Raw genomic sequence first — 112,330 nt, forward strand, 5'->3', positions numbered from 1 at the left:
TGTCGCCGGCAGCCCGCAGCCGTCGGTGCGTCAGGTGCGCAGTAACGTGAGCGGCGGTGATGAGCTGGAGAGGATGCCTGTGAGCGCTACCCGCAGCGAGCCGACGACCACCACGTTCCGGGGCTCCGGTGACCTGGCGCTGGTTGCCGACGCATGGAATACGCCGTCGGCAACCCCCGGACTCGACCCGGCGCAGCCGTCGGTGTTGATGTTGCACGGCGGCGGACAGAATCGACACTCCTGGAAGAAGACCGGACAGATCCTGGCCGACCACGGGTTGCACGTCGTCGCCCTGGACAGCCGCGGGCACGGCGACAGCGACCGATCCCCCACCGCTGAGTACACCGTGGAAGCCTTGTGCGCCGACTCTTTGGCCGTGCTCGATCAGATCGGGCGGCCCACGGTGTTGATCGGGGCGAGCATGGGTGGGCTGACCGGAATCCTCACCGCCCGCAAAGCCGGCCCGGACCGGGTATGCCGGCTGGTGCTCGTCGATGTGGTGCCGCGTTACGAGAAGGACGGCAGCGCACGGATTCGGGACTTCATGTTCAGCAATATCGACGGTTTCGCGTCGCTGGAGGACGCCGCCGACGCGGTGGCCGCTTACCTGCCGTACCGCAGCAAACCCCGTAACCCCGAGGGCTTGAAGAAGAACCTGCGATGGCGGGAGGGCCGGTGGTTCTGGCACTGGGACCCGGCGTTTCTGACCAAGCCCAATGAAGATCCGTTCCTGCGGGTGGAACAGCTCGAGCGGGCAGCCATCGAACTGACGATCCCGATTCTGTTGATCCGAGGCAAACTCTCCGACGTGGTCAGCGAAGAGGCGGTCACCGACTTCCTGTCCAAGGTGCCCTCGGCGGAGTTCGCCGAACTCTCCGGCGCGGGCCACACCGCTGCCGGAGACGACAACGACGCATTCTCCGACGTGGTCGTCGAATTCGTGCTGCGGCAATGATTTTTCAGACCTTCCACTGCTGATGGGTTTCAACTTCCTCGACCAGCCTGAGCTCCCCGCCCCGCGGGTGAGCGAGGCGCAGGCCGCGCACATTCTCCGCCGCTGCTACGGCATGGAGGGGCAGGCTGTCTCGCTGGGCAGCCAACAGGACAAGAACTTTCTCGTCACCTCTGCCGACGGTGACATCGTCGGTGTGCTCAAGATCGCCAACCCGGCATTCACAGCCACGGAGTTGCGTGCTCAGGACGCTGCCGCCGAGCACCTCGCTGCGGCCGAACCGCAGCTACGCGTCGCGGTGCCGGTGGCCAATATCGACGGCGAAACTCTGAGCGCGGTAACAGATCTCGACGACGATGTGCTCTACGTGCGGTTACTGCGCTTTCTGCCCGGCGGCACCGTGGAGAACACCGGCCATCTGACCGACGCTGTGGTGTCCGGACTCGGCGAGGTCGCCGGTCGGGTCAGCCGAGCGCTGGCCGAGTTCACCCACCCTGGGCTGGAACGGATCCTGCAGTGGGACTTGCGTTTCGGCCACCACGTGGTGGAGACCCTGAACACCCACGTCGGTGACGCGGAGCTACGTCGACGACTGCGCGAAGCAGCCGAGCAGGCGTGGTCCCAGCTCGAGGCTCTCGACGCCGCACTGCCCCGGCAGACGGTGCACCTCGACCTCACCGACGCCAACGTCGTGGTGTCGGCGGACACGCAGACCGCACGACCCGATGGAGTCATCGACTTCGGGGACCTGACCACGACGTGGGCGGTCTCCGAACTTGCGGTCACCGCGTCGTCGGCGCTCGGCCATGCCGGAGCGCGGCCGACATCGGTGCTGCCTGCGGTCCGCGCGTTCCACGCGCTGCGTCCGCTGTCGGCCGCCGAAGTCGCCGCGGTGTGGCCGATGATCGTTTTGCGCTGCGCGGTCCTGATCGTCAGCGGCGCCCAGCAGGCCGCCCTGGACCCCGACAACGACTACCTCACCGCCCAGTCGAAGGCCGAGCGGCAGATGTTCGACCTGGCCACGTCGGTTCCGATGGCGGTGATGACAGCGGTGCTCGTGGCCGACCTCGGGATGGCCCCCGACGCCGTCGCACCCGCTGCGAACGCGCCGTTGATCGAGGTTGATCCAGACTCGGTGTGCACTCTGGACCTGTCCACCACCTCCGATGTGTACGACGGAGCCGCAATTCCATCGCCCGCTGCCGAGGACGATGCCGCCGCTGCGGCGCTGCGACAGGGTGCCCGGCTGGTGGTGACCCGCTACGGCGAGCCTCGGCTCAGCCGCGCTCCGAAACTCAGTCAGGACAGTCCCGACGTCGTCGCCACCGGCATCACGATGTGGTCGCCCGCCCCAATCACGTTCACCGCGCCGTGGGATGGGGAGGTCCGACCCTCCGGTGAGCAGTCGATCACGCTGCACGGCAACGGATTCGCTGTCAGTATCGCGGGTATCGGCGACGGTGTCGTCGGCGCCGTGGCGGCCGGCCAGCCGCTGGGCCACGCCGATGGCCGCGTCGAGGTGACCGTATGGCCGCTCGACGCGCCACCACCACCACCGTTCACCAGCACCGAGCTGGCCCCGGGATGGCTGGCCTGCACGCGTGATCCCCGACCCCTGCTCGGTCTGGCCCCGGTGAGCACACCGACCACGACCGATCTGCTGGCACGCCGCGACGCCAGCTTCGCCCCGGTACAGGAGTTCTACTACCGTCGGCCGCCGCAGATCGAGCGCGGCCGTAAGCATTTTCTGATGTCGACTCAGGCCCGCTGCTACCTCGACATGGTCAACAATGTCACCGTACTGGGGCATGCGCATCCCCGGATCGCCGATGCCGCAGTACGACAGCTGCGCCGGCTCAACACCAATTCACGATTCAACTACGAGGCCGTCGTCGAGTTCAGCGAGCGTCTGGCCGGACTGCTTCCCGATCCGCTGGACACCGTGTTCCTGGTCAATTCCGGTTCCGAGGCAAGCGACCTGGCCATCCGATTGGCCACGGCAGCAACCGGACGGCGCGACGTCGTCGCGGTGCGCGAGGCGTACCACGGCTGGACCTACGGAACCGACGCCGTGTCGACCTCGATCGCAGATAATCCGAATGCGCTTGCGACCCGCCCGGATTGGGTGCACACCGTGGAATCGCCGAACAGTTTTCGCGGGAAGTACCGGCACCCTGAAACCTGGCGCTACGCCGAGGAAGCGGTCGCCCAGATCGACGCCCTGGCCACCGCGGGCCGGACACCCGCGGCCTTCATCTGCGAATCGGTCTACGGCAACGCCGGCGGGATGGCACTACCCGACGGTTATCTGAGTCGGGTGTACGAGGCGGTGCGGGCCCGGGGCGGGCTGGCGATCTCCGATGAGGTCCAGGTCGGTTACGGCCGGCTGGGCAACTGGTTCTGGGGTTTCGAACAGCAGCATGCCGTTCCCGACATCGTGTCGGTGGCCAAGTCGACGGGTAATGGTTATCCGTTGGGAGCGGTGATCACCAGCAGGGCGGTGGCCGACGCATTCTCCGGTCAGGGCTACTTCTTCTCCTCCACCGGCGGCAGCCCGTTGTCCTGCGCGATCGGCATGGCGGTGCTCGACGTCCTCACCGAGGAGGGGTTGCAGGACAACGCCCGCCGCGTCGGCGCCCACCTCAAGTCTCGGCTCGCCGCGCTGGCTGAGCGGCATTCGTTGGTCGGCACGGTGCACGGGTTCGGGCTCTACCTCGGCGTGGAACTGGTCAGCGACCGGGAGACACTGGAGCCGGCGACCCGCGAGACCGCCGCGGTGTGCGAGCGCATGCTCGACCTCGGGGTGATCATCCAGCCGACCGGCGATCACCAGAACATCCTCAAGACCAAGCCGCCGCTGTGCATCGACACCGAATCAGCGGATTTCTACGTCGACGCCCTGGATCGAGTGCTGACCGAGGGCTGGTAGCCGAGACCGTCGTCATGCCAGTAGCGGCACCGACTCGACCGGGTCATCAGTGAGGATCTCGAACATCGCACGGGTACTGTTCAGTTCAGCGCGGGCGAAAGCCTTACCCGCCACTTGCATCCGACATTGCGCGATCGCCGAGTTGTAGCAGTACTTCACGCCGCCGTGGGTGTCGGTGTAGGTCAGACCGATGACATCTGCTGGCACCGTCGAGATCTCACCCTCGATCATCTGCTCACCTACCCGTGCGCCGAAGGTCCAGGTGAACGGTTGATAGTGCCCGTGTGAGAGCAGGCTTGCGGTGATCGTGCGCACCGCGAACTGTTGACCTTCGTGGCGGAACACGAACAGCGTCACACCCGGTAGCAGGACCGGGCCCAGCGCTGCCCGCGCGGTGACGATCTCCAGTGTCGACTCCGGGGCCTCGTCGAACCCACACACCTGCCCGTAGGCGTAGGCGGGCGTGTGCTGGGTTCCCCAGTTGTGGTTGACGCTGCCTTTCCAACCCTTGACGTCGATGCGCCGGCCGGTGACGTCGAGGTGGCCGTCGAACCGGGCCAGCGGATCGCGGACCGTCGTCTTGGCCGTCGGAAAACGCGCCCGGTAGGCCCGGTCGGTCAGCACCCGCACCGGCTGCTGACCGCTCGCGGTGATCGTCAGGTCCCACCGTGCGTCGGTCAACACGCCGAAGGCTGCAGCGTCGTCGAGCGCCGCCGAACCGATGCGCGTCGTCCAGTCATCGGCAAAGTCCGCCTCGGACACGCCGAACTGCTGCTTGACCGCCCGGTGGCCGGACGGGTCGAACACCATGACCCACACGTCGGCAGCGGGTTCACCCGCGGTGGGCAGCAACAATGTCTGGCGCAGCCACAGCGCGCGGGCGGTGTCGGGATCGTTCGCACGCACGAACCGGCTCTCGTAATAGGGGGCCTTCGCGATCGTCACGCTCCCAGCATCCAATACTGGAGCCGTGACCGGAACGCTGATCGCGCTGTGCCTGGTGGCGGTGCTGGCCGCCGGCCTGGCCGTGGCCCTGCTGGTGCAGACCAGGCGCCTGGCTGCCGCGCGTGCGCACGCCGACGAGCTGCGCCGGCGCCTCGATGCCCGCCAGCTGCTGGTCACCGGCGGCACGAAAGCGGTCAAAACGGTGTGGCAGACCGCCAACATCCTGCGCCGTGACGGGTTGGGCGCGGCGGTGCGCTCCTCGATCGAGGAGCTGGCCGACTGGGCCGAAGTCGAACGCCCGGACCTGGCCAAGGTCGCCCCCGGCGGACGGGTCGCGATCATGTTCTCCGACATCGAGGAATCCACCGCGCTGAATGAACGCCTCGGCGACCGCGCCTATGTGCGTCTGCTCGGCAAGCACGACCGGGCGGTCCGCCGCGTCGTCGATGAGCATGACGGCTATGTCGTCAAGAGTCAGGGTGACGGGTTCATGGTGGCCTTCGGCCGCCCCGAGCAGGCGGTGCGCTGCGCGGTCGCCATCCAACAGGGACTGCGCCGACAGTCACGGGACCTGAAGGTGCGCATAGGGATTCACAGCGGCAAGTCGGTGCTACGCGGCGACGACCTGTTCGGCCGCAACGTCGCGATGGCCGCCCGGGTCGCGGGCCAGGCCGACGGCGGCGAGATCCTGATCAGCCAGGCCGTCCACGACGCAGTCGCCGAATGCGAGGACATCGCAATCGGCGATGCCTACGACGCTGAACTCAAGGGCTTTGCCGGCACCCACACGCTCTATTCGGTCGAGCCGGACTGAGAGTTCTCCGCCTCGGCGAGCCGCTGATGCAGCCGGGCCCGAATGTCGTCGGCGGTGTAGGCATTGCGTCGGCGTTGATCGCGCGCCACCAGCACACCGCCGGCAACTACTCCGGCGGCACCGGCCAGCCCCACCCACTTCCAGATCCCACGCATGCGGGCCAGTCTGCCTAAGCTGCCAGCATGAAGCCACACGCGGTGTCGCTGGACCGTGCGCTGGACGAGACCCGAACCGGCGACATCTGGTTGTTCCGCGGCCAGTCCGGCCCAGACCGGGCCATCCAGTCGCTGACCAACAGCCCGGTCAACCACGTCGGGATGACCGTGGCCGTCGACGATCTGCCGCCGCTGATCTGGCATGCCGAACTGGGCGACAAGTTGCTCGACCTGTGGACGGGCACCCATCATCGCGGGGTTCAGCTCAATGATCTGCGTGCGGCGGTGCACCGGTGGGTGCACACCTACGGCCAGCGGTGCTGGCTACGTCAGTTGACGCCTCCCGCCTCTCGCGATCAGGAGAATCGCATGCTTGGGGTGATCGCCCGGATGGATGGCACGCCGTTTCCGTCGACGGCCCGGCTGACCGGGCGCTGGTTGCGTGGCCGGCTCCCGGTGGTCGGCGATTTCACCCGGGGAATCCCGTTCGTGCACAGCAAGGTCCGGCAGTCGGCCCAGCGGCGCAAGGCGGTGCGGTCGTCGGCGGGACTGGAAACGGCGTACTGCGCCGAAACCGTTGCGATGACCTACGAGGCGATGGGCCTGCTGCAGACCGAGAAACACTGGAACTGGTTCGATCCCGGGTCGTTCTGGAGCGGTGACACCTTGCCGTTGGCCGACGGCTACCAACTCGGCGCGGAGATCACGGTCACGGTGTGATCACGGTTTGGTCGAGGAAACGCCGACCCGGATGGCGACCTTGGGGCTGCGGAGGTGGTTTGCTTTTCGCGACACCTTTGCTTTTCGGTGCGACCAGGGAGAACAGCCATGCCGACGTCGATCGATGAGGCCCCCGCCACCGAGAACGGCGCATCGGGCGGGCTGGCCTCCAAGCTCTCGGCCGTCGCGATCGTGGTGGCTTCGATCGGCACCATAGCGATCCTTTTCCTGTTCCTCAGCAGCCGCAACGACCAGGTCACCGCGGTGTCATCGGTTCCGGCGCAGCCAGATCCGCAGGCTCAGGCGGTTCCCGAGGCCGATTCCGACCAGGCGGCCACTACGCCGGCGCTGCCGCCGCCGGTTGCGCCGATACCGGCGGTGCCCTCGCTGCCACCACCGGTGCCCACGGCACCGGCCGTCGACAGCCAGGGCTTCGTCGACTCGCAGGCTCGCTGTCCCATCGGCCAGGACGCCGCTGCGATCGCCCGCACCGCCCGCGCGACGATCGTGATCTGCGACGACGACGGCGACTACACCTACCGGGGTGTGCGATCGGCCGACGGTGCGTTCCTTGAGGTGGATGACGTGCGGCCGATGCCGGCCGGCTTCGAAGCTCGCAACGGCGAGACCACCTACCGGCTGTCGCCGGCGGAGTTGGTGGTGATCTCCGGCGAGACACTGCAGAGCCGTGACCCCATGGTGGACTACCAGTCGAACTGACCAAGGCGCAGCTGTGCCCGGTTCGTGACCTCTCCGCGACCGCAGCAGGGCAGGCTCGACGTCATGTCCGTGGCGGCCGCGCTCCTGGCGCTGACCGCCGCGCTGACGGTCGGTTATCTGTGGGGCCACCGCGCCGGTGCGCGCACCCCCTCCTGGCGACGGCGCACCTCCCGGACGGCGCTGGTGCGGCAGGCGGCGGGACTGGCCACCGTCTTCGCGATGTACAAACTTCGGGTGTTGTTTGGCCAGAGTGCATTCACGGTAGCGACCAGACATCCGGCGCGACGCTGGCTGCACCCTCGCAGGGCCCTACGCGGTGTCCCGTCCCGGTGGCGGGGGTAGGTTTGCCGGATGCCGCTGCGTTACGTCGACCCGCACCGCAGTCGCGGGCCCAAATATCACCAGGGCGTGCGCTTCGGGCGCTCCCGGTTCGGGCAGTTCATGGCTCGCCACATCGCCCGGCGCACCGACCCGCTGTTGTTCCGCCTGACCGGCGGGCGGGTGAACATGGGCCCGATCATCAACGCGCCGCTGGTCACCACCGGCGCCAAATCGGGCAAGCGTCGAGAGACTCAGCTGACGTACTTTCACGACGGCGCCGACGTGGTGGTGATCGCGTCCAACTTCGGCGGCGAACGGCATCCGCAGTGGTACTACAACCTCAAGGCGCATCCCGAATGTGAGTTCGGCGGTGAACCTTTCACCGCACACCAAGTCGATGACCCGGCGGAGTACGCGCGGCTGTTCGGACTCGCCGAGCAGGTCTACGCCGGTTACGCCGACTACCGGACCAAGACCGAAGATTCCGGCCGGGACATTCCGATCTTCAAGCTGACCCCGCGGTAGCCGGTCGCAATGTCATCAGGCCCGGTGCGATCTAGGACGGGCCGCCCATGCGTCGTCGGGTTTCAGCGACGGCGCGCGCGATTTCGGCGTTGTCCCGTCGCTCGGCGGCCCGCACCCGTGTGTCCCGCTCGCTGATGCGTTGAAGCCGCTCGCGTTCCCGCTGCTCGGTCGCGCCCTCGCGCTCGTCTGCCCGAGCCTCCCGCTCATCTGCGGCTTGCTCCCGCGCGTCGGCTATTCGGTCCCGCTCATCGGCGCGCCGATCGCGTTCGTCGGCGACCGAGTCGCGCCGTGCCTGTTCCTGTTCGCGCAGCGCCAAGGCGCGCTCACGCCGATCGAGCCCGTCACGCAGGTCCGCATCGTCTTCACCGACCATCACATCACGGTAACCCCACGTCCGGCGCGGATGCCAGGGCGCCGCAGGTCAGCCGGCGGCGTGGCGAACATGCACGGTGCCGTAGGAAGTCGGCGCGCACTTCACGGGCGTCGGTTGCGGGCCTCTGGACGTCAACGCGCGACGTCGTCCCTCACAGCCGCCCATCGCTGCGTATCCATCGCTTCGACGTCGATTGGATAGCAGTTGTTCTTCGTTGCTTCTCGAATGGGGCGATCACAATGACCCGCCTCAGGCGTCGCCAAATGATCAGTAGTGCTTCCGACCGTCGTACCGACGACGATGAAAAGTTGCTCTGGCGCGCGATCTTCATGCGGATGTCCGGCGGGCCATCGTTCTTGGCGATGACGTGGTCGTTGGCGCCGTCTCGACGGGGAAGCATAGAAGGCGGGCGGTTTACGTCGAGTCGTCGTTGCTCACGCGTTGACCGACGCGTGCGGTGTGACTGCCGCACAATTCCGGCTCGGCAGATGCGCAGCATCGGTCCTCAGACGGCGAAGCGGAACTCCACCGTATTCTCCAGCCGATCAACGTCACTCATCGAACAGCGCGACGCCCACTTCTCTCGACGCAGCTTTCAATCGTTTGTCCCTGGTCCATAGTCGCGCACCCTCGACCATGGCGACTGCCGCCATCAGATGGGCGTCGACTGCGCTCAGTCCGCGCCCCCAGAGTTGCCGTCGCTCGACGAGATACAGGACCTCTTCATGCTGCGCGGTCGGGAACTGCCACAGATTTGCAAGAAGATCAAGCACGATGTTCCGGCGTGCGATGGATCCGAGCGCCAACTCCTCGACCACCAGTGGATGGCAGCCGACTCCATCCAGTTCCAAGTGCTCGACCAGCCTGGACTCTCCGGCGTGAAGATGATCGATCCACACCGCGGTGTCCACCAGAATCATTCCGACGCACGTCGCCGCGGCGCGGCCTTCGCCTGGGAATCCGATCCGCCCAATGCGGCGAGACGGCGAGCGCTTTCCACCCGGATCAGTGTCTGCAGACCTTGCTTGAGCAGCGCAACATTTTCGTGCACTCCCGTGAGCTCGGCAGCTTTGGCCAGCAGATCGTCGTCGATGGTGACGGTGGTCCTCAAGGCGACACCTCCATATGCATCATTGATGCCCTCCATGATGCCACGTGAGGAGTGGTTCAGCTACACGTTGAAGCGGAACTCCACGACGTCACCGTCGGCCATGACGTAGTCCTTACCCTCCATCCGGACCTTGCCGGCCGCCTTGGCCGCGGCCATCGACCCGGCCTCCACCAAATCGTCGAACGATACGATCTCGGCTTTGATAAAGCCCTTTTCGAAGTCGGTGTGGATGACTCCGGCCGCCTTCGGCGCGGTGTCACCCTGATGAATTGTCCACGCCCGCGCCTCTTTCGGTCCCGCGGTCAGGTAGGTCTGCAGCCGCAGCGTGTGAAAACCGGCGCGCGCCAACGCATCCAGGCCGCGCTCGGTCTGACCGATCGACTCCAGCAGTTCGGCGGCCGACTCGTCGTCGAGCTCCTGCAGCTCGGCTTCGATCTTGGCGTCGAGGAACACCGCATCGGCGGGAGCGACCAGCTCGCGCAGTTCGGCGACGCGCGCCTCGTCGGTCAACACCGACTCGTCGGCGTTGAACACGTACAGGAACGGCTTGGTGGTCATCAGATTCAGCTCGCGCAGCAAGCTCACATCCGTCCTGGCTGACGACAGCGTCTTGCCGCTGTCGAGGACCTGCTGGGCTGCCACCGCCGCATCATGGATCGGCCTGCGGTCCTTGTGCGTGCGGGCCTCTTTCTCCAGCCGCGGCAGCGCCTTCTCCAGCGTTTGCATATCGGCCAGGATCAACTCGGTCTCGATGATCTCGATGTCGGACTTCGGGTCGACGCGGCCGTCGACGTGCACCACGTCGTCGTCGGCGAACACCCGCACCACCTGGCAGATCGCGTCGCTTTCGCGGATGTTGGCCAGGAACTTGTTGCCCAGGCCGGCCCCTTCGGAGGCGCCTTTGACGATGCCGGCGATGTCGACGAACGTCACCGTCGCCGGCACGATCTTCTCTGAACCGAAGATCTTGGCCAGCGCCTCGAGCCGCGGATCAGGTAGTGCGACCACGCCTTCGTTGGGTTCGATCGTCGCGAACGGATAGTTGGCTGCCAACACGTTGTTACGGGTCAACGCGTTGAACAAGGTCGACTTACCGACGTTAGGCAGCCCGACGATTCCCAGATTCAAGCCCACGGTGACCAGAGTCTGCCAGATGTGATCGGCTCGCCAACCTCCGCTGGCAGCCCCACGCAGGTCGAGCCGGTACGGTCGACATGTGTCAGCTCAGCGTACGCGGTCGGCGGTACCGGCCGATCACCGCTCTGCGCACCCAGATATCTCAGGACTTCCCTGGTGGGGCGCGGTCCTGATTGCGTTGCTCTGCGCGACGTTGGGCTTCGCCTTCGACGCCGGATCGGGCAACGGCAATCTGACCAGAGTCTTCGCTTCGCTCTATGTCATCGGCTGCCTGGCCGCTGTGCTGTCGGTGCGCCGGTCGGGCCTGTTCACCGCGGTCGTCCAGCCTCCGCTGATTCTGTTCGCTGTGGTGCCGGGCGCGTACTTCCTGATGCATTCCTCGGACATCCATGGTGTGAAGGACCTGCTGATCAACTGCGGCTATCCGCTGATCGAGCGCTTTCCGCTGATGTTCTTCACGTCGGCGGCCGTGCTGCTGCTGGGGCTGGCGCGCTGGTATCTGGGCCGCTCCGATACCTCCGATACTTCCGCCGCGGAGGGGTCCGCCGCTGCCGGCCCCGCGCTGCTGGCCAAGCTGACCGCGATGGTCACCTCCCGCCTGGAATCGAAGCCCGCTACCGATGGGCCGCGCCGCCGGCGGGCCGATCAGCGGCGCGCAGCGACCACGTCGGGGTCTGCGGGGCCCCGCGGTGAACGCTCGCCGCGCAGCGCGGCATCGGTGAAGGGTTCCCGACGCACCCGATCGGCCGACCCCGACGCGGTCGATTCGGTCGGCGACCGCCCCCGCCGGCGCAGGCCGCGGGCCGAGGACTTGCCTCCTACCGCCGAGCCGCGCCGTCGACGTCCTGCCGGCGAGCGCCGTCGACGTCACGGCGGCGAGCCGCCCAAACGTCACGGCGGCGAGCCGCCCAAACGGCGGCGCGGCGAGCCAACGGGTGAGCGCGACGGCGTGCCGCCCCGGCGGCGCGGCGAGCAACCCAGGCGCCGCGGCGAGCCGGCCGAACAGCGCCGCAGCATGCCGTCCGGTGAGCGCGAACGCCGCTACCGCGAACGCACGGATCGGGACCGGCCACAACGTGCCCGGCCGGAGCGCGATGCCCGCTACGACGGTTATGACCTGTTCGGCGGCTATGAGTCGCCCCCGTCACCGTCTGGGCCGCGCCCCGATGGGAACCATCACCCGGTTTCGCGGGTGCGTTATCGCGGCGCTGACGACGCCGACGACGACCGTTCCCCCCGGCGTCGCGCCCCGCGGGGCCACGATGCCGACCGGTGGAACTACGACATCTAGGCGAGGCCCCGAAGGAAGCGGCCGGCCGCCTCCACGGCGGGCGCTGAACTGCCTGCGTCGCTGACGAATACCGCGACCGCCAGATCGTCGGCGATTCCGACGAACCACCCGTGCGCGTGCGTGTCATCGATGTACTCGGCGGTCCCGGTCTTGCCGAGCAGCCCCGGAATGTCCTGTAGCTGGGTTGCGGTGCCGTCGGTGACGGTCTCCCGCATCATCGTTCTGACCTGCTCGTACACCGGGGCTGGCAACGGGTCCGGCTCGCGGTCGGCGACGCCGGGCTGCCCCTTCACGATCGACGGTGCCGGCACCGATCCGCGGGCCAGCGTCGCAGCCACCAGTGCCATGCCGAACGGTGAGGCCGTGACCTTGCCCTGCCCGATGCCTCCCTCGACCCGCAAAGCCGACGTGTCAGCCACCGGTACCGAGCCGGTGACGGTGGTCATGCCGGGGGCCGTGTAGTCGATTCCGAGGCCCAGCGCAGCGGCGGTCTCGGTGAGCGCCTCGGGCGGCAGGTTCACCGCGAGCCGGCCCATCGTGGTGTTGCAGGAGCGCGCGAACGCCGTGTGCAGCGGCACCTCACCGAGGTCGAAGTTGTTGTCGTTGGGGATCTGCCGACCCTCGATGTTTTCAGTGGCCGGACACCGCACCATGGTGTCAGCACTCACCTGACCACCCTGCAGCGCAGCCGACACCGTCACCGCCTTGAATGTCGAGCCCGGCGGGTACAGGCCGGTCAGCGCGATCGCGCCCTGCGCGTCGGCCGGTACGTTCTGCGCGACGGCGACCACCTCACCCGTCGACGGCTCGATGGCGACAAGTGCCGCAGGAGTCGGAAGCGGCGCCAGGGCTTCTTCGCCCGCTCGCAACATACCGACATCGAGGGTGCTGGTGATGTCGCCGACCGGCTGGGCGTCCTGCCCGCCGGATCGCTGGGCGCCGACGGCGGTCTGCGCGCTGACCGCCCAACCGGCGGCGTCGTCGACACGCTGCTGCCACAGCTCGGTCAGCCCCGAAAGGATCGGCGACGCCAGCGCGCGGTCGGTGCTCAGCAGCCGCGTCTGCGGGCGCAGCGTCACGTGAGGCAGCGTCGACAGCTGCGGCTCGATCGTGGCGAGGTCATCATCGCGCAACGTGATCGCAGTGAACGGCTTTCCGTCCTGCAGGTCGCCGCTCAGCGACGCCGGTGTGATCCCCGGCGCGAGCGGATTGAGAAGCGCGGCAACGGCGTTGACATCCACCCCGGGAGCGATGTCGACCAGGGTGACGATGTGCTGGGTGAGCAGTTCGGCACCGGTGCGGTCCAGCACCCGCGGCGCCGGCTGTGGAGCCAGCGTGCTGTAGGACAGCGGACCTTTGTCGAGTCCCGGAGCGACCGTTGCCGCATCCCAGCGGATCTTCCAGCCATCGCCGTCGGGGGCGGCCCGACCCTCGGTGAGGTACTGCCACTCGTTGCGTTTCTGCGGCCCGAACTTCCACGACGCGTCGACGGTGAACGTGGGCGCATCCTCGGCCGGGCGCACCTCGCCAATGTGGAAGGCGACGTCATTGCCGAGGCTGGCATAGAGCCCGTCGAGCACCTCGGTGGCCGCCGCAGGGTCCGTGGTCAGCTCCGCGGCGGCCGGCACGTCAGCGCGACTGAGCGCATCGGCGAAGGCTCGGACGGTGGAGTCGAGCCGATCTTCGGCGTCGCTGCATCCGGCGAGCACGAGCATGATCGCGACGGCCAGGCTGGTCGTCACCCGCAGCACGTGTCGAGTGCGAGAGGTCACACTCGAGCACCGTACCGGTTAGCTCCGTGCGGGCCGGATTTCCCGGGGCAGGGCGAACACCAGCGTCTCGTTGGCCGTGGTGACGGGCTGCACGGTGCCGTAGCCGTACTCGGCGAGGCGATCAAGCACCCCGCGGACCAGGATCTCCGGAACCGATGCACCGGAGGTGACGCCGACGGTCGTCACACCGTCCAGCCAGGCCGGGTCGATGTCGTCGGCGTAGTCCACCAGGTATGCGGCGTCGGAACCGGCGCCGAGGGCCACCTCGACCAGCCGCACCGAGTTCGACGAGTTCTTCGAGCCCACCACGATGACGAGCTCACACTCGGGTGCCATCGCCTTGACCGCGACCTGGCGGTTCTGGGTGGCGTAACAGATATCGTCACTCGGCGGGTCCTGCAGCGTCGGGAATTTTTCCCGCAGCCGGCGCACGGTCTCCATGGTCTCGTCGACGCTCAGCGTGGTCTGCGACAGCCAGATGACCTTGTTCGGGTCGCGCACCGTCACCTTGTCGACGGCGTCGGGGTTGTCGACCACCTGGACGTGGTCAGGTGCCTCACCGGCGGTACCGACCACCTCTTCGTGGCCCTCGTGGCCGACGAGCAGGATGTCGTAGTCGTCGCGGGCGAAGCGCTTGGCCTCGTTGTGCACCTTGGTCACCAGCGGGCACGTCGCGTCGATGGTCTGCAGGTTGCGGGCAGCAGCCTCCTCGTGCACGGTCGGCGCGACACCGTGGGCGGAGAACACCACGATGGCGCCCTCGGGCACCTCGTCGGTCTGCTCGACGAACACCGCGCCGGCCTTGGCCAGCGTGTCCACCACGTAGCGGTTGTGCACGATCTCGTGGCGGACGTAGATGGGGGCGCCGTGCTTTTCCAGCGCGCGCTCCACGGTTTCGACGGCCCGGTCGACGCCGGCACAGTAGCCGCGCGGCTCGGCCAGCAACACGCGTTTGCCAGCGACATCGCCGACGACCGAGCTGCTCGCGCCCGGAATCCCGATATTCACAGTGGTCGGCATGAGTCCCAGGGTACTTATCCACCGCACCTGACGCCCAGCCGTAGGCTAAGAGCCATGGCAACTGCACCGTATGGGGTCCGTCTGCTGGTGGGTGCGGCGGTGACCGCGATCGAGGAAACCCGCAAGCTTCCCCAAACCATCCTGATGTACCCGATGACCCTGGCCAGCCAGGTCGCCCACCTGGTCATGAAGATGCAGCAGGACGTGGCGGTGCTGGTGATCAAGGGCGACGAGACGCTGGAGTCGATCTTCCCGCCTAAGGACGAACAGCCGGAGTGGGCGACATTCGACGAGGACCTCGAGTCCGGTGGCAGCGGCGGGCCCGACGGTGACGTGGTGGAACTGCCGACGCGCGACGGCGAACGGATGACCGAGGGACGGTTCGCGCTGTTCTCCGAGGAGCCCGACAAGACCACCACTGCGACCGATGACGACGGCGGATCCGGACCCCTCCAGTCCGCGGCGGCGCCGGCAATCGTCGCCGAGGTCGACTACGAGTCATTGACGCTGGCGCAGCTGCGCGCCCGACTGACCTCGCTGAAGATCTCCGACCTGGAGGCGCTGCTGACCTACGAGGAGAACACCAAGGCGCGCGCTCCGTTCCAGACGCTGCTGGCCAACAGAATCACTCGCGCGTCGGCCAAGTGACCCTGCCACCGGGGCAGTCGCCGGAGAACCCCTTCCCGGTGCGCGGTGTCGCCATCCGGGTCGCCGGGTGGATCGACAAGCTGGGTTCGGTGTGGGTGGAGGGCCAGATCGCCCAGCTGACGTTGCGGCCGAACTCCAACACCGCGTTCATCACGCTGCGCGACCCGGCGGCCGACATGTCCATGTCGCTGACGTGTCCACGCGATCTGGTGACCAACGCGCCGGTCAAGATGACCGACGGCACCCAGGTGATCGTGTTCGGCAAACCCACCTTCTACACCGGTCGCGGCAGCTTCTCCCTGCGCGTCAGCGAGATCCGGGCTGTCGGCATCGGAGAGCTGCTGGCTCGCATCGAACGGCTGCGCCGGTTGCTGGAGGCCGAGGGCTTGTTCGATCCGCGCCTCAAACGGCCCATCCCGTTTCTGCCCGACACCATCGGCTTGATCACCGGGCGGGCCTCAGCCGCCGAACACGACATCATGGCCGTCGCGTCGGGCCGCTGGCCCGCGGTGCGGTTCGCGGTCCGCAACACCGTCGTGCAGGGGCCCAACGCGGTCCCGCAGATCGTCGAGGCGTTGCGGGTACTCGACGCCGACCCGGACGTCGACGTGATCGTGCTGGCCCGAGGCGGCGGCAGCGTCGAGGATCTGCTGCCGTTCTCCGACGAAACGCTGTGCCGGGAGATCGTGCGCTGCACCACGCCGGTGGTCAGCGCCATCGGCCACGAACCCGACAACCCGCTGTGCGATCTGGTCGCCGACCTGCGCGCGGCCACTCCGACCGACGCGGCCAAGCGGATCGTCCCAGACACGGCAGCCGAGCAGGCGCTGGTCGACGAGTTGCGCCAGCGCAGCGGGCGGGCATTACGCAACTGGGTGAACCGGGAACAGCACCTGGTGACCCAATTGCGCAGCCGGCCGGTGCTGGCCCGCCCGCTGGATGCGATCGACCTGCGCGCCGAGGACATCAGCCGGGCCCGCGGCGCCGGTCGACGCGACATCACCCGCCTGATCGACGCCGAATCCGAGCGCGTCGGCCATTTGTCGGCCCGGCTGACGACCCTGGGACCGGCCGCGACGCTGGCCCGCGGTTACGCCGTCGTGCAGACACTGCCCCCATCGGGACCAACCCAGGTGCTGCGCAGCATCGCCGACGCGCCGAGCGGGGCCCGGCTGCGGGTGCGGGTGGCTGACGGCGCGGTCCTGGCGATCAGTGCAGGCGAGCGCGAATTCGAGGGAGAACAATGAAGCCCATTAGTGAGCTGGGGTACGAAGAAGCCCGCGACGAACTGATCGAGGTGGTGCAGCGCCTCGAGCATGGCGGAATGGACCTCGACGCATCGCTGAAGCTGTGGGAAAGAGGCGAACAACTCGCGAAATGCTGCGAGGAACATTTAGCTGGGGCTCGCAAGAGAGTCGAGCAGGCGCTGGCCCGCAGCGATGACCCAGATGATTGATTAGGAAAGCACCAAACCGCTGGGCCCTCGAAATTGGAACACGTTTCAGTTAATCTTCCCGACATGGCTTCGGACTTGGGTGACGCAGCACCGACCACCGAACTCGGCCGGGTTCTGGTGACCGGCGGATCGGGTTTCGTCGGCGCCAACCTGGTCACCGCCCTGCTGGACCGGGGGTTGGCGGTGCGCTCCTTCGACCGCGCACCCTCACCACTGGAACCTCACGACCGTCTCGAGGTCGTCGAAGGAGACATCACCGACCCGGCCCAGGTCAGCGCTGCCGTCGCCGAGGTCGACACGGTCTTTCACACCGCGGCCATCATCGACCTGATGGGCGGCGCGTCGGCCAGCCAGGAATACCGCCAACGCAGCTTCGCGGTCAACGTGACCGGCACGCAGAACCTGGTGCGCGCCGCGCAGGCGGCCGGTGTCCAACGGTTCGTCTACACCGCGTCCAACAGCGTCGTGATGGGCGGACAACGGATCTCCAATGGTGACGAAAACCTGCCGTACACCGAGCGATTCAACGACCTCTACACCGAGACCAAGGTCGTCGCCGAGAAATTCGTGCTCGCCCAGAACGGCGAATCCGGGATGCTCACCTGCTCGATCCGACCCAGCGGCATCTGGGGCCGCGGCGATCAGACCATGTTCCGCAAGGTATTCGAGAGCGTGCTGGCCGGTCACGTCAAGGTGTTGGTCGGTAACAAGAACGTCAAGCTCGACAACTCTTACGTGCACAACCTGATCCACGGATTCATTCTGGCCGCCGAACACCTGGTGCCTGGGGGCACCGCACCCGGGCAGGCCTACTTCATCAATGACGGTGATCCGGTCAACATGTTCGAGTTCGCTCGCCCGGTGGTCGAGGCATGCGGTCAGCCCTGGCCCCGGCTGCGGGTCCCGGGCCGACTGGTCTGGGCGGTGATGACCGTCTGGCAGTTCCTGCATTTCCGCTTCGGCCTGCCCAAGCCGCTGCTGGAACCCCTTGCGGTGGAGCGTCTTTACCTGGACAACTACTTCTCGATCGGCAAGGCACAGCGCGACCTGGGGTATGAACCGCTGTACTCCACCGAAGAGGCGCTGCAGCACTGCCTGCCCTACTACGTCGAGCTGTTCGCCCGGATGAAAGCCGAAGGACAGCCCGTGGTCTCTGCGGCCGCACCTACCGCACCGAAGGGCTGACCGGTGGAGGGTGCCATCATCTGATGGTGCCCGAGTTCCGGTTCGCCACCCACGGCGGCGCGCGCATCCGCTACCTCGACTCCGGCGGTGACGACCGCGGGGCACCGGTCGTGTTCGTGCCCGGATTCACCGACGTCGCCGACGACTACACCCAGATCCTGCCCGCATTGGGTCGCCGCACCGCGGTGATCGAATTGCGTGGACACGGCCGCAGCACCGCCGGTGAGAACGGTTATGACTCCGCCGCGCTGGCCAACGACGTCGCAGCGGTCGTCGACGAGCTCACCGACGGACCGGTGCACATGATGAGCTTCTCACGCGGCACGGCCTACGCGATCACCTGGGCGCTGGCCAATTGGCCCCGGGTGCGGTCGGTGTCGATCGGTGACTACATCCCCGAAGAGCTCCTCGTGCCCGACAACGCGTTCGGCCACCTGCTGGACGGACGCTGGCGGGGCACCCCGGTGCACCAGCGCCTGGACCGGCAGGCGGCGGTCGCGACGCTGCGCGCGGCACGTCCGCAGTCGTTCTGGGAACCGTTGGCGCACTGGCAACCCCCGCTGCTGGCGGTCCGCAGCCTCAACGCCCCACTGGTCAGTGACATCAACTGGGCCCGGTACCGCGAACTCTTCCCGACCGCGCGACTCGAAGAATTCGCCGATTCACCGCACGACATCTTCCGACCGGACCGCGAACGCTTTCCCGCGCTGGTCCGCGAACTCATCGACGCAGCCGACCCGGCCCCTACCGGCTAGCGGCGCGGAGCGGCCAGGTCGGTCAGGTTCGGGACGTCGGCAGCGTCGATCGGCATGCCGAAGTAGTAGCCCTGGCCCACGTCGCATCCGCTGTCACGCAACCATTCTGCCGTCGCAGCCTCTTCGATGCCCTCGGCCACGACGGTCATTCCCAGTCCGTGCGTGAGATCGATGACCGAGCGGACCACCGTCGCGGCCCGACGATCGCTGGTCACCGTGGCGATGAACGACCGGTCGAGTTTGATCTCGTCGATGCGCAGGTCCCGCAGATATGACAAAGCCGAGTAACCGCTGCCGAAATCGTCGATGGCGACCTGTATTCCGCGCTCGCGCAACTGCTGGAGAACTTTGGCGACCAGGGTCAGGTCATGGATGACGAGATCCTCGGTGATCTCGACGGTGAGCAGGTTCGCGGGTAGTTTGCAGGCGTCGAGGGCTTCGCTGAGCGCGGCAGGAAGCCGGGTGTCGCGCAGCGACGGGGCGAACATGTTGAGAGCAAACGGCATCCGGACTCCACCGTCGCGCCAGTGCGCAGCGTCGTCGAAAACCTTTTGGATCACCAGGTCGGTGACGGGGCGAATCAGGTTGTGCTGACGCACCAGTGGCATGAAGGTCGCTGGTTGCAGTAAGCCCAGCTCCGGGTGCGGCCAGCGCAGCAGCGCCTCCACCCCCACGATGCTTCCACTTTCGAGATTCACCTTCGGCTGGTAGGCGAGATCGAGCTCGCCGTGGTCAACGGCATGACGCAGATCCGCCAATAACCTGACCTTGGCCACCCCGGCGCCGGTCACCCGATCGGTGTCGCGGTCACCGGGGTGCTCGACGCTGCCTCCCGACCGCATCAGGTCGATGTCGTAATTACACATCCGCGACGTCGAATACGAGCGCTTCGCCGCCTGCACGGCGTGGTCGGCCCGCTTCATCAGAATCGCCGGAGTGAGGTCCGGATCATCCGGCGGGGCCACTGCCACCCCGATGCGGCAGCGCATCGACACCTGTTGCCCGCCAACGGTGAACGGCTCCTCAAAGGTCTGCATGACACAGTGCAGAACCTGGCGGGACCCGTCCAGGTCGCCTTCGAGCAGCAGCACGAACTCATCTCCGCCGAGCCGCCCCACCGTGTCGCCCGGCCGCAGGCACGCGGCGATTCGCCTGCCGGCATGCACCAGCAGCTTGTCTCCGGCCGGATGACCGAGGTTGTCATTGACGAACGCGAAGTCCTCCAGGTCCACGGCCGCGACCAGCACCGGGCGCTCCTCGCGGGCACGCAGCACCATCGCATGTGTTAGTCGGTCGATGAACAGGGCCTGGTTGGCTAGGCCCGTCAACGGGTCCTTCAACGCCTGATCCGCCGCGGCCTTGGCCCACGACCGGTTTTCGAAGGCCGCAACGGATTGGCGCAAACACACCGTGACGACGATCAGTGGAACCAGGATCCGCTCAAGACCGGACATGATCATGATCGGGCCGATCGTCCCGGCCAGCAGCAGGGGCACGTACGGGGCCCACAGCGACGACACCGACGGCACCGCCACAGCCTGCATTCGCGGCGGTGGCATCCGGGAACTCAGCAGAGCCGCAGCACAGATGGCAACCAGCGAGATCGCCCACCCGACATCCATCAGACTTCCGGTCGTGTAGACGCCCTGGGCAACGGCGTAAGCGAACGCACTGTCGGTGACCGTCATTATCGCGAACGCCAGTACCAGCAACCCCAACACAACGCGCTGTCGAACACCTGCACGGGCCCAGACAGCAACCGCGATCGCCAGCAGCACGATGTCGGCGGCCGGATAGAACACCGCCAATCCCAGGGTCAGCTTGTCGTCGCGGTATGCGGAGTAGACCGCGTTGAGCGCAAAGATCCAGGACAGCAAGAACGAGCACAGCGCCACCGTGAGGCCGTCGAGGGCGATGCGCGCGGCGGTATGCCGCAGCGACGTGCCATCAGACGGAACCATCAGCAGCAGGGCCGGGACCGCGAAGACACTGAAGACCAGATAGAACAGGTCGGCAGGCGACGGAAACGGCTCGACGTAGAACACGTACTCGCACAGCAACCAGATCAGATCGGCGACGGCCCACGCCCCCAACGCCACCGTCAAGAATCGCCACGCGGTGCGCATGCGGTCTTGCGCCATCCTCGCCGCCCAGGCGCAGCAGGCGGTGGCGTATGCCGACAGACCCAAGATGATCAGATCGTCGATCAATGGCACCACTCTGCCGCCGCCGGCGGCGAGGAGCAGGACGGCAAGCGCGAGTGCAGCCCCGACCGGCACGGCCAGCGCCGCCGAGAGCATGCGCGCAGGTCGACCTGTACTCACGGTGCTCCCCTGCCCTCTGCCGCGATGATGAAACGTTCTGCCGAAATGTAGCGTCAACCGCCAGCGACGACCCAAACGCTAACGCAAAATCTCGGCCGAAGACCGGTGTTTGCTAGGGGTTGCTGTGCGATGTTGCTGCGCACCCGCGGCAGCGGTGCCGCGATGATTTTTCGCGGAACGCGGAGTCGGTTCAGCTGTCCACGACAACGACCGGAGGATCCCCGATGCGCCCATTGTCCGCAGGCCTGTTCATCTCGCTCGACGGCGTGGTCGAAGCGCCCGACCAGTGGCATTTCCCGTACTTCGACGACCAGATGGGCGCAGCCGTCAACGCCCAGCTCGGTACCGCCGACACACTGCTGCTGGGCCGTGTCACCTACGACAGCTTCGCCGGCGCCTGGCCCGAGCGGGAATTGCAGGGCGGCGATGAGGCCGAGTTCGCCAGGGCGCTCGGCGACGCACGCAAGATCGTGGTGTCGCGCAACCAGCTGCAGTTCTCGTGGCGCAACTCCGAACGACTCGCCGGCGATCTGCTCGACGGTGTCCGCACACTCAAGAACGAACCCGGCGAGGGTGCCATCGCGATGAGCGGTTCGCCGTCGGTGGTCCGCCAACTCCTGCACGCCGGACTGCTCGACGAACTGCACCTGCTGGTCCACCCGATCGCTGTGGGCAAGGGCGCGCGACTGTTCGACGACGACCAGATCCCGCTGAAGCTACTGTCCTGCAACGCTTTCCAGACCGGCGTGCTGCACCTGGTCTACACCCGCGACGAAGACGCGCCCGCAGGTGATTACCGGAGCGCCACGGCGCACCTACGTTAGTGGGGGCTCCCGCCTGATTCGGCGATCTCTTTGATCGCAGCCAGCGTCGCCGGGATCCCGATGCGCGCGGCGTCGACGCGCTTTGCGATTTCTGCGTCGGCCGATTCGCCGAAACGTTCGCCGAACCCGTCGACACCTTTGGGCAGCAGCGCCCACGACTCGGTCAGGCGGGTTCCGGCACCGTCGGGCTCCAGGTGGTACCCCCAGTAGACCCATCCGTCGTTGACCTCCCACGCGAAGACGCGCCCGGGCTCAGCGGCCACGACCTGGCAGCGGGTCTCCCATATCCGCTCGGGGGTCTCGTTGCGGCCGGTGAACCAGGCGCCCACCTGCGGCCCGGCACCCTCGTCCCACCAGCACCGGCGGCACACCGGACTCCATTGGCCCGTCCGGGTCACATCCGACACCAGTGCGTACAGGTCCTCCGGCGGCACCGCCACCGTTATCGACTCCGACATCTTCAGTTCGGTCACCCGTCGAGTCTGCCAGTAGACACTATTGCGTTTCTGTCGACGGGATGTGACCTTAGAACGCGTTCTACTTCGTCGTCGGAGGGCCACTCGGATGGAAACCAGTAATGGGCGCGTCGCCGTCATCGTCGGCGCGGCGTCCGGTATCGGCTGGGCGACCGCCCAGACCCTGGCCGCGGCCGGTGTGCGGATCACCGTGGCCGACCTCAACGCCGAAGGCGCCCAGGCCCGGGCCACCGAACTCGGTGACGGCCATAGCGCCGCGCGGGTCGACGTCGTCGACGAGGATTCGGTGCAGCGGCTGTTCGATGACCTCGGCCCCATCGACATCGCGGTCAACTGTGCCGGGTTCAGCAATGTCGGCCTGATCACCGAGATGCCCGTCTCGGAGTTCCGCGCCGTCGTCGACGTCTGTCTCAACGGCGCGTTCATCGTCGCCAAGCACGCCGGCCGACATTTGCGCGCAGGCGGTTCGCTGGTGCAGATCAGCTCGCTGAACGGGCGCCAGCCCGCGGCCGGAATGAGTGCCTACTGCGCGGCCAAAGCCGGCCTGTCGATGCTGACCCAGGTTGCCGCACTCGAGATGGGTGCGCGCGGCATCCGGGTCAACGCGGTCGCACCGGGGTTCGTCCACACCCCACTCACCGCGGCCGCGGCATCGGTGCCCGGGGTGGTGCAGGACTACGTCGACAACACCGCGCTGGCCCGGGCGGGCACCCCGCAGGACATCGCCGACGCGGTGGCCTACCTGTGCTCCCCGGCAGCGTCGTGGATCACCGGCGAAGTGCTCGACATCAATGGCGGCGCCCACCTGAAGCGCTATCCCGACATCATGGGCCACGTCAACCGGCTCATGGAGCAGGCGTGAACGTCGAGGGCAGGCATGCGCTGGTGACCGGTGCCGGCTCGGGCATCGGCGCAGCGCTGTGCCGCGCACTGGACGCAGCCGGCGCCCATGTGGTGTGCACCGATATCGACGCGGTCGCCGCCGAGGGCACCATCGCCGGGTTGAGTGACCGGGCCCGGGCGGCCCAGCTGGACGTCACCGACGCCGCCGCCGTGCAAGCCGCCGTCGACGAGATCGTCAACCGGGCCGGCCGTATCGACCTCATCTTCAACAACGCCGGCATCGTCTGGGGCGGAGACACCGAGCTGCTCACCCTCGACCAGTGGAACGCGATCATCGACATCAACCTGCGCGGCGTCGTGCACGGTGTCGCCGCCGCGTACCCCCAGATGTTGCGCCAGGGCCACGGCCAGATCGTCAACACCGCTTCGATGGCCGGCCTGACCGCCGCCGGGCAGGTCACCAGCTACGTCGCCACCAAGCATGCCGTGGTCGGGCTGTCGCTGGCGCTGCGCTCCGAGGCCGCGCCCCGTGGCGTCGGGGTGTTGGTGGTCTGTCCGGCTGCCGTCGAGACGCCGATCCTGGACAAAGGCGCGATGGGGGGCTTTGTCGGCCGTGACTACTTTCTGCAGGCTCAAGGCGGCAAACCCTACGACGCCGACCGGCTCGCGCGGGACACCCTGCGGGCGATCCGGCGCAACAAGGCAATCCTGGTCAAACCCACGGTGGCGCAGGCGCAATGGTGGTTCGCGCGGTTGGCCCCGAACCTGATGAACCGGATGTCGATGCGTTTCGTCGCCGGGCAGCGGTCACGACAGGGACGTGGCATACCGCCATCTGCGACCGGCTCCGGATAGGGTTGCTCACGCCCGGCCGACGCGCCGGGGCGGGAGGGCGCATGACAGATCAGTTCACCCCGACCCAGAAGCGCGCGCTGGCCGTCATCACGCTGATCGCGCTCGGGGTCGCAGCGTACTTCCTGCGCCGGTATGTGCTGCTGATCGCGGTCGCCGCCGTGCTGGCCTACCTGTTCAGCCCGCTCTACCGGCGTCTGCTGGCCAGGATGAGCTCCGGCGCGGCGGCGACGCTGACGCTGCTGGCGGCGATCGCCATCGTCGCCCTGCCACTGTCGGGCGTGGTGGCGTTGGCCGTGATGCAAATCAGCCAAATGGTCTCCAGCGTGGGCCACTGGGCCCAGCAGACCGACTTCACCGCGCTGGCCCAGCGCCTGCTCGACTCGGCCAATGAACTGCTGGCGCGAGTCCCGTTCGTGGAGACCACGCTGACCCCGGAGTCGGTGCGTCAGGCCATTGCCCGGGTGGGTCAGGACGCCGGGGAAATTGCGCTGGGCCTGATCCGCGATTCGGTGGGCGGCATCGCGGCCACGGTGACCGCGTCGATCATCTTCCTGTACGTGTTCTTGGCGCTGCTGACCAACGGCGACAAGGTCGCCGAACTGTTCCGCGACCTCAACCCGCTGGGCCGCGAGGTTTCCGACATCTATCTGGCCAAGGTCGGCGCCATGGTCTCGGCGACGGTCAAGGGCCAGTTCATCATCGCCACCTGTCAGGGTGTGGCCGGTGCGGTGTCGCTGTACATCGCCGGCCTGCACGACGCGTTCTTCATGTTCGTGATCTTCCTGACCGCGCTGTCGTTCATCCCGCTGGGTGGCGGCATCGTGACCATTCCGCTGGGCATCGCGATGGCGGTGTTCGGCAATCCGGTGGGCGGCATCTTCGTCGTCGTCTTCCACCTGCTCGTGGTGACCAACATCGACAATGTGCTGCGGCCGTTCCTGGTGCCCAAGAGCGCCCACCTGCAGCCGGCGCTGATGTTGATCGCCGTCTTCGCCGGGCTGGGCATGTTCGGATTCTTTGGCATCGTGTTGGGACCGGTGCTGATGATCGTCATCGTGACGACGATCAGCATGTACCTGGCGGTGTCGAAGGATCTGCCGTTGGACACCCTCACCGGCACCCGCGCCGATCCCGAGGACGACGCGAACGAGCGGGACACCCCGTGGTGGCAGCGCCTGCTCCCGCAGCGGTTGCGGCCGGCTAGAACAACCGGCTCTTGAAGAACTCCACGACCCGCTTACGGGCCTCATAGGCCGGGTTTCCGTCGACCTCACGCACCTGGTCGGTCAGCACCGAGTGGGCCATCCGTCCGAGGCCGTCGGCGTTGCCCTTGCCCGAATTGATCTCGATGACGTCGAACGCGTCGCCGAGCCGGTCCTTCAACGTGGCGAACCGCGCGCCAGGGACGAGGGGGTCGGCGCTGAAGCGCAACCCCATCACGCACAGTCCCTCCTCGGCAGCTCGGCGCGCCACGACCTGCAATTCCGCCTCGGACACCCCCGGATCACGCCGCTGCTTGGGGGTCAGCGGTAAGGGTATCGACGGCTGGCTCATCACCGGGGCCAGCACACTGTCGTCGACGGCGGCGGCCAGCGCGAATCCGCCGGTGAAGCACTGGCCGATGACGCCGACGCCCTTGCCGGGGGTGTTGGCGTCGAGGTCACGCGCCAGCGCCCGCAGATAGTGGGCCACCGGCCGGTCGGCATTGGTGGCGAACGCCGCGAACTCCTTGGCGACGCACCCCTTCAGCAGCACCGGTAGCGCGCCCGGACCCCGTGCGGGAGCCCCCGGCGTGCCGAACAGCGACGGCGCGGCGACCGTGAATCCGTTGTCGACGAGGTGATCACCGAGCGCGAGCACCCCGGGATGCAGGCCGGGCATCTCCGGGATCAGGACCACCCCGGGCCCTTCGCCTTTGCGGTAGACGTCGTAGGTCTGGCCGGCCGCGGTGAACGGCGTGGCGACCCATCCGGTCAGATCGGACTCCGGAGCGGTCATGGCGTCTCCATCTCGCGTGCTCAGGTCGAGGGCAGCGGCGGCTGCGATTGCGTCGCCGCGGCAAGCGTACGGTACTCATCGGTACCGCCGGCCCCGGTCAGCGCAATCTGCGCTGGTCCGGTCGGGCCGCTGATGCGCGCGGTCCACACCGGTTCTGCCGGCCCGCCGTTGCGTCCTCCACCCTGGTAGACGATCCAGCGCACGCCGTCGACGTCCTGGGTCCCGGTCGGGACCAGGTCGCGGTCGAACGATGCGATGAGGCGCTCCTCGTCGGCATCACTCTGGGTCACGCTGAGGTACCGACCCGTCGTCGTGAGGAATCCAACCGTGGAGGCGACCGCCCGCACCTGCTGCCCGGTGGCCGGATCGGTGCGGCCGGACTCGATGCCTTTGCGGCTGCCGGAGTTGGACTGCCAGCCCTCGGGCACTGCGGGGATGCGAATCGGAATGCCCAGCGCTGCGGCATCGGCGCGCAATGCCGCCGGGGCGTCGTAATCCGGTGTCGGTCCGCGGCCCGGACCCGAGGGCGCGAACGAGCACATGCCCAGCAGTCCGGCCAGCACCAGACAGGCCACCACCAGCGGTGCCATCGACCAGAACATGTCGCGACCGTCTTGCAGCAGGCGAGACTTCGGAGGGCGCGGACCGGGCACCCCGGCGACCGGGTGGCCCGGGTCGGGCGGCGTCGTCATGATTGCCAGTATCCCAGCTCCCGGAGAGCAACCCGCTAATGGGACAATCTGGCCCATGACGCCACCGAGACGTGAAGCCCCCGATCGCAACCTGGCCCTGGAGCTCGTGCGAGTGACCGAGGCTGGGGCGATGGCGGCGGGCCGCTGGGTCGGACGCGGAGACAAGGAAGGCGGCGACGGCGCGGCCGTCGACGCGATGCGTCAACTGGTCAACTCCGTATCGATGCGCGGCGTGGTGGTCATCGGCGAGGGCGAGAAGGACAACGCCCCGATGCTCTACAACGGCGAGGAGGTCGGCAACGGCGACGGCCCGGAGTGCGACTTCGCCGTCGACCCGGTCGACGGCACCACGCTGATGAGCAAGGGCATGCCCAACGCCATCTCGGTGCTCGCGGTGGCCGAGCGCGGCTCGATGTTCGATCCGTCGGCGGTGTTCTACATGAACAAGATCGCCGGCGGACCCGATGTCGCCGACTTCATCGACATCACGTCTCCGATCGCGGCGAACATCCAACGCATCGCCAAAGTTCGCAAGGCCTCGGTCTCCGACATCACCGTCTGCATCCTGGACCGTCCCCGGCACACCAAGTTGATGGCCGACGTCCGGGAGGCCGGCGCGCGCATCCGGCTGATCTCCGACGGCGACGTCGCGGGCGCCATCTCGGCCTGCCGCCCCGACTCGGGCACCGACCTGCTGGTCGGCATCGGCGGCACCCCCGAGGGCATCATCACCGCGGCCGCGATCCGCTGCATGGGCGGCGAGATCCAGGCCACGCTGGCGCCCACCGACGACGAAGAGCGCCAGCGCGCCCTCGACCGCGGTTACGACCTGGACCGCGTGCTCACCACCAAAGACCTGGTGTCCGGAGAGAACGTGTTCTTCTGCGCCACCGGTGTCACCGACGGCGACCTGCTCAAAGGGGTGCGCTTCTTCGGCGGTGGCTGCACCACCCAGTCGATCGTGATGCGTTCGAAGTCGGGCACCGTGCGGATGATCGACGCCTATCACCGGCTCTCGAAGCTCAACGAGTACTCCGCGGTGAACTTCACCGGCGACGTCAGCGCCGCCTACCCATTGCCGTAACCCCTTCAACCCCAACACCTCACGAAACAGGGAGCCACATGGCAGACAAGGACGCCGAGTACCGCATCGAGCACGACACCATGGGTGAAGTCCGGGTCCCCAAGGACGCGCTGTGGCGCGCGCAGACCCAACGCGCGGTGGAGAACTTCCCGATCTCGTTCCGTCCGCTGGAACGCACCCAGATCCGTGCGCTCGGCCTGCTCAAAGGCGCCTGCGCCCAGGTGAACAAGGACCTCGGGCTGCTGGATGCGGACAAGGCCGACGCGATCATCGCCGCAGCGGCCGAGATCGCCGACGGACAGCATGACGACCAGTTCCCGATCGACGTGTTCCAGACCGGGTCGGGCACCAGTTCGAACATGAACACCAACGAGGTCATCGCCTCGATCGCGGCGGCCAACGGGGTCACGGTGCATCCCAACGACCACGTGAACATGTCGCAGAGCTCCAACGACACCTTTCCCACCGCGACCCACATCGCGGCCACCGAAGCCGCCGTGCGGCAACTGATCCCGGCGCTGGAGGTGCTGCACGAGTCGCTGGAGGCCAAAGCCCGGCAGTGGCGCACCACGGTGAAGTCGGGCCGCACCCACCTGATGGACGCGGTCCCGGTGACGCTGGGCCAGGAGTTCGGCGGCTACGCCCGGCAGATCCAGGCCGGCATCGAGAGAGTGAAGGCGACCCTGCCCCGGCTCGGGGAGCTCGCCATCGGCGGCACCGCCGTCGGCACCGGGCTCAACGCGCCCGACGGCTTCGGCGCGAAGGTCGTCGAGGTGCTGGTCGACCAGACCGGCATCGCCGAGTTGCGCCCTGCCGTCGACTCTTTCGAGGCCCAAGCCGCGCGTGACGGGCTGGTCGAGGCCTCTGGTGCGCTCAAGACGATCGCGGTCTCACTGACCAAGATCGCCAACGACATTCGTTGGATGGGGTCGGGGCCGCTGACCGGGCTGGGCGAGCTGCAGTTGCCCGATCTGCAGCCGGGAAGCTCGATCATGCCGGGCAAGGTCAACCCCGTCATCCCCGAGGCGATCACCCAGGTGGCGGCACAGGTCATCGGCAACGACGCCGCTGTCACCGTGGGCGGACTGTCGGGCGCGTTCGAGCTCAACGTCTACATCCCGATGATGGCCCGCAATGTGCTCGAGTCGTTCACGCTGCTGGCCAACTCGTCGAAGTTGTTCGCCACCCGGTGCATCGACGGCCTGATCGCCAATGAGGATCGGCTGCGCGAGCTCGCCGAGTCCTCACCGTCGATCGTGACTCCGCTGAACTCGGCGATCGGCTACGAGGAGGCCGCCAAAGTGGCCAAGCAGGCGCTGGCGGAGAAGAAGACGATTCGCCAGACGGTCATCGATCGTGGCCTGATCGGAGACAAGCTCTCCGAAGCGGAGCTCGACAAGCGTCTCGACGTACTCGCGATGGCCAAAGTCAAGGACGGCGACTAGCCAACTCGTGCGATTTGGGCGCGGTAAACGACGCTGGGCGTCGTTTACCGCGCCCAAATCCCTCGTCAGGGCAAGGCACCGGGACTGATCTCTTCGAGCATCTCGGTCACCAGCGCGGCGATCGGCGAGCGTTCACTGCGCAGCAGCGTGATGTGTGCGAACAGCGGGTGGCCCTTGAGCTTCTCGATCACGGCCGCGACACCGTCGTGGCGGCCGACGCGCAGATTGTCCCGCTGGGCCACATCGTGGGTCAGCACCACACGTGAACCCGAACCCAGCCGGGACAGCACCGTCAGCAACACGTTGCGCTCCAACGACTGCGCCTCGTCGACGATGACGAACGAGTCGTGCAGCGAGCGGCCCCGGATGTGGGTCAGCGGCAGCACCTCCAGCATCCCGCGCGAGAGCACCTCTTCGAGCACCGCCGGACTGGCCAGACCCTCCAACGTGTCGAACACCGCTTGAGCCCAGGGGCCCATCTTGTCGCTCTCGCTGCCCGGGAGGTAGCCGAGGTCCTGCCCGCCCACCGCATAGAGCGGGCGGAACACCACCACCTTGCGCTGGGTACGCCGCTCCAACACCGCCTCCAGACCAGCACACAGCGCCAACGCGGACTTGCCGGTGCCGGCCTTGCCGCCCAGCGAGACGATGCCGACCAATTCGTCCTGCAGCAGATCGAGCGCGACGCGTTGTTCGGCGGACCTTCCCCGGAGGCCGAACACCTCGCGATCACCTCGTACCAACTGCACCCTCTTATCGGCGTTGACCCGGCCCAGCGCATGAGAACTGCTGCCCAGCAACCTGATTCCGGTGTGGCAGGGCAGATCACGGGCGGCGGTCAGGTCGATCTCGCCGTCGGCGAACAAGGCGTCCACGTCCTCGCCTGACACCTCGAGTTCGGCCATCCCGGTCCACCCGGAGGTGACGACATCCTGCGCGTGGTACTCGTCGGCGGGAAGGCCGACCGCGCCTGCCTTGACGCGCAGTGGGATGTCCTTGCTCACCAGCGTCACCTGCTTGCCCTCAGCGGCGAGGTTGGCCGCACAGGTCAGGATGCGAGCGTCGTTGGTCTCGGTGCGGAATCCGGCCGGCAGCACCGAGGGGTCACTGTGATTGAGCTCGACCTGAAGCGTACCGCCTTCTGCGCCAACGGGAATGGGCAGATCCAACCGACCGTGTTCGAGCCGCAGATCGTCGAACATGCGCAGCGCCTGTCGAGCGAACCATCCCAGCTCGTGGTGGTGACGTTTGGCTTCCAGCTCGCTGATGACGACGAGCGGAACCACCACTTCGTGTTCGGCAAATCGCGTGATGGCCCAGGGATCGGACAACAACACGGAGGTGTCGAGCACATAGGTCCGTCGTGCACCTGACTGCCGGCTCGGGAATTGGGTCACGTAGCGCTCCTCGAGGCTGCGCGAGTTCCTGCGGCCCCACACGAACTTCTCGGTGGACACACAAGCGGTCTCAGGACCGGGGCCGGCCCTCTCAATCGGGACCGCCCGGACAGCAGAGCAAATCGCTAGCCATCGGAATCGACGCTACTCTCGCACGCGCACAGGTGCCCGTCAGGCGCGCCGAAACTCTGACTGCCGTATGCGTTACGAGCTGGTGAACTGTTCAAGGGCGGCCTCGTCGGCCACCCCCCAGGCCCGGATGCGCTCGGCGATCACAGTGCTGAGCTGGTCGCGGTCGAAGATCCCGGCCTGCGCGACGCGCGCGACCTTGTCCTGGTAGGCGTCGATGTCACCGCCGACGACGTCGAGTTCGGCGGCCCGCTTGGCGATCGCGTCAACGGTCTCTTCGCGGTGGGTGCTCAAGCAGTGCGCGATGAGGTTGCCGAAAAACTCTTCGTGGCGTTCCTCGTCGCGGGCGATCCGGCCCACGAGCCCTTGCAGCACCGGCTCGCCGATCTGGGCCTCCAGGTTGCGGCAGAACACCGCGTGCGCGCGCTCCCAGAACGCCATGAACACCAGCGTCTCGATCTGGCTGTAGGTGTCGGCGCGATAGCCCTTCATCACATGCTCGACGCGGACGTCCTCGTTGGCGGTGGGGTCGATCTGGCGGGTGACCACCAGGTAGTTGCGCAGCGCGACCGCGTGCAGGTGTTCCTCGGCGGTCCAGCGGCCCAGCCAGCGACCCCACTTGTCTTCGAGGATGAAGTGTTCGACGAGTTCGCGGTGATAGCCGGCCAGGTTGTCCTTGGTGATCAGCAGGATCTCCAAGGCGTCTGTGATGTGCTTGGGCAGGGTCACCTGCGACGGATCCCAGTCCCGTCCGCCCAGGAATGCGAAGTTCTCACCCTGGTCGAACGGGACGAAATCGTGGGCGAACCACGGGTCCTCGGTGTCGAGATGACGCCGCAGCTCATCGTCGACGACCGGCTCAAGTTCGAGCGTCAGGGCGTTAGCGACAGGTTTCTGTGCCATGCGGTTACACTAACCCAATTCTGTGGGAATCGTAAAATTGCCGTGCGCGACACTCCGGAGGCCGTGTCGACAAAAGGTCTAGAGCGTCAGGCCCGGGTAGAGCGGGTTGGCGTCGAGCATTTCGGCCGCCGCGCTGCGCACCCGCTCTGCGGTGCCGTCGGCCAGCGTGTACTTGGCCTTGGAGGGCCCCGCCGGTCCGGCCGCGGGCTCGGTGTTCTTCAGCACCTCGACCACCAGCTCGGCGACCCGGTCGAAGTCGTCGGCGCCAAAGCCACGCGTCGTCAGCGCCGGGGTACCGAACCGGATGCCGCTGGTGTACCAGGCACCGTTCGGATCGGCCGGGATCGCGTTGCGGTTGGTGACGATGCCGGAGTCCAGCAGCGCCGACTCGGCTTGGCGGCCGGTCAGCCCGAACGACGTGACGTCGAGCAGCACCAGGTGGTTGTCGGTCCCGCCGGTGACCAAGCTGCTGTCCCGCTTCACGAAGCCGTCGGCCAGCGCCTGCGCGTTGTCGGCGACGGCTTGTGCGTAACTGCGGAACGCCGGCTGCCGGGCCTCGGCCAGCGCGACGGCCTTGGCGGCCATCACGTGCGAAAGTGGACCGCCCAGCACCATCGGGCAACCCTTGTCGACCGCGGGTGCGTACTCCTCGGTGGCCAGCACCAGACCGCCACGGGGCCCGCGCAGCGACTTGTGCGTCGTCGTCGTCACGACATGGGCGTGCGGCACCGGATCCTCGTCGCCGGTGAACACCTTGCCGGCCACCAGCCCGGCGAAGTGCGCCATGTCGACCATCAGCGTCGCACCGACCTCGTCGGCGATCTCCCGCATCTTGGCGAAGTTGATCCGGCGCGGATAGGCCGAATAACCGGCGACCAGCACCAGCGGCTTGAACTCCCGCACCGCGGCGGCGACGGCGTCGTAGTCGATGAACCCGGTCGTGGGATCGGTGCCGTACTGGCGCTGGTGGAACATCTTGCCGGAGATGTTGGGCCGGAACCCGTGGGTCAGGTGCCCGCCGGTGTCCAGCGACATACCCATCAGACGCTGATTGCCCAGCTGGGCGCGCAGACTTTCCCAGTCGGCTTCGGACACGTCGTTGATGTGCTTGGCGCCCAGCTCGGCCAACTGGGGAGCCTCCACCCGGGTGGCCAGGATCGCCCAGTAGGCCACCAGGTTGGCGTCGATACCGGAATGCGGCTGGGCGTAGGCGTACGGCGCGCCGAACAGTTCGCGGGCGTGTTCGGCGGCCAGCGCCTCGACGGTGTCGACATTCTGGCAGGCGGCATAGAACCGGTGGCCGATGGTGCCCTCGGCGTACTTGTCGGAGAACCACGTGCCCATGGTCAGCAGCACCGCGGGCGAAGCGTAGTTCTCACTGGCGATCAACTTCAGCGACGAACGCTGGTCGTCGAGCTCTTTGCGGGTGGCCTCGGCGATGCGCGGCTCGACGCTCTCGATCACCTGCAGCGCGGCGCGGTAGGCCTCGCTGGCGGTGGCGGCGTACTCGGCGCCCTGACCGGCGGTGACGGACTCAGCAGTCATGTCCGAAAGCCTATCGGGCTATGGGGTACGCAACGACGAGGGGATCAGCGGCTCGTCGAGCAGCGTGGTGAAGCGCTCGCTGAGCGACACCCCGTCGGGACGGGCATCGAGCCAGCCGCGCAGCAGCCGATAGCCCTCGACGTAGGTGCTGGTGTACGCGCGCCACAGCGGCGACGACAAGAAGCGCAGCATCTGGCGGGCGCGTTCGTCGTTGACCAGCAGCCATCGTTTCAGGAACGCCACCACCTCGTCGACGTCGCGGCGCTCGTCATGCAGCATCAGCGCGGCATCCTGGCGCACATCGGCCAGCGCTGCCGTCGCATCGGAGACCGCGGCCGCCCGCTCACCGTCGAACCGCAGCCCCAGATCGGCGTAGACGTCGGCAGCCCAACCCCCCCAGCCCGGTCCGATCGCCACATAGAGTGCCAGGTCGGCCAACCCCTCGGCCATCAGGCACTGTGGGGTGTTGACCAGGAAGATGGTCTGCTCGGCCTGGCCCTTGCCCTCGACCAGCCCCGCCTCCTTGCGGCAGTGCTCGGTGTGGTGGCCTGGATACGACTCGTGAGCGACCAGCCGCGGCAGGTTCGACATCTGCTGCCTGAGGTCGGCGTTGACCGCGACGGTCGACCGGTAATCGCCGAGGTAGTAGTTGAACCCCGACCACGGCTTGTCGGTCACCACCTCGTAGGTGATCGTCTCGCGTTCGGGCAGTGGGAAGGTCGCACGCACGCGGTCGCGCAACGCCGAGGAGAACGCGTGAATGGCTTCCTCGAGGCGATCGGGCGGGATCTCCTCGGCCGCACGGTAGGCCTGCACCCGCTCGGCGAGCGGGCCGGAGCCCCCCAACGCGTCGTCGAGCTGGGCGTGCGCCTCCCGGTACCGCTGCGGGTCGCCCTTGGTGATGCGGACGTCGAAGTAGGCCGCCACCTCGTCGACGAAACCGACCTCCTGGCCCGCGAACTTCCGACCGGCACAGGCCAGTGCGCGCAGATGCGCGCCGACGAACGCAGCGCGGTCGGCATCGAGGCCGGCGGGCAGTTCGGTCTGCAGCTGTTCGGCCCGACGGGCCAGCGCCGCGGGGTCGGGCAATGGTTCGTTGTCGACCTGGCGGCGCAGTGCGGGGTCCCCGGTGAACGAGTCGACGTAACCTTCCTCGATGCGGTCGAAGCGCAGTCCGAGCATCAGGTACTCGTTGATCAGGGTGCCGGGGTCCATGGCAACCACGCTAACTGCAAGACTGGGCGCATGGCTCGGCTGAGCGAACCCAGCCCCTATGTGGAGTTCGATCGAAGTCAGTGGCGGGGGCTCCGGTCCTCGACACCGCTGAAGTTGACCGAAGACGAACTGGTCAAGCTGCGTGGGCTCGGCGAGAAGATCGACCTGCTGGAAGTCGAAGAGGTCTACCTGCCCCTGGCCCGGCTGATCCATCTGCAGGTCGCCGCGCGTCAGGCCCTGTTCGCCACCACCGCAGAGTTCCTCGATGACCCCGAAGGCGAGCCGCACCAGAATCCGAACCGGCCGGTGCCGTTCATCATCGGCGTCGCGGGCAGCGTGGCGGTCGGCAAATCCACCACGGCCCGTGTGCTGCAGGCGCTGCTCGCCCGCTGGGAGCACCACCCGCGGGTCGATCTGGTGACCACCGACGGTTTCCTCTATCCGAACAAGGAGCTCGCGCGCCGGAACCTGATGCACCGCAAGGGCTTCCCGGAAAGCTATGACCGTCGTGGGTTGATGCGCTTTGTCACCGCGGTGAAATCAGGTTCCGATGCGGCGTGTGCACCGGTCTACTCTCACTTGCTCTACGACATCGTGCCGGGTGACAAGCAGATCATCGAGCATCCCGACATCCTCATCCTGGAGGGGCTCAACGTCCTGCAGACCGGCCCGGCGCTGATGGTCTCCGACCTGTTCGACTTCTCGGTCTACGTCGACGCGCGCATCGAGGACATCGAGAACTGGTACATCTCACGGTTTCTGTCGATGCGCGCCGGCGCATTCGCCAACCCGGCATCGCATTTCCACCACTACTCGACGCTGACCGATGAGCAGGCCGTGTTCGCCGCCCGCGACATCTGGCACTCCATCAACCGGCCCAATCTGATCGAGAACATCCTGCCGACCCGGCCGCGCGCGACGCTGGTGCTGCGCAAGGATTCCGACCATTCGATCAACCGGCTGCGGCTGCGCAAGTTGTAGCGCAGCCGCTGTAGTCGGATCAGGCTCTGCCGATGCGGCGCACACCCTGGTACTGCAGTTCGGCCATCACCAGCGTGTAGACCCCGGTGCCCAGCACCAGCACCACGCCCATCGTGGTCAGCGGCCAGACTCCGGCGACGACGACCACCACGGTGGCGACACTGAACAGCAGGTTGCCCACCGCCAGCACCACACCCGAGGTGCGGATGGCCGGGCGGGCAGCCAGCGCCAGCACGGCGGCCGCGAAGACGACGAAGAACGCGCCGGTCGCGTACTCGACAGCAGGCGTGGTGCCCGACAGCTCGGCCACCCTGGGCGCCAATGCCAGCAGCACGATGCCGGCCAGACCGCTGAGGATGCCATCAGCGCGCATGGCGAAACGCAGCAGGGAGTCGGTGGACTCGTTGAGGCGGGATGATGTGACGGTCATGACGGAGATTCCTTTCACGATGCGGATATCGGTGCGTTTGCATCCCGGTGGGCAGCTCTGCGGTGCCCGGTGGTGATGGCGGTCACGGCACCGATGCTGCGAGAAACCCACTGCCAGATCGACGACGATCGCTGCCAAACGCTGCCAACCGCAGGTCAGCGCTACCGCGGGGCGGCGGCGGTGCTGCGCAGATCCGTGGCGATCACCCGCGCCGCGGCGTTCTGCCAGTTGTGCAGCGAACGCTGCGGCACGTCGCTGACCAACCAGTGCCACGCCTGCCGGGCCACCGGGTCCAACCCGGCGGCGGTTGCGTTCTGCGCATAGGCCCGCACCCCGACGACGTACGGGAAATACAGCGCGTTGTAGTGCCGCCACTGCTCGGTGGTGCCGAAGTCGGCACCGTCGCGCGGCTTGAGCACGGCGATTCGTTCAGCCAGCAGCGAGCGAAGCTCGGTGGCGCGTTCCAGGGGTTGGTCCGGGGCGCCGCGGCGTGCCAGCCGCTCGTCGATGACGGGAAGCGCGGTCAGCGGGCTGGCCACCAGCTTGGACAGGTCGCCGTAGTGGCTCAGTGCGCGCCGGGTGACCCGTATGAATGTCTGCTCGTCCATGTCGTCGAGCGGGTTGGCGGCCCGGCGCGGCAGTGCCGCCTCGGTGCCGCGCAGCGCAGCGCGGTCGGCGCGCAGGTCCGGGGACCGTGCGAACGCCAACCGGTCCAGGAATCCGGCCAGCGGGTCGGCCAGCACGTTGATCGCGATGGCCACCGCCAGGCTGGTGAACAGCAGCACGGTCAGTGTGGCGCTCGGACCCGCGACGGCTGACGCGATCAACACCTGGCCGCCGAACAGCACCGCCACCACCAGTGTGGCCGCGACCGAGCGCAGCATGTCTGCACGTAGCGCGTGGCCCTCGTCGAACGCGTCCCCCATCGCCACCGCGACGCCGAGCAGCGCTACATCGAAACCGGTGGCGGCCAACGCCAGTCCGCTCGGTACCAGGCCCAGCGGTATGACCAGGATGGCGTTGCCGAGCGCGAAGAACAGCGTCGCGACAACCACGAACACCACGACCGGACCGGGCTGGGAACGCCGGATCACCGCGTGGGCCATGGCCGCCAGCGAGGGCACCGACACCGCCGCGAACAGCACCCAGTGCCCCAGCCGCAGCGGTCCAGTGACGTCTCCTGCCAGGGTTGCGCCGCAGATCGCCAGCACCGCGACCCCAGCGACCAACCCGGCGTCCCGGGAACGGTTGCGCCAGCTGTCGCGCGGACGGGACAGCTCCAGCAGCACCGCGAACCACGCCACCCCCGGCACCGCAACCAGATAGATCTCCACGGCACCGAGCACGTCCGACGAGGCCATCAGCCGCACCTCGTCCAGCGCCACCACCAGCGCGAAACTCATCAGCCCGATGGCGGCCAGAACCAGCACCGGCTTGCGGGGATCGCGGGCCAGCAGGTAGAGCCCCAGCCACCAGCTCAGGGTGAACACCACAGCCGAGAGCACCACCATGGTTACCGCCCGTAGCGGCGGTGCCGGGCGCTGTAGTCGCGGACCGCGCGCAGGAAGTCGACGCGACGGAACTCCGGCCAGTAGGCCTCGGTGAACCACATCTCTGAGTACGCGCTCTGCCACAGCAGAAAGCCCGACAGCCGTTGTTCGCCGGAGGTCCGGATCACCAGATCCGGGTCCGGCTGGCCGGAGGTGTAAAGATTCTCCGAAATCGCCTCGGCGGTAACAGCTTCCACGAGTTGCTCGCCGGTGGCGCCGTTGGCGATCTGCTTGCTGAGCAGCGCCCGCACCGCATCGACGATCTCCTGGCGCCCGCCGTAGCCGACGGCGACGTTGACGTGAAAGGAGGCGGTGCGGGCATCAGCGGTCGAGGACACCGCGTCACGCAACCGGCGCGCGGGTTCCTCGCCGATGAGCTCCAGATCGCCGACGGTGCGAACGCTCCACCGGTTGGCCGGCGCGCAGATCTCCTCGACCACCTCGGTGATGATCTCGATCAGCGCCGAGAGTTCTTCGGGCTCGCGCCGCAGATTCTCCGTCGAGAGCAGATACACAGTGGCCATCTCGATGCCGATTTCGTCACACCAGCGCAGCATCTCGGCGATCTTGCGGGCGCCGGCCCGATAGCCGTAGCTGACGTCGTCGTGGCCGACTTCACGGGCCCAGCGGCGGTTCCCGTCACACAGGACCGCGATGTGACGCGGTAGCTCTGAACGCGACGGCGACAACCCCAGACGCAGACGCATCTCGTAGAGCCGATACGCCGGCCCTTTGAGGCGCCGCGGAATGAGGTCCACGATCGTCCAGACTACTGTTGGCGCCGGAAGCCCCAAAGCCGCTCAGCGGAGGTGATATGCCGACATCACTCGAACCGTGGTACACCGCCGACTCACCGCGGGAGCCCTGGGAACCCGAAGATCTGCCCGAGGCCGTCGCTGACGGGGTCGCCCACTTCCTGGGTAAACCACGGTTGCGCGGCTGGATCCATGTGTACTCGGCGATCATCGCGGTGATCGCCGGCGCGGCGCTGGTCGCCGTGTCGTGGTCGCTGGAGTCGATGCGGGCCGGCATCGCCACGCTGATCTACACCCTGACGATCGTGGCGATGTTCGCCGTCAGCGGGGTCTATCACCGGGTCAACTGGACGTCGGCTACCGCACGCAAGTGGATGAAGCGCGCCGATCACTCGATGATCTTCGTGTTCATCGCCGGCAGCTACACGCCGTTCGCGCTGCTGGCGCTGCCCGAACGCGACGGCATGACGTTGTTCTGGATCGTGTGGGGCGGCGCATTGGCCGGGGTGGCGTTGAAGATGCTGTGGCCGTCCTCACCGCGCTGGCTGGGCGTGCCGCTCTACATCCTGCTGGGCTGGGTCGCGGTGTGGTTCATCGGGCCCATCGCCCACGGCGCGGGCGTGGCCGCGGTCGTGCTGCTGATCGTCGGCGGCGTGCTCTACAGCGTCGGAGGTGTCCTCTATGCGCTCAAGTGGCCGAACCCGTGGCCGACGACGTTCGGCCACCATGAGTTCTTCCACGCGTGCACCGCGGTGGCGGCGATCTGCCACTACGTCGCCATGTGGTTCGCCGTATTCTGAGCGGCTTCGCTATAGCTGGGTGATGTTCTGCGGGCCCCAGTATGCCTTCATCGAGGTGATCTGCCCGTCGGCGTTGAACGCCATCACCTCGATCGGCTCGATCCGCATCGTCCCCACGGTGATCGCGAAGACGAATGCGGCCTCGTGGCCACCTGCGCGGAACGACAGCAGCTCGGTCTTGAGCTCGGCACCTTCGGCGTTCTTGTAGAACCCGGCGATGGCCTGGCGGCCGATGTGCACCTCGCCGCCGCCCACCGGATCCTCGAGCGTGGCGTCCTCGGCATAGAGCGCGGCGACATCGTCGGCCGTGCCGGTGGCGACGGTGTCGAGGTAACGCGTGACCAGTTTCTGCAGGGCGTCGGGCTCAAAGCTCATGTGCGGCAGGCTACACAACGCCCCGCGACCCGACAGCAGATCAGTCCGGGTCGCGCTGCACGCCGTCGGCCGGTGACCCGGTCGACAGGTCGGGGTCGGCACCGCGGGAATTGCCGGCACCGGTGTCCCCCGGCGCCGCGCCCTTGCCGGTGTCCTCGTCGGTGTCGGTGTCGGTGTCGAACGACTTCGGCAGCCTGCGCAGGTGCCGGTTCATCGACCACACCAGCACGAAGGTACCGATCAGCAGCAGCACCACGATCGTCAACCCGAACGGGCTGGCTTTACCGAAATCCGGGCCGGTCTGGCGCGGTTCATCCTGTGCCAGTACCTCGGTGACGAGCTGCAGACCCGTCATCAGCACATCGTTCATGGGCGTCCCTCGATTCCGGCGAACAGGTCGCTCTCGGGCAACCGCACCGGGACCCTCGAGCGCGCCAACTCGAATTCCTCAGTCGGCCAGAGGCGTTGCTGCCATTCCATAGGTGTGGTGAAGAAGAAACTCTTCGGGTCGATCTGGGTGGCGTGCGCCAGCAGCGCCTCGTCACGGACCGGGAAGTACTTCGCGCACTCGATCCGCGTGGTCACCCGCTTGCCCAACAGATCCTCGTCGGGGTCCCAGCTGGCGAGCCACTTGCCGAACGGCCCCTCTTCGCCGTGTTTGGTGAACTCGTCCTGCAGCACCTGCATCCGCTGCCGCAGGAATCCGTGGTTGTAGTAGAGCTTGGCCACGCTCCACGGTTCCCCGGCCTCGGGATACAGCCGGTGATCGGCGGCTGCTTCGTAGGCCGCAATCGAGACCTGATGGCAGGCGATGTGATCCGGGTGCGGATAGCCGCCGTGCTCGTCGTAGGTGGTCATGACGTGGGGCCTGAACTCGCGCACCACCCGCACCAGCCCCTCGGTGGGCACCTCCAGCGGCTCCAGGGCGAAACAGCCCTCCGGCAGTGGCGGCGTCGGATCGCCTTCGGGCAGCCCCGAGTCGACGAAGCCGAGCCAGTGATGCTCGACACCGAGGATCCGCGCCGCCTTGGCCATCTCGTCACGCCTGATCTCGGTCATCCTGCCGTGGACCTCGGGCAGGTCCATTGCGGGGTTGAGAATGTCACCACGCTCACCACCTGTCAGCGTCACCACCATGACGCGCACGCCCTCGTCGACGTATCGCGCCATCGTGGCTGCGCCCTTGCTGGACTCGTCGTCCGGATGGGCGTGCACGGCCATCAACCGCAGTTCGCTCAACCTGTTTCCTCTTAGCTGCTCACTCGCTCGGGCACTCACGCAACGATTCAACCGTCGCGATGGCCTTATAGTTCCAGTCCTAGTAGACCTATCCGACCGACGGGCATGCAAAACGAGATGATCGAACGTCCCGCCGCCCGCTACGGACGGCAGCAGCTGAGCTCCGGCAAGCGCCGATTGATCACCGCGCTGCTGACGGCGCTGGTGGTGATCGCCGGCGTGGGCATCGCGGCGGTCGGGTTCGACCGGCTCGGCAGCCCCGAGGTCGAGGGCGAGATCGGCGGTTACCGCCTCGTCGACGAATCCACCGTCGAAGTCACCCTCAGCGTCACCCGCAAAGACCCGTCCCAGCCCGTCGTGTGCATCGTGCGGGCCCGCTCCTACGACGGCGACGAGGTGGGCCGGCGCGAGGTGTTGGTGGCACCGGCGTCAGAGTCAACGGTGCAGGTCACCACCGTTGTGAAGACGAGCAAACCTCCAGTCGTCGGGGACGTCTACGGGTGCGGCGCCGAGGTGCCGGCCTACCTCGATTACCCGGGCTGACCTGGCGCGCAACCAACGGCAGACAGCGAGATTCCGAACTCCGGGTGGCCCGGCGGTGCTACGATGGAGCGATACACGGTTCCAGCTGGGGCCGTGTATTGCTGCATCTGGGCGCCGAGACCGGTGCGTCCGCGCGCGGCAATACACGCAGCACAGCCCCGGCGCCGTGTCCCCGGGGATCTTCTTACGCACACAGCGCGGAAGCGACAACGACAGGAGCGCGACGACATGACCGACACCCAGGTCACCTGGCTCACCGAAGAGGCATACGACCGGCTGAAAGCTGAACTCGACCAGCTGATCGCCAACCGGCCCGTGATCGCTGCCGAGATCAACGATCGTCGTGAAGAGGGCGACCTGCGAGAAAACGGCGGCTACCACGCTGCGCGCGAAGAGCAGGGCCAGCAGGAAGCCCGCATCCGTCAGCTGCAGGAACTGCTCAACAACGCCAAGGTCGGCGAGGCTCCCACCCAGTCCGGGGTGGCGCTGCCCGGCTCGGTGGTCACCGTCTACTACGACGAGGACAAAAACGACACCGAGACGTTCCTGATCGCGACCCGCCAGGAAGGGGTCAGCGACGGCAAGCTCGAGGTGTACTCGCCGAACTCCCCGTTGGGCGGCGCGCTCATCGACGCCAAGGTCGGCGAGACCCGCCAGTACATGGTGCCCAGCGGCAGCACCGTCAAGGTCACGCTGGTCAGTGCCGAGCCCTATCACGGTTGATCGCCGAGGACCTGCTCCTGCTGCTGCTCGACAACGCGTCGGCGCAGCCCGCACTGGACCAGCCGCGCCTCGACCACGTGTTGGCGGCCGCCGTGCTGCTCGATCTGGCCTACCAATGTCGGATCCGGCCCGCCGCCACGGGTGATCCGGCACCGCCGGGCGCGCTGATCGCTCTGGCCGCACCCGGCCCGGTCCACCCGGTCGCTGCCCCTGCGCTGGATCTGCTGCGCTCTCGGCCGCTCTCGGCGGGCCCAGCGCTGAAGAAGGTGAGCAGACATGCCCGCGACCGACTGGTCGCGCACTTGGAGGCGACCGGCCAGATCGCCCGAGTGCCGTTGTCGGATAGTCGGTTCCGACGCAGCTTCGCGCTGCCGCTGACCGACCGCACCCGGCCGGGCGCGGCGCGGGCGGCACTGCTGGCTGCGCTGTTCGAACGCCAACCGCCGGCGCCGGTCACCGCGGCGATCGTCACCGTCCTGCACGCCGTCGACGGCCTCGGTGCGCTGCTGAGCCTCAACGATCGCGGCTGGCGCTGGGTGCATGCCCGCGCCGGCGAGATCGCCGCCGGCAGCTGGGTCGACGAGTCACCGTCGGGTCTGGCCGAAGTGAACCTTGCGGTCACCGCCGCCGCGGTCCGCCCCGCGCTGGCGGGCCTGAGTTAATCCAGCGAGCCCAGCGCCTGCTCGACGTCGCCGAGCAGATCGGCGACGTCCTCGATTCCGACCGACAGCCGCACCAGGTCATCGGGTACCTCCAGTTGCGACCCGGCCGTCGAGGCATGCGTCATCGCGCCCGGGTATTCGATCAGCGACTCCACACCACCCAGCGACTCAGCCAGGATGAACAGCTCGGTGCGTGCACAGAAGTCACGGGCAGCCCGCGGACCGCCGCGCAGCCGCACCGACACCATGCCGCCGAAGCCGCTCATCTGCGCCGCGGCCACCTGGTGGTTGTGGTGGCCCGGCAGCCCCGGATACAGCACCGTCGCAACCGCCGGATGCCCGTCGAGGAACTCCGCGATCGCCGCGGCATTGTCGCTGTGGCGCTGCATGCGCAACGACAGCGTCTTGAGCCCGCGAATGGTCAGGTACGCGTCGAACGGCCCCGGGACGGCACCGGCACCGTTCTGCAGGAAGGCGAACGCGTCGTCGAGGGCTTCGTCGTTGGTCGCCAATGCACCACCCACCACATCGGAGTGGCCGCCGATGTATTTGGTCGTCGAGTGCAGCACGATGTCGGCTCCCAGCGGCAGCGGCTGTTGCAGCGCCGGGGATGCGAAGGTGTTGTCGACCAACACCCTGACCTTCGCCGCGCCGGCGCCGGACTCGGCGGCCACCGCCGCTATACCGCTGATGTCGGCGATGGTCAGCAACGGGTTGGTGGGTGTTTCCACCCAGATCAACCTGGTGCGGTCGGTGACCGCCGCGCGCACCGCGTCGAGATCGGACAGCGCCACGGCGGTGTAGCTGATGCCCCAGTGCGCGAAGACCTTGTCGATCAGCCGGAACGTGCCACCGTAGGCGTCGTCGGGGATCACCAGGTGGTCGCCGGGGCGCAGCACCGCGCGCAGCGCGCAGTCGGTGGCCGCCATGCCGGAGCTGAACGCGCGAGCGTAGGACGCCTGCTCGACCGCGGCCAGCGCGGACTCCAGGGCCGATCGGGTCGGGTTGCCGGTGCGGGCGTACTCGAAGCCGCCTCGCAGGCCGCCGACGCCGTCCTGGGCGAAGGTCGAACTGGCATAAATCGGCGGGTTGACCACACCGGTGGCCGGATCAGGCCGGTAACCGGCGTGAATGGCCTTGGTCGCGAACCCATAGCTCCGGTAGTGATCGCTCGCGCTGCGCTGCTCGCCCATGGCTGCCCAGGGTAGCGGTGTAGAACTTGGTCATGTCCAGCGCTGGGAACACCCCGATCGAAAGCCTGCTCGACCTCGACTCGCTGTTGTGTGCCGAGGACCGCGATCTGCGCTCCATGGTGCGACAGTTCGGCGAACAACGATTGCGTCCGTACGTCGGAGAGTGGTTCGAGTCCGGTCAGGTGCCGGTCCGCGAGCTCGCCGTCGAGATCGGCAAACTCGGCCTGCTCGGCATGCACCTGAGCGGTTACGGCTGTGGGGGTTCCACCGCGACCGCCTACGGCCTGGTGTGCCAGGAGCTGGAGGCCGTCGACAGCGGCCTGCGCAGCCTGGTGTCGGTGCAGGGTTCACTGGCGATGTTTGCCATTCACCGCTGGGGCAGCGAGGAACAACGTCGGCAGTGGCTGCCCGGGATGGCCGCCGGTGAGCTGATCGGCTGCTTCGGGCTGACCGAACCGGACTTCGGCTCCAACCCCGGCGGCATGCGTACCACCGCACGACGCGACGGGTCGGACTGGATCCTCAACGGTTCGAAGATGTGGATCACCAACGCCTCGGTCGCCGACGTGGCGATCGTCTGGGCGCGCGAACCGGGCGGACACGTGCTGGGCTTCGCGGTGCCGGCCTCCACCCCGGGGTTCAGTGCCCGGGAGATGACCCATAAGTTGTCGCTGCGCGCCTCGGTGACCTCGGAGTTCAGCCTCGACGACGTGCGTGTGCCCGAGGATGCCCGACTGCCCGGAGCCGAAGGTCTCAAGGGTCCGCTGAGTTGCCTGTCGGAGGCCCGGTTCGGAATTGTGTTCGGCGCCGTGGGCGCCGCCCGCGACTGCCTGGAGGCCACGATCGACTACGTGTGCAGCCGCGAGGTCTTCGACAAACCGTTGGCCGGATATCAGCTCACGCAGGCCAAGATCGCCGACATGGCCGTGGAGCTCGGTAAGGCTCAGCTGCTGGCGCTACACCTGGGCCGGCTCAAGGATGACGGCCGAATCCGTCCCGAGCAGGTCAGTGTCGGCAAGCTCAACAACGTCCGGGAGGCGCTCGGGATCGCCCGCCAGTGCCGAACTCTGTTGGGCGCCAATGGGGTGACGTTGGAATACCCGGTGATGCGGCACGCCAACAATCTCGAGTCGGTGTTGACCTACGAAGGGACCTCGGAAGTGCACCAGCTGGTCATCGGAGAGACATTGACCGGCGTCAGCGCATTCCGGTAGGCGCCGAAACCACGGTTGCCGACGACGTTTTCGCAGTGCCGTCGACAACCGTAGTTTCGCGCACTGGCCGTCAGTACTGCTGCGGCGGCGGACCCGGGGGCAGCGGCTGCGGGTTGAGCGGGACGCAGACGGTGCTCATGATCTTGTCGGCCAGCGTCTGACGCTTGCCGTCCCAGAGCGGGAACAGGTAGCCGATGTAGCAGATGATGGTGTCGACGATGTGCGCCAGCTGACGAACGATCGACAGCCCGAAACCGATAGGCAGCCAAGTCTTTTCGCTGACGACCTTGAACTTGAGCACCGACTTTCCGATGCTCGAGCCGGTGGTCCCCTGACGGTAGCCGTAGTTCCAGATGACGTAGGCCAGCATCAGCAGCGAACCCAGCAGCGAGACGGTCGTCCCGATGGCCGTGGGCTGCGACGTGCACTCGACGCCGCCGTTGTAGGTGACGCAGTTGTTCTCGCCGGTGCCGAAGGCGATGCCCTGGGTGATACCGGCGATGATGAACACCGGGATGTTGTCGATGAACCACGCGCCCACCCGGTAATGCCAGGGCGTGTAGGCCTCCTTGGGCAGGGCTGCCCCCTGCGGCGGCGGGCCACCGCCGTACTGCGCCTGCGGGAAAGCACCCGGGGGCGGGTAATTGCCCTGCGGCGGAGGCGGATACCCACCCGGAGGCGGCGGCGGTGCATATCCGCCCTGCGGCGTGGGCTGCGACCCGGGGGGCGGAGGAGGGTAGTTGCCTGGGGGCGGGTAACCACCCTGCGGCGGAGTTCCCCCGGGCCCTGCTGGATTGTCTGTCATGGTCGCTCCTGATGTCGTGTCGGGTGTCTACAGCGGTACGCAGACTGTGGTCATTATCTTGTCGGCGATCGTCTGGCGCTTGGTATCCCACAGCGGAAACAGGTAACCGACGTAACAGATTGCCCCGTCGATGACGTGGGCTAGTTGGCGCAGTATCGACAGTCCGAAATCGATGGGCTGCCAAGTCTTTTCACTGACCACCCGAAACCGGGTGATCGACTTGCCCAGGCTGGAACCCGTGGCGCCCTGCCGGTACCCGAAATTCCAGACCAGATATCCGAACACGGCGAGCGTGGCCACCGCCATCGCCAGCTGGCCCAGGCCGCTCGTGCCGGTGACACACACCTCGCCGAACTCCGATTGCGACCGATCGGTGAGACATTCGGTCGCGGTGGTGCCTCTCAGCACGCCCCAGCCGATACCGAACGCGATCACCACCGGGACCATGTCGATCACCTGGGCGAGTACCCGGGTCGTCCACGGTGTGTAGGACTCCTTCGGCAGCGCCACAACCGTATTCGACGAACGGTCGCCTGACGGTGACGGTCGATCGGTCATGGACGCCTTCCCGAGAAATCTCAGCCCGAAACAGCGTGCTTACCCTACCTGAGCGCACGCTGCACGCAGCGCTTTCGCGCAGGTTGTTGATCTTGGTTTGCCTCGTCGACGTCAGGTCCGGGCTGTCTCGCTGGACAGGTAACCCAGCAGGTCGTGACGGGTCAGCACACCGACCGGTTTGCCTTCCTCGACGACCATGACCGCATCACATTCCCGTAGCGTCTTGGCCACGCTGCTGACCAGCTCACCCGCACCCACCAGGGGCAGCGGTGGGCTCATGTGCTGGGCGACCGCGTCGGCGAGCTTTGCCCGCCCCTCGAACACCGCCGAGAGAAGTTCGCGTTCGGACACGCTGCCGGCAACCTCGCCCGCCATCACCGGCGGTTCGGCACCCACTACCGGCATTTGGGAGACCCCGTACTCGCGCAGGATGGTGATCGCGTCGCGCACCGTCTCCGACGGGTGGGTGTGCACCAGATCGGGTAGCGCCCCCGATTTGCCGCGCATCAGGTCACCCACCGTCGACTCCCTGACCGTCCCGTCGAGGCGACTTCGCAGGAACCCGTAGGACGACATCCACTCGTCGTTGAAGATCTTCGACAGGTAGCCGCGTCCACCGTCGGGCAGCAGCACCACCACCAGCGCGTCGGGTCCCTCCCGCTCGGCGACCTGGATCGCTGCGACTGCGGCCATGCCGCACGAACCGCCGACCAGCATGGCTTCCTCGCGCGCCAGCCGCCGGGTCATCTCAAAGGAATCGGCATCGGAGACCGCGATGATCTCGTCCGGGACCGACGGATCGTAGGCCGACGGCCAGAAGTCCTCGCCCACGCCCTCGACGAGGTAGGGCCGACCCGAGCCGCCCGAGTACACCGAGCCTTCCGGGTCGACGCCGATCACCTTGACGCGACCGTTGGAAACCTCCTTGAGGTAGCGGCCCGCTCCGGTGATGGTTCCGCCGGTTCCGACGCCGGCCACGAAGTGGGTGACCTTGCCGTCGGTGTCGGCCCAGATTTCCGGGCCGGTGGTCTCGTAGTGGCTCTGCGGACCCATCAGATTGGAGTACTGGTCGGGCTTCCACGCTCCGTCGATCTCGTTGACCAGCCGGTCGGACACGCTGTAGTAGCTGTCGGGGTGGTCGGGCGGCACGGCCGTCGGGCACACCACAACCTCGGCGCCGTAGGCCCGCAGCACGTTGCGCTTGTCCTCGCCGACTTTGTCGGGGCAGACGAACACACACTTGTAGCCGCGTTGCTGGGCAACCAATGCAAGACCGACGCCGGTATTACCGGAGGTGGGTTCGACGATGGTGCCGCCAGGGCGCAGTTCACCGCTGGCCTCCGCGGCGTCGATCATCTTGATCGCGATCCGATCCTTGGCGCTGCCGCCGGGGTTGAGGTACTCGACTTTGGCCGCGACCATCCCGGCCCCGGCCGGAACAACCGAATTCAGCTGCACCAGCGGTGTATTGCCGATGAGCTCAGTGATGTGCCGGGCGATGCGCATGCCTACATCGTGTCAGGCCGGCCGATCGACTACCAGGTGGCCTCGCGGATGTAGTCGCCGATCTGCCGCAATGACCGGTTGGCTTCCGACACCATCGGCGCACCGAGCTGGAAAACATGCATCTGACCAGGCCAGACGCGCACCTCGACGGGCACGCCGGCTGCGGCGAGCAGACGCGCCGCCTTTCGCGCATCGCTGAGCAGAACCTCCGACCCCGAGACGTGGATCAGCGTGCGGGGCAGACCGGGCTCGATGTGGTCGAGCGGCTCGTAGACCTGCTCGGGTTGCCCGTCGACGGTCCGCTTGGCCGCCGCGACCTCGATGAGCTCCACCAGCGCGTGGAATGCTTTGGCCGGGAACATCGCGTCGGTGCGGGCGTTGGGGTGGTCGGCACGCGCTTCATTGCCGATCTCAAACAGCGGCGACATGGTCACCACCGCTGCCGGAGTCTCGCCGTGATAGCCATCGACGCCCTGGGCCTGCAGCTTCTCGGCCAGCGAGAGCGCGAGGTAGCCACCGGCGGAGTCACCGGCCAGCACGATCTGATCCGGCTCGTAGCCGAGCTCCCGCAGCCACTTGTAGCCGTCGAAGCAGTCGTCGAGCGCAGTGCCGACCGAGTGCTTGGGGATCATCCGGTAGTTCACCACCAGCACCGGGGCATCGGCACACTGGGACAGTGCGGTGACCAGCCGGCCGTGGGTATTGACGCCGCACGTCAGGAACGCGCCGCCGTGCAGATAGAGGATGACGCTGCGGTTGCCGTCGGCAGGCAGTACGCCCGCGGCGCGGACCAGCTGGGCGTTGCAGTGCGGCAGCGAGATGGTGGCGCGGACCGTGCCCGGGGCCGGCTTGAGCACACGGGCCGCGAAGTCGACCAACCCCCACGGCCACGGCAGCTTCGGAGCGTAGCTGCCCACGGTGAGGAACGGCTTGATCGTCAGGGATGCAGCCAGCCCGAGCATGCGTCCGGCGACGCTGGGACCGTCCTCCACCACCTCGACCGGAGCACCGTCACTGACCGGAAATCGGCGCGGCTTGAGGCCTCTACCTGGACGAACGCCAAGATGAGCGGTACTGGGGGCCTTGCTCGGTGCCGTCATCGCCACCACTTCCTACGCCGTTGTAGTGCCGGGATAAGCCAAGTTATTCAGACCATCTCGTAACTTAGCTTGGCACGTGTAACCATTATCACAATGGGTTAAACAAAATTACTACTGGTGTTGATACCGCACTGTGACCGGCACGCGGCTTCGGCGCGCGATAAACCCCTGGATCCCACCTAGACTGGCGGGCGTGGGCAGCGCCAGTGATGCTCCTCGAGGTCGCATACCGCGGCGATCGGTTTTCTTCTGGGCGGTCGCCACTCTGGCCTCGACAGGATCGGCCTACGTCGGCGCCCGCAATCTGCTGACCGGGCAGGCCGACAAGGCCCGTCAGGTCATCCCGAAAGCCTGGGATGTTCCACCCCGCGCCGACGGCGTCTACACCCCCGGTGGCGCGACGGTGCAGCGTTGGCAGCGTGACGTGCCGTTCGACCTACACCTGATGATCTTCGGGGATTCGACAGCGACCGGCTACGGGTGCACCGACGCCGAGCAGGTGCCCGGGGTGCTGCTGGCACGCGGCCTGGCCGAGGAGTCCGGCAAACGCATCCGACTGAGCACCAAGGCGATCGTCGGCGCAACCTCCAAGGGATTGTCGGGGCAGATCGATGCGATGTTCGTCGCCGGCCGTCCTCCCGACGCCGCGGTGATCATGATCGGCGCCAACGACATCACCCGGCCCAACGGTGTCGGCCCGTCGGCGCGCCGTCTCGGCCAGGCCGTACTTCGGCTCCGCGGCAGCGGAGCGGTGGTTGTGGTCGGCACCTGCCCGGATTTCGGCGTCATCAAGGCGATCCCGCAGCCTCTGCGGTGGTGGGTGCGGGCTCGCGGTTTGCGGTTGGCCCGCGCGCAGGCGGCCGCGGTGCGCGGGGCAGGCGGTGTGCCGGTGCCGTTCGCCGACCTGCTGGCCCCGCACTTCTACAAGACGCCGGAGCTGTTGTTCTCCGAGGACATGTTCCATCCCTCGGCGGCCGGCTATTCGCTGGCCGGCAAGCAGCTCCTGCCCGCGCTGTGTCAGGCATTGGGTGAATGCCAATCCGGCAACCCGCCCGAGGCCGCCCTGGTCTCTCGCTCGGGTGACCGCAGTTCACTGCTGGGGTGGGTCATCGGCGCGACCCGGTTGTGGCGGCGGTCGACAGGCGTGCCCGCGCCGGTGGTGGGTGCGGTCCCCGGGTTTGCACAAGGGAGGGTGCCCGCGCCGGTCGGCGCGAGTGCCAGCTAGGTTCGTTCGTAGTTCGCACCGCCGCATACGAGGAGCCGTCATGCCCGAAGCCGTCATCGTCGCCACTGCCCGCTCACCCATCGGCCGGGCCAACAAGGGATCGCTGGTCTCGATGCGCCCCGACGATCTGGCCGCCCAGATGGTCAAGGCGGTATTGGACAAGGTGCCCGCACTGGATCCCCGCGATATCGACGACCTGATGATGGGGTGCGCCCAGCCTGCCGGCGAAGCCGGCTACAACATCGCGCGGGCGGTCGCGGTACAGCTGGGTTACGACTTCCTGCCGGGCACCACCGTCAATCGGTACTGCTCGTCGTCGCTGCAGACCACGCGGATGGCGTTTCACGCCATCAAGGCCGGCGAAGGCCACGCGTTCCTCTCGGCCGGCGTGGAGACGGTGTCGCGGTTCGGCAAGGGGGCCGCCGACGGCGCACCGGACTCGAAGAACCCGATTTTCGAGGATGCGCAGCAGCGGTCGGCCAAGGCCGCCGAGGGCGCGACCGAGTGGCACGACCCGCGCGAGGACGACCTGTTGCCCGACGTGTACATCGCGATGGGCCAGACCGCCGAGAACGTCGCGGCGTACACCGGCATCAGCCGCGAAGACCAGGACCACTGGGGGGTGCGGTCGCAGAATCGCGCCGAGGAGGCCATCAAGAGCGGATTCTTCGAGCGTGAGATCGTGCCGGTGACGCTGCCCGACGGCACCGTCGTCTCCACCGACGACGGTCCGCGCGCAGGGACCAGCTACGACAAGATCAGCCAGCTCAAGCCGGTCTTCCGGCCGAACGGCACGATCACCGCGGGCAATGCGTGCCCGCTCAACGACGGCGCTGCCGCGGTGATGATCATGAGCGACAGCAAGGCCAAGGAGTTGGGCCTCACGCCGCTGGCCCGCATCGTCTCGACGGGCGTGTCGGGGCTGTCGCCGGAGATCATGGGTCTCGGGCCGATCGAGGCCGTCAAGAAGGCGTTGGCGAACGCCAAGATGAGCATTTCCGACATCGATCTGTACGAGATCAACGAGGCGTTCGCGGTTCAGGTGCTGGGATCGGCGCGCGAACTCGGCATGGACGAGGACAAGCTCAACGTCTCCGGCGGCGCGATCGCGCTGGGCCACCCGTTCGGGATGACCGGGGCGCGGATCACCGCCACGCTGCTGAACAACCTGGCCACCCACGACAAGACCTTCGGCATCGAGACGATGTGCGTGGGCGGCGGTCAGGGGATGGCGATGGTCGTGGAGCGGCTCAGCTAGCCGCCCATAGAATGCCGTTCCGATGACCACCATCGGAACGCCGCTGTCACCGCGCGCCACCAAAGTCATGCTGCTCGGCTCGGGCGAACTCGGCCGCGAAGTGCTGATCGCGCTGCAGCGCCTCGGCGTCGAGACGATCGCCGTCGACCGCTACCAGAACGCCCCCGGTCATCAGGTCGCCCACCACGCGCGCACGATCACGATGTCGGACCCGGGCCAGCTCCGGGCGCTGATCGAGGCCGAGCGGCCCGACCTGGTGGTGCCCGAGATCGAAGCCATCGCGACGCCGGCGCTCGAAGAGCTGGAGGCCGAAGGCGCGGTGACCGTCATCCCGACCGCCCGGGCCGCGCGGTTGACCATGGACCGCGAGGGAATCCGACGTCTCGCGGCCGAGACCCTCGACCTGCCCACCAGCCCGTACCGGTTCTGCGATTCGCTTGACGAGCTCCATGCCGCAATCGCTGACGGCATCGGGTATCCGTGCGTGGTCAAACCGGTGATGAGCAGCTCCGGCAAGGGTCAGTCCAAGATCGACGGTCCCGACGATGTCGCGCCAGCATGGGAGTACGCGATGTCGGGCAGCCGGGTGAGCAACACCCGCATCATCGTCGAGGGGTTCGTCGACTTCGACTACGAGATCACACTGCTGACAGTGCGCGCCCGCGGCGCCTCCGGCGCGGTGGAGACCACGTTCTGCGAACCCATCGGGCACCGGCAGGTCGGTGGCGACTACGTCGAAAGCTGGCAACCGCACCCGATGTCGGCCACGGCGCTGGAACGCGCGCAGCAGATCGCACACGCGGTGACCGACGATCTGGGTGGGCAGGGCATCTTCGGGGTGGAGCTGTTCGTCAAGGGTGACCAGGTCTGGTTCAGCGAGGTCAGCCCGCGCCCCCACGACACCGGCATGGTCACGATGGTGACGCAGTGGCAGAACGAGTTCGAGCTGCACGCACGCGCCATCCTCGGTCTGCCGGTCGACAGCGCGCTGCGGTCGCCGGGCGCCAGCGCGGTGATCTACGGCGGCGTGGACGCCGAGGGCGTGATCTTCGAGGGGGTGGACAGCGCGCTGCAGGTACCGCACACCGAGATCCGGCTGTTCGGCAAGCCGGAGAGCTTCGTCCAACGCCGGATGGGTGTGGCACTGGCCTACGCCGACGACGTCCAGACCGCGCGCCGCAACGCGACTGAAGCCGCGGGCCGGGTCACCCCGCGAGTTCCCTAGTCGTCTCGGTCGCCGGGAGGGCGCTCAGATCGCGCAGTCGCGGGATTCGACGCGCTGAGCGCTCTCTCGCGTCGTACACGCGCGCGACGCGAGCCAATACGTCGCCGGTGCTGTTGGCCTTGACGACGCGCACGCGCGCCCAGTCGAGCTCGTCGAGGTCCTCGGCGCGCCGAATGTCGTGGGCGAACTGCAGCGGGTCGACGCGGTGCTGATCGCCGTCGTACTCGACCGCCAACTTCAGTTCCTTCCAGCCCATGTCGAGGTAGTAGCGCCGTCGTCCGTCGGCACTGACCACCGGTATCTGGGTGGACGGGCGCGGGAACCCGGCGCGTATCAGCAGTAACCGCAGCCAGGTCTCGCGCGGGGACTGCGCGCCCGCGTCGTACAGGTCCAGCGCGACTGCCAGTTGTCGCATACCACGTTTCCCCGCATGCCGCTGCCTCGCCCACAGCAGCACGTCGGCGGCGTCGAAACCCGTGGCATTTCCCAGCGCGTCGAGCCGGGCCACGGCCGCGTCGAGCGATCCCTCCCGGCGGGCAAGGTCGAACGCCGTGCGCTGCACGGTCGTGACGGGCAGGCCCCGCCGGCGGGTGATCTCATCGTCGGCCAGGTCCTGCTTATGGGTCCTGATGCCCCGCGGGGCGCGACCGTTCGACCACACCAGCTCGATGGGCTGCGAATCTTCGATGTATCGCGCCCCGTGCAGCGCGGCTGCGGTCAGGCCGGCCAGCACACCGCCACGGCGCGACCACAACCACGCGGCGGTGGCCCGGTGGTGGGTATTCAGCTCGACGCCGGGACGGGTGTACACGTCGGGATGCAGCGCCACGAACCTGGTACGCAGCAGGTGTTTTCCGACCACTCCGGCGGCGACCGCCTCGCTTCCGATGAACGGCACCTGCACGAGTCGAGAATCGCCGCTGTCCGGCGCGCCGCACAGCCTCAGTCTCGCGACCTGTGGATAACCCCGCGAGAGGGCGCTCAGACTGCGCATCCGCGGGATTCGACGCGCTGAGCGCTCTCTCGCGCCCCCAACAGCGCCCCCGGAACACGAAAAGGGCGTCCACCGCGGTGGACGCCCTTTCGCGCGTGTGACTAGTCGCTGTTGAAGTAGCTGAGCAGACGCAGGATCTCGACGTACAGCCACACCAGGGTGACGGTCAGGCCGAGCGCCACGCCCCATGCCGCCTTCTCCGGAGCACCGGCGCGGATCATCTGATCAGCCGCATCGAAGTCGATCAGGAAGCTGAACGCCGCCAGGCCGATGCACAGCAGCGAGAATCCGATGGCCAGCATGCCGCCGCTGCGCAGACCCAGGCCGTCGCCGCCGCCGATGATCGCGGCCAGGAAGTTGACCAGCATCAAGGCCAGCACGCCGAACAGGCCGGCAACGATCATTCGGGTGAACTTCGGGGTGACGCGGATGGCTCCGGTCTTGTAGACGACCAGCATGCCGAAGAACACGCCGAGCGTGCCGATGATCGCCTGGGTGATCATCGAGTAGCCGCCGTTGGAGACCACATTGGCGAACAGGTACGAAATACCGCCGAGGAAGAGGCCTTCCAGCCCCGCGTAGCTCAGCACGATCGCCGGGTTGTCCTGCTTGCGGGCGAACACCGCGACCAGCACCAGCACCAGGCCGCCGATCGCACCGCCCATCGCCAGCATCATGGCGAAGCCGGGGTTGATCGTGGCGATGAAGTAGGACACCACCGCGAAGGCCGCCAGCACAGCGAGCGTGATGCCCGTCTTGGTGACGACATCGTCGATGGTCAGCGGACGCGAGACACCGGTCTGCTGCTGATCGGGGTACTGGCTCACATAGGGATCGGCGTGTACCGCTTGCGCACCGTAGCCAGCGGCTCCGGTACCGAATTGCGCATATCCGCCTTGCTGCCCCTTGGGTAAAGTGCGAAATACCGGGTTGCTGCTTTCGCGCACCGTCGGTTCCTTCCTGTGTTGTGTCCTGTGGCATGTCTTCGCCGGAGACGAACACCCACTCAACGAGTGAGGATCCCGGACGGTTCCCGAATCCGGAGGTCACCTCCCAGGAGCTTCACAGGAAACCTTACCCGGCGGGGCAATGGGCGGCGAGACGATCTAGATTGCATTCCGTGGACGAAAACGAGGATGTCCTAGTAACGACCGTCAACGGCGTCGGCCTGATCACGCTCAACCGTCCCAAGGCAATCAACTCGTTGACCCACTCGATGGTCACGATGATCGCCACGGCGCTCAAGAGTTGGGAAACCGACGACACGATCGAAGCTGTGGTCGTCTCCGGTGCCGGCGAGCGCGGTTTGTGCGCCGGGGGCGACGTGGTGGCCATCTATCACGACGCCAAGGCCGGTGGTAGCGAGTCACGCCTCTTCTGGCACGACGAGTATCTGCTCAACGCCTACATCGGCAGGTACCCCAAGCCCTACGTCGCAGTGATGGACGGCATCACCATGGGCGGTGGTGTCGGCATCAGCGCGCACGGCAGCGTGCGAGTCGTCACCGACACCACCAAGATGGCCATGCCCGAGGTCGGCATCGGTTTCATTCCCGACGTCGGTGGCACCTACATCCTGGCGCGCAGCCCAGGACAACTCGGAACGTACGCCGCGCTGACCGGGGCGGCGTTCTCCGGCGCCGACGCCGTCGCGATGGGCTTCGCCGATCACTACGTGCCCCACGAACGCCTCGGCTCCTTCGTCGAGACCCTCGTGGGCGAGGGTGTCGAAGCCGCGCTGACCACCCACGCCGAGGCGCCGCCGCCGAGTCCGCTGCAGGCCGAACGGCAGTGTATCGACAGCTGCTATGCCGGCGAGACCGTCGCCGACATCGTCGCCGCGCTGCGCGACCACGATGCCCCCGGCGCCGCCAAAGCTGCGGACCTGATTTCCACCCGCTCCCCCATCGCGCTGTCGGTGACACTGCAGGCAGTCCGCCGCGCCGCCGGCCTACCGACCCTCGAAGACGTGCTGGTGCAGGAGTTCCGGACCTCCTGCGCGGCACTGCGATCCCATGATCTGGTGGAAGGGATCCGCGCGCAGCTCGTTGACAAGGACCGTAATCCGCAGTGGGTGCCGCCGTCACTGGCTGCCGTCACCGACGCCGACGTCGACGCGTACTTCGCACCCGCACAACCCGATCTGACGTTCGAACAGGAGTGAGAATGACTGACAGCTACGAGACGATCCTGCTCACCCGCGAGGACCGCGTCGCCACCATCACACTCAATCGACCCAAGGCGCTCAACGCGCTCAACAGCCAGGTGATGCACGAAGTCACCACCGCTGCAGCGCAACTGGATGCCGACCCGGGTGTCGGCGCCATCATCCTCACCGGCAGCGAAAAGGCTTTCGCCGCCGGCGCCGACATCAAGGAGATGGCGAACCTGTCCTTCGCCGATGTCTTCGCCTCCGATTTCTTCGCCGCCTGGGGCAAGTTCGCGGCCATCCGTACCCCGACCATCGCCGCCGTCGCCGGTTACGCACTCGGCGGCGGCTGCGAGCTGGCGATGATGTGCGACATCCTGATCGCCGCCGACAGTGCGAAGTTCGGGCAACCCGAGATCAAGCTCGGCGTCCTGCCGGGAATGGGCGGTTCGCAGCGGCTGACCCGCGCCATCGGTAAGGCCAAGGCGATGGATCTGATCCTGACCGGACGCAACATGGACGCCGACGAAGCCGAACGTGCCGGGTTGGTCTCCCGGGTGGTACCTGCGGACACGCTGCTCGAGGAAGCGAACGCCGTAGGCCGCACCATCGCCGCAATGTCGCTGTCAGCAGCACGGATGGCCAAGGAAGCGGTCAACCGATCGTTCGAGACCACCCTTTCCGAGGGCTTGCTCTACGAGCGGCGGCTGTTCCACTCGGCGTTCGCCACCGACGACCAGACCGAGGGAATGAACGCATTCGCCGAGAAGCGACAGGCGAACTTCACGCACCGATAGAGTGCGTGGGTGACCGACACCTCTGAGGTCCCGGCGTCCGAACAGCGCGTGGCACTGCGGCGCACCTGGTGGATTCGCCACTACACCTTCACCGGCACCGCTGTGGGACTGGTGTTCTTGTGGTTGTCACTGACCCCCTCACTCCTACCGCGCGGCCCGCTGTTTCAGGGCCTGGTCAGCGGTGGTGCGGGCGCGGCCGGTTACGGCATCGGCGTTTTCGCGGTGTGGCTGGTGCGTTACCTGCGTTCTCGACAGACCAGCCCACCCGCACCTCGGTGGGCCTGGTTGATCCTCGCCGGCGTCGGTGCGGTGGGAATGGTGTTGGCGATCTACTGGTTCCATCGCTGGCAGGACGACGTTCGTGACCTGATGGGGGTGCCGCGACTGGGCTTCTGGGATTACCCGCTGGCTGCGGTACTGGCCCTGGTAACGCTGTTTGTCCTCGTCGAAGCCGGGAAAGCCGTTCGTCTGGTGGTACGGTTCCTGTCCGGTCAGCTCAATCGCGTTGCGCCGCCACGTGTCTCAGCGGTGATCGCGGTGGGCTTGGTGGTGGCGCTGTCGGTGGCGCTGCTCAACGGTGTGGTGGTGCGCTTCGCGATGAGCACGATCAACAAGACCTTCGCCGCGGTCAACGACGAGACCGACCCCGATACCGCTGCGCCGCAGTCGGTTCTGCGCTCCGGGGGTCCGGAGTCGTTGGTGTCGTGGGAATCGCTGGGACACCAGGGGCGCATCTTCATCGCCGGCGGACCCACCGTCGAGGAACTCACCGAGTTCAATGGCGCTCCGGCCGTCGAACCGATCCGGGCCTATGCAGGCTTGAACTCGGCCGACGGCATCAAGGCGACCGCAGAGTTGGCGGCGCGGGAACTGCAGCGCACCGGCGGTCTGGAGCGCGCGGTGGTGGCCGTGGCGACCACCACCGGAACCGGTTGGATCAACGAAGCCGAAGCCACGGCGGTGGAGTACCTGTACAACGGTGACACCGCGATCGTGTCGATGCAGTACTCGTTCCTGCCGAGCTGGTTGTCGTTCCTGGTGGACAAGGAGAATGCCCGCCAGGCCGGTCAGGCTCTCTTCGAGGCGGTCGACGAGCTGATCCGCGAAATGCCCGAGGCGCAACGGCCGAAGCTGGTCGTGTTCGGCGAGAGTCTCGGCTCTTTCGGCGGTGAGGCCCCGTTCCTGGCGTTGAACAACCTGATCGCACGCACCGACGGGGCCCTGTTCAGCGGGCCGACGTTCAACAACACGGTGTGGAACGACCTGACCCTCAACCGAGACCCGGGCTCACCTCAGTGGCTGCCCATCTACGACGACGGCGCCAACGTGCGCTTCGTCGCCGAACCTGAGGATCTGCAGCGTCCCGACGCGGTCTGGGAGCAGCCGAGGGTGGTCTACCTGCAGCACGCCTCGGATCCCATCGCATGGTGGGATCCCGACCTGCTGTTCGCCCGGCCGGACTGGTTGCGCGAGAAACGCGGCATCGACGTCTCCCCGGACATGGAGTGGATTCCGGTGGTGACGTTCCTGCAGGTATCAGCCGACATGGCGGTCGCGATCAACGTGCCCGACGGACACGGCCATGTGTACGTCCGCAACGTGGCCAATGCGTGGGCGCAGATCCTTCAACCGCCCGGATGGACACCGGAGAAAACCGAGCGACTGCGTCCGCTGCTGCGCAGCGATGAGGGCTCCTAGCTCACGACGTGTTTGAGCGCGTGATAACCGCCGATGACATCGGTGGCACGGTGCAGGCCGAGGTCCTGCAGCGACGCGGCAGCCAGGCTGGAGGTATAGCCCTCCGAGCACAGGATCACCCATTCGACGTCGTCGTCGACGGCCTGCGGCAGCCGCGCGTCGCTGGTCGGGTCGCAGCGCCACTCCAGCACATTGCGCTCGATCACCAGCGCGTGGCGTACCGACCCCTCGGCTGCTCGTTGCGCCGCCGGACGAATGTCGACCAGCAGGCCCCCACGTGCGAGAGCAGCGGGCACCTGATCGGCGGACAAGCGGTTCAGCCGCGCCCGCGCCGCGTCCAGAATGGTGTCGATACGGCTACCCATGGCTGTCACCTTCCGGCGTGTCGGTCAGCTCGGTCCGTGTGCGGCGCAGCCGGTTGGCCGTGACGTCGTAGTAGGACATCGCCGTCAGCGGCGGCGAGTAGGCGTGCACGCTCAGCGTCGGCCCCGGCGCGGCATCGACGGTGACGGTGTCGGGGGCCCACACGACGTCGTGCACCCAACCCAGCGGGAACGCCGCCTGATCACCGGCGTTCAGCGCGCGGTCCCGCAACGTCGAACCGTCCCAACGGGTCTCCCGCAGCGCCCCGCTGACCACCGTCACTGCGCCCAGCGATCCGCCGTGATCGTGCAACTCGGTCGAGCGCTCAGGCACCCAACTGATCAGCCACACATCGAGTTCGTCGTTGCCGTGCAGGCGGGTGAACCAGCGCTCGGCGCGGGGTAACCCGCCCGCCGGGAACAGGTGGTCGTAGTCACCGACGAGGACGTCGTCGGCGAAGCGGTCGGTGACGTGCAGAAGGTCGGCAAGGCGTAGACGGGTGGGGGCCAGGATCATCAGGGAACTCCGGGAAGGACGGACGGGTCAGGGGGCAGGCGGCTAGGCCTGACAGCACTCCTGAACCCGGGTCACGTCGATCACGGCGGCCAGTCTTGCATAGATTGGCCGCATGCGCAGGTACCGTCTCCCCGCCTTCGGCGCCGCCCTGTGCGCGTGCGCGCTGATACCGGGGTGCTCGGCCGGCACTGAGCCGTCCACCCCGTCTGCTGCAACGCCAGCTGACGCCCCCGTCGAACCCGGCTCGGCGGTACCGCGCGGCGCGGCGGGGGTCTCCCCCGGTGGTGTGACGACGGCCGTCGACGCTCCGGCCGAGTCCACCGAGAACCACTACTTCCACGCGTGCCGAACTGCGCGAACGTGGATGGAGCAGCAGGGTGGCGATCCACGGTCGCAGATCGAGCCGTTCCTCAAGACCGTGCAGGAGTCGCAGTCCGCCGGACCGGCGACGTTCGACAAGCGCTGGTCGGAGCTCTCACCGGGTCAGCAGTCGGCGGTGATCGTCGCGGTCGAGGCGGCCGCCGCTGCGCTGTGCGGTTGACGGCCCGGCCGATTTCAGATCACGGGTGTCTTTAATTGCCTGCAGCGCGCTCAGGCACCTGCGGCGACCGACGCCAGCTCCAGATTGCTCTTGAGGTCGGAGAGCTTCGAGGGCCAGCCGCCCGAAACCAGCTCGCGCACAATGCTTGCTCGTGGGAAACCGGTCTGGATGACGGTCAGTTTGACGCGACCGCCTTCGACTTCCTCGATGTCGAAGGACACCGTGGACCGCGGTTCGGCCGCCGCCCGTTCGATGACGTCGGCTGACAACCCCACCGTCGTCAGCTGCGGGGTGAACGTGTGGAAGGCGAACGCCAGTCGCCGGTAGGGGTCGGCTTCCAGGATCACCTGTTCGGGGCTGCTGATGTTCAGATCGCCGTCGCGCCAGTCATAGCTCGATCCGACCTTCCAGTCCGTGACCAGCCCATGCCCCATGTAGCGCTCGGAGAACGCGGGGTCGGTGACGGCCTGCCACAGCCGTTCCGGCGTGGTCCTGATGTAGGTGGTGTAGACGAAGTCGCTGCCGCTGCTGTCGTGCTCCATGGAATCCCGCTCCAATGCTGTCTTCAGGTCTGCGAGCGTCTGTGCCCGCAGTCGGTCGTAATGGGTGATCCAGCGATCGGCGATCGCATTGATCGGTTCGGCGTTGAGGTAGTGCAACTTCTGCCGGCCCCGCCAGACGGTGCTGATGAGGTTGGCGGCCTCGAGCACCTTGAGGTGCTTGCTCACCGATTGCCGGGCCATGTCCAGCCCGGCGCACAGTTCGGTCAAGCTCTGCCCGTTGCGGGCGTTCAAGCTGTCGAGCAGGCGACGTCGATTGGGGTCGGCGAGCGCCCGGAACACCTCGTCCATGTATTCAGTTCTGCCACAACATGCAGCCTTGTGGCTACCTTTCGCAGGATATGCAGTCATTCGGCTGCATGTCAAGGTTCGGCATCCCGTGCTGGCACAGCGCAGAATGCATGCATGCGAGTCGCACTGGCGCTGGGCAGCGGCGGGGCACGCGGCTACGCCCACATCGGCGTCATCAACGAGCTCCATGAACGAGGCCACGAGATCGTCGGCATCGCCGGATCGTCAATGGGTGCCCTGGTCGGCGGGTTGGAGGCGGCCGGCAAGCTCGGCGAATTCACCCGCTGGGCCGACGGGTTGACCCAGCGGGCGGTGCTACGGCTGCTCGATCCTTCGTTGACCTCGCCCGGCGTACTGCGGGCAGAGAGAATCCTCGACGCCGTCCGTGACATGCTCGGTGACGTCACCATCGAGGAACTCCCGGTCCCGTTCACCTCGGTGGCCACCGACCTCATCACCGGCAAGGCGGTATGGATGCAGCGCGGTCCGGTCGATGACGCGATCCGGGCCTCGATCGCCATCCCCGGATTGATCACCCCGCATGTTCTCGACGGCCGGTTGCTGGCCGACGGCGGCATCCTGGACCCGATTCCGATGGCTCCCATCGCCGCTTCGGTCGCCGATGTCACGTTGGCGGTGAGCCTGTCCGGCGACGACCCCGAGTCCCGCCGGGACGAGCAGGGCGCTCGTCCCAGCGGTGAGTGGCTGAACCGAATGTGGCGCACCCGGTCCTCGCTGCTCGACTCCAGGGCGGCGCGTTCATTGCTCGATACCCAGACGGGTCGGGCAGTGCTGGGCCGCTTCATGACCGGCGATGACGAGCCGGTGGTGGACGACGACAGCAACACACCAGCGGTGCCGAAACTGAGCAGCTTCGATGTGATGAACCGGGTCATCGACATCGCGCAGTCGGCGCTGGCTCGTCACACGCTGGCCAGTTACCCACCCGATCTGTTGATCGAGGTGCCGCGCACGGTGTGTCGCAGTCTGGACTTCCACCGCGCCGCCGAGGTCATCGAGATCGGCCAGGAGTTGGCCGCGACCGGACTGGACGCGCTGGAAGCTCGCGTGTCACGTTAGGAAGTCGGCAACGCGGCGCGCTTCGCGGCGTCCCTGCGCGCGCCCGGCATGTGCCGAGGGCGCCCGGCAGGCCGGGTCCAGCGGATTGGGGCCAAACGCCGACAACGAATCCGAGTCGGCGAATATCGCCAGCGTCGCGCCGGGGAACGCGCTGATTTCGTCGACCGCGCCGCTGCCCCACGGGGACGGCGTCTGCGCGCCGGACGGGACCAGTGCGACCGCGACCGCACAGTCGTGGGCTGCGGTCATGTTGACCGTGCTGCCCACACCTCCGTCCATGTATCGACGCCGGCCGAGGGTGACGGGTGGCCATACCCCGGGCACAGCACAACTCGCGGCGACGGCATCGACCAGATCGACCCCCGAGGCGTTGTCGAAGATCACCAGTTCGCCGGTGTCGATGTCGATTCCGGTGATCCGCAGCATTCGCTGCGGCCACTGATGGGACGGCAACCGGTGGGCGATGACGTTGCGGCGCACCGGTTCGGCGACGGTCTCGACACCGGCTGCCACGGCGCCGATCTTCTGTAGCTTCTGCTCTTTGGTGGCTCCAGGGGTCTGCATCGCGTCGAGAAACAGCTCGATGATCGTCTCGATCGACGCACCGGGATGAATCTCATGGGAACCGCCCTCCTCGGACAGCTGCCGGGCGAACAGCTCCTCCAGGGGGGTTCCGCTGCCGAGCTGGGCGGCCACCGTCGATCCCGCCGACGTCCCGACCAGGACCTCCGAGTCCACCAGGGCCGCACCGGCCTCGGGTGCCTCATCGCAGATCCCCAGCAGCACTCCGGTTTCCCAGGCAATGCCGGCCAGCCCTCCCCCAGCGAGCACCAGTGCGCGCCTTCGATCGGTCATCCGGCGGGTTCTTCGCGCAGCAACTCGTGGGAGAGCTGCTCGAGGCTCAGCCTGGCGAATCCACGCCACAGGCGCGCGAACGCGGGCATCGCCAGTGCCGCTGCCGCGGACCGCGGGTAGACGGTCCATCTCCAGGTCACCTCGGTACCGGTCCCGGCAGGCGCGAAAAGCCATTGCCCGTCGATGTGGTCGACCAGCGGCGCCAGCGCGCCGGTAATCCCCGACAGGGTGTAGCCGAACGCGTGTGGTGCGTCGACGGCGGTCAGCTCCTCACGCATCGTGCCGCCGCCGACCTGGACGACGGTGCGAGTCTGGCCTACCGCACTCCAGTCTCCGCTCTGGTCGCGTACCGCCTTGATCGGGGCGATGGGGCCGTACCAGCGGCTGAACAGGGTGGGCAGCGGTATCGGCAGGGTGCGTCGGTACGCGGTCTCCAGGTCGACGGGAATGGCCCGCGACTGCTCCATCAGGTGGGCTTCAGGCATATCCCGAATGCTAGAGGCAATGGGGCCGCGACGTTGGGGGCACGGTGGTGTGCCACGATCGCGGCAGTCGGGGAGTGCAGCTCAACGCCGGGCGTGGACCATCCAGCACGCTGCGGTGTAGCGGACTTCGCCATCGACGACGAACTGCGTGTATGCCTGGCTGAGCGCGGTGATCACCTGAGCGCGTGTCTGGGTGTCGACGGTCCGCAGTCTCCGGCCTACCGACCCCATCCGCGTCAGGTAGGCAGGAAGGTCGCGTTCCCGCATGGTGCATGCGACGTCAACCGGCCTGATATCGACGTCCGTCCAGCCGCCGTCGCGCAGAACGGCTTGTATCCGATGCGCATCGGCGAATGCGAACGGCCCAGGGCTGCCCGTGGTCAATGGCTCAAGGTCGGTGAGCAACCGCGCCGCAGCGTGCTCGGCGGTGCTCATGAACGGGTTATCCCTGGGGTGACGCCAACACACGAACGTGAGTCGGCCACCGGGTCGTGTCGCGCGCCTGAGATTTCCAAACGCCGTCGCGGGATCATCGAAGAACATCACTCCGAAGCGGGACACCAGGAGATCGAATGTGTTCGGCGGCAAGGCAAACGACTGGGCGTCACCGATAATGAACTCGACCGGAAGATTGCTGCCCTGCGCGCGCTTGCGAGCCGTCTGAATCATCGGCTCGGAGATGTCGATTCCGGTGCACCTACCGTGGTCTGCGAAATGCTCGGCGAGGGCCAATGTCGTTGCGCCCGTTCCACAACCCACATCCAAAATCTGCTCGCGAGGTTCGGCTGACGCAGCGACAGAGTCGACAATGAGGCCCTCGAAGGGTTTCAGCGTCTGGTCCAGCACGCGCTGCAACGTCACCCACGCCTCGCCGCTGTCGCCGTTCCACACCTGCACCTGAGCAGCGTTTCCCCGGTCGGCCATCGTCTTCTCCCTTGCCTACAAACTGGACAAGGCCCACAATCGCAGTTCAAGTGGACTTGAGCGCAAGAGGAGCTATCCGGCGGTGATCGACATCTCTGTGGTCGCGAAGCGCTCTGGCCTGCCGGCCTCGACGCTGCGGTTCTACGAGGAGAAGGGACTGATCGCCTCGGTGGCTCGACGGAGTCGGCGCCGGTTCTTCGGCACTGACGTGTTCGACCGGTTGGCGCTCATCGCACTCGGGCGGACTGCCGGGTTCTCGCTCGACGAGATCGCCACGATGCTCGCACTCGGCGGAGCGCGCCAGATCGACCGAAACGCCCTTGAAGCCCGGGCAGCAGAGATCGACAGCACCATAGCGAGACTCTCCGCGATCAGCACCGCGCTCAAGCACGCCGCGGCCTGTCCGGCTCCGAATCACATGGAATGTCCCACTTTCCGCGGCTACCTCGACCTCGCCGCGGCCGGACTGGTCAGTGCGCCGCCGCCGCGCGCGCCCTGCCCGGGTCCGCCTTACCACTGATCAGCGGCAGGTCGAGATACGTCGCGATCCCGGGAGGCGCCGCGCATACCGCAGGAACCGAGTTCACGCAGTGCGCGGCGGTGCCGACCACTCCGTACTCCGGGCCCTCTCCGCCGACCTCGGACTGGAAGCCCTTCACCGATACGGTGAAGTCGGGGTTGCCGCGCACTTCCATCTCGTAGCGCTGCCCCTCCGGCCCGAACGACCAGGCCGGGTCGAGATTGTCCTCCCCCATCAGCCAATTCACCGTCACCCGCACCACCGGCTCACCGTCGACGAGCGCTTCCCAGTGAAACTTGCGGGCCGCGACCTGTCCCGGTTCTATCGTCCCCATCGGCGAGTCGATCGGCGCGGTGGCTACGGCGATCTCTTGTCGGGCCTGAATTCTCGGGTCGGCGGCGAACCCGAGCTGGTCGACACACATCCGCACGGCCTGGATGAACCCGGTGTCGAGCATCTTCTGCATCGGCCCGGTCAGCGCCTTGTCCGGGGTTTCGCCGAAGCCCATCACATGGCGCAGCACGTCGGGCGCCTCGTAGGTGCGCAGGTCGGAGTACTCCTCGGCCCGCACGAACGTCACGCCGGTGGACATCGCCGAAAGCATCAGCGGGAACTTCTCGCTGATACCGCCCGGGGCTATTCCGGTGCCGTGCAGAGTGGCACCGCCGGCGACGGCGGCCGCTCGCATCGACGCCCCGCTACGCTCGCTGGGATACAGCCATCCGACGGGGGTGACGACGTTCTTCCCGGATCGGAGCAGCGCCTCGACCTCGTCGGGGTTGGCGATCAGCGGCGAGTAGATGACGGCGTCTGCGTCCAGCGCCAGGATCTCGTCGACGCTGTCGGTAGCGATCACGCCGAGCGCGGCGGTACCGATGATGTCCCCGACGTCGCGGCCGGCTTTTTCCGGTGAGTGCACCCAGCAGCCGACCAGCTCCAGTTCGGGATGCTCAAGCACCCCTTTGATCGCCGCTACACCCACTCCACCGGTGGCCCATTGCACGACCCGCAACGCCATGTCGCCTCCTCCAGCACGCAAAACTAGAACACGTTCTATCGACAACTACACCAGATGTCCGCGCGTAGGCACCCGAAATGGAAAACCCGTCCGCGACCACGTCGCGGCGGCGCTCAACCACTTCGGGGCGTGTGAGCCCTGGCGGCTGGAATCCGTCCGGCCCGCGCTAACGTGCAAACAAGACGCAACGAAGCGAAGGGACGACGGGATATGAGCCGGATTTTTGTCATCGGTGTCGGTATGACGAAGTTCGAGAAGCCGGGCGGACGCGCAGCTGGCGGAGCGGAGCATGAGGCGCGGCGGGAGGGCTGGGACTACCCGGACATGGCCCGCGAGTCGGGCACCAATGCGCTGTCCGACGCCGGGGTGGACTACACCGACATCCAGCAGGGCTATGTGGGTTACTGCACCGGTGACTCGACGTCGGGTCAGCGCGCGCTCTACGAGTTGGGCATGACCGGCATCCCGATCGTCAACGTCAACAACAATTGCTCCACCGGATCGACGGCGCTGTATCTGGGCGCGCAGGCCATCCGCGGTGGCCTGGCCGACTGCGTCCTGGCGCTGGGCTTCGAGAAGATGCAGCCCGGATCGCTGGGCGGCGGTGCCGACGACCGGGAGTCGCCGATGAAGCGGCATATCCTGGCGCTCAACGACATCGACGAGATGCAATTCCCGGTGGCGCCGTGGATGTTCGGCGCGGCAGGCCGTGAGCACATGAAGAAGTACGGCACCACCGCGGAGCATTTCGCCAAGATCGGATACAAGAACCACAAACACTCGGTGAACAACCCGTACGCGCAGTTCCAGGACGAGTACACCCTCGACGACATTCTGGCAGCCAAGATGATCTCCGATCCGCTGACCAAGCTGCAGTGTTCACCCACCTCGGACGGCTCGGCGGCGGTGGTGTTGGCCAGTGAGGACTTCGTCGCCAAACGCGGACTGGCCGGCCAGGCCGTCGAGATCGTCGGGCAGGCGATGACGACAGATTTCGCGTCGACGTTCGACGGCAGCGCCGCCAACATCATCGGCTATGACATGAATGTCCAAGCTGCACAACAGGTTTACCAGCAGTCCGGGCTTGGGCCACAGGATTTTCAGGTGATCGAGCTGCACGACTGCTTCTCGGCCAACGAGCTGCTGCTGTATGAGGCCTTGGGGTTGTGCGGGCCCGGCGAGGCGCCGCAGCTCATCGACGATGACCAGACCACCTACGGCGGACGCTGGGTGGTCAACCCGTCCGGTGGGCTGATCTCGAAGGGGCATCCGCTGGGGGCAACCGGGCTGGCCCAGTGCAGCGAGCTGACGTGGCAGTTGCGCGGAACCGCCGACAAGCGTCAGGTCGACGGGGTGACTGCCGCGCTGCAGCACAACATCGGCCTCGGCGGGGCGGCTGTCGTCACCGCCTACCGGCGCGCCGACCGGTAGAACTGCGAGCAGTCGCGAAAGCCCCCCTCTGACAGCAATCTTGGGGGGCTCCGCGTCTGCGCGGGCAGACAACGACCGGCTACACCGTCGCCGGTACCTTCGCGTGATCGTCGTCGAGCATCGTCAGCTCGTCGAACGGGTCATCACCGGCCAGGACCGACTTCACCTTGGCCCGGTCCATGGTGTGTGTCCACGACCCCACCAACAGCGTGGCCACCGCGTTGCCGGAGAAGTTGGTCAGAGCTCGCGCCTCGGACATGAAGCGGTCGATGCCGACGATCAGTCCGACTCCGTCGAGCAGGTCCGGGCGGTGCGCCTGCAGACCACCGGCCAGCGTGGCCAGACCTGCGCCGGTGACGCCGGCCGCACCCTTGGAGGCGACGATCATGAACAGCAGCAGACCGATCTGTTCGGCCAGCGTCAACGGGTCACCCAGGGCGCTGGCGATGAACAGCGAGGCCATCGTCAGGTAGATCGCGGTGCCGTCCAGGTTGAACGAATAGCCGGTGGGAACAACGACACCGACTGTCGAGCGGTCCACACCGAGGTGTTCCATCTTCGCGATCAGCCGGGGCAGCGCCGATTCCGACGACGAGGTCGACACGATCAACAGATACTCGCGGGCCAGGTAGCGCACCAGCTTGAAGATCGAGACCCGAGCCACCGCCCGCAGCAATACGCCGAGCACCCCGAAGACGAAGATCACGCACGTGAGGTAGAAGCCGAGCATCAGGGCAGCCAGTTGCCCCACGGCGGCCCACCCGGTCTGTCCGACCACGTTGGCGATCGCACCGAACGCTCCGATCGGGGCCAGCCACAGGATCATGACCAGCACCTTGAACACCAGCTTCTGCAGATGCTCGACGCCACGCAGGATCGGCTCGCCGGCGCGCCCCAGCCCTTGCAGCGCAAAACCGACCAGCAGCGCGATGAACAGCGCCTGCAACACACTGCCCGCGGTCAACGCCGAGAACATCGATGTCGGGATGATGCCCTGGACGAACTCCATCAGGCCGCCGGACTCGTGCGCCTTCTCGGCCAGTTCGACGCCTTTGCCCGCCGCGCCCTCGGTCAGATGCAGGCCGCTACCCGGGTGCAGCAGGTTGCCCACGAGCAGGCCGATCCCCAACGCGAATGTCGACATCGCCATGAAGTAGACGAACGCCAATCCGCCCACTTTGCCGATGGTGGCGGCCTTACGGACCGATCCGATGCCCAAGACGATCGTGCAGAAGATGACCGGCGCGATCATCATCTTGATCAGCGCCACGAACATCGTGCCCAGCACGCCGACGCTCTTGCCGATCTCGGGAGCGAAGATGCCCACGCCGATACCGGCGATCACCGAGATGATGACGGCGATGAACAACCAGTGGGTACGGTCGCGCCTTTTCTTCGGCTCCTCGGGCGCCGGGCCCGAAGCCGGCCGGTCCAATGTCGTTGTCATCGTGACTCCTCCAGATACAGCGTGCGAATTGGGTCTGAGAGGATGCTCACTGAGGGCGTGAGCCAGGTCACGTTTTAGTTCATTGATTTCAAGTAGGCGCCATGCTCTGGGGCGTTTCAGCAGCGGAAACGCAACGCGCTGTGCTGTCTATTATCTGACTTGGCAAACGCGATCGGCTAAGCCTTCTCGTGGTGTCGCTCTACCACCACAAGGAGTCATCATGCACCACCACACCACCACCGACAACACCACCGCGACCAGCGGCTTTCCTGTCGACTCGGCCACCCGCGCCTGCTGCGGCGGCATCGGCCAGCACACCCGCACGTGCTCGACGGTGCCGGTGCCGCCCGGTTGCAACCACGTCGAGCAGTGGGACGCGGCGCAACGGTACATCGCCGCCGACCTGTTCGGGCCGGTCTCGGTGTGGTCGTACCAGCGCCACGACGGCACGCTGGCCGATGTTCAAGTGTTCATCCGGCTGGCCGACGTGCAGTTCGCACCCGGCCAGTCCCAGCCGGTCGCCGACCATTTCCGGCGTCTGGCGCGCACGGTGGCCGAGGCTGACGAGCTGGCGCAACAGTGGCAGCGCTGGACACCCCACCGAGGGTGACATCCACCGCGAGCGGCCCCCGGCTACGGTCGGGGGCCGCTTTGCTTGTGCGTTCCCGGCGCTGAGCGTGCCCCTGGCGGGTCGGCCACGCTGCGATGGTGTGATCGTGTCGGCGCACCATGCGGGCGTGGCAGGGAGGCTGCGGCGCTCCTCATGTCTTCCCAGTTGTCGGACCACACTGGTATCATCGCCGCCAGAACCTCCGGTTGAAGTGACCTTCGGGTCCACCGTCGCGGCATGGCATGGCGAACGCACACCGAGTGCGTAATGGGGCGCAGAGGTTCGCCCCAGACCCCGCTCAACCCGTCAATACAGATGAGGAACCTGCCATGACCGAATACCGGATTGCACCCGACACTAACCCGAACAGTCTGCGCCATCAGCTCGCGCGGCATGATGCGCATTCTTACCGACTGCGGCAAGCCGAGGAGTTGCTGACCGAAGAGGGTTATATCGAAGGCTCTGACGGCATTTGGAGACTGCCCGACGAGCGACACCAGCCTCCAGGCCACCGGAGGTGAAAGACAGTGCGCGCTCAACCCGCCACCACCGCGCGCTTGCGGTGAGACCCGCTGACACGTGGGCCACCCGCACGCCGAACACGTGAGTCACGTTGACTCACAACCGGTTCCGGTGTCCTGCCCTGCGACAGTGCTACCCAGCAATCCAGGTGTGGGCTGCTGTCGCGGTGAGTGTAACGGTCGATCTGTCGATGATATGTGCTGGGCCTGCCGCACCAGGCGCACGCCTCGTCGAACGTCTCCGCCCGCACACCCACCGCCTGTAAAGCCTCCACTTGTTTCCGATTCACGTTGCCTCCCAACGATTGTGCGCCCCCGCACCGCCGCGCGCCAGGAAAGGAGAAGCAAACACGCGGCGGTGCAGGGGTTCGGCTCGACCGGCGACGCGTCAACCACCGAACACGCAGCCGGGAGCCGGGTTTAGACCCGAACCGGGTGCCGCCTTTGATCTGCTGAACCGAAAGGACAACGGCACCCGGCCCGGGTGGTCTTGTTAGGCCGTGGTGGGGATCGAGAGCAGCCTGAACGCTTCGGGCACGAGAACACCGGAACCGTATCTGGCCCACAAGAATCCACCGCGACGCCCCACCGGTCTGCGGTTGGGGCCGACCACGTTGGGGATCAGCTCAAGCAGCGAGCCCGAACGAACCGTGATCAGGAACTGCTTGAAGTCGCCGTACAATGCGACGAAATTGTCTTCGGTGACAGCCGGATTGATCGTCACATCCATGTGTGAGTTCTCGAACACGTTGCGGCCCAGCAGCATCGGCGGGTTGTCGCGCAGCTCCGGGAAACGTAGCGCGCCGTTTCCGGTCTCAAACTGTCGCGCCGTGTTGATCAAACCCAAACCCATCATCCACGATGAATTTGCCTGCCAGCGTGGCGCTGCCTCGTTTTGCACCTTGTAAATATCTGCTGCGGAGAATGTTTCGGCAACAGTCGGCGACACCACCGAACCACCCGCAGCGGCGACAGCCGTTACCACGCCGGTCGGCTGACCGGTCCCCGTGCCGAGCGTGCTCGCCGCACTTGTCAACTGGTCGAGCCCGTCGAGCAGCAACTTTCCTAGCTCGTCAAGGAAGCTAGCGGCGTCCATGCCGACCTCAAACGACCATTCGACGTACGCGGAAGCCTTGTGGCACGGGATCGCGGGCTGACCGAACGTCGGCGACGCGTCGGCGGCTTCGTCGCCTTCACCAAGCCATTCGGCGGTCACCCCGGCACTGGTGACACCGTGCCAAACGTCGGTGAACGTGGGCTCGACACGCGCGATCTGCAACAGCGGGTTGGTGGACCCGCCGTTGGTGAGCAGCACTGTCGGGTCGAGGTGCCACGGCACCAAGTAGCCGCCTTGGTTGTCGGTCAGCGACATCGCGCTGCGTTCGGCGTGCACGGCGGTGGCGACCCGCCACGCCTCGGCCTCGTCGGGTGTCCAGGACAGATGCCCGTTGTCGGGGTCGATAGCCTTCTTGGCGAACGCTGACCGGTAGGCCTCGCTGCCGGTCGCGGCCACCCACCGGGCCGACCAGGACCGGGCCAGCAATGAACCGGTGTCGAGCTGGCGCTCGACTGTTTCGGCGCCGGAAGCGTTGACAGTGCCGTCGCTGACAGCGCGTTCCAGCAGGCGCATCGCTCGGTCGCGGCCAGGGACACGGCTGCCGCGTTCGTGGTCACCATCGCCCGGATCGGTGCCGGGAACCAGCTTTGTCCGGCCCTCGCCGAGCGGCTCGCGGCCCGACTTCACGTCCAGCCTTTTGCGATGGCCGTTGACTTGGTCGAATTCGTCCTGCAGCTCGCGAACCCGCTGCTCGTCGGCGGCGCTGAGCCGGTGTTTCGAAGAGATGATTTTGCCCTGCTCCTGCACGAGTTCGGCGCAGGCTGCAGCGCAATCGTCGCGCGTCATCCGCGCCAATTCTTCACGTGTCTTCATGTTTTGGCGTCCTTCGAGAGACCACAACAGACACCCCGGCTTGCGGGGAGTGTTGGGAGGCAACAGTTTCGGGACTCACCAGAGTGTCGGGCCTCTCGTAGCCGGGTCACCTGACAGCCGCAGTGTTTCAGGTGCCGACGTTGCGCGAACGTGAGCACCCTTCAGGTTAGCGAGCGATTCCGCATCACGCCAACCTGTTCGGCGACACACCATCGACGACACGCCGGGGCTTCGCCCGATCACACACTCACGACGCCGCCGCGCGTTTCGCATCGGCCAGATTGTCGAACCGACGCGGGTGCCCGAACGGTCGCCCGTCCACCCAGCTTTCCAGCATCCAGAACCCGCCGTGTTGCAACGCCAAACCGGGCGGTGCGTCCTTCGGATAGGGCACGTGCTCGCGGCGCACAATATGCAACCGGTCGCCGTCAGTGGCCCGCCACGTGCCGTCGTCGTGCTGCACCCAATCCATGTCCATCAGACTGTTCCCGCCCAGCCGAACGGGTTGGGCGCGGTCGGGTCAGCTGTTCCCGCAGCAAGACCCGCGATGGCCGACTCTGCAGCGGGTGTGCAGCCGAGTTCGCGGGCGCAGGCCCGCATCTCTCCGACTGCCATCCGCGCCTCCCGCAGAGCGGGGTTACTCTTCACGGCGGTGCCAGTTCGGGTTTTCACCGGCAACAACACCCCGAACCGCTCGACGGCAGCGTGAGCACGGAGGGCCTGGTCATACATCATGGCGTAGCCGCGCAGCACGCCGACGTGTGCCTCGGTGAGCAGATCGAGACGTTCCAACGTGGGGACCGTTGCCTCCCAGAGGACTTTCTCATTCTCGGTGAGATCAGCCGGCATCTCCGGTGCCTCACGAATAAAGCTGGGCGGCAACGGAACCCGTCGTCCACCGCTGTCGCGCCCTTCGCGGACGCCCTTCAGAAGCCGCAGACTTGCGGGCGCTGCGCGTCGCCCCGATCCTTTACCGCCCATAGTATTCAGAGGCCTCCTTGCGTACCAACAGTTTTCAGTAGCCGACTGAGGTCGGAATGTGTTGCGGCCCATTGTACGCCGACCGTGCAGTGCAAACCTGATTTTCCGACCGTGCACATGCGGCGACGCGGGGCGTTGTCGGTCGGGCAAACGTTCCGCGATGGGGGGACCGGCCCCCCTGGGTCGGGACCTGTTGGGCGGCAGCATGTCCCGCTCACGACTGGGTCTCGGGTTGTGTTGTGCCGGTTGCGGTTTGGGGCGTGTCGGTCGGTGTCGGGTGTTGTTGCGGGTCAACGGTTTTGGCGTGATCGGCGAGTGCATAGAACAGTTGGCCCACAACGTTTCTCAGTTGTGCGACGCCGAGGCCGCGCAGGTGTTGCTCAACTTTGGTGGCGTAGGCGGCACCGCGTCGAGCGTCGGCAACTATGGCGCGTGCTGCCACCTGGGCACGGTCGGTGCTCAGACACCGGCTCGGCGTCCCACCCTGCACCTGCACGGCACCTCCGCGCCGCAGCTGTGCCATCAGCAGGCCCAACGCTCGCTAGCTGGTGGGGCGATGCCGTCGTCGTCGGCAGCGCTCGACCACACCGCAATGTCGCCGAACTGTTCGATCAGTTCCAGCCACAACCGGGCGAAGCACTCGATGCGGTCGAGTTGGTCGGCGTCGGCCAGCATGACCGGGCCGTGGCCGAGGCGGTCGAGCGCCTGCATGGCCGACCACGGGCTCCACGGTGGTACGGCACCGGGGCGACGCATCAGCGCCGTCTCGATCTGCTGGCCGAGCAGGGCGATGCGTCGCCGTTGGCGATCCAGGTCTGTGAGCTGCTGTCGCATGTGTGTGCCTCCCTAACGACGTCCAACACCTGCCCAGGTGGTTCGCTTCCCCGGCGGCGAGAAAACCCGCAGCGTGCCACTCAGCGCCGGGACGGTGCATCGCAGCGCCGGGGTCGCGCTTGGTGACCACCAACGGCAGCGCACCATTGCGGCACAGCCGCAGCCCTCGTCGTTTGCTTGCGGTGTCGTCATGACGACAAAATTCTGTCGTCATTGGGGGTTGGGTGTGGACAACCCCTAATACGCGAATTCGATAGTTAGTTAGTCTATATATACCTGATAGATGGGTTGTTAGGTCTCCCTTACTTTTCGGCGGAAGCGCCGAACGACGACAACACAATGTCGTCATGTCGTCATTGTCGTCATTTGCTGTGCGCCGCAGCGGATCAACCGTTCAGCGTCCATCTCACGGTGCGTTCACCCGGTTGCGGATCAAGTCGGCGCACCTCGCCGGACTCGGCCAAACCCAGCAGTACCTTGGCGATATGCGGCTGGTCACGACCGGCTGCACGACGCCGCAATGTGCCTTCGGTGACTCCGTCTGACCCCGCCTCGCGCAGCTTGCCGACCACCCAATTTTCAAGTCGGCGGCGACGCTGAAAACCTTGGCGGCTCTGCTCGTCGTTGGCGGCGTCGAACTCGACACCACGCGTGCGGCCCCGCTTGCGGGCCTCGGTAACCGTCGCGCGGTCGACCTCTTGAGTGACATAGTCACGCGTGAACGTCGACACCCGTGCCGCGACCCCGGCCAACCGCCAATCGTCTGGCGTCATTTCGTCGCGGCCGTCGAGCACGGCCAGTGCGAACGCGAATTTTTCCCGCACGAATAGGGCGTGTGCGTCTAGGTTGTCGTGCTCGTCGCAGTCACGGTGTTGCCGTTCTGCGGCATCGCGGATCATCTCGACGGCCTCGAAAGGAACCGCCAATTCTTTCGGGTACTGCCACGCCGCGGGCGACGGCAACACCAGCGGCCCAGGCCATGGTGGGGCTTGCCTGCTCACCCGCTGGTCGACGCCGGGAAACCACATGAACCGTTGCAGTAGACCGCCTGTCCGGTCGTCGAGCAGCACGCCCGCCTTGGCTGGTTGAATGTTGATCACTAGAACGGTGCGATAGCTGTGCGCTGGCAGGTGTAAATCGTTGGTGCGGTAGGAGAACCCGATCTGCGCGCCGGTGAACGCGGATCGCAGCGTGCTCGACAGGGTCGCGTTTTTACGGGAGCCGAGCACCTGCAGGCTGTCGCCTTCGTCGGCGACGAACAGCACCGACTCGTGCAGCCCGGCAGGTTCCCCGGTTTCTTTGTTGGCCGGTCGCGTGTAGGCGTCGAGAAACCCCTCCCCGCTGCCCAGGTTCCGTCGCCGCACTGTCGACCGAACAAGCTCGTGTGCAACACTTTCCGACGCTGACTTGGTTGCCCCTGACGGGGCTGCGACCACACCAAACCAGTTGAGCGAGCCGCGCCCGCCGATGAGCGGCGGCAACACAATGTGCGGACGCAGCATGGCCAACGCGATGGCGACACAATGGGCGAGCACCGGCCACGGTGAGCACATCCGCGACAGTGCCGCAAGATAGATGGTTTGCAGCGACTCCCGCTCGGTCCAGAACCCCCTTTCAAGGCGTTGGAAGTCGTTGAACCGTAGCGGTTCCGGCTCGTCGTCATGATCGGCGTAGATGCCACCGGCCCGCGCCCTGGTGCCGACATTGGACAGGTCTCGTGGGTTGTCGAATCCGCGACGGCGAGCACTGGCGATCGTGTCGGTGACCGATTTTTCCCCGTCCTCCTGTTCGAGAAGGTTGGCCCGGCAGGCATCCCGCAACGCGCTGTAGACGTCGGTTTCGTCGAGCGCACCCGCTGCGACCAGTTCGTACAGGTTGGCCGCTGACCGGAACAGCTGGGTGTTGCGGTCGCCTTTCGGTGCGTCGGCCACTATCCGTGTCTCGGCGTCAAACGCTTTCCGCGCGTATGTGGTGACCACGGCGCTGTTCGGGTCTGTGCGTGGCGGCTGGGCCGCTGCTATCGCCTTGTCTGCGGCTGCCTGGTTGTCGTAGTACGGGTTGCCGTCCCATGGCAGTCGGATCGGCTTCGGTGTAAGATCGGTGTCGCTTGTGTCAGCAGCGTTGCTAGTGCCCCCCGCCTTCCCACGGTCGGGGGGTTCTGGTTTCTGGGGCATCTCAGCGGTCAACCTCCCCGCCGTATTCGCGGGTGCTGACATCCGAATTGTGTTGCGGCTCAATCTGAGTCACGTGACTCACGTGGGCGGCCTTCACGATGACCGCTTCGGCTTGCGCGCGGTTGCCCGCGCGGGACGCAGCAGCTCGGCCAGGCGGGCGGCGCTGCGGGTCGTGCATAGCGCACGGCCCGCCATCGGTGATGAACTGGCACGGACGGCCAAGTCGTGTGGGCATTCCGCAGACCCTGACCGGCACGCCTACGCGGTTGTGCAGCGGTGACTCGGTTGCGAGGGCTCTAGTTTCAGCGTCGAGCGCACGACGACGGTCGTGAAAGTGGGTGATCTTTATGGTGTCAACGCGGGGCGACCACGCTTTCGTGTGATGTTCAACGATGCGACGAGAGCCCCGGCAGGTCACGCCGACATACAACAGTCGACCATCGGCGTCGAACATGCGATACACCGCGTTTTGCTCGGCTCGGTCGCTCACGATGCCGACCCCCGCCGCTGGCGGGCACGTGACGCGCGGAACGCCAACTGCTGAAAATGAGCAGCCTTCGCGTTGCGTATCGCCTTGGCCCGTTCGGTTTCCGACAGTTTCCGGTCGGGGTCGACCAGGTCGGCGAACCGGCGTTCGGCTGCGTCGCGGCCAGGTTGTGTGACCGCCAGACGGGACGCGTGGTCGGGTGTCTGCGCCCACCGCGTATTGGCGGCAATCTTGGCGCGTTGATGACGTTGCGCGGCAGTAAGTTTCGGAGATGTCACGGCGGTGTCCTTTCACACACTGCTGTTCGTGACCTCAACTCGGGACGGGTGCCCCGCGAAGCTCCAATCTTCCACCGCCGCGAAGGTCAGTCGCGGCTGCTACCGCCAAGCTAAGCCCTGATCGCGCCGAACCGCCACTGCCGGAACCGCTTACATCTGGCGCGCAGAACACAGGCAAATGGTACACACGCATACCGAACGGCGTCCCCATCCTGGGATTGTCAAGCAAACCGTGCGCGAAACCCTCTGTCTGTTGAGTCTTTTGACTCACCTCGGCAAAGTGGCCTGCTGAACGCAATTGGTGCGACACGCATCGACGACACGCCGGTCAGTCGATTCTATACACCGTCATGCAACGCGGTTGGCACGCGGCAGAGGGGGCAGTGCGGCGGCAATAGCTTTGGTTTCGGTTCCCTGGTATCGAAACTGTCTGCGCACCAGACTCGCCAACGACATCAGAGTTCGCCGAGCGCGAGACGTTTCGCCTCGGCGGCGGCGCGGTCGGACGCGGTGGCCGCGACGTAGCGGTCCAGCATTTCGCGGCGACGCCACCCGGCGACCGCCATCAGACCACCCTCGGTGCCTTCAGCGGCCAGCCAGCGGGTCGCCATGGTGTGCCGCAGCAGGTGCAGATGGAAACGCTGTATCCCGGCGTCGGCAGCGCGCTTGCCGAGCGCGCGGTTCACCCCGGCGTAGGCGAGTGGCTTACCGGATTCGCTGAGCCACAGCTGGGACGCCTTCAATTCGCGACGAGCCCGCATGTAGCGGTCGATGGAGTGCGCCGTTTTCTGGCCGAACGGCACCACGCGCCCGCGACCGCCTTTGCCTCGCCGCACCTGGGCGAGGCCGCGGGACAGGTCGACGTCGTCAACACTGAGCCCGAGCAGCTCGGACGCTCGTAGGCCGGTTTCGGCGAGTATGCGCGCCATCGCTTCGTCGCGGCGGTCCCGGAATGTGTTGCCCCGGCATGCTTTGAACAGCGCGGCCAGCTCATCGTCAGTGAGCGGGTTGGCTGCTTTGGCAGGGACTTTTGGCAGGGTGAGCCCGGTCAACAGGTCGGCATCGATTTCACCCTCGGCAGCCAGCCAGCGCGAAAACTGTTTCAGTGCAACCTGTCTGACATAGGTGGTTCCCGGTGATGGCAGTGACGCTAGGAAAGCGGTCACTGTGCGGCGGTCCAGCACTGCGGGCACACCGCTGTCGGCGCACCATCGCAGAAACACGCGCACGCTGATTTCATACTGGTCAACCGTGGCGGGCGACTTGCCAGCGGCGCGGAGCGCCAGCACCCACGACGGGACCAGGCCAGCTAACTTTTCCTGCGACTCAGCCATGTCAATTATCGTACTCGCGTACGCCGTGCTCTGATATTATCTTGCACTGTGACTAGTAAACCTGCTGGTCAGCGCATAAAAGCGTCATCCACGAGTAAGTGAGATAATAGTTCATTTCGTTCAACGGGAAGGTCGTGCGGAATGCGACGCAGATCGCCGTGGCCGCAGTCGCTGGCCGGTCAGGCCATCGCGCTGCAGATCCTGGTGATCGCGGTGATCGTGGCGCTGGGCAGCACCCTGGCCCTGTTGGATGCGCGTCGCGACGGCAATGCCGCGGCCGAGCAGCAGGTACTCGGCATCGCGGCGGCCCTGGCCGATTCACCGTCGACCGTGACCGCGGTCGAGCAGGGCCGGGCCACGGAGTTGCTGCAGCCGGTGACCGAGGCGGTGCGCACGCACACCGACATCGCGTTCATCACGATCATGGCTCCCGACGGCACCCGGTTCACCCACACCGATCCGTCCCAGATCGGCGGTCGCTACCTGGGCAGTATGGACGCCGCGTTGCAGGGAGAGACCTTCACCGAGGTCTACACCGGCACGCTGGGGCCCTCGGTACGCGCCGTTGCGCCGGTCTATGACGCGCAGGGCCGCGTCGTCGCGCTGGTGGCCGCAGGCATCCTGCAGAAGAGCCTGGCTGAGCGCTGGCGCTCGCAGTTGGCCATCATTGTCTCGATCGGCGTTGGCGCACTGCTTATTTCGTTGCTCGGAGTATGGGGGATCCGCCGCCGGTTGCTACGTCAGACCCGCGGACTGCGGCCCGAGGAGCTGCGCGTGATGTACGACCACCACGACGCGATCCTGCACTCCGTGTCGGAAGGGCTGATCGTGCTGGACAGATCCGGGGTCGCCGTCGTCAACGACGAAGCCCGCCGGCTGTTGTCGTTGCCCGACGGTGAGGTCACCCAGGATGACCTGCCAGAGTTCCTGCGCACCTACAACCCTGGCGCACGCGACGAGGTTCATGTCACCGATGACCGCGTGTTGGTGGTCAATCGGTCCCGGGTGCGCTCGGATGCCGACAGCTCCGAAGTGGTCACCATCCGTGATCGCACCGAATTGCAGGGCGCCCTCGGGGAACTCAACTCACTGAAAGTTCTGACGGACTCGCTGCGTGCCCAAGCCCATGAGTCGGCGAACAAGCTGCACACCATCGTCACAATGGTCGAGATGGGTCGTCCTGAGCAGGCCGTCAGGTTTGCCACCGCCGAGCTCGAACTGTCCCAGCAGCTCGTCGATCGGCTGTCGAACTCAGTCGGTGAGCCGGCGCTGGTGGCGCTGCTGTTGGGAAAGACCGCTCAGGCCAACGAGCGTGGTATCGAACTGACCGTCACCGAGGAGTCCGAGCTGCCCACCGACAGCGACGACCTGTTGCTATCCGGGCAGGAGATGGTCACTGTGGTAGGCAATCTCATCGACAACGCGATGGATGCCTGCGACCCGGCCGACCCATGGGTCGAGGTGACGGTGAACCAGGACCGCGAGAGGTTGTTGATCCGTGTCGCCGACAGCGGAGAGGGTATGGACACCAGGCTGTTTCAGACTGCGATGACGCGGGGGTACTCCACCAAGCCCGGCGCCGACGGGCAGCACGGGCTGGGCCTGGCCCTGGTAGCGCAGGTGCTCAATCGCCACGACGGGCAGCTGGCCGCCGACGTGACGTACGGTTCGGTCGTGACGGTCACTGTGCCGCGCCGATGATCAACGTTCTGATCGTCGAGGACGAACAGTTGATCGCCGAAGCGCATCGGAGTTACCTGCTGCGTCTGCACGGCTTTTCGGTGTCGGCCGTCGTTCACACCGCGCGGGACGCGATGCGTGCGGCCGCCGAGTCGATCGCCGCGGAGTCCCCGATCGATCTCGTCCTGCTCGACATCGGGTTACCCGACGCGAACGGGATCGCGCTCGCATCGGCCTTGTCGGGGCTACGCCCGGCACCGGACATCATCGCGATCACCTCCGAGCGGGATCTGGAGATGGTGCGGGCCGCGGTGGGGCACGGGGCGTTGGCCTATCTGCTCAAACCGTTCACCTTCGCCGCGTTTCGGGATCGCCTGGAGCGCTACCGCCGCTACCGCGAGGCACTGCCGGCCGGACTGGACGCCGCAAGCCAGGCCGAGATCGACCGCGCGCTCGCCGAGCTACGCGTCGGGTCCGATCGCACCGCCGCGCCGAAAGGCGCCGCGCCCGGCACCCACGACGAAATCGCCCGTGCGGTGCGCGATTCGGCCGACGGGGTGACCGCCGATGAGGTCGCCAAGCAGGTCGGGGTATCCCGGGTGACGGCATGGCGCTACCTTGAACGCCTCGCCGAGGACGGCACCGTCGGCCGCCACACCGACTACGGCAAGGCCGGCCGCCCCAAAACCCGCTATCAGTGGCGTTGACCTGCCCGCAACCGAGGTCCCAGGCGTCAGGCGGTGACGGGCTCGCGGGCGCTGGGCAGGCTCAGCGCGATCGGGTCAGTCGCGAGGAGCTCGGAGTACAGGTCCTGCAGTGTCGACTCCACTGCGAACACGTTCACCGCACCGGAGTAGTCGGCGACGAAGAGCCGCGACCCGTCGGCCCGCTGGGCCACGCAAGACGGCCGCGCTTCGGTCTGCAGGCTGTCGATGACGTCCAGACTCAACGCACACACCACGACGACGCGGTCGTAGTCGACGACGTAGGCGCGGGCCTCGTCGGGACTGAGCGAAAGCTGGGTGGGTGCGCCGCCGAGGGCGACGAAGTCGCTGACCCGGTGAGTGCCCAGGTCGACGACATAGATCGCGCCGCCGACGGCACGGTCAGAGGTGAGCACGTACACCGCATCCCCGCCGTAGGCGATGTCGCGGATCGGCGGACCGACCGGGATCACCCGCGCAACCCGGGTGGTTTCCGCGTCGACAATGACCACCTGGCTACCCCGGTCGTCGGTGACGGCAACATAGAGCCGCTTTGCCCGTGGGTCGACACGGATGGCGTCGACGCTGGCTGCAGGTCCGGAACCGATGTCAATGGTGCCGACGCGCTCGGCGGCGGTGTCGATGACCGAAAGCTCGACCCGGTCGTTCACGGCGCGGCCCGCGTAGACCCGCTTTCCGTCCGGGCTGACTGCCAGTGCGCTGACTCCGGAGGCCAGCGGATAGTTGGCGATCACTCCACGGGCGTCCACATCGATCACCATCACTGCATCGTGAGTGGCCGAGGTGACGCTGACGTAGGCCCGGTCGTCGGCGACGACGACGGCCATCGGCTCACCTTCGACGGCGACGGTTCCCATCAGCTCGAGGCCGGCGACGTCGAACAGCGATACGCTGTCGTCGGCGAAGTTCGCGACGGCGAAGGAGCCGTCTCCCGCGGCTGCCGAGCAGGCGACTTCGCCTACTGGGCCGCGCCCGACGGCCAAGCGGCGCTCGAAGGCTCCACCGGACTCGCTGCTCGAGCGAATCGCGCTCGATGCCTGGCGTCTGACGTCGTGAGGTGCATGCCCTGGGGGCACCGCGATTTTTGCCATGTGCTGTGATACCTCCGCCGGCATGTACTGCAACCGGCCTAGATCGGCTGTCCTGGCCCCCGTGTGGGGAGCGACCTGAAACCACTGTAGCGACGGAATTTCAAGGTCACGAACGGCTGGTTTCCCGCAATGAACAAGCGCCCCAACACTTCTCAGGCATCGCTTAAGTTTTTCTTGGCTGATTTCCGATGCTTCCCGCCAGGCCATGGCAAAACAGCCCCTGAACAGGGGCGTCGCAGGATTGGGCGGTACCGCTTGGTGAACGGCCAGGAAACCTTCCGGTAACAATTTCTTAGGTTTGCCCGGCAAAGTGAGCGTTAGATCACAGTGCGCTGGCAGCGACATGTCGCCTGATCGGTGCCGTATCGCTGTGTTCGCCTTCCCAGGGTGGGTGTCTGTGTGCGTGCCCGGCTCAGGCCGGTTCGGCTCCACACAGTGCGGTGACCTCGGCCAACGGGATCAGCCCCTCGGGGTCGCAGAGCTGCAGCACCCGGCGAACCGACGGACTGCCCACCACACACCAGCTGACATCCTCTCGACCCAGATGGGCACTGAGGGCGTAGAGCGCCGAGGCGCCGTCGAAGGCCATGAAGGGCACGTCGGTGAGATCGAGAACCAATGTCGCGCACAGTCCGGCCGCCTCGCGGACAGTGTGTGCGAAATGCTTGGCGTTGGCCGCGTCGATCTCACCGACCACGATAGTGCCCCTTGGGGTGGTGGACTTCGGATCGGCGTGGGTACACGCGTTGTGATCAACGAGTCGTGATGAATGCTAGGCGATTTGGCGTTGTTCGGTGATGGGTTCCGTGGCGGTTTGTTTGGCGGCGATGACTTTGCGCAGCTCAGCCATGGAGATGTCCGACAGGTAGCGCCGGGTGACCTGCCATTCGTCGTGCGCCTCGATGACCACGGCGGTGGCCAACCGCAGGAACGCGGCGGGGTTCGGGAAGATCTCGACGACATCAGCGCGACGTTTGATCTCTTTGTTGAGCCGCTCGATGGGGTTGTTCGACCAGATCTTTTGCCAGTGTCCACGTGGGAACGCCGTGAATGCCAGCACGTCGGGTTTGGCCTCATCCATCATCGCGGCCACTTTCGGGAAGCTGCCCGACAGCGTGTCGGCGACCTGATCCCATTGCGCAGCGACCTCAGCGGGGTCGGTGTGGGCGAAGATCGTCTTGACCGCCGCGGTCACCGCCGGGGCGTGTTTGGCGGCCACCGCCCCATGCAGGTTGCGCATGAAATGGACCCGGCAACGCTGCCAGGACGAGCCGGTGAACTGCTGAGCTACGGCGGCTTTCAAGCCGGCGTGGGCATCGGAGATCACCAGGTGCACCCCGGTCAGGCCGCGAGCCTTGAGCGAGGCCAGGAACTCGCGCCAGAACTCAAACGACTCGCTGTCACCGACAGCGGTGCCCAGCACCTCGCGGGTGCCGTCGATGGAGACCCCGGTGGCCACCACGAGGGCGTGGGAGACCACGTGTGCCCCGACGCGGACCTTGCAGAACGTCGCGTCACAGAACACATACGGAAACTGGGTGTGGGTCAGGCTGCGGGTGCGAAACGCCTCGATCTCCTTGTCCAGGCCGGTGCAGATGCGTGAGACCTCCGATTTGGAGACCCCCGATCCGACACCGAGCGCAGCGACGAGGTCATCGACATTGCGGGTCGACACGCCATGGACGTAGGCCTCCATGATCACCGCATGCAGCGCGCGGTCGATCCGACGGCGCCGCTCGAGCAGCGACGGGAAGAAGGAACCGGCCCGCAGTTTGGGGATCTGGACTTCGATGTCCCCGGAAGTGGTCGATACCGTCTTGGCCCGGTGCCCGTTGCGATGCGTACGGCGATCGTCGCTGCGTTGGTAGCGTCCGGCGCCGATCGTCGCAGTGGCCTCGGCCTCGATCAACGCCTGCAGCCCGGCGCGGATCAGCTCGGCGAACACCGCCCCGGCATCAGCGGACTTGAGCGCATCGAGCTGGGCCAACAAGGCAGAATGGTCCTGGGTCATCGCGTGGTGGTTCCTTTGCTTGAGTCACTTTGGTCGGTAACTCAATGACCACTACGCGATGCCCCACCCCAAAGCCCTCAACGACACACCGAACAGAGTCCGGCCTGGTCAGCCTCAGGCCCGAAACCCCACCACCCCAGGGGACTTACCCCCGACCACCGTCACGGAGACCTCGCGGGTTGCGCCACGTCCACACGCACGAGTCTGAACGGCCAGCGCTGTCGACGCGATCGAAAAGCGTCGACAGTCGGCTGACCTGCTGCGTATGGACGTGACAGTCATCGCGGCGGCGCGCTGCCCGTCAGGCTGCTACTGCTCGGCCTTCTGACGTTCTTCATTGGCTTTCGCGGCTGCGCGCGCGCTCTCGGCTTCGGCTTCCTTCTTCGCAGCTTCGCGCTGCGCATCGGCCTTGTCCTGCTGCGCCTCTCCCTCGCGCTGCAAATCATCGCGGCCGGTCACGACGCCGATAACCTCTTTGGCTTTGCCCTTGGCGCCTTCGACGACACCCTTGACGGCTTCTTCTGGACCCGAGTTGTTGTTGTCACCCACCGAAGTGCTCCTTTGTCGTACTCCAACCCGGCGACCATCAGACGGTGTCCGGGACCAGCATGGCTGTTGGCCGATCGATCTGTTCCCAACCGGCGAAAATCGCAAACATCGCGTGATCCGGGCCTTCAGCTGGCGAAGTTGGTCAGTGCCACGTCCAGGGTGGAGAACATATCGATGTAGTCGGCGATGCCGGTGATCTTCAGCGGGCGGCTGGTGGCGGGACCGTCGGCGACGACTGCAAGCCGGGTTTGCGGCCCGAGCGTGTTACGGCTTGCCATCAACACCTGCATCCCGGCTGAACCGAGGAAGTCCACCTCGGTCATGTCGACGATCAGTCCGGCCGGTTGCCGTTCTGCGGCGGCGTTGATGACTTCCTGCAGCTGCGGCGCGGTCAGCATGTCGACAGCACCCACGGCAGCGACGACAATCACGCCGTCGACCTCGTGTTCTGTGAATTGCTGCACCTCGGGAGCCTCGTCTCGTGCGGGCGCCGCGCATGCGCGGTCGCGGTGTTCGGGAGGCTACGGTCTGAACCCGGGAGAAGACGACAATCTCGACAGCCCGTGTAGACGCCGGAGTCGCCTCCCGAGCGTACCTGATCGTGATCTGCGGCCGCCGGGGGTAGCGCCGCGCCGGGCGCGCGCCGATGCCGCGCCACGGGGAATACACCCGATAGCATCCGCCCTGAACACAAGCCTTCAGGAGGCAGTATGGGCATCCGTCACACACTTGGGTCGGTCCTGGCCACGGCCGTCGTCGTGGTGCCTGGCGTCGTCGGGATGCCGAGCGCATACGCCACCGACCCTGACACCGAGTTCCTCGCGCTGTTGAACACCCTGGGTGTGCGCTTCGCGTCCGAGGAGCAGGCCGTCGAAGCAGGGAACAACATCTGCGGCATCGTGGCCGAGGGCGTGGCCAACGGCGCCGACCCGGCTCGGGTTCGACTCGATCTGGTGCAGTCCCTGCAGGGCGACGGGCTCACCCCAGCCGGAGCCGCGGCGCTCATGCAAGGAGCGGTCAGAGCCTACTGCCCGATGTATCAGTCGGTCGTCAGCGGCTGAGCGGGCGGCACTGCCGAGCCTGTTCTCCACGGAATCTCCACGCAGCCTTCAAGCGTCGCAACGGGCGCTTGCCGACGATGGTGTCACCCAACAAACACCGTGGTCACACCTGACCCACCATCGCAAGGAGTTCCACCATGAAGAAGTTCATCATCGCCGCCGTATTGCCGGTCGGTGCGCTGCTGGCGGTCGCCGCCCCCTCGGCGGCCGCACCGGCAGGGGGTGGTTCGGCCTCGACGACCATCAACCAACTTCGCGCACAGGGTTTCGACGTGCGGATCAGCCGTGTGGGCAGTGCGCCGTTGCACCAGTGCTCGGTGCGCGGCGTCAACAATCACCCGGTGGCACGCCAGCCGTTCGTGGTCAACGACCGCGACGACATCAACGCGTTCCGGGTCCCGGTGACGCCGAAGGTCACCGTGACGTTGGACTGCACCGCCTGAGGCCGGACCGCGCCCTCGACGGCGCATCACCGGAGACGGGGTGTCGAATTCTCGCGCGCGCCTCCCGGGAAAGTCTCGACCTTCACTTTAGATTTGGAGGCCGTGACCACACTGCTCGAGCCGTCGCTGGCAGAACTCGACTTCGAGCCCGACATCCTGTGCAGTTGCCGCAACTTCTGCGGTCCACTGGCTCATCCCGCGCAGTGGTGGGTCAAGCTCTCCTGCGGTTGCTCGTACCCGATGTGTCAACGCGCATTGCGAATCGCCAACGTTCGCTTGAAGATCCGGCCACTGACCTGCCGCCAGTGCGAGACCGCGCAGATCCGGATCAGTTCCGTCGTGCGGATCTGACGGCGCTACCCGATGACCGTCGCGAAGTACGCGGCAGAACACACCGCCAAACCCAGATATCCCATCGGGAAAGCGATGTTGTGCAGCACCCGGGCGCGCAGATGGACAGTGACCGCGGCGGTGAAGAACAGCACCAGCCCTACCGCGGCCGCCAAGCCCAACCACGGCGTCAGAACCAAGCCGGCGAGAAGCCCCACGCCTCCGGCCATCTTCATGGCTCCGAGGTAGGGAATCGCACTCGACGCGACACCCACCTCGGATGAGTTCGCCATCACGAATGGGGCCTGCCGCCAATCCGCAACGGCGACGCCGATGTTGGCCAGGGCACACGCCACCGTGATCGCCAGCAGGGGTGCCACCGTCGCAGCCGTCACGTCAGCACCTCCACCCATCCCGCGTCGGTATGCTCATCACGTCACCGTCCTTCCAGGCCGTCGAACTGCTCTCACTCGTTACGACGTCCGGTCCCCGGGAAAGGTGACGTGGTGATCTCGACTGCCGAATTCGAAGAAGCACGACCGATGCTGCTCGCGGTCGCCTACCGCATGGTGGGCTCGGCTCACGACGCCGAGGACGCGGTCCAGACGGCGTGGTTGCGTGCGCAGTCGTCCTACGGGGCGGCAGTGGCGAATCCTGCTGCCTGGTTGACCACCGTGGTCAGCAGGGTGTGTCTGGACCAGTTGCGGGATCGCCAACGCCGAAACACGCTGACCCGGAATGTGAACCGTGATGTCGACACGGTTGCCGCAGCCGATGAGGACATGCTGCGTCGCGAGGATGTGTCGAGAGCACTGCTGGTGCTGTTGAACGGATTGACGCCGGCACAGCGTGTCGCTTTTGTGCTGCACGACCTGTTCGCGATCCCGTTCGACGACATCGCCGAGGTACTGGGCACGAGCCCTTCAGCGGCCAAGAAGCATGCCAGCAGGGCGCGCGCCCGGATCCGCCCTGGCCCGCCGGACCGTCTGCCAGACATCGAGGATGCCCAGCACCGCACGATCGTCGATGCATTTCTGCAGGCGGCGCGGGGCGGAGATCTGGACCGCATGATTGCGCTGTTGGCGCCGGACTGCGTGCGCCGCGTCGACCCGGCGCTGTTGCCGGACGGCACCCCGGGCACTGTCACCGGATCGGCCGCTGTCGCAACAGAAACCCGTTCGTATCTCGCGCGCATCCGTGTAAGCACGACCCTGAGGGTCAACGGGTGCGTCGTCGATGTCATCGCGCCCGGTGGTCACCCATGGGCGGTCATCCAGGTTCGGACTGCGGACGGTCTGATCACCGAGATCATGATCCGGCCCGTGCGCCACACCGACCGCTTCGCGGCTCTGCCGACAGAAGACCGGTAGACCCGCAGGGGGCACCCGGTTCCAGGTTTCGGCGGCCACCGATTGGACAACCCTGTGCGCGTGCCCACACGGTTATGGAGGTTCGCAGTGGAGCAGAGCAAGATTCCCCCGACGCCTGAGGACGCCACCAAGGCCACGGCTGAGCAGCAGGAACTACAGGACAAGCTCGAGCATCAGGACGAGGACCCCGATGCACCGGCGCGCCACCAAACCCGACACCACATCCCCGACGAGACCTAGTTGTCCGTCGGGCGAGAGGGCGAACCTCAGCGACTCCGGTCAGCCCGCCGGTGCGGGCGATGTCGCCGGGCTGGTCTCGGTGGTCGTGGTTGGCGACGTAGTCTCAGTGACGGTCGGGGTGGTCGTCGTGGTCTCGCCTTCCGGCGTCGGCGTCGGCGACGCCGGCGGCGACGTTTCGACGCCGGGCGCGGGGGACGGGACGACTGTCTCGGTGACGACCGTGGTGGTGATCTGCGGGGCTTCGTCGCCGGCGGGGCTGATCACTGCGCAGGCGATGCGCGTGTCGGCGCCCTCGGTTGAGCCCGGCATGTCGGCACCCTCATGCAGCAGAATCGATGATCCGTTGGGGCCGGTCAGTTCCTCCTCGGTGAACGCATCGGTGGTGGCCACCAGCTTGCCGGCGCCGTCGGAGCGGACCAGCAGCGGGGGCAGATCGCCGCTGGCGGGTTGGCCGGTGCTACCTGGCGCCTGGAAGTGACCGCCGGCCGAGACGAAGTCGGCGCCCTCGCAGCGCCCGAACTCGTGCAGGTGCAGCGCGTGGAACCCTGGCGACAGAGTGCTTCCCTCAACGGTCTCGACGGTCACGGTGGCAAAGCCGTCGGTGAAGTCGATGCTGGCCTGGGCGACGGCTGAACCGTCAGCTGAGCTGAGTTGAGCAGTCAGTACCGGCGCGGGATCGGCCTCTGCGGTCGTGGTCGTCGTGGTGGTAGTCGCGGATTCATCGTCGGCGGACGGGTCGGCGCAGGCTGCCAGAACGGCGGCCGGAGCGGCAAGCAAAGCAATGGCGGCGGTGACATGCTTGTTCATGGCCGGACCGGTACCCGCTCTCAACCATCAGCAAACTACCCGCTCGCACGGATCGGGGCTGCTGGCTAGTGCCGGTGTCTGGCGGTGAACAGCGCGACCGCCCCGACCAGGTCGATGGAGACCTCACGGAAAGCGGAGCTCAGCGCCGCGCGCAGGCCCTCGATGTGATCGTCGGTGTTGTGGAAGATGCCGCTGGCGTTGAAGCGCTTCATGGTCTGACGGCCCAGAAATCCGTGGTGCACATCGCGACCGAGAATGGTCGCCCCGAACAGCACACCGTCGGCTGTCAGGCGTTCGGCGATGTTGCGCACGGCCACGCTCTTGGTGTCCCAGCTGCCGGGCAGGCAGTGGAACAGGTAGTTCGCAGCGGCAGAATCAAACTGTCCAGCAACTGGTAGCGGCGAGAAGACGTCTGCCTGGATCAGCTCCGGCGAATATCTCTGCACCCGTGCGCCCGCCTTCTCCAGACTGTTCGGATTCAGGTCGACCAGTGTCAGGGCAGGCTGCGCGCAGGGAAAGGTCGCGTGGTCGAGGTACCACCCGGTCCCGGGACCGACCTCCAGATGGCGACCGGTGAGGTTCGCGTCGTATTGGCGCAGCATCACTTTGGCGGGGCATCGCCACACGAAACGATTGTTGAATCCGACGACGTAGAGGTCGTAGACCCGCAGCATCGACGATGTGTAGACCGCTGCGCCCCGGCTGACGTCTTCGGGGTCCGGTAGTGAAGGTGTCATGGCAGTCTCATCCTGCCATCCACCGCCGCCGCTTGGCCGCAGGCAGGTCATCCACGACGAGAACCAGCAGCCGCAGACGGCCGCCGAGAATCCCTCCTCACGTTCAGCGCGGAATCCGAGGCGGCGGTATCGGCGCGGAGCTGCCTTCCTGTCGTCACCCGTTCAGGGTCGGCGGATTGACCTTCCGTCGTCGATCCGTCGGGGGTCTGCTCACCTGTGAGCGCGTCGTCGCCGGTATCGAGATCTGTCGGCTCAGCCGCCCCGCCCAGGTCGGCGGTGGCTGGCGATACCTGCGGCTCGGAGCTGTCTGCGCGCTTGGCTTCGCGTCTGGCCTCGGTGGGGGTGGCCGGCGAATCGTCGTAGGGGTCGACCGAACCCGCGTAAACCGGAGGGCCGCCCACCCCGTAGGGGCTCGTGACGGGCGCCGTCCCGAACGGCCGCAGATCGGGGTCACCGGTCAGGTAGCTGATCGCGTCGTCCCATCCGGTCGGAATCGCGATAGCGAAATTGATTGCGGTACGAAATAAGTCGGGTGCGTAGAAAAAGCGGGCCGGCGTCGGCTGCCCGGGGTTGACGGTGCGGTCGTAACCGGTTTCGATCAATACCCGCAACGGCGCGTCGAGTGCGAGCGCCAGCGGCTTCCCGGCCCACGGAATCCAGGTCAGCGGTGTCAGCAGCGGCGTAACCGGCGTCGGGATCAGGTAGTAGCTGGTGTCCTGGTAGCGACCCTGCAGCTGCGGGTCGCCCGCGTCGAAGTAGTTGCCGTGCACCGAGACTGTGCCGACCACGGCGTTCAGCACGGCCAGCAGGTTCAACGGATTGGTGGGGAAATCAACCCACCCGTCGTACTGCCGGGCGATGTCGACGGTCGTCAGAGGATTCGCCGATGATGAGGACGTCGAGGTGGCTCCGTCGAAGGTGATGCCGAGAAAGGGCACATAGGCGCCGACGAATCGTTCGAGGATGCCGCCATTGGGCCGGTTCGGATTGGCCAGCATCAAGAAGTTCACCCGGGCATCGACCGGGTTGGCGATCAGCCGTAGCTTCTGCTGGGAAGCTACCGTGGCGCTCGCCGAGTACGCGTACACCAGGAATGCGTCGTCATCGATGATCCGAGATCCCGTGCTGGTGTACGGGTCGTCGGTCACCGTACAACTCACGCCGCGGATGCAGTTGTCGAGGTTCGCCAGCCCGATGGCCACGGACCGATCGAACGACATGTCGAAAAGACCGGTGACAAACCGGATCTCGCCAGGGCTGTACGCCGCGATGAGCGAGCAGTCGTGACCGCACAGCCCACTGGGCTCGATATAGTCCGCGTTCGCATCCGCGACGTACTTCGCAATGAACTTCGGCGTATCCTGAGGAACACTCAATGCGTGCGACGTTCCGCCCATGATGAGCGCGCTCGCAGCCCGGCTGACTGCCGCCGAAGCGACTGCCAGCACGATCACAAGCGCAGCGGCCAACGCGGCCACTACCGATGACATCACCCGTGGTCGCATCAGTCCCCCTCGCTGCCGGCAGGCCAAGGTGACCTGACCTCGGGGCGGTGCGATTCGGTACGCCAGAGGTCGCCGGTAGGTTCCACGCTGAACCTACCGGCAACGCCTCTCTAGTTCGCTGAAATTGCTCGTCTTCGTCTAATTCTGTTCCTCGTCGGACTTGCTCAGCGCCCGGTCGGCGGTCTGAATCAGGTTGCGGTTGAATTGATACTGGGCGGCAACGAGCTTGTCCGCCAGTTCGATCGCCGCGTCCACGAGTTTGGTGCGCAGCGGCTGCATTGCCTCTGGCACGGCTTCGTTGACCGCATGACGGAACGTTCGCAGTGCTTCTGCTGCCGCATGCTGGCCCATCTTGGCCGAGTCCCGCACCTCGTCGAGCAGGTCGGCTGACGCCGAAGCCTCATCGCGCTTCTCCACAACATCAGACATATCCGGTCCTTTCTGTGTCGTTGCAGGTAGTGCCGGGTTCGGGGTGGTTCCCGGTCGTTCCCAGTTGTTGTTCTGTCGGGGTCGACGCTATTGCGGGCCGACGAGAACGCACTACGGCCGAAAGTCCGCGGAATCGCCGACCAAAAGCCTTGACGGCGACCAACCGGCAACCTGCTCGTCATCTGCTGACACAGGACGGACGCCCGCAGGGCCAAAGGTTGATGAGGTTGGTTGCCTTTGGCCCTGCCCGACCGGGAGGGCATGCTCGAGCATCGACACTGTAGTGGCGTGCGGCTCAGCCGACCGACGACGATGGTGGAGTTGCGTATGTCTGTGCTGATGACCGGTTTCCCGGGTTTCCTGGGCAGCTCGCTGTTGCCACGAATCCTGCAGCGCACCGACAGTGAGGCGATCTGCTTGGTTCAGGGCCGGTTCATCGACGCCGCCCAGCGGCGCTTGACCGAGCTGGGCGCCACCGACCGCGGCCTGCCGCAACGGGTCCGGGTGGTCGAGGGCGATATCACCCAATCCGGTCTTGGGCTGGACCGGGAAATCCTGCGCGGAGTCACCGAGGCCTGGCATCTGGCCGCGGTGTACGACCTGACCATCGCGCGCGACATCGCGCACCAGGTCAACGTCGTCGGGACCCACAACCTGCTCAACGCGCTGGAATCGTGCACCGCTCTGACCCGGCTGCATCATGTCAGCACGTGCTATGTCAGCGGACGCTACGCCGGTCCGTTCCGCGAGGATGATCTGGACGTGGGCGCACCGTTCAACAACTTCTACGAGGAGTCGAAGCATCTCGCCGAAGTCGAGGTGCGGCAACGCATGGCCGGCGGGATGCCCGCCACGATCTACCGGCCCTCGATCGTCGTCGGGGACAGCCGATCCGGTGAGACGCAGAAGTACGACGGTCCCTATTTCGTCATGCAGTGGCTGCTGCGTCAGCCACACCGCGCGGTCCTCCCGGTGGTGGGTGACCCGGAGACGATTCGGGTCAATCTGGTGCCGCGCGACTTCGTCGTCGACGCGATGGCACACCTGAGTGGTCTGGATACTTCCGCGGGTCGCACCTACCACCTGGCCGACCCCACACCACTGACCGTCAGCGAACTGATTGATGTCCTGTCCACAGCCACCGGACGGATCGTCATACCGATTCCGTTGCCGCGCAACATGGCCAAGGCGGCGATCCGCCGTGTCCCTGGCGTCTACCGCATGTTGCGGATGCCGGCCGAAGCGGTGGACTACTTTGCCCACCCGACGTTCTACCTGACGGACAACCTGCGGTCTGACCTGGCCGGCAGTGGTGTCCAGCCGCCGCCGTTTCCCAGCTATGTCGAGCGACTGGTGGACTTCATGCGGGCACACCCCGGCATCGGTTCTGCGGCGATGTACTGAACCGGACTCGGGCCACGCGCCCGCTTAGGGCACAAAGTCACCGATTCCGACAAGCCGATGTGACGGAGGGCGCAGCGTTCTAGCGTGAGCACAGGAGTACACGATGAACGATTTCATGCGCAACAGCGACGCTTTCACCTGGTCGATGGAAAGCGATCCGCGGCTCAGATCGACCGTGGTGACAGTTCTGATGTTGGATCGAACGCCGGATTGGGATGAGGTCCGTGAGCGGGTCGAGCGACTGAGCCAGGAACTGCCGATGTTGAGGCAGACGGTGGTCGCGTCCCCTGCCCCGGCGCCCCCGCGATGGCAGGAGTGCTCCGATTTCGATCTGGACTTCCATCTTCGCAGGATCGCCGCACCGTCGGGCGGCGCCTTCGACACCGTGTTGGAGCTCGCCCGCCTCGCGCAGATGGAGGACTTCGACCGGGCCCGACCGATGTGGAAGTTCACGCTCATCGAGAATCTGCCCGATGGCGAGGCTGCCGTTCTATGCACCTTTCACCACGCACTGACCGACGGTGTGGGCGGCGTGCAGATCGCTATGACGTTGTTCGGCCTCTCCCCTGAGTTACCACCCGTCGATGGCTCGGCGCGCCAGATCCCGCAGCGGTCCGCGCTGGCGGACTACCGCGCGTCGGCACGTTATGGCGTCGGACTGCTCGGCGCCGCGGTCTCCGGGGCGCTGTCCACGGTTCCCAGGCTGTTGGTCGACAGCGTCCGCAGTCCGGTGCAAACCCTCGGTTCGGCCGCAGGGCTGGCGGCTTCGGTCTACCGCACGGTGCGACCCGTCAGTTCCACCGGATCGCCGCTGATGACGCAACGAACGCTGATCCGCCGACTCAGCGTGCTGGAAGTGCCGATGCCCGAGCTCCGCGAGGCGGCTCACCGCTCAGGCGGTGCACTCAATGATGCATTCGTGGCAGGGATCACCGGTGGCCTTCGCCGCTATCACGAAAAGCACGATGCCGGCGTGGATGCGCTGCACCTGAGCATGCCGATCAGTCTGCGGACCAACGGTGACGCTCCTGGTGGCAACCGGATCACCCTGATGCGGTTCGACATTCCCGCGGGCCTGCCGGACGCGGCCGAACGAATCCGCCAGATCCACCGCCGCACCGAACGGGTGCGACAGGAGAAGTCGTTGCCGTACACCCAGGCCATCGCAGGAGTTCTCAACCTGATGCCTCGGTGGTACATCGGATCGATTCTGCGCCACGTCGATTTCGTGGCCAGCGATGTGCCGGGAATCCCCGTGCCGGTCAAGCTCGGGGGCGCCGAGGTTCGCATGCAATACGCGTTCGGCCCGACGATCGGTTCAGCGGTCAATGTCACGCTACTCACCTATGTCGATACCTGCGCACTGGGCATCGACGTCGACAGCGGAGCGATACCGGACATCGAAGTGTTCAACGAGTGTCTACGGGCCGGCTTCGACGAGGTCCTGGCCCTGGCCGCAGAATAGACGGCGCCGAAGTATTCCTTGACAGGAATATGTCACCTCTCGTAGCTTGGCATCATGCAGGCAACGACCTTGGGCGCCCTCGCTGAGCCGAACCGCCTGAGGATCGTCGAACTGCTACGGGCCGGGCCGATGTCGGTTGGCGAGATCGCCGACTCCCTCGCGATTCGACAGCCGCAGGTGAGCAAACACCTTCGGGTACTGGGAGATTCGGGGATCGTCGTCGGCGAGGCGCTGGCCCGGAAGCGCATCTACCATCTCGAAGCCGCACCGTTCGAGGAGATCGGGCAGTGGGTCGAGTCCTTTGCTCACCTGTGGGAGAGCCGCCTCGACTCGTTGGGCCGATACCTCGATTCGATCACCGAAGGGACCGACGATGAGCCGACCGGCCGCTGAATCGGTCAGGTATCTCACCCAACTCGATGCCCCAACCCGAACGCGGATCGCCGAGTTCATCTCGCCCGCCGCGTCGTAACTGACGATCGGAGATTCCCATGCTTTCGCAAATGTTCAAGAAGACCAAGACACTTCGCCTCGAAAGGACCTACCGCGCCCCGATCGCAACCGTGTGGCGAGCCTGGACCGAGCCCCAGATGCTGCGCGAGTGGTGGGGCCCGGAGAAGACCTTTGTCCCCGAATGCGAAATCGATCTGGTTGTCGGCGGTCGAATCTACATCGTGACGGAGGCCGGCGAGGGTATGGGCAAGTACCAGGGCACCCGGTGGCCGATGTCGGGCACCTTCACCCAGATCGAAGCGCCGGTCCGGCTGCGTTATGACGCCCGCTCCTGGACCGAGGGCGAAGAGGATGGGTCAACAATCCAGCACACCAACAACATCACCCTTGCCGAGGACGACGGCGCGACAGTCGTGCAGTTGCACATCGCCATCACCGCGATCGGGCCGAAGGCGAAGATGGCAGCTTTCGGGATGAAGTGGGGTTACAAGGCACAGCTGGACAAGCTCGAGCAGTTGCTGTCGAGGACGTGAGCTCGACGCTCACTGGCCCTGCGCAGGCGGGCTTTCCGGCTTCAGCCGTTCCCTGAGGCTGTCATAGATCGGTTGTGACCCCAGCAGGTGTGCAGTGAGAACCGCTGTGGCAGTGGCGGCCAGCATCGGTAAGGCGACCGACGTCGTCGCCGTCATCTCGATCACGATGACGATGCCGGTCACCGGCGCCCGCACGGTGGCACCGAAGAACGACGCCATGCCCACCAGTGCCATGGGGATGGCAAGATAGGTGACGTCTTCGGGCCAGACGGCATTGAACGCGCCGACGAAGAGAAGGCCCCACAGCGCGCCCACGGCGAGTAGCGGAGCGAACAAGCCACCGGGAACGGCCGCAGAGTACGACAACGGGCCGGCGACAAAACGCACGATCAGGTAGCCGACAACAACCGGCAGAACGAAAGTGTGACCACTCAAGATGAGTTGGGTCAGCGTGTCGCCGCCGCCGACACCGAGCGGCAGCACGAACATCGTCAACCCGATGATGGCGCCGATGACCGTCGCTTTGGCGACAGTGGGGATACGGCGAAGTTGGCTGACCCGGTCGACGAACCACAGCACGAGCGCGTTGTATGCGACCCCGAGACCACCGACGAGCACACCGAAAACGACGAACAATGGCAGCCATCCGAGCGCGGGAGCACCGATCGGGGCAACGTGAAAATCAGGGTGATTGCCAAGCAAGAGCCGCGAGCAACCCACCGCGGTGGCTGCGGCGAAGATGGTCGCCACCACCGTGTGGATGCGGAAGGACTTTGTCACCTCCTCCAGCGTGAACAGCGCCCCGGCGATCGGGGCGTTGAATGCGACGGCCAGACCTGCGCCACCCAGCGCCGTCTGCATCATTCTCACCTCGGGATCGGGCAGCCGGGCGCGCCTGGCCGCTTCGGCCCCGACCGCGGCGCCCATGTGCACCGTCGGCCCCTCACGTCCCAGGACCAGTCCCGATCCGATCGACAACACACCGCCGACGAAGCGGGCTGGTAGCAGTCGAATCCGCGGCAGTCGAGCATCCCCGCGAAAGACTGCCTCGACGTGCTGGATACCGCTTCCCGCAGCGAGCGGCTCCCAGCGCACGATCAGCGCGGCCAACGTCGCACCTGTCGCTGCGGCCAGCATCGGGATCAGGAACGAAGGTCCGGGCAATTGGTGAGCAAAGTCGACGAGCTCGATGCGCAGGCGATCAGCCGCCTGCAGGCACCAGCGGAATGCCCCGCCCACGAATCCGATGACGACGCCCGCCGACGCGGCCGTCACACAGATCAGGACAGACACGCGCGCGGACGGAGGAAGTCCGTCCGGCGCCGGCGGCGCGGTCATGACGCGAGCAAACCGTTCTCCTCCGTTGCCGAGTTGCCCGGGCCTATAGTGTGGCAGACCCCACGGCGGCTCATCCCACCGAAGCGGCCCGTGTCCCGGCACCCAGCTGCCCACCGAACCCGCATCTGGCAATGATTTTCATTAACAGCGCAGGCGCACTACCATGGCCTTGGGATTTGACGGCCAGCTCGGTTCTGCCGTGACCCAATGAACGAAAGCGGATGCAGCCGAACGATAGTCAGCCACCTTCCGAGCGCAGCGAAAGGTACCTCTGTTGAACAGCCCGCTCACCGAGACCCCCGAGTCCGTGCCGACACAACCGCCCGCACCTGCAGGTGGGGCAACTACGGCAGTGTCCTCGTTGTTCACGTCGATCGAGACGTTGCAGGGCGACAAGCCGTGGGGCAGCTTCCTTGACTCCGGTACAGGCGTGAAGTCTTTGGAATGGATCTTGAGCCTGCCGACCGATCGGTGGACGGCGATCACCGCTGCCCAGAGTATGGCGGACACGACCCGCGAGTCGCTGGGTGAGCGCATGCGTGCACAGGATCGTCTGCTGGTGGGCAACTGGGTCAACGACAGCTTGCTGACCGGCGAGTCGTTCGACACCGTGCTGGTGGACTACCTCGTCGGCGCTATCGAGGGTTTCGCGCCGTACTGGCAGGACCGGGTATTCGAACGCCTGCGGCCCTTGGTCGCGGACAACGGACGGCTTTATGTGATCGGCTTGGAGCCTTACGTCCAGTTCACGCCGGAGACCGCCAGCGGCAAAATGATCTGGGAGATCGGCCGAGCGCGCGATGCATGTCTCTTGCTCGCCGGAGAACGACCCTACCGCGAGTACCCGATGGACTGGATGCTGCGCAAGCTCGGTCTCGCCGGCTTTCGGATGATTGATGCTCGGCGCTATCCCATTCGCTACCGTGCGCCCTACATCCACAGCCAGCTCGACATGTGCCTCAATCGCCTTGAGCGTTTCCACAGTGCGGATCTCGGTGCCGCCATGCGCGGGTATGTCGAGGAACTGAGGACGCGCGCGCTTGCTCTCAACGAGCAGGAGGGCGGTTTGCGTCACGGCTTTGACTACGTAATTGCCGTCGAACCGATGTCCTGAAGCACGCAAAATCTCCTCACTGCCCCGGTCGCCCCGTAATCATCAACGGTAGCGGCCGGGGTTTGATGGTTGTGTGCGTGCATTAGCGGGCCGGAAACGATGTGTGCCAGACGTCGTCGAATCCGTGAGCGGCAACTCCAAGCAAGGACCCCGTGTCGGTTCATGGCCTCCACGGGGTCCTTCACTTCGGGGTGTCAGCGACCGCCAGCGGCGATCACTTGCGTCGCGTGCGCAAGCCGTTCCATCCATTGGCTGTCGCGGCCAAGGCCACTGCGAGCCAACGCCTTCCGAGGACCATGGCACCCAGTGCGGCAATCAACCCAGTCCACACGAGCGGGGATGTCCACGGTGTGGTTCTACTGGTGGGGACAACAGCGAGGTTCTCCGCGCCGTTGTCCTGGGCGGCAGTCCCATGGTCATGGTCGTGATCGTGGTCATGACTGTGCGAGTGGTCATGATCGTGGTCATGACTGTGCGAGTGGTCATGGTCATGGTCGTCATGGTCGTGGCTTCCTGACGCGTGGTCATGCGAATGCCCTTGTGCGCCATGGTCATGGTCGTGGCCTGATCCATCGTGGTCATGGCCGTGGGACATACCGGCTAGCGCGTAATGGTCATGGCTGTGATCATGGCCGTGATCGTGCGTGTGGCCTGCCAGAGCTACTGCGCCATGGTCGTGCGAGTGGCCGTGAGCAATCGCGCCGGCCTCGTGGCTATGACCGTGATCGGCTCCGGCGTGGCTGTGTCCGTGGTCACCGCCGCTATGGCTATGGCCGTGACCGCCACCATGGCTGTGTCCGTGGTCGCCGCCGCTATGGCTGTGGCCGTGACCGCCGTCGTGGCTGTGGCCATGATCCCCACCGCCGTGGCTGTGGCCGTGGTCGCCGCCGCCTACATAGCCCTGGCCGGCGCCGCGGGCCCGGGGGCGCTCTCCCGGTGCGTGGTCATGGTCGTGGTCGTGGTCGTGGTCGTGGTCGTGGTCGTGATCATGGTCATCGCCATCATGATCGTGGTCGTGATCATGGTCATGATCATCGCCATCATGGTCATGGTCGTGATCATGGTCATGGTCGTGATCATGGTCATGATCATCGCCATCATGGTCATGGTCGTGATCATGGTCATGATCATCGCCATCATGGTCATGGTCGTGATCATGGCCGTGGCCGCGATCACGCTGGAACAGTGCTCCAGAATCGTTGCGGGATACGACTTCTCGACCCGCACGCATCTCGGTGTCTACATCTTCGCCAATGTCGTTGCGGCCGGGAGCAACATCCAGATCGATTCGGCGGTCAGCACCTCGATCGCCTCCGCCTCGTGTGGAGTTGGCCCGCACCAGCGGCTCTTCGTCAACGACGCGCTGCGCGCGATCGACGATGGCGGGCTCGGGCGTGGGGGCAGTTCGACGATCGTCGACGTGCGGGCTCTGCTCGTGATCACGGTCACGCTGGACTTGCGCTTCAGACTCATTGCGCGAAACAGCCTCTCGACCCGCCCGCGTCTCGGTATCCGCGCCGCCACCGGCATCGTTGCGACTCGGCGAGAAGTCGCGGACGACCGGGCGGTCGTTGCGGTTACTGCCGCGATCTCCGCCTCGACGATTGGGATTGCTTCCCACCGCAGACTTTTCATCGGCGCCACGCTGAGTGCTGCCTACTGCCCTGCGCTCGAGTCCCCGGCCGCGTTCGAGTCCACCCCGCTCCCCGATGCCCCGACGGAAACCGCCGTCGCGGCTGCGGTCGCTCCCAGACCCGCGGGTGGTGCTACCGCGATCGCTAGACCCCGACGAGCGAGTGCTGCGGTCTGCGGGACTCTGCGGCAGCAAAGGCCGTTGATGATTGGCCAGATCGACGTCAGCGTTGCTGACGACCCGCTCGCGGGAAACCACGGTGGTCGACTCGGCGCCCTCGAAGTCATATGCAGTGCTGTCGACCCCGTATGCACCGATCAGTACGACGACCGATGCTGCCGATGAAACCGTCCACAACCACCGTTCGCGCACGCTTTGAACCCCGATTCTGTTGAAGTCACGCCTAGGCGAGCACTTTAATGGAAACGGTTGTCATTAGCAATTGAATGCGCTAACGCGCCCCGGGGCGTCACGGTCTGCGAAAGCCCCAGCCGAACATGTTGCGCTCCGGGCGAGCGGGCCGCGTCCGCAGAGGTACAGCAAATCTCCACGGGAAACTGAGGAGAAGCTGAGGAACTGCATGCTGTGGTTTTGCTGGAAACTGCCTGGGTACGGGCAACCCATCCGGCGATCACACCAGGGCGGCTCGACGTCTGCGTCGCTGCAGCGCCCGCGACGACGAGGAACCCGCCCCACATGAAAACGGCCCCCAGTGACGATCCCACAGTGCAGCGACCGCACGGTTATGTGCCGTTGCGCTCCTACGCCGCCATCGGGGATGGCCGGTCGGTCGCACTCGTCGCGCGCGACGGCGCTGTCGACTGGTATGCGGTCCCCGAGATCGATTCGCCGCCGGTATTCGCGCGTCTGCTGGATGCCCAGCATGGTGGCGCCGTCGAACTGTGTCCCGTCGCCCCGTTCACCGTGTCACGCGACTACCTGCCCGGTACCAACATCCTGACCACGACCTACACCACCGACGACGGCCAGGTACAGGTGACGGATTCGCTCAACACCGGCGCCGGCGGGCGTCTGCGCTGGGGTGAAATGGCTCGCCGCATCGAGGGCCTGGATGGTTCGGTAATGATGCGCTGGCGCGTCGCACCGGGTGACATATTCGGTACCGCTTCGCCGTGGGTCCAACACACGCCATTCGGCCCGGTCATCCGGCTTTCTGAAGTGACGATGGGGTTGCGCCTTATCGACGCGGGTGAGTGCGAGGTCTCCGACCGCACGATCAGCGGTGGCTTCACCACCGAGCCCGGGTCCGAGCATTTGGTCGCGGTGTTGTCCAACGCAGGTGAACCGCTGCCGCTACCGCATCCAGACCATGTCAACCGGGGCATCGACCGCACCGCGGCCTTCTGGCGGGCCTGGACCGACGAACTCGACTACGACGGGCCCTGGGCCGAAGCGGTACTGCGCAGCGCGCTGACCCTCCGGCTGTTGACTCATATCGAAACCGGTGCGATCAGCGCCGCGGCGACCACGTCACTGCCGGAAAGTTGGAGCGGCGGCAAGAACTGGGACTATCGATTCGCCTGGATCCGCGACGCGGCTTATACATTGCACACGCTGATCCGGTTCGGAGAGAGCGAGGAAGTGCACGGAGCTGTCAGCTGGCTGCTGCGGACGATCTCGGCGCAAGGCCCAGACCCGGAGGTCTTCACCCATCTCGACGGCCGGAGGCCAGCCGAGGAACGTCGTGTAGATGCCCCGGGATGGTGCGGCATCGGTCCGGTCGTCGTCGGTAATGACGCAGTCGGCCAACTCCAACTGGGTGTGTTCGGTGACCTGTTCGACATGGTGGCTCTCTACGTTGAGGGCGGCAACGTCCTCAACGTGCCCACCGCCCGGTTGTTGTCCAGCATCGCCGATCACACCTGCGATGTGTGGCGGCGGCGGGATGCCGGAACCTGGGAGCTACACACCGATCGGCACTACACCAGCTCGAAGATGGGGTGCGGGCATGCGCTGGACTGCGCGGTCAAGCTCGCCGAGGCAGGCCACATCCAAGGCGAGATCGAACGGTGGCGCAGCGAAGCAAAGCACATCCGCGAGTGGGTCGCCGAGAACTGTTGGTCGGAGGAAAAGCAAAGCTACGTCTGGTATCCGGGTACCGAAAAGCTTGATGCGTCAGTCATTCTGCATGCCATCAGTGGATTCGACCGCGGACCCCGGATGTCCGCGACGATCGACGCGATGCGTCGGGAGTTGAGTGCGGGACCGCTGATGTACCGCTACAGCGGGGCCGACGAAGAGGAAGCCACCTTCGTCGCGTGTGCGTTCTGGGCGGCTGCCGCGCTGGCCGAGGTGGGCCGTCGCGACGAAGCCCGGGAACTGATGGACGAGCTCGTCGGATTGTGCAACGACGTCGGATTGCTGACCGAGATGATCGACGCGACGGATATGTCGTTTCTGGGCAACGCCCCCCAGGCCTTGAGTCACCTGGCACTGATGACCGCAGCGTTGTCGATCATCGGCAAATACTGAGCAGAGAAGAGAAATACTGTGACCGTCATCGGGTTTCACGCCTCCCACGAGCAGATCAACCCGCGTCAGCTGCTACTCGACGTCCAACGCGCCGAACAGGCCGGCTTCGACGCGGCCATGTGCTCCGACCACATCGAACCGTGGTCCCATGCCCAGGGGCACTCCGGTTTTGCGTGGTCATGGTTGGGCTCCGCGCTGGCGACCACCGACCTGCGTTTCGGACTGGTCACCAGTGCGGGGCACCGTTATCACCCTGCCGTCATCGCGCAGGCACTGGGCACGTTGGGCGTGATGTTCCCGAACCGGGTGTGGGCTGCGCTCGGAAGCGGAGAGCACGTCAACGAACGCATCACCGGGAAACCTTGGCCGGACAAAGAGGTTCGCCAACAGATGCTTGCCGAGTGCTTCGACATGGTCGACCAGATGCTCAAAGGCGCGGTGGTGAGCCGCGAGGGGCTGGTGCCCGCCGACAAGGCCCGGGTGTGGGATCGTCCGGCGCAGCGACCACCGCTCTACCTGCCCGCACTCACACCCGAAACCGCAGCGCGCTTCGCGGTCAACTACGACGGACTGATCACCATCAACCAGCCCATCGACGAAACCCGAAAGGTCCTCGAGGCCTATCGAGACAGCGGAGGCAAAGGACCGGCCATGCTCCAGGTGCACCTGAGCTGGGCACCCGACGAGGACGAGGCCGCCGCCCTGGCGCGAGAACAGTGGGGCACCAACGTATTCGAACCGCCAGTCATGGGCGGACTGGGTTCCCCGGAGGACTTCGAAGCCCGCGCCGCCTCCCTTGGCGACGAGTTGGGGTCGGCCGTCGCCGATGCGGTACTGATCTCCGCGGACACCGCCTCACATGCGCAACGGTTACACGACTACATCGAGCTCGGGTTCGACGAGGTGTACCTGCACCACGTCGGTCAGGACCAAGTAGCGTTCATCGATACCTTCGCAGAGAAGGTGCTGCCGCAGCTGCGCGGGAGCGACGGCGGCAGCGCCTGACCCGCGCGGTCTCCTAGTCTCGAAGCGATGCCATCCCACGACGACAGGCCCGGGCCGTGGTCGCGGCTGCTGAACTCTGCGACGACAGCCCGCGACACGGCGCAGCGACGCCTGGAAGCTCGGTTTGCCCGCCTCCCCCGACCTGCTCAGCAGACCGGCCGACTCGTTCATCGCACCGGTCGCGCGACGGTAGATGACCGGGTGCCCGGCCTGGCCGCCGAAGCCGCACTGTTCACGTTGATCTCGCTGCCGGCGCTGCTGCTGGCGATCATCGGATCGCTCGGTTTCGTCGCGTCCACGCTCAGTCCGGAAGGCACCGACCGTCTGCGATCCCTGGTGCTCGAGGTTCCACGGTCGTTCCTGACCGACCCCACCTACGCGTCCTATGAAGAAACCGTGGACACCGTGCTCAATTCGACACGCGGTGGGGTGGTATCACTCGGCATCGTGCTGAGCATCTGGACCGGGTCTCGGGCAGTCAACCGCTATCTGGAGACCATCACCATCGCCTACAACGTCGACCAACGAGCCGGCTGGCGCCGACGACTGCTGGCATTGGGGCTCACCATCGGGCTGCTCGTCGGTGCGGTGTCGGTGCTGCCGCCACTGGTGTTGGGCCCCCAGATTCTGGACTGGTTGTTGCCCGACGGCGTCGCCGATGCCACGTTGCGGCTCGCCGAGTTGATGTTCTGGCCGGCAGTCGCACTGCTGGTCACCGTCGGTCTAGCCACGCTCTATCACGTTGGTGTGCCGTGGCGTACCCCGTGGCGACGCGACGTGCCCGGTGCGATCCTGGCGCTGGTGCTGTGGCTGCTGGCCTCGGCAGCCTTGCGGGCATATCTGACGCTGAGCATCCAGGCCGATGCCGTGTTCGCTCAACTCGCGGTGCCGATCGCGGTGGTGCTCTGGCTTTACATCACGGCGTTCGCGGTGCTGCTGGGCGCCGAGTTCAACGCCGAAATCGAAAAGATGTGGCCGCACAAGGAGTATCCGTGGCGGCTGCGATGCATCTTGAGCCGTAAGCGCACTGGTGCGTCATCGTCGCCCTGAGAATTCAGGCGACCCTGCCGACGTGCGCGGCGGACTCGCCGATAGTGGCCGTCGCGTCGGCGCCGATCATGGTACGCAGCAGCCTGTCATGCTGGCGGCGACCGCGGTGATCGGCACGTTCGATACCGCCGGGCAGACTCAGTGCGGCAAGACTGCGCGCGAGGTTCACCGGCATCTTCAACAGCGGGTACCACGGTAACGAGTACGACGGCAGTCCCAGCGATCGCACGGCCTGGCGGCCGAGGAATGCGCTGGTGATCGACAGGTGCTGAGCGCGCGCGAGCCGTCGGCGCATGCGGGGCAGGTTGTCGTAGTGCCAGGACAGCGGGTCCTCGATCATCGGGACGGCCAGCTGTCTGGTGGACTCGTCGGGTTCGGCGAGCGCAGAGAGCGTGTGGGCCAGCACCCGCACACTGTCACGGAAACTTCCTGGCAGCCAATGGTCTTCGACACCGATCAGCCACCCGACGTACCGGGTCAGGTGGGCGACCGCGCTGTACTCGGAGGGTGTCAACACCACCCCCATACCGGCCGCGCCGACCGCTGGTGCGACCAGCGCACCGATCAACGTGGCGGCCATATCGGTCTGGTTGACCGGCACGCCCCAGTCTTCGGCACGCCAGTCCACCATGGCCGCCACATGCCGGCGTACGAACGAGTGGATGAGGCGCACCCGGATGGTCGAGCGGTACCCCACCCCGAGCGGCTTCAGTCCGTCCTCGGCGATGACGTCCATCGCCCACTGCATGGTTTCGGCGAACCGCTTGTTGGAGCCCTTCTCCAGAGCGCCGGTGCGCAGCAGGGTCTTGTTGAATCCGGAGAACTGGTAACCACCCAGCAGGGACACGTCGCGGGCCAGGTACATGCCGTCGGCCCCACCGCGTCGCAACGCACGCTGCCCTTTGCTCACCACGTCGAGGTCCACCCAGTCGGGTGGCGTTTCAACGGTTTCGAAGAACTCACGCAGCGGTGCCGGAGCCTCGGGAACGGTCGCGATGCCACCGTTGAGTGCGCGCTCGAACAACGTCCGCGCTTGCTCGGTCCCACTCGCGGCCATCCATTCGACCAGTCGATCCATCGGCTCATCTCCGACGGTGAGCCGCTCGCCGAGGAGCTGCCACTGCTGCGGCGTCGGCTGGCCGATCGCCAGAGCCCGGGCAAGTGCCCCGACACCGGCTGGAATGGGACGGGGGCGGTCAGGGTGGCGCGTCGGAATAGCCACGCTCACAACAGCTCCTCCTCGAGCTCATTTTGACAACGCATGTAGTCAAACTGAGCATAGACCTTACTTACCGACGGGGTCCAGCGGGTTGCGCCCGGTGACGTTCAGCGCACCGATCGAGTTGCCCGTAGCGATGTCGAAACTCTGACGAATTCGGCTGTACGGGAGCGCAAGTGCCGTACCGGTGCACCATGTCTGATAGCGACTCCGCTACGGCGGCAGTCGGGCCGGAGGCCAGATAACTCGTCCGAAAAGCAAGGAGGCTGAGAGCGATTCACCAGTACGATCGACTGGCCACGACGTCACTCGCCAGCGCAGAGTCACCGTGACCGTCCGACCTACCCCCGACCGGCCCGGGCCCGGCCAGGAGTCCGTCTGGGACTATCCCCGGCCCCCGCGGGTTGAGCCGTTCACCGGTTCGATCATTGTGGAGTTTGCCGGGATCATCATCGCCTCGACCACCCAGGCATGGCGGGTGTTGGAGACCAGCCACCCTCCGACGTATTACCTGCCCCGCACGGCGTTCACCGACGGTGCACTGCGCGAGACCGCCGGTTCCTCGTGGTGCGAGTGGAAGGGTGCGGCCGCCTATTACGACATGGTGGCCGGCAGTCGTGCCGCACCCAAGGCCGCATGGACCTACCTGCATCCGACCCGCGGTTTCGAGCAGATCGCCGGGGCGGTGGCCGTCATGGCCTCGATGGTCGACCGCTGCACCGTCAACGGCGAGGCGGTCATTCCGCAGCCCGGCGGGTTCTACGGGGGATGGATCACCAGCAATCTGGCCGGTCCCTTCAAGGGCGCGCCGGGCTCCCTGGGGTGGTGAGCGCGCGGTTTTGACCCCGCCGCAGCAACGAGCCGGTCTGACCGACTTGGCCGGTTCTTCGGATTTGCCCTGGGTGCACTCTGGAGACCCTCGACGCAAGGGGGTTCCCCCATTGCCCTTTTGCCGGAACTGCGACACAGTGACCAAGACGTGAATCTTCGAGCGGAGGGCGCGGCGATGGGGCGCGAGCAGTACGTCGGCAGGGTCGGAGCACTGGCGGTGGCGCTGGGCATCGGATGCGCGCTGGCGGCAATGCCGGGGCAGGCGTGGGCTCAGCCCGACACCTCCAGATCAATTGACGCGAAGAATAATTCGTCAAGCCGTGCGGATTCACGCACCTCCGACTCGACAGCAAGATCGAGTGCACGCTCGAAAAGCACTGCTGAGAAAGAGAACAACGCTTCGACAGCTGATCCAGCTGACTCCACAGAACTCCCCACGCAGAGACGAAGCGCCAAGCGCACCGTAGCCAAAGAACTCCGAGATGCCCAGCAATCCGTCACGCCGGACCGCGGCCCGGAGCAGCGGTCACAACAAGAATCGTTTGTCCGCAACGAAACCGACCCCGCCCCGGAGAGCACGCCACCCCGCGATGACGACGCCACACCTGCCTCCACAACCCCCGCTGAGGTAGCACCGACCGTCTCCGAACCAGCGACAGCCGTCATCGAGTTGGGGGCACCTGCCCACAATGAACCGGAAACCGCAGCGCCCGCCACAGAAACCACAGCAACCTCAGGGCCGGGATCCACGCTGGCGACGGTGGTCCAGTCGCTGTTCTCGCCAACGTTAGCCACGCAGGCAGACAATTCGCCCGAATCCCCCGCAGCGTCACCGTTGCTGTGGACTCTGGCCGCCTATGCCCGCCGCGAACTCGGCGAGCACACGATCCACGACCGCCGGGCGGCAGCCTCGACCTCGCAGGTCGCTGCCATGCAGGCGGTCGTGGCATCGACGACGGTTCCCGGCGACGCCACGGCGTCTCCGATCGTCGCCGGGGACGGCACCGTCTACCAGGTCAGCGACAGCATCTACAGTCGCGTCACCAGCGTGACCATCCTCGACAGCTCCGGCCAGGTGACCGCTGCCAGTCCCGAGATCCGGGGAACATTGGCGCGCGCGGTGGCCCGGCCCGACGGCTCCCTCGTCGTGATGACGCTGGGCACTCTGACGACCACCGTTTCGGTCGTCAACAGCGAGGGCAAGGTGACCAGGGTGGGCACAGTGCTGGGTCAGGTGTACACCCCGGTGACGGTGGGCTCCGACGGTGCGTTGTACTTCCGCACGTCTGTCACCAATATCTTCAATCCCATCGGCGGGGCCGTCGGCTACCGCACCCACCAGATCACTGCGCGCAACTTCGTCCGGACCTTCTCGCACAACACCGACTACGCCGTGGGTTCCGATGGAACCGCCTACCTCGTGTCGTCGAACTACGGGTTCTCGAACCTGCGCGTCATCCCCTCGGGCGGATTCGCCCGGCTCACCCCGCTGCCGTTCGGCGTCGACCCGAGCGCCCCGATCGTGGGCGAGGACGGGACAGGTTACGTCACTGTCGGAGTGCGTCCGTTCGGGGTCCAACAGACTCGGCTGTACACGGCCACCCGCGCCGCCACGACGGTGCGCACCATCACCGGTCTGCCCGGCGGCGTCGTGATCGGCACCGACGGCGTGTACCTGGAGACGTTCACCTACCCAGGATCGGCCGACGTCGGCACCGGCACGACATACATCTCCCGCATCACCGCCACCAGCCTGAACACCTCTGACGCCATCGACGGTCGCATCGGCCAGTTCCAGGTGACCCGAGACGGAACCACGTACGCGCCGCTACGAGGTATCACTGTGAACAGCACTCCGGTGGCCGTTGTCGACAGTGACGGCACCGTCCGCACGCTGGATCTGCCGGGAACCGTGGTCGAAGCACAACGGACCATCCGCGACGGTGGATCGCAGAACGCCGAAGACCTCGGATACCTCACCTACCGGGCGCCCGGTGGCCAGGAGTACGTGGCCGTGCTGAACCCTGACGGCACCGTGCAACAGACCATCGAGTTACCCGAGGGCGCCACCGGCGGCTCGGTGTTCTTCAGCCCCGACGGCGCGCCGTTCCAGATGATCGAGCACCGAAACGCCCAGGGGCAGATCATCGGTCGGCAGATCCTGGCACTGTCCACGACGACCTACACCGACGTCGTACCTGGCAGCAAGTTCACCGGCGTCGTCCACGACATCGTGTTCGGACCCGACGGCACCGGTCACCTGCTGACCGGAAGTGCAACCGGGTTGCCGGGAAACCCGGTGAACCTCGACGTTCTGGCGTTCAACGCCGCCGGGGAAACCGTCGCCCGAGCCAGCGGCCTGACCAACCCGGCGACCACCTACGAAAACAACCCTGAGCGCCAGATCCTGACATTCGACCGCAACGGTGTCGCCTACGTTGTCCTCTACCGACACACCGACGAACCCGGCGTGTACGCGATCACCGCGACCGGTGCGCAGAAAGTCGCCGATTTGGACTATGTGTCGGGCCAGAGCGCCTTCCCTGCGGTGTTTGGCATTGACGGCACCGGATATGTGACGACGTCGCGATTGTTCAGTTACAACCCCAATGCCACCGCGACGATTACCACCTTTCCGCCGCTGGGCGCTCTGTAGAGCCGCGGGTCAATCCCTCCCGCGCAGGATGGTCGCTTCGAGTAACCTCTGCGTTGCCCGCCCCGCCATCCTGCCGGCTGCGGTCGCTGCGCGCTCGAAAGCTCCAGGCGGCGTGGGTAATACCATCACCACATTCGGCGTGGCTCCCGCGTTGAGGAAATCCGGCACTGCGGTTTCAATCACGTCCCTCGGGAAGTCTTCATGGCTCGGCACGCCGGCACAGCCGGGGTGGGCGAAATGCGTCCGACCACACTCTGGAAATCCGACGAGCGGTATCCGCGAGGTGTCAGCCAATGACCAACCCGGGGATCGGCAAGATTGCACAACTCCACCTGGACGGCCACGCCCAATCTCGCGCAGGCGTCTTCGATCTCCTCAGGGATGCCTCGTCGGGAACACCGGCGAATCCCGGACCGACCACCTTGTTCATCGGTAGTCCGGCCCACCACCGCCGGCAGCAAGGAGCAGTCCGACCCACGTGCCTCGCTCCTTCGAATTTGCTCAGAGCCCACTCGGGGGTCCCCTCAATGCAAGGGAGTTCCCCCATTGCTCTTTTGCCGGGACTCCGACACTGTGACTAAGACGGGTTTCTCCAAGCGAGAGGGTGGGCGATGGGACGCGAGCAGTACGTCGGCAGAGTCGGAGCACTGGCGGTGGCGCTGGGCATCGGATGCGCGCTGGCGGCAATGCCGGGGCAGGCGTGGGCTCAGCCCGACACCTCCAGATCAATTGACGCGAAGAATAATTCGTCAAGCCGTGCGGATTCACGCACCTCCGACTCGACAGCAAGATCGAGTGCACGCTCGAAAAGCACTGCTGAGAAAGAGAACAACGCTTCGACAGCTGATCCAGCTGACGCCACAGAGCTCCCGTCGCAAAGGCGAAGCGCCAAGCGCACCGCGGCCAAAGAACTCCGAGATGCCCAGCAATCCGTCACGCCGGACCGCGGCCCGGAGCAGCGGTCACAACAAGAATCGTTTGTCCGCAACGAAACCGACTCCGCCCCGGAAAGCGCGCCACCCACGCCACGCCACGCTGACGACGCCACACCCGTGTCCGAATCCCCCGCTGAGGTAGCACCGACCGTCTCCGAACCAGCGACAGCCGTCATCGAGTTGGGGGCACCTGCCCACAATGAACCGGAAACCGCAGCGCCCGCCACAGAAACCACAGCAACCTCAGGGCCGGGATCCACGCTGGCGACGGTGGTCCAGTCGCTGTTCTCGCCGACATTAGCCACACAGTCAGAGAACGCGCCCGAATCCCCTGCAGCGTCACCGTTGCTGTGGACTCTGGCCGCCTACGCGCGCCGCGAACTCGGTGAGCACACGATCCACGACCGCCGGGCGGCAGCCTCGACCTCGCACGCAGCGTCACCATCGGCCGCCATGCAGGCGGTCGTGGCATCGACGATCGTTCCCGGAACGACGAGGCAGTCTCCGATCATCGGCGCGGACGGCACCGTCTACCAAGTCACCAACAACGCCGATCGCGTCACCCGGGTCACCATCCTCGACAGCTCCGGCGAGGTGGTCACCAGCGCCGACATCAATGGAACATTGGCGCGCGCGGTGGCCCGGCCCGACGGCTCCCTCGTCGTGATGACGCTGGGCACTTACACCCTCACCACCAACGTCTCGGTCGTCAGCAGCGAGGGCAAGGTGACCAGGGTGGGCACAGTGCTGGGTCAGGTGTACACCCCAGTGACGGTGGGCTCCGACGGTGCGTTGTACTTCCGCACGTCGGTTCTCAACATCTTCAATCCCGTCGGGGGGTACACCGGCTACCGGACCCACCAGATCACTGCGCGCAACTTCGTCCGGACCTTCTCGCACAACACCGACTACGCCGTGGGTTCCGATGGAACCGCCTACCTCGTGTCGTCGAACTACGGGTTCTCGAACCTGCGCGTCATCCCCTCGGGCGGATTCGCCCGGCTCACCCCGCTGCCGTTCGGCGTCGACCCGAGCGCCCCGATCGTGGGCGAGGACGGAACGGGTTACGTCACTGTCGGAGTGCGTCCGTTCGGGGTCCAACAGACTCGGCTGTACACGGCCACGCGTACCAGCACGACGGCGCGCACCATCACCGGTCTGCCCGGCGGCGTCGTGATCGGCACCGACGGCGTGTACCTGGAGACGTTCACCTACCCGGGATCGGCCGACGTCGGCACCGGCACGACATACATCTCCCGCATCACCGCCACCAGCCTGAACACCTCTGACGCCATCGACGGTCGCATCGGCCAGTTCCAGGTGACCCGAGACGGAACCACGTACGCGCCGCTAAGGGGTCTCGCCGTCTCCAGCACTCCGGTGGCGGTCGTCGACAGTGACGGCACCGTCCGCACGCTGGATCTGCCGGGAACCGTGGTCGAAGCACAACGGACCATCCGCGACGGTGGATCGCAGAACGCCGAGGACGTCGGGTACATCACTTACCGGGCAAATGGCCGGGAATACGTGGCGGTGCTGAATCCTGATGCCACCGTGCAACGGACCATCGAGTTACCCGAGGGCGCCACCGGAGGTTCGGTGTTCTTCAGCCCGGACGGTACGGCATTTCAGCTGCTGGAACACCGAAATGCCCAGGGGCAGATCATCGGCCGACAGATCCTGGCGTTGGCAACGACGACCTATTCCGACGTCGTACCTGGCAGCAAGTTCACCTACGTGGTCCACGACGTCGTGTTCGGACCTGACGGCACCGGTCACCTGCTGACCGGTAGTGCAACCGGGTTGCCGGGAAACCCGTTGAACCTCGACGTTCTGTCGTTCAACGCGGCCGGGGAAACCGTCGCCCGAGCCAGCGGCCTGACCAACCCGGCGATCACCTACGAAAGCAACCCTGAGCGTCAGGTCCTGACGTTCGACCGCGACGGCATCGCCTATGTGGTACTCGACCGACGCACAGACGAGCCCGGCGTGTACGCGATCACCGCGACCGGCGCGCAGAAGGTGGCCGACCTCTCGAACCGAGCCGCGTGGCCAGCGACCTTCGGCTTGGATGGGACCGGGTATGTGGCGATGGCCGGCCCGGATGCCGCCACGACGGTGATCGTGTTCTCGCCGGTGGGCGCTCTCTGAGCCGCCGGGTCAATCCTTCCGGCGCAGGATGGTCGCTTCGAGCAGCCTCTGCGTTGTCCGCGCGGCCATCCGGCCGGCTGCGGTCGCTGCGCGCTCGAAAGTCCGAGGCGGCGCAGGTAATACAACACTGACATCGTCTCCGACCGACACAGTGCCGGGCCTGGTGACGTCGGCGTACACGCCGAGGAAGCGGTTCGTGCGCTGGGCCAGTTGGCGGGTCAGTGACGTGTCGAGTTCGACCCCAGGCTGGGGGCGGGTGGGCACCACGCACCTGATCGTCGGGTTCGTCACCGCAAGCACCACCGAGCCGAGACGCACCTGGCCACCGACCCAGGCCGCTTCGGGAAAGTAGCCGTCACCACCGATGTCGACGACGACGTTGGGCCGGAACCGACGGACGTCGTAGGGTTTCCCGTCCGGCGACAGGTTGCGCAGACTGGCGGTGCTGAGCACGTGCACCGGGCCGAGGTCGACGAATGCGCCGGGCGGCGTCGAGTAACGCGCCAGCGTCAGCATCTGACGCGTGGAGAATACGGAGGTATCGGGCAGGTCATCGGTATCGCCGAGACCGAAATCGCGCCGGACTTGGCCGGCGGAGAAGTTCGCCAGCGACGTCTGCACCGACATCCGGTGTGCGCTGGTGTCCTTCGGTGGCGGCAGCGCCACCAGCCGCATCTCACGGCCCACCAGTTCGCTCAGCGCGGTATCCACAGCGGGGTCGTCGCTGCTCAGCTCCCGACCATCCGGCAACGTGATGACCACCCCGGGGACGTTTCCGGGCCCCGCGTCCTGACCGGGTTCAGCGGCATACCGAGCCGAACACTGGAGCAGCACAGGAACCCGGCGTGCGGATGCGGTCACGCCCTTCTCGACATCGCGCACCGCCCACAGCCGATCGGCGTGTGCACCGCGCCCGTCCATGCGCAGCCGGTCCACCTGGCCGCCGCCCATCGACTTGACCGGGAAACGCCAGAGTGCAACGACTTTCATGTCCACATCCGCCTTCGCTCGTCACTGTGGACCACGATCGCACAGTCACACCGGCCAGTGCGGGACTACGGTCACGATGCCGCCAGCGAATTGCCCTCCCGCGACGTCGTCGCCCCGGAGCCGGCACGGATCCGGGGGCGCAGGCCGTAGTCGTCGGGACGCAGCGTCATGTCGGCGTAGCTGGCCAGGTCTTGTTCGGTTCCCAGGGTGAGCTCGACCGCCGTCTTGGCCTGGAATAGGGCGATCACCGCCTGCTGGTGGCGATCGGTACCCAAGGATGTGAGCGCCAGCGCGAGTTTCCGGTCGACGTAGTGCACCGACCGTTGCAGATCCGAATCAGCCGGCGGCGCCGGACGAGGATCGGTTCGCGTCACCCCATCGTCGGCACCCAGGCCGCTATACCACCGGTACCCGAGAGCGCCAAGGATGCCGGCACACACCGGCACCACGAAGACAGTGCACAGCAGGGCGATGGAGTTGTCGAGCGCAACCGCACCGGCGACGCCGAGAAGCATCAGCGGACCGGTGACGATGAACAGCCGTCCCGCAGGTGGCACCGCGAG

114 protein-coding genes and 1 pseudogene (1 of these 115 cut by a window edge) are annotated in these 112,330 nt (G+C 66.4%); 55 read left to right on the forward strand and 60 right to left on the reverse strand.

What is annotated here, in order from left to right; genetic code table 11:
* The first annotated feature begins 73 nt into the window (after window positions 1-73).
* Window positions 74-955, forward strand: coding sequence for an alpha/beta fold hydrolase (locus tag KXD98_RS19470; protein WP_396881664.1), 882 nt, complete (start codon window positions 74-76; stop codon window positions 953-955).
* A 22-nt stretch (window positions 956-977) separates the two neighbouring features.
* Window positions 978-3,881: an aminotransferase gene (locus KXD98_RS19475; protein ID WP_260759961.1), complete on the forward strand. Its 2,904-nt coding sequence runs from the start codon at window positions 978-980 to the stop codon at window positions 3,879-3,881.
* 12 nt (window positions 3,882-3,893) lie between these two features.
* On the opposite strand, the gene KXD98_RS19480 is transcribed toward KXD98_RS19475, so the two are convergent.
* Window positions 3,894-4,826, reverse strand: a complete 933-nt coding sequence (locus KXD98_RS19480) for a hypothetical protein (RefSeq protein WP_260759962.1) — start codon at window positions 4,824-4,826, stop codon at window positions 3,894-3,896.
* Between the two features lie 25 nt (window positions 4,827-4,851).
* Here KXD98_RS19480 and KXD98_RS19485 point away from each other — a divergent pair, with 25 nt between their 5' ends.
* Entirely contained in the window at window positions 4,852-5,640 is a 789-nt protein-coding gene (locus tag KXD98_RS19485; protein WP_260759963.1) for an adenylate/guanylate cyclase domain-containing protein, read from the forward strand.
* Here the strand turns inward: KXD98_RS19485 and KXD98_RS19490 are convergent.
* A complete protein-coding gene (locus tag KXD98_RS19490; protein WP_260759964.1) occupies window positions 5,619-5,795 on the reverse strand; it encodes a hypothetical protein in 177 nt (58 codons plus the stop codon). The genes KXD98_RS19485 and KXD98_RS19490 overlap by 22 nt on opposite strands.
* A gap of 42 nt (window positions 5,796-5,837) precedes the next feature.
* On the opposite strand from KXD98_RS19490, the gene KXD98_RS19495 reads away from it, so the two are divergent.
* The 4 genes from KXD98_RS19495 to KXD98_RS19510 all read left to right on the forward strand — a co-directional run bounded on the left by KXD98_RS19495 (window position 5,838) and on the right by KXD98_RS19510 (window position 8,081).
* Entirely contained in the window at window positions 5,838-6,515 is a 678-nt protein-coding gene (locus KXD98_RS19495) for a guanylate cyclase (RefSeq protein ID WP_260765321.1), read from the forward strand.
* 108 nt (window positions 6,516-6,623) lie between these two features.
* Window positions 6,624-7,235, forward strand: coding sequence for a hypothetical protein (locus KXD98_RS19500; protein ID WP_260759965.1), 612 nt, complete (start codon window positions 6,624-6,626; stop codon window positions 7,233-7,235).
* Window positions 7,236-7,298: 63 nt separating this feature from the next.
* Window positions 7,299-7,577 carry a hypothetical protein gene (locus KXD98_RS19505; RefSeq protein WP_260759966.1) on the forward strand — a complete coding sequence of 93 codons (279 nt, stop codon included), beginning with the start codon at window positions 7,299-7,301 and terminating at the stop codon, window positions 7,575-7,577.
* A 9-nt stretch (window positions 7,578-7,586) separates the two neighbouring features.
* Entirely contained in the window at window positions 7,587-8,081 is a 495-nt protein-coding gene (locus tag KXD98_RS19510; RefSeq protein WP_260759967.1) for a nitroreductase family deazaflavin-dependent oxidoreductase, read from the forward strand.
* A 31-nt stretch (window positions 8,082-8,112) separates the two neighbouring features.
* On the opposite strand, the gene KXD98_RS19515 is transcribed toward KXD98_RS19510, so the two are convergent.
* From KXD98_RS19515 to ychF, 4 genes are all read right to left on the reverse strand, one after another.
* The gene (locus tag KXD98_RS19515; protein WP_260759968.1) at window positions 8,113-8,454 is read right to left on the reverse strand and encodes a hypothetical protein; all 342 of its coding nucleotides are present in this window, start codon (window positions 8,452-8,454) and stop codon (window positions 8,113-8,115) included.
* A gap of 551 nt (window positions 8,455-9,005) precedes the next feature.
* Window positions 9,006-9,374 carry a type II toxin-antitoxin system VapC family toxin gene (locus KXD98_RS19520; RefSeq protein WP_260759969.1) on the reverse strand — a complete coding sequence of 123 codons (369 nt, stop codon included), beginning with the start codon at window positions 9,372-9,374 and terminating at the stop codon, window positions 9,006-9,008.
* Window positions 9,371-9,565 (reverse strand): type II toxin-antitoxin system VapB family antitoxin, encoded by a 195-nt coding sequence (locus KXD98_RS19525; RefSeq protein ID WP_260759970.1) that lies wholly within the window; start codon window positions 9,563-9,565, stop codon window positions 9,371-9,373. The genes KXD98_RS19520 and KXD98_RS19525 overlap by 4 nt, the downstream gene beginning before the upstream one ends.
* 60 nt (window positions 9,566-9,625) lie before the next feature.
* Window positions 9,626-10,699 (reverse strand): redox-regulated ATPase YchF, encoded by a 1,074-nt coding sequence (ychF, locus tag KXD98_RS19530; protein ID WP_260759971.1) that lies wholly within the window; start codon window positions 10,697-10,699, stop codon window positions 9,626-9,628.
* Between the two features lie 82 nt (window positions 10,700-10,781).
* On the opposite strand from ychF, the gene KXD98_RS19535 reads away from it, so the two are divergent.
* Window positions 10,782-11,993, forward strand: a complete 1,212-nt coding sequence (locus tag KXD98_RS19535; RefSeq protein WP_260759972.1) for a DUF6542 domain-containing protein — start codon at window positions 10,782-10,784, stop codon at window positions 11,991-11,993.
* Here KXD98_RS19535 and KXD98_RS19540 read toward each other — a convergent pair.
* On the reverse strand, window positions 11,990-13,708 hold the full coding sequence (locus tag KXD98_RS19540; protein WP_260765322.1) for a penicillin-binding transpeptidase domain-containing protein: 1,719 nt from the start codon (window positions 13,706-13,708) through the stop codon (window positions 11,990-11,992). The genes KXD98_RS19535 and KXD98_RS19540 overlap by 4 nt on opposite strands.
* 75 nt (window positions 13,709-13,783) lie before the next feature.
* Window positions 13,784-14,785 (reverse strand): 4-hydroxy-3-methylbut-2-enyl diphosphate reductase, encoded by a 1,002-nt coding sequence (locus KXD98_RS19545; protein WP_260759973.1) that lies wholly within the window; start codon window positions 14,783-14,785, stop codon window positions 13,784-13,786.
* Between the two features lie 54 nt (window positions 14,786-14,839).
* Between KXD98_RS19545 and KXD98_RS19550 the strand changes: the two genes are divergently transcribed.
* The 5 genes from KXD98_RS19550 (at window position 14,840) to KXD98_RS19570 (ending at window position 18,829) form a co-directional block, all read left to right on the forward strand.
* Window positions 14,840-15,433 carry a lipid droplet-associated protein gene (locus KXD98_RS19550; protein WP_260759974.1) on the forward strand — a complete coding sequence of 198 codons (594 nt, stop codon included), beginning with the start codon at window positions 14,840-14,842 and terminating at the stop codon, window positions 15,431-15,433.
* 2 nt (window positions 15,434-15,435) lie between these two features.
* Window positions 15,436-16,680, forward strand: coding sequence for an exodeoxyribonuclease VII large subunit (gene xseA / locus KXD98_RS19555; RefSeq protein WP_396883259.1), 1,245 nt, complete (start codon window positions 15,436-15,438; stop codon window positions 16,678-16,680).
* Window positions 16,677-16,889 carry an exodeoxyribonuclease VII small subunit gene (locus KXD98_RS19560; protein ID WP_260759976.1) on the forward strand — a complete coding sequence of 71 codons (213 nt, stop codon included), beginning with the start codon at window positions 16,677-16,679 and terminating at the stop codon, window positions 16,887-16,889. The genes xseA and KXD98_RS19560 overlap by 4 nt, the downstream gene beginning before the upstream one ends.
* A gap of 63 nt (window positions 16,890-16,952) precedes the next feature.
* On the forward strand, window positions 16,953-18,074 hold the full coding sequence (locus tag KXD98_RS19565; RefSeq protein ID WP_260759977.1) for an NAD-dependent epimerase/dehydratase family protein: 1,122 nt from the start codon (window positions 16,953-16,955) through the stop codon (window positions 18,072-18,074).
* A gap of 23 nt (window positions 18,075-18,097) precedes the next feature.
* The gene (locus KXD98_RS19570; RefSeq protein ID WP_260759978.1) at window positions 18,098-18,829 is read left to right on the forward strand and encodes an alpha/beta fold hydrolase; all 732 of its coding nucleotides are present in this window, start codon (window positions 18,098-18,100) and stop codon (window positions 18,827-18,829) included.
* Here the strand turns inward: KXD98_RS19570 and KXD98_RS19575 are convergent.
* Window positions 18,826-21,153, reverse strand: a complete 2,328-nt coding sequence (locus tag KXD98_RS19575) for a bifunctional diguanylate cyclase/phosphodiesterase (protein WP_260759979.1) — start codon at window positions 21,151-21,153, stop codon at window positions 18,826-18,828. The two genes, KXD98_RS19570 and KXD98_RS19575, sit on opposite strands and share 4 nt — an antisense overlap.
* Window positions 21,154-21,377: 224 nt before the next feature.
* Here KXD98_RS19575 and KXD98_RS19580 point away from each other — a divergent pair, with 224 nt between their 5' ends.
* A complete protein-coding gene (locus tag KXD98_RS19580) occupies window positions 21,378-21,977 on the forward strand; it encodes a dihydrofolate reductase family protein (protein WP_260759980.1) in 600 nt (199 codons plus the stop codon).
* Here the strand turns inward: KXD98_RS19580 and KXD98_RS19585 are convergent.
* Window positions 21,974-22,450, reverse strand: coding sequence for an SRPBCC family protein (locus KXD98_RS19585; protein ID WP_260759981.1), 477 nt, complete (start codon window positions 22,448-22,450; stop codon window positions 21,974-21,976). The two genes, KXD98_RS19580 and KXD98_RS19585, sit on opposite strands and share 4 nt — an antisense overlap.
* Before the next feature lie 91 nt (window positions 22,451-22,541).
* Here KXD98_RS19585 and KXD98_RS19590 point away from each other — a divergent pair, with 91 nt between their 5' ends.
* From KXD98_RS19590 to KXD98_RS19600, 3 genes are read left to right on the forward strand one after another with little or no spacing between them, the layout of a single operon-like run.
* Window positions 22,542-23,315, forward strand: coding sequence for an SDR family NAD(P)-dependent oxidoreductase (locus KXD98_RS19590; protein ID WP_260759982.1), 774 nt, complete (start codon window positions 22,542-22,544; stop codon window positions 23,313-23,315).
* Window positions 23,312-24,151, forward strand: a complete 840-nt coding sequence (locus tag KXD98_RS19595; protein WP_260759983.1) for an SDR family oxidoreductase — start codon at window positions 23,312-23,314, stop codon at window positions 24,149-24,151. The genes KXD98_RS19590 and KXD98_RS19595 overlap by 4 nt, the downstream gene beginning before the upstream one ends.
* A 41-nt stretch (window positions 24,152-24,192) precedes the next feature.
* Window positions 24,193-25,371: an AI-2E family transporter gene (locus KXD98_RS19600; RefSeq protein WP_260759984.1), complete on the forward strand. Its 1,179-nt coding sequence runs from the start codon at window positions 24,193-24,195 to the stop codon at window positions 25,369-25,371.
* Here the strand turns inward: KXD98_RS19600 and KXD98_RS19605 are convergent.
* Together KXD98_RS19605 and KXD98_RS19610 are read right to left on the reverse strand one after the other, a co-directional pair.
* The gene (locus KXD98_RS19605) at window positions 25,352-26,149 is read right to left on the reverse strand and encodes a dienelactone hydrolase family protein (protein WP_260759985.1); all 798 of its coding nucleotides are present in this window, start codon (window positions 26,147-26,149) and stop codon (window positions 25,352-25,354) included. The genes KXD98_RS19600 and KXD98_RS19605 overlap by 20 nt on opposite strands.
* Before the next feature lie 20 nt (window positions 26,150-26,169).
* Window positions 26,170-26,841, reverse strand: a complete 672-nt coding sequence (locus tag KXD98_RS19610; protein ID WP_260759987.1) for a DUF4245 domain-containing protein — start codon at window positions 26,839-26,841, stop codon at window positions 26,170-26,172.
* A 55-nt stretch (window positions 26,842-26,896) separates the two neighbouring features.
* On the opposite strand from KXD98_RS19610, the gene glpX reads away from it, so the two are divergent.
* The gene (glpX, locus tag KXD98_RS19615; protein WP_260759988.1) at window positions 26,897-27,925 is read left to right on the forward strand and encodes a class II fructose-bisphosphatase; all 1,029 of its coding nucleotides are present in this window, start codon (window positions 26,897-26,899) and stop codon (window positions 27,923-27,925) included.
* A gap of 38 nt (window positions 27,926-27,963) precedes the next feature.
* Window positions 27,964-29,370: a class II fumarate hydratase gene (locus tag KXD98_RS19620; RefSeq protein ID WP_260759989.1), complete on the forward strand. Its 1,407-nt coding sequence runs from the start codon at window positions 27,964-27,966 to the stop codon at window positions 29,368-29,370.
* Window positions 29,371-29,435: 65 nt separating this feature from the next.
* On the opposite strand, the gene KXD98_RS19625 is transcribed toward KXD98_RS19620, so the two are convergent.
* From KXD98_RS19625 to KXD98_RS19640, 4 genes are all read right to left on the reverse strand, one after another.
* Window positions 29,436-30,767: a PhoH family protein gene (locus KXD98_RS19625; RefSeq protein WP_260765323.1), complete on the reverse strand. Its 1,332-nt coding sequence runs from the start codon at window positions 30,765-30,767 to the stop codon at window positions 29,436-29,438.
* Window positions 30,768-30,971: 204 nt separating this feature from the next.
* Window positions 30,972-31,799 carry an acyl-ACP desaturase gene (locus KXD98_RS19630; RefSeq protein ID WP_260759991.1) on the reverse strand — a complete coding sequence of 276 codons (828 nt, stop codon included), beginning with the start codon at window positions 31,797-31,799 and terminating at the stop codon, window positions 30,972-30,974.
* Between the two features lie 78 nt (window positions 31,800-31,877).
* Window positions 31,878-33,344: a glycine hydroxymethyltransferase gene (locus KXD98_RS19635; protein WP_260759992.1), complete on the reverse strand. Its 1,467-nt coding sequence runs from the start codon at window positions 33,342-33,344 to the stop codon at window positions 31,878-31,880.
* Window positions 33,345-33,362: 18 nt separating this feature from the next.
* Window positions 33,363-34,559: a DUF885 domain-containing protein gene (locus tag KXD98_RS19640; protein ID WP_260759993.1), complete on the reverse strand. Its 1,197-nt coding sequence runs from the start codon at window positions 34,557-34,559 to the stop codon at window positions 33,363-33,365.
* A gap of 30 nt (window positions 34,560-34,589) precedes the next feature.
* On the opposite strand from KXD98_RS19640, the gene coaA reads away from it, so the two are divergent.
* Window positions 34,590-35,540, forward strand: coding sequence for a type I pantothenate kinase (gene coaA / locus KXD98_RS19645; RefSeq protein ID WP_260759994.1), 951 nt, complete (start codon window positions 34,590-34,592; stop codon window positions 35,538-35,540).
* Between the two features lie 19 nt (window positions 35,541-35,559).
* On the opposite strand, the gene KXD98_RS19650 is transcribed toward coaA, so the two are convergent.
* The 3 genes from KXD98_RS19650 to KXD98_RS19660 form a co-directional block, all read right to left on the reverse strand.
* Window positions 35,560-35,970, reverse strand: a complete 411-nt coding sequence (locus KXD98_RS19650; RefSeq protein WP_260759995.1) for a hypothetical protein — start codon at window positions 35,968-35,970, stop codon at window positions 35,560-35,562.
* A gap of 161 nt (window positions 35,971-36,131) precedes the next feature.
* A complete protein-coding gene (locus KXD98_RS19655; RefSeq protein WP_260759996.1) occupies window positions 36,132-37,481 on the reverse strand; it encodes a hypothetical protein in 1,350 nt (449 codons plus the stop codon).
* 2 nt (window positions 37,482-37,483) lie between these two features.
* Window positions 37,484-38,278: a (2Z,6E)-farnesyl diphosphate synthase gene (locus tag KXD98_RS19660; protein ID WP_260759997.1), complete on the reverse strand. Its 795-nt coding sequence runs from the start codon at window positions 38,276-38,278 to the stop codon at window positions 37,484-37,486.
* Window positions 38,279-38,334: 56 nt separating this feature from the next.
* On the opposite strand from KXD98_RS19660, the gene KXD98_RS19665 reads away from it, so the two are divergent.
* Complete coding sequence (locus tag KXD98_RS19665) at window positions 38,335-39,075, forward strand: hemolysin III family protein (RefSeq protein WP_260759998.1); 741 nt, start codon at window positions 38,335-38,337, stop codon at window positions 39,073-39,075.
* 9 nt (window positions 39,076-39,084) lie between these two features.
* On the opposite strand, the gene KXD98_RS19670 is transcribed toward KXD98_RS19665, so the two are convergent.
* The 3 genes from KXD98_RS19670 to mca are packed head-to-tail and all read right to left on the reverse strand — an operon-like array spanning window position 39,085 to window position 40,689.
* A complete protein-coding gene (locus KXD98_RS19670) occupies window positions 39,085-39,450 on the reverse strand; it encodes a nuclear transport factor 2 family protein (RefSeq protein WP_260759999.1) in 366 nt (121 codons plus the stop codon).
* Between the two features lie 40 nt (window positions 39,451-39,490).
* Complete coding sequence (locus KXD98_RS19675) at window positions 39,491-39,820, reverse strand: hypothetical protein (protein WP_260760000.1); 330 nt, start codon at window positions 39,818-39,820, stop codon at window positions 39,491-39,493.
* Window positions 39,817-40,689 (reverse strand): mycothiol conjugate amidase Mca, encoded by an 873-nt coding sequence (gene mca / locus KXD98_RS19680; protein WP_260760001.1) that lies wholly within the window; start codon window positions 40,687-40,689, stop codon window positions 39,817-39,819. Before mca ends, KXD98_RS19675 begins: the two co-directional genes overlap by 4 nt.
* A 117-nt stretch (window positions 40,690-40,806) precedes the next feature.
* Here mca and KXD98_RS19685 point away from each other — a divergent pair, with 117 nt between their 5' ends.
* From KXD98_RS19685 to KXD98_RS19695, 3 genes are all read left to right on the forward strand, one after another.
* Entirely contained in the window at window positions 40,807-41,232 is a 426-nt protein-coding gene (locus tag KXD98_RS19685; RefSeq protein WP_260760002.1) for a DUF4307 domain-containing protein, read from the forward strand.
* Window positions 41,233-41,460: 228 nt separating this feature from the next.
* A complete protein-coding gene (gene greA / locus KXD98_RS19690; RefSeq protein ID WP_260760003.1) occupies window positions 41,461-41,955 on the forward strand; it encodes a transcription elongation factor GreA in 495 nt (164 codons plus the stop codon).
* Window positions 41,952-42,617 (forward strand): GPP34 family phosphoprotein, encoded by a 666-nt coding sequence (locus KXD98_RS19695; protein ID WP_260760004.1) that lies wholly within the window; start codon window positions 41,952-41,954, stop codon window positions 42,615-42,617. The genes greA and KXD98_RS19695 overlap by 4 nt, the downstream gene beginning before the upstream one ends.
* On the opposite strand, the gene KXD98_RS19700 is transcribed toward KXD98_RS19695, so the two are convergent.
* Window positions 42,614-43,810: a cystathionine gamma-synthase gene (locus tag KXD98_RS19700; RefSeq protein ID WP_260760005.1), complete on the reverse strand. Its 1,197-nt coding sequence runs from the start codon at window positions 43,808-43,810 to the stop codon at window positions 42,614-42,616. The genes KXD98_RS19695 and KXD98_RS19700 overlap by 4 nt on opposite strands.
* Window positions 43,811-43,842: 32 nt before the next feature.
* On the opposite strand from KXD98_RS19700, the gene KXD98_RS19705 reads away from it, so the two are divergent.
* A complete protein-coding gene (locus KXD98_RS19705; RefSeq protein ID WP_260760006.1) occupies window positions 43,843-45,024 on the forward strand; it encodes an acyl-CoA dehydrogenase family protein in 1,182 nt (393 codons plus the stop codon).
* Window positions 45,025-45,094: 70 nt separating this feature from the next.
* Here the strand turns inward: KXD98_RS19705 and KXD98_RS19710 are convergent, their stop codons facing one another.
* The 4 genes from KXD98_RS19710 to KXD98_RS19725 all read right to left on the reverse strand — a co-directional run bounded on the left by KXD98_RS19710 (window position 45,095) and on the right by KXD98_RS19725 (window position 48,993).
* On the reverse strand, window positions 45,095-45,829 hold the full coding sequence (locus tag KXD98_RS19710) for an RDD family protein (protein ID WP_260760007.1): 735 nt from the start codon (window positions 45,827-45,829) through the stop codon (window positions 45,095-45,097).
* Window positions 45,830-45,856: 27 nt separating this feature from the next.
* A complete protein-coding gene (locus KXD98_RS19715; RefSeq protein WP_260760008.1) occupies window positions 45,857-46,339 on the reverse strand; it encodes an RDD family protein in 483 nt (160 codons plus the stop codon).
* Between the two features lie 159 nt (window positions 46,340-46,498).
* Entirely contained in the window at window positions 46,499-47,893 is a 1,395-nt protein-coding gene (locus KXD98_RS19720; RefSeq protein ID WP_260760009.1) for a cystathionine beta-synthase, read from the reverse strand.
* A gap of 29 nt (window positions 47,894-47,922) precedes the next feature.
* A complete protein-coding gene (locus KXD98_RS19725; protein ID WP_260760010.1) occupies window positions 47,923-48,993 on the reverse strand; it encodes an alpha/beta hydrolase in 1,071 nt (356 codons plus the stop codon).
* A 226-nt stretch (window positions 48,994-49,219) separates the two neighbouring features.
* Between KXD98_RS19725 and KXD98_RS19730 the strand changes: the two genes are divergently transcribed.
* Genes KXD98_RS19730 through purT form a run of 3 tightly spaced genes read left to right on the forward strand, consistent with a single transcriptional unit; the run spans window position 49,220 to window position 52,701 of the window.
* On the forward strand, window positions 49,220-50,218 hold the full coding sequence (locus KXD98_RS19730) for an SGNH/GDSL hydrolase family protein (RefSeq protein ID WP_260765324.1): 999 nt from the start codon (window positions 49,220-49,222) through the stop codon (window positions 50,216-50,218).
* A 40-nt stretch (window positions 50,219-50,258) separates the two neighbouring features.
* Window positions 50,259-51,476 carry an acetyl-CoA C-acetyltransferase gene (locus KXD98_RS19735; RefSeq protein ID WP_260760011.1) on the forward strand — a complete coding sequence of 406 codons (1,218 nt, stop codon included), beginning with the start codon at window positions 50,259-50,261 and terminating at the stop codon, window positions 51,474-51,476.
* A 22-nt stretch (window positions 51,477-51,498) separates the two neighbouring features.
* Window positions 51,499-52,701: a formate-dependent phosphoribosylglycinamide formyltransferase gene (purT, locus tag KXD98_RS19740; RefSeq protein ID WP_260760012.1), complete on the forward strand. Its 1,203-nt coding sequence runs from the start codon at window positions 51,499-51,501 to the stop codon at window positions 52,699-52,701.
* On the opposite strand, the gene KXD98_RS19745 is transcribed toward purT, so the two are convergent.
* Window positions 52,682-53,605 carry an endonuclease domain-containing protein gene (locus KXD98_RS19745; RefSeq protein ID WP_260760013.1) on the reverse strand — a complete coding sequence of 308 codons (924 nt, stop codon included), beginning with the start codon at window positions 53,603-53,605 and terminating at the stop codon, window positions 52,682-52,684. The two genes, purT and KXD98_RS19745, sit on opposite strands and share 20 nt — an antisense overlap.
* A 191-nt stretch (window positions 53,606-53,796) precedes the next feature.
* A complete protein-coding gene (locus KXD98_RS19750) occupies window positions 53,797-54,642 on the reverse strand; it encodes a Bax inhibitor-1/YccA family protein (RefSeq protein ID WP_260760014.1) in 846 nt (281 codons plus the stop codon).
* Between the two features lie 173 nt (window positions 54,643-54,815).
* Between KXD98_RS19750 and KXD98_RS19755 the strand changes: the two genes are divergently transcribed.
* Genes KXD98_RS19755 through KXD98_RS19765 form a run of 3 tightly spaced genes read left to right on the forward strand, consistent with a single transcriptional unit; the run spans window position 54,816 to window position 58,339 of the window.
* Window positions 54,816-55,859, forward strand: a complete 1,044-nt coding sequence (locus tag KXD98_RS19755; protein WP_260760015.1) for an enoyl-CoA hydratase/isomerase family protein — start codon at window positions 54,816-54,818, stop codon at window positions 55,857-55,859.
* A 2-nt stretch (window positions 55,860-55,861) separates the two neighbouring features.
* Window positions 55,862-56,641: an enoyl-CoA hydratase gene (locus KXD98_RS19760; protein WP_260760016.1), complete on the forward strand. Its 780-nt coding sequence runs from the start codon at window positions 55,862-55,864 to the stop codon at window positions 56,639-56,641.
* A gap of 9 nt (window positions 56,642-56,650) precedes the next feature.
* Complete coding sequence (locus tag KXD98_RS19765; protein ID WP_260760017.1) at window positions 56,651-58,339, forward strand: alpha/beta-hydrolase family protein; 1,689 nt, start codon at window positions 56,651-56,653, stop codon at window positions 58,337-58,339.
* Here KXD98_RS19765 and KXD98_RS19770 read toward each other — a convergent pair.
* Window positions 58,336-58,704 carry a rhodanese-like domain-containing protein gene (locus tag KXD98_RS19770; RefSeq protein ID WP_260760018.1) on the reverse strand — a complete coding sequence of 123 codons (369 nt, stop codon included), beginning with the start codon at window positions 58,702-58,704 and terminating at the stop codon, window positions 58,336-58,338. The two genes, KXD98_RS19765 and KXD98_RS19770, sit on opposite strands and share 4 nt — an antisense overlap.
* Window positions 58,697-59,218, reverse strand: coding sequence for a cysteine dioxygenase family protein (locus KXD98_RS19775; RefSeq protein WP_260760019.1), 522 nt, complete (start codon window positions 59,216-59,218; stop codon window positions 58,697-58,699). The genes KXD98_RS19770 and KXD98_RS19775 overlap by 8 nt, the downstream gene beginning before the upstream one ends.
* A gap of 112 nt (window positions 59,219-59,330) precedes the next feature.
* Between KXD98_RS19775 and lpqV the strand changes: the two genes are divergently transcribed.
* The gene (gene lpqV, locus KXD98_RS19780; protein ID WP_260760020.1) at window positions 59,331-59,759 is read left to right on the forward strand and encodes a lipoprotein LpqV; all 429 of its coding nucleotides are present in this window, start codon (window positions 59,331-59,333) and stop codon (window positions 59,757-59,759) included.
* Between the two features lie 50 nt (window positions 59,760-59,809).
* On the opposite strand, the gene KXD98_RS19785 is transcribed toward lpqV, so the two are convergent.
* Window positions 59,810-60,610: a metalloregulator ArsR/SmtB family transcription factor gene (locus KXD98_RS19785; RefSeq protein ID WP_260760021.1), complete on the reverse strand. Its 801-nt coding sequence runs from the start codon at window positions 60,608-60,610 to the stop codon at window positions 59,810-59,812.
* A gap of 114 nt (window positions 60,611-60,724) precedes the next feature.
* Between KXD98_RS19785 and KXD98_RS19790 the strand changes: the two genes are divergently transcribed.
* Complete coding sequence (locus tag KXD98_RS19790) at window positions 60,725-61,690, forward strand: patatin-like phospholipase family protein (protein ID WP_260760022.1); 966 nt, start codon at window positions 60,725-60,727, stop codon at window positions 61,688-61,690.
* Here the strand turns inward: KXD98_RS19790 and KXD98_RS19795 are convergent.
* From KXD98_RS19795 to KXD98_RS19805, 3 genes are all read right to left on the reverse strand, one after another.
* Window positions 61,682-62,545 carry a patatin-like phospholipase family protein gene (locus KXD98_RS19795; protein WP_260760023.1) on the reverse strand — a complete coding sequence of 288 codons (864 nt, stop codon included), beginning with the start codon at window positions 62,543-62,545 and terminating at the stop codon, window positions 61,682-61,684. The two genes, KXD98_RS19790 and KXD98_RS19795, sit on opposite strands and share 9 nt — an antisense overlap.
* Window positions 62,542-63,030, reverse strand: coding sequence for an SRPBCC family protein (locus tag KXD98_RS19800; protein WP_260760024.1), 489 nt, complete (start codon window positions 63,028-63,030; stop codon window positions 62,542-62,544). The genes KXD98_RS19795 and KXD98_RS19800 overlap by 4 nt, the downstream gene beginning before the upstream one ends.
* An 81-nt stretch (window positions 63,031-63,111) precedes the next feature.
* The gene (locus KXD98_RS19805) at window positions 63,112-63,954 is read right to left on the reverse strand and encodes a class I SAM-dependent methyltransferase (protein ID WP_260760025.1); all 843 of its coding nucleotides are present in this window, start codon (window positions 63,952-63,954) and stop codon (window positions 63,112-63,114) included.
* A gap of 82 nt (window positions 63,955-64,036) precedes the next feature.
* Between KXD98_RS19805 and KXD98_RS19810 the strand changes: the two genes are divergently transcribed.
* On the forward strand, window positions 64,037-64,474 hold the full coding sequence (locus tag KXD98_RS19810) for a helix-turn-helix domain-containing protein (protein ID WP_260760026.1): 438 nt from the start codon (window positions 64,037-64,039) through the stop codon (window positions 64,472-64,474).
* Here KXD98_RS19810 and KXD98_RS19815 read toward each other — a convergent pair.
* Window positions 64,425-65,492, reverse strand: a complete 1,068-nt coding sequence (locus KXD98_RS19815) for a dihydrodipicolinate reductase (RefSeq protein WP_260760027.1) — start codon at window positions 65,490-65,492, stop codon at window positions 64,425-64,427. The genes KXD98_RS19810 and KXD98_RS19815 overlap by 50 nt on opposite strands.
* A 210-nt stretch (window positions 65,493-65,702) precedes the next feature.
* Here KXD98_RS19815 and KXD98_RS19820 point away from each other — a divergent pair, with 210 nt between their 5' ends.
* Window positions 65,703-66,923, forward strand: coding sequence for a lipid-transfer protein (locus KXD98_RS19820; protein ID WP_260760028.1), 1,221 nt, complete (start codon window positions 65,703-65,705; stop codon window positions 66,921-66,923).
* 79 nt (window positions 66,924-67,002) lie between these two features.
* Here the strand turns inward: KXD98_RS19820 and KXD98_RS19825 are convergent, their stop codons facing one another.
* A complete protein-coding gene (locus KXD98_RS19825; protein ID WP_260760029.1) occupies window positions 67,003-68,370 on the reverse strand; it encodes a cation:dicarboxylate symporter family transporter in 1,368 nt (455 codons plus the stop codon).
* 220 nt (window positions 68,371-68,590) lie between these two features.
* On the opposite strand from KXD98_RS19825, the gene KXD98_RS19830 reads away from it, so the two are divergent.
* On the forward strand, window positions 68,591-68,980 hold the full coding sequence (locus KXD98_RS19830) for a hypothetical protein (protein ID WP_260760030.1): 390 nt from the start codon (window positions 68,591-68,593) through the stop codon (window positions 68,978-68,980).
* 1,014 nt (window positions 68,981-69,994) lie between these two features.
* Here KXD98_RS19830 and KXD98_RS19835 read toward each other — a convergent pair.
* The 9 genes from KXD98_RS19835 to KXD98_RS19875 form a co-directional block, all read right to left on the reverse strand.
* Window positions 69,995-71,431, reverse strand: coding sequence for a phage major capsid protein (locus tag KXD98_RS19835; protein WP_260760031.1), 1,437 nt, complete (start codon window positions 71,429-71,431; stop codon window positions 69,995-69,997).
* Window positions 71,432-71,678: 247 nt separating this feature from the next.
* The gene (locus KXD98_RS19840; protein WP_260760032.1) at window positions 71,679-71,903 is read right to left on the reverse strand and encodes a hypothetical protein; all 225 of its coding nucleotides are present in this window, start codon (window positions 71,901-71,903) and stop codon (window positions 71,679-71,681) included.
* Between the two features lie 5 nt (window positions 71,904-71,908).
* Window positions 71,909-72,280, reverse strand: coding sequence for a phage terminase small subunit P27 family (locus tag KXD98_RS19845; RefSeq protein ID WP_260760033.1), 372 nt, complete (start codon window positions 72,278-72,280; stop codon window positions 71,909-71,911).
* A 346-nt stretch (window positions 72,281-72,626) separates the two neighbouring features.
* Window positions 72,627-72,854, reverse strand: coding sequence for a hypothetical protein (locus KXD98_RS19850; RefSeq protein ID WP_260760034.1), 228 nt, complete (start codon window positions 72,852-72,854; stop codon window positions 72,627-72,629).
* An 80-nt stretch (window positions 72,855-72,934) separates the two neighbouring features.
* Window positions 72,935-73,246: a hypothetical protein gene (locus tag KXD98_RS19855; protein ID WP_260760035.1), complete on the reverse strand. Its 312-nt coding sequence runs from the start codon at window positions 73,244-73,246 to the stop codon at window positions 72,935-72,937.
* Window positions 73,247-73,632: 386 nt separating this feature from the next.
* Window positions 73,633-75,177: a YfjI family protein gene (locus KXD98_RS19860; protein WP_260760036.1), complete on the reverse strand. Its 1,545-nt coding sequence runs from the start codon at window positions 75,175-75,177 to the stop codon at window positions 73,633-73,635.
* A gap of 244 nt (window positions 75,178-75,421) precedes the next feature.
* Window positions 75,422-75,910 (reverse strand): hypothetical protein, encoded by a 489-nt coding sequence (locus KXD98_RS19865; RefSeq protein ID WP_260760037.1) that lies wholly within the window; start codon window positions 75,908-75,910, stop codon window positions 75,422-75,424.
* Window positions 75,907-76,185: a hypothetical protein gene (locus tag KXD98_RS19870; RefSeq protein ID WP_260760038.1), complete on the reverse strand. Its 279-nt coding sequence runs from the start codon at window positions 76,183-76,185 to the stop codon at window positions 75,907-75,909. The genes KXD98_RS19865 and KXD98_RS19870 overlap by 4 nt, the downstream gene beginning before the upstream one ends.
* Window positions 76,186-76,640: 455 nt before the next feature.
* Window positions 76,641-77,519 (reverse strand): tyrosine-type recombinase/integrase, encoded by an 879-nt coding sequence (locus KXD98_RS19875; RefSeq protein ID WP_260760039.1) that lies wholly within the window; start codon window positions 77,517-77,519, stop codon window positions 76,641-76,643.
* Window positions 77,520-77,660: 141 nt separating this feature from the next.
* On the opposite strand from KXD98_RS19875, the gene KXD98_RS19880 reads away from it, so the two are divergent.
* A complete protein-coding gene (locus KXD98_RS19880) occupies window positions 77,661-79,220 on the forward strand; it encodes a sensor histidine kinase (RefSeq protein WP_260760040.1) in 1,560 nt (519 codons plus the stop codon).
* On the forward strand, window positions 79,217-79,906 hold the full coding sequence (locus KXD98_RS19885; RefSeq protein WP_260760041.1) for a response regulator: 690 nt from the start codon (window positions 79,217-79,219) through the stop codon (window positions 79,904-79,906). Before KXD98_RS19880 ends, KXD98_RS19885 begins: the two co-directional genes overlap by 4 nt.
* Window positions 79,907-79,932: 26 nt before the next feature.
* Here KXD98_RS19885 and KXD98_RS19890 read toward each other — a convergent pair whose 3' ends face one another.
* From KXD98_RS19890 to KXD98_RS19910, 5 genes are all read right to left on the reverse strand, one after another.
* Window positions 79,933-81,015: a YncE family protein gene (locus KXD98_RS19890; protein ID WP_260760042.1), complete on the reverse strand. Its 1,083-nt coding sequence runs from the start codon at window positions 81,013-81,015 to the stop codon at window positions 79,933-79,935.
* 412 nt (window positions 81,016-81,427) lie between these two features.
* Window positions 81,428-81,712 carry an STAS domain-containing protein gene (locus tag KXD98_RS19895; protein WP_260760043.1) on the reverse strand — a complete coding sequence of 95 codons (285 nt, stop codon included), beginning with the start codon at window positions 81,710-81,712 and terminating at the stop codon, window positions 81,428-81,430.
* Between the two features lie 75 nt (window positions 81,713-81,787).
* A complete protein-coding gene (locus KXD98_RS19900; protein WP_260760044.1) occupies window positions 81,788-83,026 on the reverse strand; it encodes an IS256 family transposase in 1,239 nt (412 codons plus the stop codon).
* Between the two features lie 309 nt (window positions 83,027-83,335).
* The gene (locus KXD98_RS19905) at window positions 83,336-83,575 is read right to left on the reverse strand and encodes a CsbD family protein (protein ID WP_260760045.1); all 240 of its coding nucleotides are present in this window, start codon (window positions 83,573-83,575) and stop codon (window positions 83,336-83,338) included.
* A gap of 125 nt (window positions 83,576-83,700) precedes the next feature.
* Window positions 83,701-84,039, reverse strand: a complete 339-nt coding sequence (locus KXD98_RS19910) for an STAS domain-containing protein (protein ID WP_260760046.1) — start codon at window positions 84,037-84,039, stop codon at window positions 83,701-83,703.
* A gap of 246 nt (window positions 84,040-84,285) precedes the next feature.
* On the opposite strand from KXD98_RS19910, the gene KXD98_RS19915 reads away from it, so the two are divergent.
* The 3 genes from KXD98_RS19915 (at window position 84,286) to KXD98_RS19925 (ending at window position 85,430) form a co-directional block, all read left to right on the forward strand.
* Entirely contained in the window at window positions 84,286-84,636 is a 351-nt protein-coding gene (locus KXD98_RS19915) for a DUF732 domain-containing protein (RefSeq protein ID WP_260760047.1), read from the forward strand.
* Window positions 84,637-84,773: 137 nt separating this feature from the next.
* Window positions 84,774-85,079: a hypothetical protein gene (locus tag KXD98_RS19920; RefSeq protein ID WP_260760048.1), complete on the forward strand. Its 306-nt coding sequence runs from the start codon at window positions 84,774-84,776 to the stop codon at window positions 85,077-85,079.
* A 102-nt stretch (window positions 85,080-85,181) separates the two neighbouring features.
* The gene (locus tag KXD98_RS19925; protein ID WP_260760049.1) at window positions 85,182-85,430 is read left to right on the forward strand and encodes a hypothetical protein; all 249 of its coding nucleotides are present in this window, start codon (window positions 85,182-85,184) and stop codon (window positions 85,428-85,430) included.
* A 5-nt stretch (window positions 85,431-85,435) separates the two neighbouring features.
* On the opposite strand, the gene KXD98_RS19930 is transcribed toward KXD98_RS19925, so the two are convergent.
* On the reverse strand, window positions 85,436-85,822 hold the full coding sequence (locus KXD98_RS19930) for a DoxX family protein (protein ID WP_396881692.1): 387 nt from the start codon (window positions 85,820-85,822) through the stop codon (window positions 85,436-85,438).
* Window positions 85,823-85,915: 93 nt separating this feature from the next.
* Between KXD98_RS19930 and KXD98_RS19935 the strand changes: the two genes are divergently transcribed.
* A complete protein-coding gene (locus KXD98_RS19935) occupies window positions 85,916-86,779 on the forward strand; it encodes a sigma-70 family RNA polymerase sigma factor (RefSeq protein ID WP_260760051.1) in 864 nt (287 codons plus the stop codon).
* A gap of 87 nt (window positions 86,780-86,866) precedes the next feature.
* Window positions 86,867-87,019 carry a hypothetical protein gene (locus KXD98_RS19940; protein ID WP_260760052.1) on the forward strand — a complete coding sequence of 51 codons (153 nt, stop codon included), beginning with the start codon at window positions 86,867-86,869 and terminating at the stop codon, window positions 87,017-87,019.
* 39 nt (window positions 87,020-87,058) lie between these two features.
* Here KXD98_RS19940 and KXD98_RS19945 read toward each other — a convergent pair whose 3' ends face one another.
* The 4 genes from KXD98_RS19945 to KXD98_RS19960 all read right to left on the reverse strand — a co-directional run bounded on the left by KXD98_RS19945 (window position 87,059) and on the right by KXD98_RS19960 (window position 90,497).
* A complete protein-coding gene (locus KXD98_RS19945; RefSeq protein WP_260760053.1) occupies window positions 87,059-87,826 on the reverse strand; it encodes a superoxide dismutase family protein in 768 nt (255 codons plus the stop codon).
* 65 nt (window positions 87,827-87,891) lie between these two features.
* Window positions 87,892-88,563, reverse strand: a complete 672-nt coding sequence (locus KXD98_RS19950) for a class I SAM-dependent methyltransferase (protein WP_260760054.1) — start codon at window positions 88,561-88,563, stop codon at window positions 87,892-87,894.
* 47 nt (window positions 88,564-88,610) lie between these two features.
* Complete coding sequence (locus KXD98_RS19955) at window positions 88,611-90,053, reverse strand: PE-PPE domain-containing protein (protein WP_260760055.1); 1,443 nt, start codon at window positions 90,051-90,053, stop codon at window positions 88,611-88,613.
* A gap of 153 nt (window positions 90,054-90,206) precedes the next feature.
* Entirely contained in the window at window positions 90,207-90,497 is a 291-nt protein-coding gene (locus KXD98_RS19960; protein ID WP_260760056.1) for a hypothetical protein, read from the reverse strand.
* A gap of 327 nt (window positions 90,498-90,824) precedes the next feature.
* Here KXD98_RS19960 and KXD98_RS19965 point away from each other — a divergent pair, with 327 nt between their 5' ends.
* The 4 genes from KXD98_RS19965 (at window position 90,825) to KXD98_RS19980 (ending at window position 94,352) form a co-directional block, all read left to right on the forward strand.
* Window positions 90,825-91,901: an SDR family oxidoreductase gene (locus KXD98_RS19965; RefSeq protein WP_260760057.1), complete on the forward strand. Its 1,077-nt coding sequence runs from the start codon at window positions 90,825-90,827 to the stop codon at window positions 91,899-91,901.
* 103 nt (window positions 91,902-92,004) lie between these two features.
* Entirely contained in the window at window positions 92,005-93,366 is a 1,362-nt protein-coding gene (locus tag KXD98_RS19970; RefSeq protein WP_260760058.1) for a wax ester/triacylglycerol synthase domain-containing protein, read from the forward strand.
* 54 nt (window positions 93,367-93,420) lie between these two features.
* Window positions 93,421-93,759, forward strand: a complete 339-nt coding sequence (locus tag KXD98_RS19975; RefSeq protein WP_260760059.1) for a helix-turn-helix transcriptional regulator — start codon at window positions 93,421-93,423, stop codon at window positions 93,757-93,759.
* 110 nt (window positions 93,760-93,869) lie between these two features.
* Window positions 93,870-94,352 (forward strand): SRPBCC domain-containing protein, encoded by a 483-nt coding sequence (locus KXD98_RS19980; RefSeq protein WP_260760060.1) that lies wholly within the window; start codon window positions 93,870-93,872, stop codon window positions 94,350-94,352.
* A gap of 9 nt (window positions 94,353-94,361) precedes the next feature.
* Here KXD98_RS19980 and KXD98_RS19985 read toward each other — a convergent pair whose 3' ends face one another.
* Entirely contained in the window at window positions 94,362-95,690 is a 1,329-nt protein-coding gene (locus KXD98_RS19985) for a ClC family H(+)/Cl(-) exchange transporter (protein ID WP_260760061.1), read from the reverse strand.
* Between the two features lie 352 nt (window positions 95,691-96,042).
* On the opposite strand from KXD98_RS19985, the pseudogene KXD98_RS19990 reads away from it, so the two are divergent.
* From KXD98_RS19990 to KXD98_RS20010, 5 genes and pseudogenes are all read left to right on the forward strand, one after another.
* Window positions 96,043-96,804, forward strand: a pseudogene (locus tag KXD98_RS19990) (class I SAM-dependent methyltransferase); the annotation flags it as partial.
* Window positions 96,805-97,420: 616 nt separating this feature from the next.
* The gene (locus tag KXD98_RS19995; protein WP_260760062.1) at window positions 97,421-98,782 is read left to right on the forward strand and encodes a hypothetical protein; all 1,362 of its coding nucleotides are present in this window, start codon (window positions 97,421-97,423) and stop codon (window positions 98,780-98,782) included.
* 351 nt (window positions 98,783-99,133) lie between these two features.
* Window positions 99,134-100,930, forward strand: coding sequence for a glycoside hydrolase family 15 protein (locus KXD98_RS20000; protein WP_260760063.1), 1,797 nt, complete (start codon window positions 99,134-99,136; stop codon window positions 100,928-100,930).
* Between the two features lie 18 nt (window positions 100,931-100,948).
* Window positions 100,949-101,935 carry a TIGR03885 family FMN-dependent LLM class oxidoreductase gene (locus KXD98_RS20005; protein ID WP_260760064.1) on the forward strand — a complete coding sequence of 329 codons (987 nt, stop codon included), beginning with the start codon at window positions 100,949-100,951 and terminating at the stop codon, window positions 101,933-101,935.
* Window positions 101,936-101,962: 27 nt separating this feature from the next.
* Window positions 101,963-102,985: a YihY/virulence factor BrkB family protein gene (locus tag KXD98_RS20010; RefSeq protein ID WP_260760065.1), complete on the forward strand. Its 1,023-nt coding sequence runs from the start codon at window positions 101,963-101,965 to the stop codon at window positions 102,983-102,985.
* A gap of 4 nt (window positions 102,986-102,989) precedes the next feature.
* On the opposite strand, the gene KXD98_RS20015 is transcribed toward KXD98_RS20010, so the two are convergent.
* Window positions 102,990-104,213: an oxygenase MpaB family protein gene (locus tag KXD98_RS20015; RefSeq protein WP_260760066.1), complete on the reverse strand. Its 1,224-nt coding sequence runs from the start codon at window positions 104,211-104,213 to the stop codon at window positions 102,990-102,992.
* 319 nt (window positions 104,214-104,532) lie between these two features.
* Between KXD98_RS20015 and KXD98_RS20020 the strand changes: the two genes are divergently transcribed.
* The 3 genes from KXD98_RS20020 to KXD98_RS20030 all read left to right on the forward strand — a co-directional run bounded on the left by KXD98_RS20020 (window position 104,533) and on the right by KXD98_RS20030 (window position 110,777).
* Window positions 104,533-105,033 (forward strand): DUF427 domain-containing protein, encoded by a 501-nt coding sequence (locus tag KXD98_RS20020; RefSeq protein ID WP_260760067.1) that lies wholly within the window; start codon window positions 104,533-104,535, stop codon window positions 105,031-105,033.
* A gap of 150 nt (window positions 105,034-105,183) precedes the next feature.
* Window positions 105,184-107,691, forward strand: a complete 2,508-nt coding sequence (locus KXD98_RS20025) for a hypothetical protein (RefSeq protein WP_260760068.1) — start codon at window positions 105,184-105,186, stop codon at window positions 107,689-107,691.
* Window positions 107,692-108,896: 1,205 nt separating this feature from the next.
* Window positions 108,897-110,777 (forward strand): hypothetical protein, encoded by a 1,881-nt coding sequence (locus tag KXD98_RS20030; RefSeq protein WP_260760069.1) that lies wholly within the window; start codon window positions 108,897-108,899, stop codon window positions 110,775-110,777.
* A gap of 9 nt (window positions 110,778-110,786) precedes the next feature.
* On the opposite strand, the gene KXD98_RS20035 is transcribed toward KXD98_RS20030, so the two are convergent.
* Window positions 110,787-111,767: an MOSC domain-containing protein gene (locus KXD98_RS20035; protein WP_260760070.1), complete on the reverse strand. Its 981-nt coding sequence runs from the start codon at window positions 111,765-111,767 to the stop codon at window positions 110,787-110,789.
* 71 nt (window positions 111,768-111,838) lie between these two features.
* A protein-coding gene (locus tag KXD98_RS20040) for a hypothetical protein (protein ID WP_260760071.1) crosses the window boundary here: on the reverse strand, window positions 111,839-112,330 show its 3' portion. 276 nt of this gene lie beyond the right edge of the window; only the last 492 of its 768 coding nucleotides appear in the window; the start codon falls outside the window, past its right edge; its stop codon occupies window positions 111,839-111,841.

This window comes from Mycobacterium sp. SMC-4 (genome assembly GCF_025263265.1).
In the GTDB taxonomy this organism is placed as follows: Bacteria; Actinomycetota; Actinomycetes; order Mycobacteriales; family Mycobacteriaceae; genus Mycobacterium.

Excerpts from the sequence above, each read along its gene's own strand:
- coaA (WP_260759994.1), top strand. The coding sequence starts at position 34,590 with ATGGCTCGGCTGAGCGAACCCAGCCCCTATGTGGAGTTCGATCGAAGT.
- KXD98_RS19570 (WP_260759978.1), top strand. The coding sequence starts at position 18,098 with ATGGTGCCCGAGTTCCGGTTCGCCACCCACGGCGGCGCGCGCATCCGC.
- KXD98_RS19545 (WP_260759973.1), bottom strand. The coding sequence starts at position 14,785 with ATGCCGACCACTGTGAATATCGGGATTCCGGGCGCGAGCAGCTCGGTC.
- KXD98_RS19890 (WP_260760042.1), bottom strand. The coding sequence starts at position 81,015 with ATGGCAAAAATCGCGGTGCCCCCAGGGCATGCACCTCACGACGTCAGA.
- KXD98_RS19610 (WP_260759987.1), bottom strand. The coding sequence starts at position 26,841 with ATGACGACGCCGCCCGACCCGGGCCACCCGGTCGCCGGGGTGCCCGGT.
- KXD98_RS19725 (WP_260760010.1), bottom strand. The coding sequence starts at position 48,993 with ATGACGGCACCGAGCAAGGCCCCCAGTACCGCTCATCTTGGCGTTCGT.
- KXD98_RS19805 (WP_260760025.1), bottom strand. The coding sequence starts at position 63,954 with ATGGCCGACCGGGGAAACGCTGCTCAGGTGCAGGTGTGGAACGGCGAC.
- KXD98_RS19775 (WP_260760019.1), bottom strand. The coding sequence starts at position 59,218 with ATGATCCTGGCCCCCACCCGTCTACGCCTTGCCGACCTTCTGCACGTC.
- KXD98_RS19700 (WP_260760005.1), bottom strand. The coding sequence starts at position 43,810 with ATGGGCGAGCAGCGCAGCGCGAGCGATCACTACCGGAGCTATGGGTTC.
- KXD98_RS19945 (WP_260760053.1), bottom strand. The coding sequence starts at position 87,826 with ATGAACAAGCATGTCACCGCCGCCATTGCTTTGCTTGCCGCTCCGGCC.
- KXD98_RS19705 (WP_260760006.1), top strand. The coding sequence starts at position 43,843 with ATGTCCAGCGCTGGGAACACCCCGATCGAAAGCCTGCTCGACCTCGAC.
- KXD98_RS19985 (WP_260760061.1), bottom strand. The coding sequence starts at position 95,690 with ATGACCGCGCCGCCGGCGCCGGACGGACTTCCTCCGTCCGCGCGCGTG.
- KXD98_RS19830 (WP_260760030.1), top strand. The coding sequence starts at position 68,591 with ATGCACCACCACACCACCACCGACAACACCACCGCGACCAGCGGCTTT.
- KXD98_RS19900 (WP_260760044.1), bottom strand. The coding sequence starts at position 83,026 with ATGACCCAGGACCATTCTGCCTTGTTGGCCCAGCTCGATGCGCTCAAG.
- KXD98_RS19515 (WP_260759968.1), bottom strand. The coding sequence starts at position 8,454 with ATGGTCGGTGAAGACGATGCGGACCTGCGTGACGGGCTCGATCGGCGT.
- KXD98_RS19655 (WP_260759996.1), bottom strand. The coding sequence starts at position 37,481 with ATGGTGGTGCTCTCGGCTGTGGTGTTCACCCTGAGCTGGTGGCTGGGG.
- KXD98_RS20035 (WP_260760070.1), bottom strand. The coding sequence starts at position 111,767 with ATGAAAGTCGTTGCACTCTGGCGTTTCCCGGTCAAGTCGATGGGCGGC.
- KXD98_RS19670 (WP_260759999.1), bottom strand. The coding sequence starts at position 39,450 with ATGAGCTTTGAGCCCGACGCCCTGCAGAAACTGGTCACGCGTTACCTC.
- KXD98_RS19835 (WP_260760031.1), bottom strand. The coding sequence starts at position 71,431 with ATGAAGACACGTGAAGAATTGGCGCGGATGACGCGCGACGATTGCGCT.
- KXD98_RS19675 (WP_260760000.1), bottom strand. The coding sequence starts at position 39,820 with ATGAACGATGTGCTGATGACGGGTCTGCAGCTCGTCACCGAGGTACTG.
- KXD98_RS19590 (WP_260759982.1), top strand. The coding sequence starts at position 22,542 with ATGGAAACCAGTAATGGGCGCGTCGCCGTCATCGTCGGCGCGGCGTCC.
- KXD98_RS19950 (WP_260760054.1), bottom strand. The coding sequence starts at position 88,563 with ATGACACCTTCACTACCGGACCCCGAAGACGTCAGCCGGGGCGCAGCG.
- KXD98_RS19470 (WP_396881664.1), top strand. The coding sequence starts at position 74 with ATGCCTGTGAGCGCTACCCGCAGCGAGCCGACGACCACCACGTTCCGG.
- KXD98_RS19685 (WP_260760002.1), top strand. The coding sequence starts at position 40,807 with ATGATCGAACGTCCCGCCGCCCGCTACGGACGGCAGCAGCTGAGCTCC.
- KXD98_RS19955 (WP_260760055.1), bottom strand. The coding sequence starts at position 90,053 with ATGTCATCGGTAGTGGCCGCGTTGGCCGCTGCGCTTGTGATCGTGCTG.
- KXD98_RS19630 (WP_260759991.1), bottom strand. The coding sequence starts at position 31,799 with ATGGCACAGAAACCTGTCGCTAACGCCCTGACGCTCGAACTTGAGCCG.
- KXD98_RS20010 (WP_260760065.1), top strand. The coding sequence starts at position 101,963 with ATGCCATCCCACGACGACAGGCCCGGGCCGTGGTCGCGGCTGCTGAAC.
- KXD98_RS19915 (WP_260760047.1), top strand. The coding sequence starts at position 84,286 with ATGGGCATCCGTCACACACTTGGGTCGGTCCTGGCCACGGCCGTCGTC.
- KXD98_RS19510 (WP_260759967.1), top strand. The coding sequence starts at position 7,587 with ATGCCGCTGCGTTACGTCGACCCGCACCGCAGTCGCGGGCCCAAATAT.
- KXD98_RS19505 (WP_260759966.1), top strand. The coding sequence starts at position 7,299 with ATGTCCGTGGCGGCCGCGCTCCTGGCGCTGACCGCCGCGCTGACGGTC.
- KXD98_RS19605 (WP_260759985.1), bottom strand. The coding sequence starts at position 26,149 with ATGACCGCTCCGGAGTCCGATCTGACCGGATGGGTCGCCACGCCGTTC.
- KXD98_RS19770 (WP_260760018.1), bottom strand. The coding sequence starts at position 58,704 with ATGGGTAGCCGTATCGACACCATTCTGGACGCGGCGCGGGCGCGGCTG.
- glpX (WP_260759988.1), top strand. The coding sequence starts at position 26,897 with ATGACGCCACCGAGACGTGAAGCCCCCGATCGCAACCTGGCCCTGGAG.
- KXD98_RS19995 (WP_260760062.1), top strand. The coding sequence starts at position 97,421 with ATGGCTGTGATCATGGCCGTGATCGTGCGTGTGGCCTGCCAGAGCTAC.
- KXD98_RS19825 (WP_260760029.1), bottom strand. The coding sequence starts at position 68,370 with ATGACAACGACATTGGACCGGCCGGCTTCGGGCCCGGCGCCCGAGGAG.
- greA (WP_260760003.1), top strand. The coding sequence starts at position 41,461 with ATGACCGACACCCAGGTCACCTGGCTCACCGAAGAGGCATACGACCGG.
- KXD98_RS19965 (WP_260760057.1), top strand. The coding sequence starts at position 90,825 with ATGTCTGTGCTGATGACCGGTTTCCCGGGTTTCCTGGGCAGCTCGCTG.
- KXD98_RS19475 (WP_260759961.1), top strand. The coding sequence starts at position 978 with ATGGGTTTCAACTTCCTCGACCAGCCTGAGCTCCCCGCCCCGCGGGTG.
- KXD98_RS19930 (WP_396881692.1), bottom strand. The coding sequence starts at position 85,822 with ATGGGTGGAGGTGCTGACGTGACGGCTGCGACGGTGGCACCCCTGCTG.
- KXD98_RS19855 (WP_260760035.1), bottom strand. The coding sequence starts at position 73,246 with ATGCGACAGCAGCTCACAGACCTGGATCGCCAACGGCGACGCATCGCC.
- KXD98_RS19845 (WP_260760033.1), bottom strand. The coding sequence starts at position 72,280 with ATGCCGGCTGATCTCACCGAGAATGAGAAAGTCCTCTGGGAGGCAACG.
- lpqV (WP_260760020.1), top strand. The coding sequence starts at position 59,331 with ATGCGCAGGTACCGTCTCCCCGCCTTCGGCGCCGCCCTGTGCGCGTGC.
- KXD98_RS19665 (WP_260759998.1), top strand. The coding sequence starts at position 38,335 with ATGCCGACATCACTCGAACCGTGGTACACCGCCGACTCACCGCGGGAG.
- KXD98_RS19560 (WP_260759976.1), top strand. The coding sequence starts at position 16,677 with ATGAAGCCCATTAGTGAGCTGGGGTACGAAGAAGCCCGCGACGAACTG.
- KXD98_RS19500 (WP_260759965.1), top strand. The coding sequence starts at position 6,624 with ATGCCGACGTCGATCGATGAGGCCCCCGCCACCGAGAACGGCGCATCG.
- KXD98_RS20000 (WP_260760063.1), top strand. The coding sequence starts at position 99,134 with ATGAAAACGGCCCCCAGTGACGATCCCACAGTGCAGCGACCGCACGGT.
- KXD98_RS19620 (WP_260759989.1), top strand. The coding sequence starts at position 27,964 with ATGGCAGACAAGGACGCCGAGTACCGCATCGAGCACGACACCATGGGT.
- KXD98_RS19800 (WP_260760024.1), bottom strand. The coding sequence starts at position 63,030 with ATGCCTGAAGCCCACCTGATGGAGCAGTCGCGGGCCATTCCCGTCGAC.
- KXD98_RS19920 (WP_260760048.1), top strand. The coding sequence starts at position 84,774 with ATGAAGAAGTTCATCATCGCCGCCGTATTGCCGGTCGGTGCGCTGCTG.
- KXD98_RS19840 (WP_260760032.1), bottom strand. The coding sequence starts at position 71,903 with ATGGATTGGGTGCAGCACGACGACGGCACGTGGCGGGCCACTGACGGC.
- KXD98_RS19720 (WP_260760009.1), bottom strand. The coding sequence starts at position 47,893 with ATGCGCATCGCCCGGCACATCACTGAGCTCATCGGCAATACACCGCTG.
- KXD98_RS19520 (WP_260759969.1), bottom strand. The coding sequence starts at position 9,374 with ATGATTCTGGTGGACACCGCGGTGTGGATCGATCATCTTCACGCCGGA.
- KXD98_RS19980 (WP_260760060.1), top strand. The coding sequence starts at position 93,870 with ATGTTCAAGAAGACCAAGACACTTCGCCTCGAAAGGACCTACCGCGCC.
- KXD98_RS19960 (WP_260760056.1), bottom strand. The coding sequence starts at position 90,497 with ATGTCTGATGTTGTGGAGAAGCGCGATGAGGCTTCGGCGTCAGCCGAC.
- purT (WP_260760012.1), top strand. The coding sequence starts at position 51,499 with ATGACCACCATCGGAACGCCGCTGTCACCGCGCGCCACCAAAGTCATG.
- KXD98_RS19550 (WP_260759974.1), top strand. The coding sequence starts at position 14,840 with ATGGCAACTGCACCGTATGGGGTCCGTCTGCTGGTGGGTGCGGCGGTG.
- KXD98_RS19635 (WP_260759992.1), bottom strand. The coding sequence starts at position 33,344 with ATGACTGCTGAGTCCGTCACCGCCGGTCAGGGCGCCGAGTACGCCGCC.
- KXD98_RS19790 (WP_260760022.1), top strand. The coding sequence starts at position 60,725 with ATGCGAGTCGCACTGGCGCTGGGCAGCGGCGGGGCACGCGGCTACGCC.
- KXD98_RS19880 (WP_260760040.1), top strand. The coding sequence starts at position 77,661 with ATGCGACGCAGATCGCCGTGGCCGCAGTCGCTGGCCGGTCAGGCCATC.
- KXD98_RS19795 (WP_260760023.1), bottom strand. The coding sequence starts at position 62,545 with ATGACCGATCGAAGGCGCGCACTGGTGCTCGCTGGGGGAGGGCTGGCC.
- KXD98_RS19710 (WP_260760007.1), bottom strand. The coding sequence starts at position 45,829 with ATGACAGACAATCCAGCAGGGCCCGGGGGAACTCCGCCGCAGGGTGGT.
- KXD98_RS19760 (WP_260760016.1), top strand. The coding sequence starts at position 55,862 with ATGACTGACAGCTACGAGACGATCCTGCTCACCCGCGAGGACCGCGTC.
- KXD98_RS19820 (WP_260760028.1), top strand. The coding sequence starts at position 65,703 with ATGAGCCGGATTTTTGTCATCGGTGTCGGTATGACGAAGTTCGAGAAG.
- KXD98_RS19540 (WP_260765322.1), bottom strand. The coding sequence starts at position 13,708 with ATGCTCGTGCTCGCCGGATGCAGCGACGCCGAAGATCGGCTCGACTCC.
- KXD98_RS19815 (WP_260760027.1), bottom strand. The coding sequence starts at position 65,492 with ATGGCGTTGCGGGTCGTGCAATGGGCCACCGGTGGAGTGGGTGTAGCG.
- KXD98_RS19970 (WP_260760058.1), top strand. The coding sequence starts at position 92,005 with ATGAACGATTTCATGCGCAACAGCGACGCTTTCACCTGGTCGATGGAA.
- KXD98_RS19490 (WP_260759964.1), bottom strand. The coding sequence starts at position 5,795 with ATGCGTGGGATCTGGAAGTGGGTGGGGCTGGCCGGTGCCGCCGGAGTA.
- KXD98_RS19650 (WP_260759995.1), bottom strand. The coding sequence starts at position 35,970 with ATGACCGTCACATCATCCCGCCTCAACGAGTCCACCGACTCCCTGCTG.
- KXD98_RS19640 (WP_260759993.1), bottom strand. The coding sequence starts at position 34,559 with ATGGACCCCGGCACCCTGATCAACGAGTACCTGATGCTCGGACTGCGC.
- KXD98_RS19875 (WP_260760039.1), bottom strand. The coding sequence starts at position 77,519 with ATGGCTGAGTCGCAGGAAAAGTTAGCTGGCCTGGTCCCGTCGTGGGTG.
- KXD98_RS19580 (WP_260759980.1), top strand. The coding sequence starts at position 21,378 with ATGCGCCCATTGTCCGCAGGCCTGTTCATCTCGCTCGACGGCGTGGTC.
- KXD98_RS19565 (WP_260759977.1), top strand. The coding sequence starts at position 16,953 with ATGGCTTCGGACTTGGGTGACGCAGCACCGACCACCGAACTCGGCCGG.
- KXD98_RS19600 (WP_260759984.1), top strand. The coding sequence starts at position 24,193 with ATGACAGATCAGTTCACCCCGACCCAGAAGCGCGCGCTGGCCGTCATC.
- KXD98_RS19885 (WP_260760041.1), top strand. The coding sequence starts at position 79,217 with ATGATCAACGTTCTGATCGTCGAGGACGAACAGTTGATCGCCGAAGCG.
- KXD98_RS19785 (WP_260760021.1), bottom strand. The coding sequence starts at position 60,610 with ATGGACGAGGTGTTCCGGGCGCTCGCCGACCCCAATCGACGTCGCCTG.
- KXD98_RS19735 (WP_260760011.1), top strand. The coding sequence starts at position 50,259 with ATGCCCGAAGCCGTCATCGTCGCCACTGCCCGCTCACCCATCGGCCGG.
- KXD98_RS19975 (WP_260760059.1), top strand. The coding sequence starts at position 93,421 with ATGCAGGCAACGACCTTGGGCGCCCTCGCTGAGCCGAACCGCCTGAGG.